Annotated in this window: 98 protein-coding genes (2 of these 98 running past the window's edge); 42 read left to right on the top strand and 56 right to left on the bottom strand. The window is 32.6% G+C overall.

What is annotated here, in order from left to right; genetic code table 11:
- From Q4Q47_RS02765 to Q4Q47_RS02740, 6 genes are all read left to right on the top strand, one after another.
- Window positions 1–857 carry the 3' portion of a glycoside hydrolase family 65 protein gene (locus tag Q4Q47_RS02765; RefSeq protein WP_303305128.1) on the top strand. It extends 1,450 nt beyond the left edge of the window, so only the last 857 of its 2,307 coding nucleotides appear in the window; its start codon lies beyond the left edge, outside the window; it ends in the stop codon at window positions 855–857.
- An 87-nt stretch (window positions 858–944) separates the two neighbouring features.
- Entirely contained in the window at window positions 945–2,891 is a 1,947-nt protein-coding gene (locus Q4Q47_RS02760; protein ID WP_303305127.1) for a glycoside hydrolase family 13 protein, read from the top strand.
- Window positions 2,892–5,282, top strand: a complete 2,391-nt coding sequence (locus Q4Q47_RS02755; RefSeq protein WP_303305126.1) for a TIM-barrel domain-containing protein — start codon at window positions 2,892–2,894, stop codon at window positions 5,280–5,282.
- A gap of 4 nt (window positions 5,283–5,286) precedes the next feature.
- Entirely contained in the window at window positions 5,287–7,167 is a 1,881-nt protein-coding gene (locus Q4Q47_RS02750; RefSeq protein ID WP_303305125.1) for an alpha-amylase family protein, read from the top strand.
- 1 nt (window position 7,168) lies between these two features.
- Complete coding sequence (locus Q4Q47_RS02745) at window positions 7,169–8,827, top strand: alpha-amylase family glycosyl hydrolase (RefSeq protein WP_303305124.1); 1,659 nt, start codon at window positions 7,169–7,171, stop codon at window positions 8,825–8,827.
- A gap of 2 nt (window positions 8,828–8,829) precedes the next feature.
- Window positions 8,830–10,947: a glycoside hydrolase family 97 protein gene (locus tag Q4Q47_RS02740; RefSeq protein WP_303305123.1), complete on the top strand. Its 2,118-nt coding sequence runs from the start codon at window positions 8,830–8,832 to the stop codon at window positions 10,945–10,947.
- Between the two features lie 265 nt (window positions 10,948–11,212).
- Here Q4Q47_RS02740 and Q4Q47_RS02735 read toward each other — a convergent pair whose 3' ends face one another.
- The 8 genes from Q4Q47_RS02735 to Q4Q47_RS02700 form a co-directional block, all read right to left on the bottom strand.
- On the bottom strand, window positions 11,213–11,941 hold the full coding sequence (locus Q4Q47_RS02735; RefSeq protein ID WP_303305122.1) for a head GIN domain-containing protein: 729 nt from the start codon (window positions 11,939–11,941) through the stop codon (window positions 11,213–11,215).
- 98 nt (window positions 11,942–12,039) lie between these two features.
- Window positions 12,040–13,866 (bottom strand): PspC domain-containing protein, encoded by a 1,827-nt coding sequence (locus Q4Q47_RS02730; RefSeq protein ID WP_303305121.1) that lies wholly within the window; start codon window positions 13,864–13,866, stop codon window positions 12,040–12,042.
- Window positions 13,863–14,204: a PadR family transcriptional regulator gene (locus tag Q4Q47_RS02725; RefSeq protein WP_135878774.1), complete on the bottom strand. Its 342-nt coding sequence runs from the start codon at window positions 14,202–14,204 to the stop codon at window positions 13,863–13,865. The genes Q4Q47_RS02730 and Q4Q47_RS02725 overlap by 4 nt, the downstream gene beginning before the upstream one ends.
- Window positions 14,205–14,321: 117 nt before the next feature.
- The gene (locus Q4Q47_RS02720; protein WP_303305120.1) at window positions 14,322–14,768 is read right to left on the bottom strand and encodes a DUF4870 domain-containing protein; all 447 of its coding nucleotides are present in this window, start codon (window positions 14,766–14,768) and stop codon (window positions 14,322–14,324) included.
- Window positions 14,769–15,164: 396 nt separating this feature from the next.
- The gene (gene argE, locus Q4Q47_RS02715; RefSeq protein ID WP_303305119.1) at window positions 15,165–16,343 is read right to left on the bottom strand and encodes an acetylornithine deacetylase; all 1,179 of its coding nucleotides are present in this window, start codon (window positions 16,341–16,343) and stop codon (window positions 15,165–15,167) included.
- A 258-nt stretch (window positions 16,344–16,601) separates the two neighbouring features.
- Entirely contained in the window at window positions 16,602–16,751 is a 150-nt protein-coding gene (locus tag Q4Q47_RS02710; protein ID WP_303305118.1) for a hypothetical protein, read from the bottom strand.
- Window positions 16,752–16,762: 11 nt separating this feature from the next.
- Window positions 16,763–16,945: a hypothetical protein gene (locus Q4Q47_RS02705; RefSeq protein WP_303305117.1), complete on the bottom strand. Its 183-nt coding sequence runs from the start codon at window positions 16,943–16,945 to the stop codon at window positions 16,763–16,765.
- Between the two features lie 814 nt (window positions 16,946–17,759).
- On the bottom strand, window positions 17,760–17,990 hold the full coding sequence (locus Q4Q47_RS02700; RefSeq protein WP_303305116.1) for a hypothetical protein: 231 nt from the start codon (window positions 17,988–17,990) through the stop codon (window positions 17,760–17,762).
- Between the two features lie 761 nt (window positions 17,991–18,751).
- On the opposite strand from Q4Q47_RS02700, the gene Q4Q47_RS02695 reads away from it, so the two are divergent.
- The 3 genes from Q4Q47_RS02695 (at window position 18,752) to Q4Q47_RS02685 (ending at window position 20,887) form a co-directional block, all read left to right on the top strand.
- The gene (locus tag Q4Q47_RS02695) at window positions 18,752–19,354 is read left to right on the top strand and encodes a hypothetical protein (protein ID WP_303305115.1); all 603 of its coding nucleotides are present in this window, start codon (window positions 18,752–18,754) and stop codon (window positions 19,352–19,354) included.
- An 8-nt stretch (window positions 19,355–19,362) separates the two neighbouring features.
- On the top strand, window positions 19,363–19,914 hold the full coding sequence (locus tag Q4Q47_RS02690; protein WP_303305114.1) for a cupin domain-containing protein: 552 nt from the start codon (window positions 19,363–19,365) through the stop codon (window positions 19,912–19,914).
- A 580-nt stretch (window positions 19,915–20,494) separates the two neighbouring features.
- Complete coding sequence (locus Q4Q47_RS02685) at window positions 20,495–20,887, top strand: lipoprotein (RefSeq protein WP_303305113.1); 393 nt, start codon at window positions 20,495–20,497, stop codon at window positions 20,885–20,887.
- A 58-nt stretch (window positions 20,888–20,945) separates the two neighbouring features.
- On the opposite strand, the gene Q4Q47_RS02680 is transcribed toward Q4Q47_RS02685, so the two are convergent.
- Window positions 20,946–21,230 (bottom strand): hypothetical protein, encoded by a 285-nt coding sequence (locus tag Q4Q47_RS02680; RefSeq protein WP_303305112.1) that lies wholly within the window; start codon window positions 21,228–21,230, stop codon window positions 20,946–20,948.
- A gap of 1,044 nt (window positions 21,231–22,274) precedes the next feature.
- Here Q4Q47_RS02680 and Q4Q47_RS02675 point away from each other — a divergent pair.
- The 3 genes from Q4Q47_RS02675 (at window position 22,275) to Q4Q47_RS02665 (ending at window position 24,004) form a co-directional block, all read left to right on the top strand.
- Window positions 22,275–22,736, top strand: a complete 462-nt coding sequence (locus Q4Q47_RS02675; protein ID WP_303305111.1) for a DUF4442 domain-containing protein — start codon at window positions 22,275–22,277, stop codon at window positions 22,734–22,736.
- 142 nt (window positions 22,737–22,878) lie between these two features.
- Entirely contained in the window at window positions 22,879–23,679 is an 801-nt protein-coding gene (locus tag Q4Q47_RS02670; protein WP_303305110.1) for a TIGR00266 family protein, read from the top strand.
- A 127-nt stretch (window positions 23,680–23,806) separates the two neighbouring features.
- Window positions 23,807–24,004 carry a hypothetical protein gene (locus tag Q4Q47_RS02665; protein WP_303305109.1) on the top strand — a complete coding sequence of 66 codons (198 nt, stop codon included), beginning with the start codon at window positions 23,807–23,809 and terminating at the stop codon, window positions 24,002–24,004.
- Between the two features lie 215 nt (window positions 24,005–24,219).
- Here Q4Q47_RS02665 and Q4Q47_RS02660 read toward each other — a convergent pair whose 3' ends face one another.
- Both Q4Q47_RS02660 and Q4Q47_RS02655 read right to left on the bottom strand, forming a co-directional pair.
- A complete protein-coding gene (locus Q4Q47_RS02660) occupies window positions 24,220–24,819 on the bottom strand; it encodes a YdeI/OmpD-associated family protein (RefSeq protein WP_303305108.1) in 600 nt (199 codons plus the stop codon).
- A 119-nt stretch (window positions 24,820–24,938) separates the two neighbouring features.
- A complete protein-coding gene (locus tag Q4Q47_RS02655) occupies window positions 24,939–25,562 on the bottom strand; it encodes a YceI family protein (RefSeq protein ID WP_303305107.1) in 624 nt (207 codons plus the stop codon).
- Window positions 25,563–25,687: 125 nt separating this feature from the next.
- On the opposite strand from Q4Q47_RS02655, the gene hemN reads away from it, so the two are divergent.
- Together hemN and Q4Q47_RS02645 are read left to right on the top strand one after the other, a co-directional pair.
- A complete protein-coding gene (gene hemN / locus Q4Q47_RS02650) occupies window positions 25,688–27,052 on the top strand; it encodes an oxygen-independent coproporphyrinogen III oxidase (RefSeq protein ID WP_303305106.1) in 1,365 nt (454 codons plus the stop codon).
- A gap of 84 nt (window positions 27,053–27,136) precedes the next feature.
- Window positions 27,137–27,967, top strand: a complete 831-nt coding sequence (locus tag Q4Q47_RS02645; protein ID WP_303305105.1) for a universal stress protein — start codon at window positions 27,137–27,139, stop codon at window positions 27,965–27,967.
- Between the two features lie 75 nt (window positions 27,968–28,042).
- Here Q4Q47_RS02645 and Q4Q47_RS02640 read toward each other — a convergent pair whose 3' ends face one another.
- The 3 genes from Q4Q47_RS02640 to Q4Q47_RS02630 all read right to left on the bottom strand — a co-directional run bounded on the left by Q4Q47_RS02640 (window position 28,043) and on the right by Q4Q47_RS02630 (window position 30,298).
- Complete coding sequence (locus Q4Q47_RS02640) at window positions 28,043–28,405, bottom strand: hypothetical protein (RefSeq protein WP_303305104.1); 363 nt, start codon at window positions 28,403–28,405, stop codon at window positions 28,043–28,045.
- 159 nt (window positions 28,406–28,564) lie between these two features.
- A complete protein-coding gene (locus tag Q4Q47_RS02635; protein ID WP_303305103.1) occupies window positions 28,565–29,290 on the bottom strand; it encodes a methyltransferase domain-containing protein in 726 nt (241 codons plus the stop codon).
- Window positions 29,291–29,458: 168 nt separating this feature from the next.
- Window positions 29,459–30,298: a cyclase family protein gene (locus Q4Q47_RS02630; RefSeq protein ID WP_303305102.1), complete on the bottom strand. Its 840-nt coding sequence runs from the start codon at window positions 30,296–30,298 to the stop codon at window positions 29,459–29,461.
- 401 nt (window positions 30,299–30,699) lie between these two features.
- Between Q4Q47_RS02630 and Q4Q47_RS02625 the strand changes: the two genes are divergently transcribed.
- Both Q4Q47_RS02625 and Q4Q47_RS02620 read left to right on the top strand, forming a co-directional pair.
- Window positions 30,700–31,449 (top strand): SDR family NAD(P)-dependent oxidoreductase, encoded by a 750-nt coding sequence (locus Q4Q47_RS02625; protein WP_303305101.1) that lies wholly within the window; start codon window positions 30,700–30,702, stop codon window positions 31,447–31,449.
- A 42-nt stretch (window positions 31,450–31,491) separates the two neighbouring features.
- A complete protein-coding gene (locus tag Q4Q47_RS02620) occupies window positions 31,492–32,376 on the top strand; it encodes an AraC family transcriptional regulator (protein ID WP_303305100.1) in 885 nt (294 codons plus the stop codon).
- Here the strand turns inward: Q4Q47_RS02620 and Q4Q47_RS02615 are convergent.
- The 8 genes from Q4Q47_RS02615 to Q4Q47_RS02580 all read right to left on the bottom strand — a co-directional run bounded on the left by Q4Q47_RS02615 (window position 32,373) and on the right by Q4Q47_RS02580 (window position 41,568).
- Window positions 32,373–33,074: a sulfite exporter TauE/SafE family protein gene (locus Q4Q47_RS02615; RefSeq protein ID WP_303305099.1), complete on the bottom strand. Its 702-nt coding sequence runs from the start codon at window positions 33,072–33,074 to the stop codon at window positions 32,373–32,375. The two genes, Q4Q47_RS02620 and Q4Q47_RS02615, sit on opposite strands and share 4 nt — an antisense overlap.
- A 271-nt stretch (window positions 33,075–33,345) precedes the next feature.
- Entirely contained in the window at window positions 33,346–33,792 is a 447-nt protein-coding gene (locus tag Q4Q47_RS02610; protein WP_303305098.1) for a FixH family protein, read from the bottom strand.
- Between the two features lie 144 nt (window positions 33,793–33,936).
- Window positions 33,937–35,361 carry a cytochrome c oxidase accessory protein CcoG gene (gene ccoG, locus Q4Q47_RS02605; RefSeq protein WP_303305097.1) on the bottom strand — a complete coding sequence of 475 codons (1,425 nt, stop codon included), beginning with the start codon at window positions 35,359–35,361 and terminating at the stop codon, window positions 33,937–33,939.
- A 100-nt stretch (window positions 35,362–35,461) separates the two neighbouring features.
- Window positions 35,462–36,361, bottom strand: coding sequence for a cbb3-type cytochrome c oxidase N-terminal domain-containing protein (locus Q4Q47_RS02600; RefSeq protein WP_303305096.1), 900 nt, complete (start codon window positions 36,359–36,361; stop codon window positions 35,462–35,464).
- Window positions 36,358–36,546 carry a CcoQ/FixQ family Cbb3-type cytochrome c oxidase assembly chaperone gene (locus Q4Q47_RS02595; protein WP_303305095.1) on the bottom strand — a complete coding sequence of 63 codons (189 nt, stop codon included), beginning with the start codon at window positions 36,544–36,546 and terminating at the stop codon, window positions 36,358–36,360. Before Q4Q47_RS02595 ends, Q4Q47_RS02600 begins: the two co-directional genes overlap by 4 nt.
- 18 nt (window positions 36,547–36,564) lie before the next feature.
- The gene (gene ccoN, locus Q4Q47_RS02590) at window positions 36,565–38,757 is read right to left on the bottom strand and encodes a cytochrome-c oxidase, cbb3-type subunit I (protein ID WP_303305094.1); all 2,193 of its coding nucleotides are present in this window, start codon (window positions 38,755–38,757) and stop codon (window positions 36,565–36,567) included.
- A gap of 100 nt (window positions 38,758–38,857) precedes the next feature.
- The gene (gene ccoS, locus Q4Q47_RS02585) at window positions 38,858–39,031 is read right to left on the bottom strand and encodes a cbb3-type cytochrome oxidase assembly protein CcoS (protein WP_303305093.1); all 174 of its coding nucleotides are present in this window, start codon (window positions 39,029–39,031) and stop codon (window positions 38,858–38,860) included.
- A gap of 158 nt (window positions 39,032–39,189) precedes the next feature.
- Window positions 39,190–41,568, bottom strand: coding sequence for a heavy metal translocating P-type ATPase (locus tag Q4Q47_RS02580; RefSeq protein WP_303305092.1), 2,379 nt, complete (start codon window positions 41,566–41,568; stop codon window positions 39,190–39,192).
- A 107-nt stretch (window positions 41,569–41,675) separates the two neighbouring features.
- On the opposite strand from Q4Q47_RS02580, the gene Q4Q47_RS02575 reads away from it, so the two are divergent.
- Complete coding sequence (locus Q4Q47_RS02575) at window positions 41,676–42,353, top strand: Crp/Fnr family transcriptional regulator (protein ID WP_303308436.1); 678 nt, start codon at window positions 41,676–41,678, stop codon at window positions 42,351–42,353.
- Between the two features lie 158 nt (window positions 42,354–42,511).
- Here Q4Q47_RS02575 and Q4Q47_RS02570 read toward each other — a convergent pair whose 3' ends face one another.
- Window positions 42,512–44,458, bottom strand: coding sequence for a S9 family peptidase (locus Q4Q47_RS02570; RefSeq protein ID WP_303305091.1), 1,947 nt, complete (start codon window positions 44,456–44,458; stop codon window positions 42,512–42,514).
- A 2-nt stretch (window positions 44,459–44,460) separates the two neighbouring features.
- Window positions 44,461–47,712: a WD40/YVTN/BNR-like repeat-containing protein gene (locus tag Q4Q47_RS02565; protein WP_303305090.1), complete on the bottom strand. Its 3,252-nt coding sequence runs from the start codon at window positions 47,710–47,712 to the stop codon at window positions 44,461–44,463.
- Between the two features lie 105 nt (window positions 47,713–47,817).
- On the opposite strand from Q4Q47_RS02565, the gene Q4Q47_RS02560 reads away from it, so the two are divergent.
- Window positions 47,818–48,945 (top strand): vWA domain-containing protein, encoded by a 1,128-nt coding sequence (locus Q4Q47_RS02560; RefSeq protein WP_303305089.1) that lies wholly within the window; start codon window positions 47,818–47,820, stop codon window positions 48,943–48,945.
- 144 nt (window positions 48,946–49,089) lie between these two features.
- Entirely contained in the window at window positions 49,090–50,547 is a 1,458-nt protein-coding gene (locus Q4Q47_RS02555; protein ID WP_303305088.1) for a MoxR family ATPase, read from the top strand.
- 1 nt (window position 50,548) lies between these two features.
- Here the strand turns inward: Q4Q47_RS02555 and Q4Q47_RS02550 are convergent, their stop codons facing one another.
- The 11 genes from Q4Q47_RS02550 to Q4Q47_RS02500 form a co-directional block, all read right to left on the bottom strand.
- Complete coding sequence (locus tag Q4Q47_RS02550) at window positions 50,549–51,121, bottom strand: YdeI/OmpD-associated family protein (protein ID WP_303305087.1); 573 nt, start codon at window positions 51,119–51,121, stop codon at window positions 50,549–50,551.
- Between the two features lie 5 nt (window positions 51,122–51,126).
- Window positions 51,127–52,773 (bottom strand): M1 family metallopeptidase, encoded by a 1,647-nt coding sequence (locus tag Q4Q47_RS02545; protein WP_303305086.1) that lies wholly within the window; start codon window positions 52,771–52,773, stop codon window positions 51,127–51,129.
- 402 nt (window positions 52,774–53,175) lie between these two features.
- Window positions 53,176–54,510 carry a M28 family peptidase gene (locus tag Q4Q47_RS02540; protein WP_303305085.1) on the bottom strand — a complete coding sequence of 445 codons (1,335 nt, stop codon included), beginning with the start codon at window positions 54,508–54,510 and terminating at the stop codon, window positions 53,176–53,178.
- 4 nt (window positions 54,511–54,514) lie between these two features.
- Window positions 54,515–55,264, bottom strand: a complete 750-nt coding sequence (locus tag Q4Q47_RS02535; RefSeq protein ID WP_303305084.1) for a nuclear transport factor 2 family protein — start codon at window positions 55,262–55,264, stop codon at window positions 54,515–54,517.
- Window positions 55,265–55,394: 130 nt separating this feature from the next.
- The gene (locus tag Q4Q47_RS02530) at window positions 55,395–55,877 is read right to left on the bottom strand and encodes a DUF6265 family protein (protein ID WP_303305083.1); all 483 of its coding nucleotides are present in this window, start codon (window positions 55,875–55,877) and stop codon (window positions 55,395–55,397) included.
- Window positions 55,878–56,071: 194 nt separating this feature from the next.
- A complete protein-coding gene (locus tag Q4Q47_RS02525; protein WP_303305082.1) occupies window positions 56,072–57,883 on the bottom strand; it encodes an acyl-CoA dehydrogenase family protein in 1,812 nt (603 codons plus the stop codon).
- 53 nt (window positions 57,884–57,936) lie between these two features.
- Window positions 57,937–58,299: a four helix bundle protein gene (locus Q4Q47_RS02520; protein WP_303305081.1), complete on the bottom strand. Its 363-nt coding sequence runs from the start codon at window positions 58,297–58,299 to the stop codon at window positions 57,937–57,939.
- A 37-nt stretch (window positions 58,300–58,336) separates the two neighbouring features.
- Window positions 58,337–59,527, bottom strand: a complete 1,191-nt coding sequence (locus Q4Q47_RS02515; protein WP_303305080.1) for an acetyl-CoA C-acyltransferase — start codon at window positions 59,525–59,527, stop codon at window positions 58,337–58,339.
- Between the two features lie 57 nt (window positions 59,528–59,584).
- Window positions 59,585–59,944: a four helix bundle protein gene (locus Q4Q47_RS02510; protein ID WP_303305079.1), complete on the bottom strand. Its 360-nt coding sequence runs from the start codon at window positions 59,942–59,944 to the stop codon at window positions 59,585–59,587.
- Between the two features lie 33 nt (window positions 59,945–59,977).
- Entirely contained in the window at window positions 59,978–62,386 is a 2,409-nt protein-coding gene (locus Q4Q47_RS02505; protein ID WP_303305078.1) for a 3-hydroxyacyl-CoA dehydrogenase/enoyl-CoA hydratase family protein, read from the bottom strand.
- Between the two features lie 9 nt (window positions 62,387–62,395).
- Window positions 62,396–62,839 carry a MarR family winged helix-turn-helix transcriptional regulator gene (locus Q4Q47_RS02500; RefSeq protein WP_303305077.1) on the bottom strand — a complete coding sequence of 148 codons (444 nt, stop codon included), beginning with the start codon at window positions 62,837–62,839 and terminating at the stop codon, window positions 62,396–62,398.
- Between the two features lie 143 nt (window positions 62,840–62,982).
- On the opposite strand from Q4Q47_RS02500, the gene Q4Q47_RS02495 reads away from it, so the two are divergent.
- Window positions 62,983–64,002: a glycosyl hydrolase family 18 protein gene (locus Q4Q47_RS02495; RefSeq protein WP_303305076.1), complete on the top strand. Its 1,020-nt coding sequence runs from the start codon at window positions 62,983–62,985 to the stop codon at window positions 64,000–64,002.
- 15 nt (window positions 64,003–64,017) lie between these two features.
- Here Q4Q47_RS02495 and Q4Q47_RS02490 read toward each other — a convergent pair whose 3' ends face one another.
- From Q4Q47_RS02490 to Q4Q47_RS02480, 3 genes are all read right to left on the bottom strand, one after another.
- Window positions 64,018–65,787, bottom strand: a complete 1,770-nt coding sequence (locus Q4Q47_RS02490; protein ID WP_303305075.1) for an AMP-dependent synthetase/ligase — start codon at window positions 65,785–65,787, stop codon at window positions 64,018–64,020.
- Window positions 65,788–65,871: 84 nt separating this feature from the next.
- A complete protein-coding gene (locus tag Q4Q47_RS02485) occupies window positions 65,872–67,437 on the bottom strand; it encodes a sulfatase family protein (RefSeq protein WP_303305074.1) in 1,566 nt (521 codons plus the stop codon).
- 3 nt (window positions 67,438–67,440) lie between these two features.
- Window positions 67,441–69,294 carry a sulfatase-like hydrolase/transferase gene (locus Q4Q47_RS02480; RefSeq protein ID WP_303305073.1) on the bottom strand — a complete coding sequence of 618 codons (1,854 nt, stop codon included), beginning with the start codon at window positions 69,292–69,294 and terminating at the stop codon, window positions 67,441–67,443.
- Between the two features lie 579 nt (window positions 69,295–69,873).
- Here Q4Q47_RS02480 and pflB point away from each other — a divergent pair.
- The 4 genes from pflB to ppdK all read left to right on the top strand — a co-directional run bounded on the left by pflB (window position 69,874) and on the right by ppdK (window position 77,221).
- Complete coding sequence (pflB, locus tag Q4Q47_RS02475; protein ID WP_303305072.1) at window positions 69,874–72,102, top strand: formate C-acetyltransferase; 2,229 nt, start codon at window positions 69,874–69,876, stop codon at window positions 72,100–72,102.
- Between the two features lie 74 nt (window positions 72,103–72,176).
- Window positions 72,177–72,926, top strand: a complete 750-nt coding sequence (gene pflA, locus Q4Q47_RS02470) for a pyruvate formate-lyase-activating protein (RefSeq protein ID WP_303308435.1) — start codon at window positions 72,177–72,179, stop codon at window positions 72,924–72,926.
- Between the two features lie 37 nt (window positions 72,927–72,963).
- Window positions 72,964–74,220 (top strand): L-lactate MFS transporter, encoded by a 1,257-nt coding sequence (locus Q4Q47_RS02465; protein ID WP_303305071.1) that lies wholly within the window; start codon window positions 72,964–72,966, stop codon window positions 74,218–74,220.
- A gap of 271 nt (window positions 74,221–74,491) precedes the next feature.
- Window positions 74,492–77,221 carry a pyruvate, phosphate dikinase gene (gene ppdK, locus Q4Q47_RS02460; protein ID WP_303305070.1) on the top strand — a complete coding sequence of 910 codons (2,730 nt, stop codon included), beginning with the start codon at window positions 74,492–74,494 and terminating at the stop codon, window positions 77,219–77,221.
- A gap of 56 nt (window positions 77,222–77,277) precedes the next feature.
- Here the strand turns inward: ppdK and purL are convergent, their stop codons facing one another.
- The 6 genes from purL to Q4Q47_RS02430 form a co-directional block, all read right to left on the bottom strand.
- Window positions 77,278–80,949, bottom strand: a complete 3,672-nt coding sequence (gene purL / locus Q4Q47_RS02455; protein WP_303305069.1) for a phosphoribosylformylglycinamidine synthase — start codon at window positions 80,947–80,949, stop codon at window positions 77,278–77,280.
- A 188-nt stretch (window positions 80,950–81,137) separates the two neighbouring features.
- Complete coding sequence (locus Q4Q47_RS02450; RefSeq protein WP_303305068.1) at window positions 81,138–81,308, bottom strand: hypothetical protein; 171 nt, start codon at window positions 81,306–81,308, stop codon at window positions 81,138–81,140.
- Between the two features lie 26 nt (window positions 81,309–81,334).
- On the bottom strand, window positions 81,335–81,877 hold the full coding sequence (locus tag Q4Q47_RS02445) for a DUF6934 family protein (protein ID WP_303305067.1): 543 nt from the start codon (window positions 81,875–81,877) through the stop codon (window positions 81,335–81,337).
- Window positions 81,878–81,997: 120 nt separating this feature from the next.
- Window positions 81,998–82,858 carry a fructosamine kinase family protein gene (locus Q4Q47_RS02440; protein ID WP_303305066.1) on the bottom strand — a complete coding sequence of 287 codons (861 nt, stop codon included), beginning with the start codon at window positions 82,856–82,858 and terminating at the stop codon, window positions 81,998–82,000.
- A gap of 54 nt (window positions 82,859–82,912) precedes the next feature.
- Window positions 82,913–83,452, bottom strand: coding sequence for a dihydrofolate reductase family protein (locus Q4Q47_RS02435; protein WP_303305065.1), 540 nt, complete (start codon window positions 83,450–83,452; stop codon window positions 82,913–82,915).
- 81 nt (window positions 83,453–83,533) lie between these two features.
- Window positions 83,534–84,748: an RsmB/NOP family class I SAM-dependent RNA methyltransferase gene (locus Q4Q47_RS02430; protein WP_303305064.1), complete on the bottom strand. Its 1,215-nt coding sequence runs from the start codon at window positions 84,746–84,748 to the stop codon at window positions 83,534–83,536.
- Between the two features lie 140 nt (window positions 84,749–84,888).
- On the opposite strand from Q4Q47_RS02430, the gene Q4Q47_RS02425 reads away from it, so the two are divergent.
- The 7 genes from Q4Q47_RS02425 (at window position 84,889) to Q4Q47_RS02395 (ending at window position 90,026) form a co-directional block, all read left to right on the top strand.
- Window positions 84,889–85,467, top strand: a complete 579-nt coding sequence (locus Q4Q47_RS02425; RefSeq protein ID WP_303305063.1) for an RNA polymerase sigma factor — start codon at window positions 84,889–84,891, stop codon at window positions 85,465–85,467.
- Window positions 85,468–85,507: 40 nt separating this feature from the next.
- Window positions 85,508–85,819, top strand: a complete 312-nt coding sequence (locus tag Q4Q47_RS02420; RefSeq protein WP_303305062.1) for a hypothetical protein — start codon at window positions 85,508–85,510, stop codon at window positions 85,817–85,819.
- Between the two features lie 10 nt (window positions 85,820–85,829).
- Window positions 85,830–86,339, top strand: coding sequence for a hypothetical protein (locus Q4Q47_RS02415; RefSeq protein ID WP_303305061.1), 510 nt, complete (start codon window positions 85,830–85,832; stop codon window positions 86,337–86,339).
- Between the two features lie 374 nt (window positions 86,340–86,713).
- Window positions 86,714–87,481, top strand: coding sequence for a YHYH protein (locus Q4Q47_RS02410; protein WP_303305060.1), 768 nt, complete (start codon window positions 86,714–86,716; stop codon window positions 87,479–87,481).
- 69 nt (window positions 87,482–87,550) lie between these two features.
- A complete protein-coding gene (locus Q4Q47_RS02405; RefSeq protein ID WP_303305059.1) occupies window positions 87,551–88,051 on the top strand; it encodes a toxin-antitoxin system YwqK family antitoxin in 501 nt (166 codons plus the stop codon).
- Complete coding sequence (locus Q4Q47_RS02400; RefSeq protein ID WP_303305058.1) at window positions 88,048–88,680, top strand: SCO family protein; 633 nt, start codon at window positions 88,048–88,050, stop codon at window positions 88,678–88,680. The genes Q4Q47_RS02405 and Q4Q47_RS02400 overlap by 4 nt, the downstream gene beginning before the upstream one ends.
- Window positions 88,681–88,955: 275 nt before the next feature.
- Entirely contained in the window at window positions 88,956–90,026 is a 1,071-nt protein-coding gene (locus Q4Q47_RS02395) for a WD40/YVTN/BNR-like repeat-containing protein (RefSeq protein ID WP_303305057.1), read from the top strand.
- A gap of 133 nt (window positions 90,027–90,159) precedes the next feature.
- Here the strand turns inward: Q4Q47_RS02395 and Q4Q47_RS02390 are convergent, their stop codons facing one another.
- The 7 genes from Q4Q47_RS02390 to Q4Q47_RS02360 form a co-directional block, all read right to left on the bottom strand.
- A complete protein-coding gene (locus Q4Q47_RS02390) occupies window positions 90,160–90,609 on the bottom strand; it encodes a sensor of ECF-type sigma factor (RefSeq protein WP_303305056.1) in 450 nt (149 codons plus the stop codon).
- Between the two features lie 11 nt (window positions 90,610–90,620).
- The gene (locus Q4Q47_RS02385) at window positions 90,621–91,118 is read right to left on the bottom strand and encodes a hypothetical protein (RefSeq protein ID WP_303305055.1); all 498 of its coding nucleotides are present in this window, start codon (window positions 91,116–91,118) and stop codon (window positions 90,621–90,623) included.
- Between the two features lie 36 nt (window positions 91,119–91,154).
- On the bottom strand, window positions 91,155–91,697 hold the full coding sequence (locus Q4Q47_RS02380; RefSeq protein ID WP_303305054.1) for an RNA polymerase sigma factor: 543 nt from the start codon (window positions 91,695–91,697) through the stop codon (window positions 91,155–91,157).
- 463 nt (window positions 91,698–92,160) lie between these two features.
- Window positions 92,161–93,993: an ABC transporter ATP-binding protein gene (locus tag Q4Q47_RS02375; RefSeq protein WP_303305053.1), complete on the bottom strand. Its 1,833-nt coding sequence runs from the start codon at window positions 93,991–93,993 to the stop codon at window positions 92,161–92,163.
- Window positions 93,993–95,723 (bottom strand): phospho-sugar mutase, encoded by a 1,731-nt coding sequence (locus tag Q4Q47_RS02370; RefSeq protein WP_303305052.1) that lies wholly within the window; start codon window positions 95,721–95,723, stop codon window positions 93,993–93,995. Before Q4Q47_RS02370 ends, Q4Q47_RS02375 begins: the two co-directional genes overlap by 1 nt.
- A 145-nt stretch (window positions 95,724–95,868) precedes the next feature.
- A complete protein-coding gene (locus tag Q4Q47_RS02365) occupies window positions 95,869–96,816 on the bottom strand; it encodes a glycosyltransferase family 2 protein (protein WP_303305051.1) in 948 nt (315 codons plus the stop codon).
- A 40-nt stretch (window positions 96,817–96,856) separates the two neighbouring features.
- A complete protein-coding gene (locus Q4Q47_RS02360) occupies window positions 96,857–97,390 on the bottom strand; it encodes a DUF4199 domain-containing protein (RefSeq protein WP_303305050.1) in 534 nt (177 codons plus the stop codon).
- 158 nt (window positions 97,391–97,548) lie between these two features.
- On the opposite strand from Q4Q47_RS02360, the gene Q4Q47_RS02355 reads away from it, so the two are divergent.
- The 4 genes from Q4Q47_RS02355 to Q4Q47_RS02340 all read left to right on the top strand — a co-directional run bounded on the left by Q4Q47_RS02355 (window position 97,549) and on the right by Q4Q47_RS02340 (window position 101,138).
- The gene (locus Q4Q47_RS02355; RefSeq protein ID WP_102757447.1) at window positions 97,549–97,800 is read left to right on the top strand and encodes a type B 50S ribosomal protein L31; all 252 of its coding nucleotides are present in this window, start codon (window positions 97,549–97,551) and stop codon (window positions 97,798–97,800) included.
- Between the two features lie 168 nt (window positions 97,801–97,968).
- Window positions 97,969–99,144: a GlmU family protein gene (locus Q4Q47_RS02350; protein ID WP_303305049.1), complete on the top strand. Its 1,176-nt coding sequence runs from the start codon at window positions 97,969–97,971 to the stop codon at window positions 99,142–99,144.
- A 263-nt stretch (window positions 99,145–99,407) separates the two neighbouring features.
- The gene (locus Q4Q47_RS02345; protein ID WP_303305048.1) at window positions 99,408–100,325 is read left to right on the top strand and encodes a TolB family protein; all 918 of its coding nucleotides are present in this window, start codon (window positions 99,408–99,410) and stop codon (window positions 100,323–100,325) included.
- Between the two features lie 111 nt (window positions 100,326–100,436).
- A complete protein-coding gene (locus Q4Q47_RS02340; RefSeq protein WP_303305047.1) occupies window positions 100,437–101,138 on the top strand; it encodes a lysoplasmalogenase family protein in 702 nt (233 codons plus the stop codon).
- Here Q4Q47_RS02340 and Q4Q47_RS02335 read toward each other — a convergent pair.
- The 3 genes from Q4Q47_RS02335 to Q4Q47_RS02325 are packed head-to-tail and all read right to left on the bottom strand — an operon-like array spanning window position 101,125 to window position 105,708.
- Window positions 101,125–102,750 (bottom strand): ABC transporter substrate-binding protein, encoded by a 1,626-nt coding sequence (locus Q4Q47_RS02335; RefSeq protein ID WP_303305046.1) that lies wholly within the window; start codon window positions 102,748–102,750, stop codon window positions 101,125–101,127. The two genes, Q4Q47_RS02340 and Q4Q47_RS02335, sit on opposite strands and share 14 nt — an antisense overlap.
- Before the next feature lie 29 nt (window positions 102,751–102,779).
- Window positions 102,780–104,540, bottom strand: coding sequence for a hypothetical protein (locus Q4Q47_RS02330; RefSeq protein WP_303305045.1), 1,761 nt, complete (start codon window positions 104,538–104,540; stop codon window positions 102,780–102,782).
- 10 nt (window positions 104,541–104,550) lie between these two features.
- Window positions 104,551–105,708, bottom strand: coding sequence for an ATP-binding cassette domain-containing protein (locus Q4Q47_RS02325; RefSeq protein WP_303305044.1), 1,158 nt, complete (start codon window positions 105,706–105,708; stop codon window positions 104,551–104,553).
- A 137-nt stretch (window positions 105,709–105,845) separates the two neighbouring features.
- Here Q4Q47_RS02325 and mtaB point away from each other — a divergent pair, with 137 nt between their 5' ends.
- Both mtaB and Q4Q47_RS02315 read left to right on the top strand, forming a co-directional pair.
- Complete coding sequence (mtaB, locus tag Q4Q47_RS02320; protein WP_303305043.1) at window positions 105,846–107,171, top strand: tRNA (N(6)-L-threonylcarbamoyladenosine(37)-C(2))-methylthiotransferase MtaB; 1,326 nt, start codon at window positions 105,846–105,848, stop codon at window positions 107,169–107,171.
- 110 nt (window positions 107,172–107,281) lie between these two features.
- Window positions 107,282–107,785 (top strand): hypothetical protein, encoded by a 504-nt coding sequence (locus tag Q4Q47_RS02315; protein WP_303305042.1) that lies wholly within the window; start codon window positions 107,282–107,284, stop codon window positions 107,783–107,785.
- Window positions 107,786–107,933: 148 nt separating this feature from the next.
- On the opposite strand, the gene Q4Q47_RS02310 is transcribed toward Q4Q47_RS02315, so the two are convergent.
- Window positions 107,934–108,230 carry an N-acetyltransferase gene (locus tag Q4Q47_RS02310; RefSeq protein WP_303305041.1) on the bottom strand — a complete coding sequence of 99 codons (297 nt, stop codon included), beginning with the start codon at window positions 108,228–108,230 and terminating at the stop codon, window positions 107,934–107,936.
- Window positions 108,231–108,422: 192 nt separating this feature from the next.
- Here Q4Q47_RS02310 and Q4Q47_RS02305 point away from each other — a divergent pair, with 192 nt between their 5' ends.
- Together Q4Q47_RS02305 and Q4Q47_RS02300 are read left to right on the top strand one after the other, a co-directional pair.
- Entirely contained in the window at window positions 108,423–109,088 is a 666-nt protein-coding gene (locus tag Q4Q47_RS02305) for an alpha/beta hydrolase (protein ID WP_303305040.1), read from the top strand.
- A 36-nt stretch (window positions 109,089–109,124) separates the two neighbouring features.
- Window positions 109,125–110,051: a lytic transglycosylase domain-containing protein gene (locus tag Q4Q47_RS02300; RefSeq protein ID WP_303305039.1), complete on the top strand. Its 927-nt coding sequence runs from the start codon at window positions 109,125–109,127 to the stop codon at window positions 110,049–110,051.
- Between the two features lie 186 nt (window positions 110,052–110,237).
- Here Q4Q47_RS02300 and Q4Q47_RS02295 read toward each other — a convergent pair whose 3' ends face one another.
- The gene (locus Q4Q47_RS02295; RefSeq protein ID WP_303305038.1) at window positions 110,238–110,813 is read right to left on the bottom strand and encodes a tetratricopeptide repeat protein; all 576 of its coding nucleotides are present in this window, start codon (window positions 110,811–110,813) and stop codon (window positions 110,238–110,240) included.
- A 298-nt stretch (window positions 110,814–111,111) separates the two neighbouring features.
- Between Q4Q47_RS02295 and rpmH the strand changes: the two genes are divergently transcribed.
- The 3 genes from rpmH to Q4Q47_RS02280 form a co-directional block, all read left to right on the top strand.
- Window positions 111,112–111,273: a 50S ribosomal protein L34 gene (gene rpmH / locus Q4Q47_RS02290; protein WP_013751688.1), complete on the top strand. Its 162-nt coding sequence runs from the start codon at window positions 111,112–111,114 to the stop codon at window positions 111,271–111,273.
- 113 nt (window positions 111,274–111,386) lie between these two features.
- Window positions 111,387–114,239, top strand: a complete 2,853-nt coding sequence (gene carB / locus Q4Q47_RS02285) for a carbamoyl-phosphate synthase large subunit (protein WP_303305037.1) — start codon at window positions 111,387–111,389, stop codon at window positions 114,237–114,239.
- A 267-nt stretch (window positions 114,240–114,506) separates the two neighbouring features.
- Window positions 114,507–115,343 carry the 5' end (the start) of a T9SS type A sorting domain-containing protein gene (locus tag Q4Q47_RS02280; protein WP_303305036.1) on the top strand. 1,368 nt of this gene lie beyond the right edge of the window, so 837 of the gene's 2,205 nt are visible here — the first part of the coding sequence; it begins with the start codon at window positions 114,507–114,509; its stop codon lies beyond the right edge, outside the window.

Raw genomic sequence — 115,343 nt, 5'->3', positions numbered from 1 at the left:
GAGTTACTGGACCAAATGAATATGAGAATAATGTTGACAATAATTGGTATACTAACTATTTAGCAAAGTGGTGTATTAATTATGCTATAGAAAATATTAATAGAATAGCAACTGAGTTTCCTTTAGATTTTAAACGAATTATGAATAAAGTTAAACTGTTTGAAGCGGAATTAAAAGAGTGGAAAGCAGTTGCAGATAATATGTATTTCCCTTATTCGGAAGGACATCAAATATACCTTCAACAAGACGGGTTTTTAAATAAAGAATTAATTACTGTTGAAGATTTAGATACATCGCAAAGACCTATTAATCAAAAGTGGTCCTGGGATAGAATCTTGCGTTCTCCTTATATAAAACAAGCAGATGTTTTACAAGGGTTCTATTTTTTCGAAGATCGATTTTCAATAGAAGATTTAGAGCGTCATTTCGATTTTTACGAACCATTTACAGTTCATGAAAGCTCACTATCTCCTTGTGTGCATAGTATTCAAGCTGCTAAATTGGATAGAATGGAACAGGCATATACTTTTTATTTACGCACCTCGCGTTTAGATTTAGACGATTACAATCACGAGGTACATGAAGGGTTGCACATTACCTCAATGGCGGGTACTTGGATGAGTATTGTTGAAGGTTTTGGAGGTATGCGCATTAAAAATAATATGCTTTCATTCATACCAAAAATACCTAAACAATGGGATGCCTATTCATTTAAGGTGAATTTTAGAAACCATATTGTAAAAGTAAATGTGTGTCAAGATAAAACCGATTTTGAACTAGAAGGGGACACTGCATTACAAATTTTAGTTAATGATGACTTGGTGACAATAGAGCCAAATAGCTTGGTGACCGTTTAATTAAAAAGAATTCTCCGAGGATTAGCCTCGGAGTTTCCGTTTGAAATTGTCATTCCCGTGAAGACGGGAATCTAAAAAGCATAAGAAATGAAAACTTCAGTTAAATTAATAATTCTAAGTCTTTTGTGTATAAGTGTTTCTTGTAAACAAAAAAACAACGAAAATGTCGAGATTAATTCTACGCATGAACCTGTTAAAGAGTTCTCTGATATAGAACGCGTTGAGCCTCCTAATTGGTGGATAGGTTTTGAAAATACTGAACTGCAGTTACTTGTTAAGCATCCAAATATCTCTGCATCAATACCAGAAATTAATTATGTTGGTGTTTCCATAAAAAAGTTGAACAAAGCAGATAGTCCGAACTATTTGTTTATTGATTTAGACATTTCCGAAACTGCAAAAGCTGGAAAATTTAATATCACTTTTAAATTTGAGAATGCTGAAGATTTAGTTCAAACGTATGAGTTAAAACCGAGAGACAAGCCAGCAGAGGATTATGCTGGGTTTGATAGTTCTGATGCTATATACTTAATTACGCCTGATCGTTTTGTTAATGGAGATTCAGAAAATGATACGGTTGAAAATTTAAATGAAAAAACGATTAATAGAGCCGATGATTATGCAAGACATGGTGGTGATATTAAAGGTATAACAGACCATTTAGATTATATTAACGACTTAGGTTTTACAGCTATTTGGCCATGCCCATTATTAACCAATGATATGCCACGTGGCTCATATCATGGTTATGCTATTACGGATTTATATGAAATAGATCCGCGTTTTGGGACACTTGATGCGTATAAAACTTTGGCGTCTAAAATGTCTGAGAAAGGTATGAAATTAATCATGGATCAAGTGGCGAATCATTGTGGTTTAGAGCATTGGTGGATGAAAGATTTGCCATTTAAAGATTGGGTAAACTATCAAAATATTTATGAAGAGAATATCAATTCTTGGACACATGAAACGACCGTAACATCCAATCACAGGCGTACTACTAATCAAGATTTATATGCGTCTAAAAAAGATAAAGAAGGTATGACAAATGGATGGTTTGTATCCGGCATGCCAGATTTAAATCAACGTAATCCATTTATGGCACAGTATATCATTCAAAATAGTATTTGGTGGATAGAAACTGCGGGCTTGGGTGGCATTCGACAAGATACTTATCCATATCCCGATAAAGATTTTATGAGTCATTGGGCAGGAGCTATTATGAACGAATATCCAAATTTTAGCATTGTTGGAGAAGAGTGGAGTTATAACCCATTACTTATTGGGTATTGGCAAGACGGTGCTAATAATAGAGATGGTTACGAGTCTAATTTAAAATCGTCAATGGATTTTGCCATGCAAAATTCCATAGTAGAAGCTTTAAATGAAACCGAATCTTGGGATAAAGGGTTGGTGAAAATATATGAAGGCTTAGCTAACGATTTTCATTATGCAACACCGAAAGATATTATGATTTTTCCAGACAATCATGATATGAGCCGTATTTTTACGCAGCTAAAAGGCGATATTATCAATACAAAAATGGCCTTAAGTTATATACTTACGTTACCTCGAACGCCACAAATATATTACGGAACAGAGATATTAATGGACGATTTTGAAAAACCTGGAGACCACGGTTTAATACGAACAGATTTTCCTGGTGGTTGGGAAGGGGATACCATTAATGCATTTACAAGTAATGGATTAACAGAAGCTCAAAAAGAGATGCAATTATATCTAAAAAAACTTTTGAATTTCAGAAAATCCAGTAGAGCAATTCATGAGGGTAAAACAATTCATTTTGCTCCAGAAAAAGGTGTTTACGTACTATTCAGAATTTTGGAAGAGGAAACAGTTGTTCATATAATCAATAAAAATGACCAACCCATTGAATTAGATCTAACTAGATTCGAGGAAGTTGGCTTAGCAGGAAAATCTATTAATAACGTCATTACAGGTGAAACAATTGTCTGGAATGATATGCTCGAACTAAAAACAAAAGGAAGTATTATTTTAACTACTAAACTATAAATGAAATATTTAAAACTCATCATACTATTTTTAGTTTTAGTTAAGACATCATTAGCGCAAAATGAAAACCGGAAGTTTGAACATATCAACCAAACAGACTATGGTTTAGAGATATTTGTGAACGATGGAAAATATGATATTCAGTTTTATACAGATCATATTGTAGAAACAACCTTCATCCCTAAAGGTGAAGAAGTGAAACGAACGTCTCATGCAGTTGTATTAAGACCTCAAAAAGTTGAGGTAATTCCTGTAGTTACTAATAATGAAAGTGTTTTTTTTACAAAAGGTATTGAAGTTAAAATACAAAAGCAACCCTTTCAAATAGCCTATTCATATAAAGGCAATCCACTCATTTCAGAAAAAGCTGGCTATATAAAAAATGATAGTTTAGAGACCATACAATTTAACCTTACAAAAGATGAGGTTTTATATGGAGGCGGGGCAAGAGCTTTAGGTATGAACCGTAGAGGTAATCGCCTGGAACTTTATAACAAAGCCCACTATGGCTATGAAACCCGAAGCGAATTGATGAACTTTACTTTGCCAATCGTATTGTCTTCAAATAAATACATGGTTCATTTTGATAATGCCCCTATTGGGTTTTTAGACTTGGATAGTAAAAAGGACAACACACTTACTTACGAAACTATTTCTGGACGTAAAACGTACCAAGTTATTGTAGGAGATGGTTGGTATGATATCATCAATAATTATACAAAACTAACAGGGAAGCAACCCATGCCGCCTCGTTGGACACTCGGTAATTTTTCCAGTAGATTTGGATACCATTCACAAGAAGAAACCGAAGCTACTATTTCGAAATTTGAAGCCTATAAAATACCTGTTGATGCTATTATATTAGATTTATACTGGTTTGGGAAAGAGGTTCAGGGTACCATGGGAAACCTTGAAGTATTTCGGGATTCATTTCCAGATTTTGAAGGCATGGTATCAAGGTTAAAAGGAAAAGGTGTTAAGACCATTACGATTACAGAACCTTTTGTTTTAACAACATCAAAACGCTGGGATGAAGCTGTTAAAAAAGATGTCTTAGCCAAAGACTCCCTAGGAAATCCGTACACATATGATTTTTATTTTGGAAATACAGGTTTAATTGATATTTACAAGCCAAAAGCAGCGCAATGGTTTTGGAATATTTATAAAGGTTTAGCAAACAAAGGAGTTGCCGGTATATGGGGCGATTTAGGAGAACCGGAAGTGCACCCTGCGGAATTAATTCATGAAACAGGAACCGCCAATGAAGTCCATAATATCTATGGTCACGATTGGGCACGATTAATTCATGAAGGCTATAAACGTGATTTTCCAAATAGGCGACCATTTGTTTTAATGCGTGCCGGTTATTCAGGTTCACAACGTTATGGACTTATTCCATGGTCGGGTGATGTTAACAGAACTTGGGGAGGTCTGCAAAGTCAGCCAGAAATAGCATTACAAATGGGAATACAAGGATTAGGTTATATGCATAGCGATTTGGGTGGTTTCGCAGGAGCAAACCTAGATGATGAATTGTATGTACGTTGGTTACAATATGGCGTATTCCAACCTATATATAGACCACACGCTCAAGAAGATGTGCCAAGTGAACCTGTTTTTAGGAGTGATAAAGCAAGAAAATTAGCAAAACAATCTATTAAATTACGTTATAAATTATTGCCCTATAATTACAATTTGGTGTATCAAAACAACCAAAAAGGAACCCCTCTAATGCGTCCTTTGTTTTTTGAAGAAAGCAATAATCAAGCACTTCAGGATTATTCTGAAACCTATCTGTGGGGGCATGATTTTTTAGTATCTCCAATACTTGAAGCCGGAAAAAAAGAACAATCGGTTTACTTTCCTAAAACGTCTAATTGGTTCAATTTTTATACAGATGAAAAAATAGAAGGTGGTCAAAGAAAAAAGATTAAAACCAAAGAAAACGCCATACCAACGTTTGTAAGGGCAGGTGCTTTTATTCCGATGGCGAAATCTATGCAAAATACAGAAGCATATGATGCGAAAGACATTGAAATTCACTATTATCATCACGCATCAGTTAAGGAAAGTAAGAGAGCATTATATAACGATGATGGAAAAACAGCGTTAGCTTTTGAAAAAGGGATGTACGAACTTATAGAGTTTGAGGCCGAAATTGAAAAACACTATTTAGAAATTGGTTTTGAAGTAGAAGTAGGCAAAAATCATCAATTTAATACAAAACACATTGGGTTGATTATTCATAACATTCAAAATAAGCCAAGATTTATTAAAGTTGATGGTAAACGAGCTCCATTTAGTTGGAATTCTAAAGAAAGTACACTAAATATTCCCGTAATTTGGACGACATCCGAAGAAAAAGAGATCAAAATAAAATTTAAAAAGTAACAATATGAACAAATTACATGCCTTATTAATTCTATTGTTTTTAGGAATGTTTGTTGGATGTAAAAAAGAAAAGAAACCGTTTCAAAAGTTAATTGTAGAAAAAGAAGCCGTTCAAAAAAAACAAGTGGTATATCAAGTATTTACACGCTTGTTTGGGAACACAAATGCAGCTAATAAGCCCTGGGGCACTATTGAAGAAAATGGCGTGGGTAAGTTTAATGATTTTACAGAAAAAGCATTAAAAGAAATTAAAGATCTGGGTGTGACCCATATTTGGTATACTGGTGTTCCACATCATGATGTTATTACGGATTACACTAAATATGGTATATCAAACGATGATCCAGATGTTGTAAAAGGACGTGCGGGTTCACCATATGCCGTTAAAGATTATTATAACGTTAATCCTGACCTGGCATTACATGTAGATAATAGATTAGAGGAATTTCAAGCACTTATAAAACGTTCTCATGAAACAGGTTTAAAAGTTATTATAGATATTGTTCCTAATCACGTGGCTCGAAACTATAAAAGCATATCAAAACCAGATGGTATTAAAGATTTTGGTGAAGAAGATGATACTTCGGTCACTTATCATGTGAATAATAATTTTTATTATAACCCAGATGAAGTGTTTGAGGTGCCAGATTGGGAAAATGGATATATGCCTTTAGGGGGTGAGAAGCATTCCCTTGCTGATGGATTATTTGTCGAAAACCCTACAAAATGGACTGGTAATGGCTCTAGAGCTTCAAAACCAAATATGGGTGATTGGTATGAAACGGTAAAAGTCAACTACGGCATTTCACCTGCTGGTAATAAAGATTTTGATGAATTGCCTGAAGGTTTCGATGATGAAAATTATGAAAAACATTTTGAATTTTGGAAAGATAAAACCGTACCTAATTCTTGGCTGAAATTCAGAAATATAGCTTTATATTGGTTAGATAAGGGAGTCGATGGATTTCGTTATGATATGGCAGAAATGGTACCTGTTGAGTTTTGGAGTTTTATGAATTCTTCCATAAAGATGAAAAATCCTGAAGCTTTTTTATTAGCTGAAGTTTATAACCCTTCACTATATAGAGATTACATTAAGAAAGGAAAAATGGATTATTTGTATGATAAAGTTCAGCTATACGATACCATAAAACATGTCATTCAAGGCCATGGTAAAACAGATAACATTCCGCCGATTTTTGAAGACCTAAAAGATATTGAGCATCATATGTTACATTTTCTAGAAAATCATGACGAACAACGGTTATCTAGTCCCGATTTTGCTGGAAATGCAAAAAAAGGTAAGCCAGCTATGGTGGTTTCGGCAACTTCTACAACGGCACCAACCATGATTTATTTTGGACAAGAAGTTGGTGAAGATGGCTCTGAAGAAACTGGTTTTGGAGATCCGACAAGAACTTCAATTTTTGATTATGTTGGTGTGCCTGCACATCAACGCTGGATGAATAATAAACAGTTTGATGGTGGGCAATTAACAAATGAGGAAAAACAACTGCGAGGTTTTTATAAAAGGCTTTTAAACTTTACAATAAATAGTAGTGCGTTAGTTGGAAAGTATGCAGACATTCATTTATATAATAGAGAAAAAACCGAAAACTACAACGATAAGCTGTTGTCTTTTGTTCGTTGGAGTAATGACGAAAAATTAATTATTATTTCAAATTTTGATGCTGAAAATGATTATGAATTTGAATTAGAAATACCTGGTCATATAATATCTGAGTGGAAATTAAATAATAGAAATGTAAATGTTTTCGATGTTTTATATAATGAATTTTCATCTCAACTAATAGTTGAAAATGGTTTGGGGAAAATAGATGTAAAGTTAAACGCTTTAGGGTCTTACATATTAAAAATTCAGTAGTATGAAAAAAATAATTATTATTATAATAGTGTCCATATTTCTTTCGAATTGTAAAGCAAAACAAGAAGAAGAGAGTCATATTAAACCTAAAACACCATTTATTTGGGAGGGTGCAAACATATATTTCTTGTTAACAGATAGATTTAACAATGGTGATATTAGTAATGACATTAATTTTAACAGAACAGCAGAAACAGGTAAGCTTAGAGGTTTTAAAGGAGGAGATATTAAAGGAGTCACTCAAAAAATTAAAGCAGGTTATTTTACTGATTTAGGGATCAATGCTATTTGGATGACACCCATTGTTGAGCAAATTCATGGTGGCACAGATGAAGGTACAGGGCTTAGCTATGGTTTTCACGGGTATTGGACTCGAGATTGGACCGCTTTAGACCCAAATTTTGGAACTAAGGAAGATTTACACGAATTAGTTGAAGCCGCACATAGAAAGGGGATTAGAATTGTATTAGATGCTGTCATAAATCATACAGGTCCTGTTACAGATAGAGATCCTGTTTGGCCTGAGAACTGGGTTAGAACAGGTCCTAAATGTGACTACCAAACATACGATTCAACCATTACTTGTACACTTGTTGATAATCTTCCGGATATAAAAACGGAAACTGACGAATCTGTTAGTTTACCAAACCAACTCATAGAGAAATGGAAAAAAGAAGGACGTTATGAACAGGAAATAGCAGAATTGAATGATTTTTTTAATCGAACGGGATATCCCAGAGCACCTAGATTCTACATTATAAAATGGTTAGCCGATTATATTACCGAATTCGGAATTGATGGTTACCGAGCAGATACGGTAAAGCACACAGAAGCCTATGTGTGGCAAGAATTTAAAACAGAATGTGATTACGCTTTTGCAGAATGGAAAAAAGGCAATCCTGATAAGGTGCTAGATAATAACAACTTTTATTTAGTAGGAGAAGTTTATAATTATGGAATTAGCACAGGACAGTACTTTGATTTTGGAGATAAAAAAGTGAATTATTTTGATAATGCATTTCAAGGTTTAATCAATTTTCAATTTAAATGGCATGCTGCTCAACAAGATTATGAAACACTATTTAAAAGTTATTCAAATTATTTAACGACCTATTTAAAAGGTTTTGGTACGCTTAACTATGTATCGTCACATGATGATGGTAAACCTTATGATGCATCACGTGAAAAGCCTTTTGATACTGCAACAAAGTTATTACTATCACCTGGAGCTTCACAAGTTTATTATGGAGATGAGTCTGCACGCTCTTTAATTATTGAAGGTACAGAAGGGGATGCTACTTTGCGTTCTTTTATGAATTGGAATGCGATAAAAAGCGATGCAAAAACTAAAAAGATATTATCGCACTGGCAAAAATTAGGACAGTTTAGAGCGAATCATCCGGCAGTAGGAGCTGGTATTCATCAAATGATTACCCATGAACCCTATTTGTTTTATAGAAGTTTTTCAAAAAACGACTATAAAGACCTTGTTGTTGTAGGCTTAGATTTGCCAATAGGAGAAAAAATACTAGATGTATCAAAATTGTTTAATAATGATGATGCCCTCCACGATGCATATTCAAATCAGAATATAGTAGTTAAAAATGGCAAAGTAATCATAGATTCAGAATTTAATATCGTTTTATTGGAAAAGAAATAATCATGAAAAAAATAGCCCTATTATTACTTTCAATTGTGTTAATGTCATGTCATGCAATTGATAAAAAAAATTTAGAAGTAAAATCACCCAATTCAAATATTCAATTACAATTTGGACTAAACACAGAAGGAAGCCCATATTACTTAGTACAGTTTAATAGCAAAACAATTATTGATACCTCTTATTTAGGGTTTCAGTTCACTAACACATCAGCTTTAAAAACTAATCTTAAAATTATAAATAGTAGAACAGATACATTCAATGAAACCTGGCAAATGCCATGGGGAGAGCAATTGGATGTTGTTAATAATTATAACGAACTAAAGGTAGAGTTGGAGGAAGTTACGGCTTCAAATAGAAAACTAAATCTTGTATTTAAATTATATGATGATGGATTAGGTTTTAGATATGAACTACCGGAACAAGAGAATTTTACAGAAGCTCTAATAGCCGAAGAACTTACTGAGTTTAATTTAACAGAGGATTATAAAACGTTTTGGATTCCCGGAGACTGGGATATTTATGAGCATTTATATAGTACCACCAAGTTTTCAGAAATTAACGCTTTAAGCAAGCGGAATCACCCTAGTTTAGGGCAAACTCATATTCCGGAAAATGCAGTCAATACACCGGTAACCATGGTAGGTAAAGATGGTATTCATCTTAGTTTTCATGAAGCATCGCTGGTCGATTATTCTGGAATGACTTTAAAAATTGATAAAGAAAATTTATCTATGATTAGTAACTTGGTAGGATCAAGAAATACTAATCACAAAGTAAAGCGAACACTTCCTTTTCATACACCCTGGCGAAGTATTCAAATTACTAATAATGCACCCGATTTAATTGAATCTAATTTAATAGTAAACCTGAATGAACCTAATAAATTAGACGATATCTCATGGTTTACGCCAATGAAATATACAGGTGTTTGGTGGGAAATGCACTTAGGAAAATCATCCTGGGATTATGGAATGACTCAAGATGAAAGCGGTACATGGGTAGATACTGGAAAAGCACATGGTAATCATGGAGCAACTACCGAAAATGTAAAGCGTTTTATAGATTTCTCTTCTAAAAATAACATAAAAGGTGTTTTGGTTGAAGGTTGGAACACAGGTTGGGAGCATTGGATTGGTTTTGAAGATAGGGAAGGGGTATTCGATTTTGTAACTCCCTATCCTGATTATGATTTAGAAGAAGTTGTTCGTTATGGAAAAGAAAAAGACGTTGATATTATTATGCACCATGAAACATCAGCGGCCACAGAAACCTATGCTAAGCAACAAGATACCGCCTTTGCTTTAATGCAGCGTTTAGGAATTCATTCTGTGAAAACGGGCTATGTGGGTAAAATTCTTCCTAAAGGAGAATATCACCACGGGCAGTATATGGTAAATCAATATAATAATACCGTTAAAAAAGCTGCTAAATATCAAGTCGCTATAAATGCCCATGAACCTATAAAAGCAACAGGGTTGCGTAGAACGTATCCAAATACAATTTCACGAGAAGGCTTACGTGGGCAAGAATTTAATGCTTGGTCGGCGGATGGAGGTAACCCTCCAGAACATTTGCCAATCGTAGCTTTTACAAGAATGTTAGCTGGTCCGATAGATTTTACACCTGGAATTTTTAATATAAAGTTCAACGAGTATAAAAAGGAAAATCAAGTTAATACAACCTTGGCACAACAGCTCGCTTTATATGTGGTTATTTACAGTCCCATACAAATGGCAGCAGATTTAGTGGAACATTATGAAGCAAACCCAGAACCGTTAAAATTTATAAAAGATGTGGGTGTCGATTGGAAACAAACCAAAGTGTTGAATGGTGAAGTAGGTGAGTATGTTACCATTGCGAGAGAAGAGCGTGATACAGGCAACTGGTTTATTGGTAGTATAACCAATGAAGAAAAGAGAGCATTGGAAATTTCCCTAGATTTTTTAAATAAAGATATAACCTATGAAGCCATTATTTATAAAGATGGGGAAGATGCACACTGGAATAAAAATCCGACCTCTTTAACTATAGATAAACTTGAAGTTACAAATACGACCATATTAAATTTAAGACTAGCTGAAGGCGGTGGTACTGCTATTAGTATTAAAAAAAAGTGACAAAGAAGATATATTAAGGTTTTTATAAAATGGTATAATACGCAATTGTCTGCAAAATTAAAAAAAGAAAAGGCTTAAAAAGTGTCATTCAGAGCATTCCGACAGTTGTCGGAGTCGAAGAATCTCATAATTTTAAGATCAAAAATCCAAACAAAAATGTGCATGTAATTATTGATAGAATAAAACTTTAGATTCTTCAGTCGTTCCTCCTTCTGAATGACACTTTTCAAATAGCCTCTTTTGGTTGGCTATAAATAAAGTTGGTTTATTGTTTTCTTACACTGCCTGAAGAGTTGTTACTTTTGTCAACTTTTTCAGGATTTCCATAATATTTTATATCACCACCACTTGTTGCTTTTGCTGTAAGTTCTTTAGATGTGTTTACAGTAATATCCGCACCGCTTGTTGCTTTTACATGGCTGGATTCTGCAATTAAATCAGCAGCTTTAATGTCGCTACCACTGGTAGCTTCTGCAATGAGTTTAACTGTTTTTCCTGATAACCTTAAATCGCTACCACTTGTAGATTTGCAATTTAACACAGATGTGTTTACTTCAAGTTTCATATCACTGCCACTGGTCGATTTAAGCTCCAAATTTTCAGTAGTTATAATATTTGTAGCGTATACATCACTTCCGCTTGTAGATACAATACTTGAAATATCTTTAAAGCTTACCTTAACTTTTTTTGATGAAGCTCTACCAATACTTTCTCTGGTATGTATTTTTAAAGTGCCATTCACTACTTCTACTATAATAATATCGTGTAGATTTTCATCAGCTTCAACAAAAATACTTTCGTTATCGCTTTGTGTTAGATATACATCTAAACCTTCAGTAGCTTTAATAGCTGAAAAAGGTTCATTAATTGTTCTTTCTTCAGTTATAACCTTTCCATTTCCACGAACTCCGGTATTGAAGTTCATATCGAAGTTGCATGAAAAAAGTGTTAAACTTAAAATGGTTGCTAAAATAAACTTTACTAGTGTTGCCATGATTGTTCGTTTTTTGATTGATGATTTTTAAAGATCTAATTAAAGATTATTGATTAGTAATTTAAATATCTGAGTTGTTTGTTTTTATTGATGAACTGTTAATTGTCCTTTGATTTTATATTAATACCGTCTGAATCTATTTTAACTTTAATAGCATCGTCTTCTCCAGAAAGACCCTTCGCATCTACTTTTATGCTGACGTCATCGTCTTTTATCTCTAAGCCAGTACTATCTAATTTAACGCTGGAATCATCATCATGAATATCAATCTTTATACTAGAAGGTTTTTCAACGGGGCAGTCCAAACATGTAATACCCCCATCTGTAATTTGTAAATAATGATTTGTATCACCTGAGGATACAATATTCCCGTTATAGGTTCTATAATTTAAAAATGATTTTGTGGTATTACCAAAATTAGCAATACTTCCTTCTGGTAAATAGAGAATAACAACAATTTCCTGATCACTAAATTTGTTTTCAGCTGGTGTAGCTAAATAAGAATCTAATAATAATTCATTTCCATTAAAGGCATAGTTGTAACTTATATTTTTGGCGCGTTCAATAGCTTTTTCATAATTACTGCCATCAGCACTTTTCTCAATACCTATTTTGGCTAAAGAATCGGTAGTAGATTTAACTATGATTCTGATATCTGACCTATAAATAGTTTTTTCTCCGTTTTCGTTATTCAGCACTTTAAACGAATTATTTCTATAATAACTGTTCATGTAAAGGTCATTTTCTGCCATTTTAATTTTTAAAGTATCGTTTGCAGTGATGTTTAATTCTTGCTTAGCAATAACACGCTCATTAAAGGCATGTTCACTCGCTTGCCTTATGCCTATAACTACCAAACCAATAGTAGATATTAACCATAGACCCAGTAAAGTGAATTTAGCGATATTACCAATCGATTTCAGATTGTTTATCAGTATTTTTAACCCTAAATAGAATAGAAAAAAGAAAGGAATTCCAACAGTGAAAAAGGTAAATAAAGATACTAACCATACAGGTGTATTTCCGGCATTAACAATATCTACAAGATCGAGACCAGGAATATGAATAACATTAACAACCCCTAAAGAAAATAGAGCAATTATTAGAGATATGATGGCTATTGCTCCTGTAAACATTAGTATAACGCCAATAAACTTAGCAAACACTTTAAAAAAGAACATAATCACTTCTCCAAGCGTATCAAAAAATGTTTTAGAACTTGATTTAATCTTGCTTCCTTGCTTTTGAAAATCTACATTTTTGGCTGCGTTTGAAACAGAATCTGAAACATTCTTAGCTGCAGCTCCAACAGAATCGGTGACATTTTTTGCAACATCTGTTACGTTTTCAAAACCGTCTTTAATTTTTTTTTCAATGTTACTAATAGTAACAGGTTCCCCCGTCATCATTATTTTCTCTGCCGTTGTTTTTGCTTCTGGTACTAAAACCCATAATAAAATATACAGAAGAATACCTGTACCAGCTCCAAAGATTAGGATAATCCAGGCTAAACGAATCCAAATAGTATCAATACCAAAGTAATGTGCTAATCCAGATGATACCCCTCCAACATAAGAGTTGTCTGTATCTCTGAATAGTTTTTTAGAAGGTGAAGTTCTACGCTTATATGACGTTTGAGGTTCATCTTCAAAAATTTCATCGTCAACCAAATAATCTTCAGGTTGTCCCATGATTGAAATAACTTCATCTACTTCCTTAATACGTATAACTTCTTTATTATTCTGTACGCGATCATTAAAAAGCTCTGCAATACGCGCTTCAATATCTGATATGATTTCAGAACGACCTTGAGAATCTGTAAATGAACGTTTTATAGCCTCAAGATAGCGTTGTAATTTTAAGTATGCATCTTCATCGATATGAAAAAATATACCAGCTAAATTTATGTTGACAGTTTTATTCATTTTTTTGTTGTTTTTTGGCTTGTTACTATGTTTACTGCGTTTTGTAATTCACTCCAGGTCGTATTTAATTCCTTAAGAAACAATTTTCCTGTTTCTGTTAATCCATAATATTTTCTTGGAGGTCCAGAGGTCGACTCTTCCCATCTGTAATTTAAAAGTCCTGCATTTTTAAGTCGGGTTAGTAAAGGATAAATAGTGCCTTCTACTACAAGCAACTTAGCGTCCTTAAGAGTGCCTAAAATTTCTGCTACATAGGCATCGTCGTCTTTTAAGACAGAAAGTATGCAAAATTCTAGCACACCTTTACGCATTTGTGCTTTTGTGTTTTCTATCTTCATATTCTAAAGCGTTTTAATATTATGAAACTGTTCATTTTTTGATTGATTATGATTGATTTTATTGATGAAAAACTGAAATTTACTTCGACTAAGCTCAGTATAGGAGTTCAGTATATATTATTTTAAAAAATTGATTGTTAATGGATAATTGTATAACTCACCATCTCTGGCTTTTAAGCTTGCATTAATAATAAAAACAAGTTCCAGTATGAAACCTATAATGGCTAAAACCCCTAAGCCACCACCAATATAGAGTAGAGGAGAAGGCTTACCAATATTGATATGAAAATCATGAAACCCATGAAAATCTATAAAGTCGATACCATTAAATATTTTAAAAATAAAAAATGGAATGGTTAAAGTTCCTAAAATAAGTGCGTATAGTAAAATACTAACTTGAAAATTGATAGCCTGTTTACCATGGTTATCTACAAATTCAGATTTATCCTTATTAGCAACCCAAAGAATAATAGGGCCAATCAAGTTTCCAAATGGAATTATAAACCTGCTGAAGGTTGATAAATGAATAAATGTTGCGATGTTTTTTTGATGATTATCTAACATGATTTTAAAACGTATAATAGTTTCTTATACAAATATATGTCTAAAAGAAGGTATTATGTTACGCATAGTACTTAAATTTAACAAAATATTAACATTTAACAATGATCTATCTATTTGATAACTTAGTAAAAAACGACCACGTGTTTCATATACACAAATGTCGTACGTAATTTGAAAATAGCCTTGAAAATAATAAAACTACTGACTTTTTATTATCAAGTTAAAGGTTAAACCCCTGCAATTTTATTACAGTTACTTTAATTTCTATAAACTTTCAAAAGAATCTTGTCATTTCGACAGAGCGAGGAACGAGTGACGAGAAATCTTAAAATAATGAGATTCCTCATGATAAAAATAGTCTGTTTCCGACTAGTCACTAAATATTCTAACTTTGACTTATGTAAAATCAGGATGTGACATTTCTATAATTAATTTAGAAATCATTTTCATTCCTTTTTTCAATTCATCTTTAGTGATAAACTCATTGGCTCTATGTGCCTGAATGATGGAGCCAGGTCCGCAGATAACACTCTGGAAGCCACCGTTTTTAAATTGACCAGCTTCAGAGGCATAGGCAACTGTATTTACTTTTGAGTGCCCTGATATTTTTTTTATTATTGACACCACATCATCAGTTTCTTTAGTGTCTAACGGTGGTACAGGCCAATGGTCTTCCACAGTTTTAATTTTAAAATCGGGATATATAGCTTTGAGTTCTTGTTCTCGTGTTCTACAATGCGCATCAAATTCTGCAATAATACTTTCGGTGTCATCCATTGGGATGGTACGCAAATCCCAAAAAAATGAAGCCTTGTCAGCAATAACATTTGGAGCAATACCACCTTTAAATTGCCCAATATGAATTGAAGTATGTGGCGGATTGAAACGATTGTCTATGCGACCAGTATCTATTAAATCGTTCATTTTATTTTCTAGCCATAGTATAAGTCTTGCAGATTCGTGAATGGCACTTACTTCTTGTTTAATTCTGCTGCTATGTCCTGCAGAACCATTAACAGCCGTTTCTAAAATATAAATGCCTTTTTGTCCAACGATAGGTTCCATAAGAGTAGGTTCGCCTATAAGTGCATACTTTGGAGTTTCAGCATAGGTTTTTTTTATATGTTCTATCAAATCTGGTGCCGCCAAACAACCAACTTCTTCATCATAAGAGAAAGCAAAATATATGGGTTTAATTAAATTGGCCTTTACTATTTCCGGCAACATGACAAGACAGGTTGCAAGAAAGCCTTTCATGTCGCAAGAACCTCTGCCGTAAAGTTTACCATCACCTTTATCAACTAATTCAAACGGATTGGTATCCCAATCTTGACCTTCAACAGGAACCACATCTGTATGACCTGAAAGTATAAGGCCTCCATCTACAGCCGGTCCGATTCTGCAATGTAAAGATGCTTTGTTCCCCGCTTCATTAGGAACCATATGAACCGTTACATTATGGGATTCAATATAATCTTGAACCCAATTGATGATGCTTAAATTACTTTCCCCTCCCAATACTGGAAATGAAATGAGTTTAGCTAAAATGTCTTCTACCGTATTAATATTGCTCATGTATTTGTACAAATGTAAGAGCCGAAGATAGTACTTTCTTTTATAAACAAATTATACCATTTCTTGTTTAGTAGTACTGGTTAGAAAAATTGAAGATTTTTGTGATATACAAAAGAGAAAATATAGAATAGCCATGTGTACATAATATTATATTAGTTACAGTTAAAGAAATGTCTTATGCATGGGAGATCTATAATAAGTATAGAGAACAAGGTTTTGAAGTTATTGATATTGCCAGAGATAATGATGCTGCTAAAACTATAGATTCAATGCTCTAGCTCTCTTTTCTAGTTTTACCAATTCTTCCTCCATTTTATTTTTTAGATCAATGGAGTAGATTCTTTCTCTTGGATATTTGTTGCTCCAGTCTATGAAATCCTTTATTAATTTTTCTGCTGTGTCTTCCATTGTTAAAGCTTTTATTTATAATCCTGTATTAATGTTTGTAAATCCTCAATAACCCTTTCCAAAGATTGTTTCTTACCTTCTAGATTAGCTATTATTATTTTATCTGACAGATAAGCAATCGCTAGTTCTATTTCTCGAATATCACTTTTGTATTGTTTGATTTTCAGATAGATTTTCTCTAATACTATTTCCATAATTAATATTTTTTGATCCTGCTAGAACAATTTATAGTTGATTCTGTTACATTGTGTAAATATGAGCACCTTTATCATCATTTACGAAAAGTAAATTTGTAGCGATGAATGAGAGGATTAAAAAACTATATGTGGCCAACAAGGACAACATGACTGTTTGCTTTGACACGAACATTAAGGATTTCCATGCAAGCTTTAAAAAGATTAGCCCCAACTACAAAAACTATCAGTGGTTTTATCATCAGTTCACCAAAAGCGATTCTTTTGATTGAGACGAATTTCATTTTCAAAAACTTGTTTGATTATAGCGGATCAAGGTAAATAATCACCAAGGCTCCAACTATGATAAAAATCAGTTATTTATTGTTTTATAATAACTCCTCGCACTTATTTAATTCAGCAAGAGCCAATCCCTTTAACCCTATCGCATTTTACTAAATCTGGATTCTCCAAAAGCGCTCAATTCTCTAAATACTAAATAGGGGATCGCTAAGTTCACGTGTTCTTGTATTTTGCTTTTTGTATCTATAGAGATGATACCTTTTCATTAAAAGGAAAGGATATTTATTTGTTTTTGTATATGAAGATAGCCTCGGGTTAGTAGCTATCGTTTGGGCATTTTTTTTATTTCATACCCTACTGTTTTTTTAGTTTTACTATATTTGGTTAGTGGCTTATTTAAAAAATATTTATACAAGAGCATTAATAAGTTTGTTACTTGGTTGGTTATTTTGGTTTTCTGCTCTTGGATGTTCTATGTTTTTTATCGTATTTACTTTAATTGTAAATAGATACAGTGATTAACTACTGTTTTTTAGCTGTCCCAATTTTCACCAATAAATACTTTGGAGCATTCAATTCCATGATATTCGCAAATGTCTTTCATCCAAATTGCAACATACCCATCCATTAAGGCACATTCAATACCACCATCATCGTAACTGCAAGGCGATAATATTTTGTTTAAACCATGTAATTCTGAATAGCCAGGAAAAATAACTATATCCTCCGACCTTTCATTATCTCTTTTATACCCATTCGACATGATTTTTATTAATGAATTTATAAAGCTCTAATTCAGTCATAATATTTCGTTTTGCTATCTTTGATTTATGTATGTAATTGTTTCAGTATTAATTCTTCTTATTACTATAATTTTCTGTTATCGAAACAGGCATCTTTTTGGTTTTGATGATGACGACACTTATGGACCTGATAGCGAATGGTAACCTACAGTTATTAATTAATTACTACCATTTATTGCTTTTGATATTGTTCTCCTTGTTATCATGACTAATTTTGAAACTGTCATTATCTGTATCTTTTAGTTTTTTGGTAGGTCTTTAAACTTTACAGGTGTCGGCTAAGATTAGATGAGACACTAAGGGGTGTCTCATCTCCTTTTTTAAACGTATTCTACAGTTATTAATTAAATATTACCACTTATTGTTTTTGAGATTGTAAGAAGGGTTTATTGCATTTATTTTATTGTAAGTTTTCCAAAGGCTTTTATTTTTGAAATAATCATTTAAATTAAAAAAATGTTCTTGTTTAGCTTTATTAATTGGAGTTCCACAAATAATGTTTCTTTATAATAATCTGTTTCTATTTTTCAGATCAATTATGATAAAATTTAGACGCATATTGTTAAATTTCCTTTTTGTGTTTGTGATTTTAAAAGGTTATGCACAAGAAAAAGAGAGACAAAAAATCGAAAAATCTTCGTATAATTCCCATCTATTTCTAAAAACAGAGTTCCCTATACAACATGCTTTCGGGTATCAATATATCCATAAAAATGGTATTATGATAAAAGCAAGTTGGGGTATATACTCAAAAGAATATCTGGCTTTGTTACTTAATTTCGCACCAAACGATAAACCAGACGAAAAAGCAAGACGTGATTTTATCAAAAAAAGACTAAATAGTGGTTCTGTGATAGAGATAGGTTTAGGTTATCAACATCTTAAAACCGATTTTTTTGGTTTAATATCTATCCAATTTCAAAGATTCAGTATTTCAGGCACAGCAAATGAGTTGATTACCAACTTAGACTTAGAAGGTCAATTTAGTGATTTGCTCTTGCTAGAAAACCTTATCAAAAATTCGATTTTATTAAGGCCTTTTTATAATGAAAAAATCCTCCACCCTATAATTGACCTTACCCAATTGCAATTTGCGTTAGGCAAAACATTTCGTTTCGAATCTTTGCCAAGAATTTCAATTAGTGCGCTTTTTTCATATAACTTTAACATTGCAAATTCCGTTAATATAGAGTCCAATTCATTTATTGGGCAAACGATTATTGATCTTTTTGTAAATCCTACATTAGAAAAAAGTTCTGACTTAAATTTTGGATCGTTGAATTACCCTAGCCTAACGTTGCAGTTGAATTATTCTTTTTGGTAACTGAACACATGGCAATCAATATTTACGAACCCTGTACCAATTCTATAACTGGAGAAACCTTCAGGACTATTTCCTTTAACAAAGAGGCACTGGTAATGCAGTGGACTGTTCAACCAAAGGGACATGTACCTCTCGAACACATACACCTAAATCAAGATGAAGTTTTTCATGTAAAACAGGGTGAGATTGAACTATTCATGGGCGGGAAAACTCGTATCGCAAAGGAAGGAGAAAGCATAACTGTTCTTGCCGGAGTAGCACACGTAGCATCAAACAATAAAGATACTGTACTCGACTGTTTGGTAGAATACAGACCTGGACTAGATCATAATGTTTTCATGCAATGTTTTATGGGATTGATGCATGATGATTTGTTAGATAAGAAAGGGATAATCAACATACCTAGGATTGGTTATTTTATGACTAGGATGAAGGCGAAATGTCTCGCTTGTCCCAACAACATCCCGCCTTTCGTTTTTACATTAGCCCTTAAAGTATTTTACTTGATTGGTGTTCTAAATGGATGGAATAAGCTTTATCACAAATACACTGGTTTGTAGATATAATCATAAAGTACGAAGGTACAACAACCTTTTAATTAGCATTAATATAAGTATAAATTTAAGAAAACTACAGTTATTGATTAATTGTTGTCACTTGTTGCTTTTAAGGTTGTACTCATTGTTAGCCTAACTAGTTTAGCGGCTTCTTCTCATACATATGTTAGATAGGTTTTGAGAGTTAGTCAGCAAAAGGTGGGCTTCGGCTCGCCTTTTTTATCACAACTATTAATTAAGTCTTACCAGTTATTATTTTTGATGTTGTATTTTCTTGTTTTATACATAATTTACTATCACTTAGTCTTTGGATTGAGTTAGTAAGCCTGTTAAAAAAGATGAACTTTGATTAGTTCGTCTTTTTTTTAGCTACAGTTATAAATTAATTGTTACCGATTGTTACTTTTATATGTTATAATATCAATGATTTAATTATTTTTATTCAAAAGGTTGTTGTTTTTGAGGCAAAAGAACATAACCATAAAATTCATAAGCAATTAAAAAGATGGACTAGTTTTTGGTTCATCTTTTTATTTCCCACTCCATTGCGCTACAGGTATTAGATTACCTCATTAAATAAAATATGAAAAAAATCATTAACCTATTTACAATTACACTACTATTAACCTCTTGTTCAAATACTGATGAAAACAATATAAACTCATCACTATTATTTGGACTTTGGGAAATAGACAAAGTAATACTAAACAATGGTACTAATTTAGCGTTGGAAGAATGTAAACTTCAAGAAACATTATATTTTACATCTGGTAGTACCGTTCAATGGCATACTCCCGAAAATGATAACATGACTAACCCTTGTTCATTTTTTGATTACAATATGATGTATATTCTATCAGGAAAAAAAATCATAGCAAAATACAAGAATACTGAAATTGAAATAAATGTATCTAAAATTGATGATAGCATAATAACTATAAAACAAATAAACTTGGTGACTACATTTAAAAAATAATATGAAAGTGAATTACTTTAAAAGGTTTTTTAACCACTTTGCTCCAAGCCATCTTTGCCTACTCTATTTTTAGATTAATTATATTTTCATATCTTACATTTCTTCCTAATAACATGATTAATAGGTTTTTAACTTTAGAATTTATTTCTATGTTGTTTACTATTATTGTCTCTATTGTGATTGCGATTATTTTAGGAGCAGGGGCACTAGGAAGTTTTCTTCCAGAAAGTAAGTGTTCTAAATCCTGTATAAATAAAGTTGGTTCTGACACGATTCTTCCAAAATGGTTTATCAAAGGTATGTGTTCTATCAAGTGTCTTTTTTGGTAATCTAATACGTCCATATTATTATGTTTTGTGTAGCTATCGAGTAACTACAGTTATTAATCTATTGCTATCACTTATTTCTTTTGATGTTGTTATTTATACATGCTTATTTATTTTAGTGCTCTCATACTTAATTGAGTAGGATAATTAATTCACTGAGGGGTCTTATTAATCTAAAAAATGAGTATTATAATAGTTTAAAGATGAGTCAGGGGGCTGGCTCATCTTTTTTTACATATATTCTACTGTTAAATTGGTTTAACTATATTTGGTTCATGGTTAAAAAAGCCTTAGGTTATTCATTGGTTGTGATTGGTTTTACTCTATTGATTTTTATCTTAATCACACTACCTAATACAATTTCAACATCAATTTCCTTATTGAAAGATGATTCAGATGTAGCCAGGAACCACTTTTACTTAGGGGTGTTTTTTTTCTTGTTATATCTATTACTGATATTTCTTTCATTACGATTTGGTTTTAAACTTTTGAAAAAACGTTAACTACATTTTTAAATGCTTAATTAAATCGTAAAAAGAGTCTAAGGTTGTATGGGATAACCAATAGCCAATCTCACCCAAATAGACTTATTAATAATAAAATATTGTTGTTTATAATGTTCATAAAACCTCTGTTTTAGTTAATAGTATTTTGAATTAGTTTTATGTATTCTGTTTATTTTTAAAGGACTTAGAAAAGTCTTTAATGTTTCTTGTTAAAAACACCTATTTATAGCACTCTTTAATTGCTCTAAAAAAGTTGCGAGCTCTCCATTACGGTTAGCTATAATTGTTCTAGCTTTACTACCGCACTGTAATTAAGAGATCTGTTTTTACTCCTGATAATTTACGGCTATTAAATAATGTTTAAATTTGTTTTAAACACTCTAAATAAAGTCGGTAAATATCGGTAAAAACCTCAATATGGGCATTTGGTAGAAATCAATAAAGAAGGCAAAAATACAATTAAACCTTATTATTGTTTAAAAAATCCGCCAAAATATAAAGCGTGTCTTTGCAGGTTTGTTGTTATTTGGGGGTAGAAAAAATAAACTTTTAAGAATGAGTATAACACCTAGAAAACTAAACACTTTCATAATTTTTAAATTACCTGCTGCATATTTATGTGGGGTTAGAACGAAATATATTGATACTAATAAGTGTATGGTAACAGTGCGATACAAATGGATAAACCAAAACCCATTTAAATCTATGTTTTGGGCTGTACAGGGGATGGCGGCAGAGCTTTCAACGGGTGCTTTAATGGTTTCAAAAATTAAAGAATCTGGAAAGCGCATTTCTATGTTAGTGACCTCAAATAAAGCAACATTTACCAAAAAAGCCATAGGGAGAATAACCTTTACTTGTCATGATGGTAAGGATATAGATGAAGCTATTAAAAAAGCCATAGAAACAAGAGAGGGGCAAACTATTAGGGTAAAATCTACTGGTGTAAACGAAGAAGGGTTAGAAGTTTCAAATTTTAATTTTGAATGGAGTATTAAGGTGAAGAGTGATCAGTAAGTAGTATTCAGTGAACAGTTCTCAGTATTTTCTCTACGAATGTCTGTGAAATAATAAATAATGCTTATTGGAATTTTGATGAATTTTGTAACAAAACCTAAAACTAATCAACATATAAACGAATCAACAAAAAACGATAAGAATGACAGCACACGAAATTGATTATAGAATATACGGAGAAGAAATGCAATATGTAGAAATTGAGCTTGACCCTGAAGAAGGCGTAGTAGCTGAAGCGGGCAGTTTTATGATGATGGACGATGGTATAAAAATGGAAACTATTTTTGGTGATGGTTCTCAAAAAGATTCTGGTTTTTTGGGTAAAATATTGGGAGCAGGAAAACGTATTCTTACTGGAGAGAGTTTATTTATGACTGCTTTTTACAATAATTTGGTTGGTAAAAGGAACGTATCCTTTGCTTCGCCATATCCTGGGAAAATTTCACCAATAGATTTAACAGAGTTTGGAGGAAAGTTTATTTGCCAAAAGGATGCATTTTTATGTGCAGCAAAGGGCGTAAGTGTAGGTATTGAGTTTTCGAAAAAATTAGGAAGAGGTTTATTTGGTGGCGAAGGTTTCATCATGCAAAAACTAGAAGGAGATGGTATGGCATTTGTTCATGCTGGTGGAACGATGGCTAAAAAAGAATTGCAAGCGGGAGAAACACTAAAAGTGGATACAGGATGCATCGTTGGTTTTACTCAAGGTGTAGACTACGATATAGAATTTGTTGGTGGTATTAAGAATACGATTTTTGGTGGAGAAGGGCTGTTTTTTGCGAAACTGCAAGGACCAGGAGTTGTTTATATTCAATCATTACCATTTAGTAGATTAGCGGGACGTGTTTTAGCATCAGCTCCACGAGGCGGAGGAAAGGACAAAGGAGAAGGTAGTATTTTAGGAGGTTTAGGAGATTTATTGGATGGGGATAATCGTTTTTAAATGTTAAATTTATTTAAAATAAAAAAACTTATGTAATTTTTCATTAATTTTAATGTTCACTAATTAAAAGACATAACCTATAAAACAAATCTACTTTTTTACAAACCTAAACCTTATAATACTAATTATGGCAAGAGCAATGCTAGAGTATACTAAAACTGTACTTAGAAAAGTCAGTTTTGATGCGACGTTGTTTTGCAAAGAAGTACAAAAGGCAGTAAATCGTTTACTACCTTATGAGATTGAAGAGCTTAAAATATTTATTCATTCTCTTGTACAGCAGAACCCTGAGTTAAATCAATGTTTAATTTATTTAAAACCATAAAAAGAAACCAAACTATATCACATTTTTAAAAATAGAATGGTTAAACAAAAAATTAACTTAAATGAGCTCGATATATTATATCGGGCTCATTTTATTTAAGATTAATTAGAAATATGTTATAAGAAACTGCGATGTTAGAAAATTATTAACAGTATCATTGGCAATTAATAAAAAAAGTCAAGAGTTTATTGATAGGTATTCTAAAATAAAACAGTTTAACAGTTTTTATATTTATCGTTTAAACCCATGTTTTGTAAAATCATGGGTGTGATTTTTTCTAAGCGAGTTTGTTTGGTCGCTTCCCGTTTTGCACTATCGACATACTCACAATATTCTCGCTGTTTGTATGGAGATAAAGATTCAAAGCTATTTTTTAAATCCTTATTTTTTATTAATAGATTATTTAATTCCTTGGGAATGACAGTCTCTTTTTTATTGCGATCAGGTTTTATTTCTTTGCCTAACTTTTGATTTTCAATAGCTTCTTTAACGTAATCTAAAATAATATCCTTATCAATATCTGAAACAGATTCAAAACGCATTTGCCTTAGCGCTTTCGTTTTATTTTCCTGAGCATTTACAAGTAAGTTGTGTTTGTCTTTTAGAAATACACCATTAAAAAACCAAATACCAAAATGATTTTTAAATGCGCCTAAACCTAAAACATTCTTATTATTTATAGTATAGACAGGCGCATTCCATTTTATGGTTTCGACAGATTCAGTCCTGTTAATAATATCTCGTAACAAAATTAGTGCCTCACTAAAATGAGCATGTTCCTCAATATATTCTTCAACAGAATAGATTTTTTTCATTTGCTATTATGAATATTGTTTAAAGGTTTATATATCAATTAATCCTTCTAAAATAACAAAACTAAATAAAAAAAGCTACTTTAATAAGTAGCTTTAATATAATAAAAAAAAGTATTTTATTAACTTTTACGAAGAAAAGTACTGACTTCTATAGCCACATCTTCCCAAGTTTTACTAACGCCATCAGGCCCTTTGTGTAAATCAAAACAGGCTTTACTAATTGACTCTAAAGCTCCTAAAGCATCCCAATTTTTAAGATCCATTGTACCGGTCATACTTACACGTCTGCCATCAGTTATACTAACCTCTAATGGTAAATCGTTAGTAACACCATTCATAGTAATTGAAGCAACGCATATATTATTAGCATACTTAATGGTACCTTTTAAAAGCTCGGTATCTAGCATAGCCCCAAAGAAAAATTCTTTTAATTTTGCATCACGAGTTTCATCTTTAGTAAATAAACTACTAACAGGAATTGAGAAGCTTAAATTGTTTAAAGCTTCTTGAGGTGAAGCCCCTTCTTTATTTTCAAAATTTAAAATAGCAAATTCACCGGCTACCCCCTTTTTCTCAGTGGTCTTATAAGCGGTCCATTTTACTGATGTTGCCTCAGGTTTAACTACAAATTTTTCTGTTGCCTCTACCTGGGTTGGTACATCCGTTTTTGTTTCTTTTTTTTCTTGTTTACATGAAGTTATTCCTATAGAAATAACAATTAATAAGGTGATTATTCTTTTCATTTTTTTTGATTTTTTTTGGCGATGTGAAATTAAGCTAATAATAATCGAATTGCAAATGTTCGTTATGACATATATCATATTTTTAAAGTGCTACATGCTATACTTTTGAAACATAAATGTTAGGTATGTTAAATTCGTTAGTAAATAAATATAATATTGCTGGGCCTCGTTATACGAGTTATCCAACTGTTCCTTATTGGAATGATGAGACATTTTCTTTAAAAAAATGGAAATCGTCTTTAATACAATCCTTTAAAGAAAGTAATTCAGAAGAAGGTATAAGCCTTTATATTCACTTGCCATATTGCGAGAGTTTGTGTACGTTTTGTGGATGTAACAAACGTATTACAAAGCAACATAGTGTTGAGTCACCCTATATAACTGCTGTTTTAAAAGAGTGGGATTTATACTTAGAATTATTTGATGTAAAACCAATTATTAAAGAATTGCATTTAGGAGGCGGTACACCTACTTTTTTTAGTCCTGAAAATTTACAGCGATTGATTAAAGGTATTTTAAAACGCTCATTACTTGCGAATGACTATGAGTTTAGTTTTGAGGGCCACCCAAATAATACGACTCGAGAACACTTACAAGCGCTTTATGATGTTGGGTTTAGAAGGGTGAGCTATGGTGTTCAGGATTATAATGAAACGGTGCAAAAAGCAATTCATAGAATTCAACCCTTTGAAAATGTAAAACGGGCAACCGATATGGCTAGAGATATTGGCTATACTTCGGTTGGTCATGATATTATTTTTGGCTTACCGTTTCAAACTTTAGAACACGTAAAGGAAACTATTTTAAAAACAAAAGCATTACTACCAGATAGATTGGCATTTTATAGTTATGCTCATGTGCCATGGATTAAGGGGAATGGACAACGAGGATTTAATGATTCCGATTTGCCATCTGCTGAATTAAAAAGACAGCAATACGAATTGGGAAAACAATTACTGTCAGAAGTTGGTTATAGAGAAATAGGGATGGATCATTTTGCTCTAACAACAGATTCATTATATGAATCTATGGTAAGCGGTAATTTGCATCGAAATTTTATGGGCTATACAGCTTCGAAAACTCAGGCTATGATTGGTTTAGGTGTATCATCTATTAGTGATAGCTGGTATGGATTTGCTCAAAACGTTAAAAGTATTGAGGCCTACTATGATTTGTTAAAAGATGATATTTTACCAGTTTATAGAGGGCATATTCTCAATGAAGAAGATTTAATTATAAGAAAGCATATTCTTAACCTAATGTGCCGTTTTAAGACAACCTGGGATCAAAACAATCTCGATTTTGATGAATTATCGGATGTTATTACCAGATTAAAAGAAATGGAAGTAGATGGATTGCTCAAGATTAGTTCAAATACCATTGAGATCACTAAAAAAGGCCAACCATTTGTTAGAAACATTTGTATGGCTTTTGATTTATTATTACAAAGAAAACAACCAAACACCCAGTTGTTTTCTATGACGGTTTAATCGAAAAGAAAGCCTTGATGCTTAGCGAAGAGGCTTCTGTTAAATTAACATTCTCATTAAAAGAGAATCTAAAACTAAAAAAGTATGAAGAAGATTATTGTACCAATAGATTTTTCTGAACATTCAGAATATGCTTTAAGTACAGCAGCAAAGCTGGCTAAAGAGCATGATGCTGAATTGTTAGCGTTGCATATGTTAGAAATGTCTGAAGTTATGCTTACTGCAGGAGGAGAACAACCTCAAAAAATAATTTATTTTTTAAAATTAGCAGAACAAAGATTTGAAGATTTTCTTAAAAAAGATTATCTAAAAGATATTAAAGTAACACCAATTATTAAGCACTTTAAGGTGTTTAGCGAGGTTAATGAAATAGCAAAAAAGTATGACGCAGACCTTATTGTAATGGGGTCCCATGGAGCCAGTGGTGTTAAGGAGTTTTTTATTGGTTCTAATACAGAACGTGTTGTGCGAAATGCAGATATTCCGGTATTGGTAGTTAAGAATAATGTGTCTCAAGTTAATTTTGAGGTGGTTGCCTATGCATGCGATTTTTCAGAAGATTCCATTGAAGCTTATTTGAATGCTGTTAAAATGTTTGATAAGATGGGGTCTAAATTGTATTTGGTTTATGTGAATTTACCAAACGATCAATTTAAAAACTCTTCAGAAATAGAAAAGCTTGCTGTTAATTTTTTTACCAAAGCAGATGGAAATTTAGACAGAATGGATGCTGTTCATTATACTTCAGATTACACGGTTGAAGATGGTATTTTAAGTTCCTCAATTAAAATAGGAGCAGATTTAATTGCTATCCCAACACATGGAAGAAAAGGACTGTCCCATTTTTTCCAAGGAAGTGTAGGTGAAGACGTTGCAAATCATTCAACATTACCGGTAATAACATTTAAAATCTAGGTTAATAGCTAGTAATTCATTATTGAGAACGGGCGATCTAGGGTATTTACTTTAGGTCGTCTTTTGTTTTATAAATTATTTTATTTTTTTAGCAATCAGATATAGGTTTTCAGATGTTGAATAAAAAAATAATGTATCATTTTTCATAGATAAAGTCCATTCGCTATCTGTCTTTTCTTCTTCTCCGTCTATAAATAATTCTTTTTCTCTAAATTGATAAGTCCATTTACCATTTTCCTTCTTTTTTAAATTCCCATCATAACTCTCGAAAGTTCCGTTGTTTTTTAAGTGTATCCAATTTTCAGTTAAATCAATGGATTTGTTATTCTCAATAACATTTAATATTTGCCATTTTCCAATAAAATATTTATTGGGCTTATTACAGGCATAGAGCCCAATAAAAATCAGTATTATGATTTTGTAAAATTTCAGTTTCATATAAGTAACGGTTATTGACATTCCCGTGAAATTGAAAGATTAGCTTCGCTGAATTTAAATTGCGGCAAGCAAATTTTTCATTTCATGAGTTCTATTATATAATAAAAAAACAATAAATAAAATAGGAATCAAAATTCTTTGTTGTTAGCTGAAGTACATTTAATTTTCAGCCACAATACGCAAACCATTTGGTAAAATTAAACGGTTGGCTATCAACCCTTTTTCTATTTCCAGAATCTTTTTGGTAACATCATATTCTGTTTCATGCTCTCCTACTAAATTACAAATGGATCGGTATAGATATGCATTTCGTTCAATCTTAATTATTTTAAAGTTTTCCTCAATGTTTTTTATCATTTTTTTTCCTGTATGCAATGGTGGTTCGTGGTAATGATCATCTTTCCATGCTTTGATGGGGTCTTTGATGTCATTTGAAAACTTGTCTTCTCGATAGATTGTAGATAAGATTGAAATAGTGTCATAGTACCATCTGGATGTCTTTAAATCCACTTCTTCAAGGTCAAAATCTTCAATAATTAATTTACCTTTCTTTTTCAGTAGTAATTTTGAATGTTCTAAAGCCTCTTTAAGATTGTGAATATGATGAAGTGAACGGGTAAATATAATGATATCAAATGGAGCATCATTAAAAGATAAAAAATCAAGATGTTTGGCCGGTACTCCCTTGTTTATGGCTGATACAACTGCGCTTTTATCAGTATCTAAAGCAGTAAGAGCTATTCCAGTTTTCATAAGCTCAACGGCAAAATCACCAGAGCCACAACCTACTTCAAGAATTCGTAAACCTTTGTTTGTTATAAATTTTTGAACAAACTTGAGGGTTTCTTTATTGAATACATCAATTTTTGATTTGCTTCTTCTCATTTAACTAGTATTTCAACTAACGGTTTGGGTACGAAACGTAGCAAGTAAAAGATACTACATTTTTGTCATTTGATTTAGTTATATATTATTAACAAGAAAGGAATAAAGAACATGTATCCTTTATTCCTTTGTATATGTTTATAAACGTAAAAGGGGATTTGTTTTAAGTTACTTTTGTTCCTCATTTACCATAGCTATTATTCTTAAAGGAGCGCCAGATCCTCCTTCAATTTTCATTGGTAAAGCAATGACTTCAAATCCATCTAATGGTAATTTACCAAGATTAGTGAGGTTTTCGAAAACAGGAATATTTTTCCCTAGAAGTATAATATGACTCTCAAAAGAGTGAGATTGACCATAATCAATACTAGGGGTGTCAATACCAATAGATTTAATATTACGATTTTCTACTAGCCATTTGGCAGCATCTGGAGAAAGTCCGGGAAAGTGCAATAACTTAACGGCATCTTCCCCACGTTTATCCGTCCCTAAATATTTAATTTTATCTGGGTAGTATTTTGAGAAGCCCGTTTGTAATAAAACAATACTTTCGTCTGGAATTTTAGTTTTCTGACTTGTTTCCCAAGCTTTAAGGTCATCTATGCTTACTGAATAGTCTGGATTGTTAATGGCTTTTGAATACACATCAATCTTGACGGCATTTCCAATTAATTTTTCAAGAGGAATTTCATCTACCGTTTGACCATTTTCAATAAAGTGAATTGGAGCATCTATATGAGTGCCTCCATGTTCTGCAGTACAAAAATTGTTAGCGGAATAATAATACCCTTTATCCGTATGTCCGTTGTAAACGGTATCCAATTTAAATTCTTGAGAGGTTACCCAATAAATAGTCTCATCAGAATAGGTATGCGATAAATCAATGATGCTTTTTTGTAAGTTTTTTTTGGGTGTCGTCGTGTTATTGGTTTTTTCTGTAGAAGAGGTTTTGCTATTACAAGCAATTAAGGTCAAAGATAATAGGAGGTAAAAAGTAAGTGTTTTCATTTTTGAATTATGTTTTTTGTGATGATGGGTAACGTTTACAATTGGTATTTTAGTTTTAAATTAGATTTTAGCGTTTAATTATAGGACTGTCATAACCTGTTTTGTATACAGCTTACTACTTTCATTTGGTAAATTACTATAAGCTGATACCTTATTTTTTACTCTAAATTGGTTTTTGACTTACCCCGTTTTCTAAATCATAGCCAACAATTATATAAAAATAATTTTATCATAATGGGCAAATACTCATCTATAAATATAAAGGTTTTTTGATTAACTTAAATTGTGTTTAAGATAAAGCAATGAGCATTTCCTAAAATTACCATTCTTTGTCCTTTTATAACAGTATGTTGATTAAGTACCTGTTTTATTTTTGCTGTATTAATTTAAGATATAAAAAAATGAATAAAAGAGCATTAATAATAGGAGGAAGTAGTGGTATAGGAAGAGCTACTGCTGAAAATTTACTAAATGAAGGTGTGGAAGTACATGTAGTTGGTACTGATAGCAATAAGTTGAAAGCTTTTAAAACTGAAGCTAATTCAAATTTGTTCACGCATAAGGTTAATATAACCAATAAGGAAGAGGTTGAGAGCTTAAAAGAAACTATCGCGTCATTTGATAATTTGGATTACCTCGTAAATGCATCTGGTATTTTTAGACCTAAAGCTTTTTTAGAGCATACAAAAGCAGATTATGATTCTTATTTAGATTTAAATCGTGGCTTCTTTTTTATTACACAATCTGTAGCTAAAAAAATGTCTGAAACGTCTGGAGGTGCCATTGTAAATGTGGGTTCTATGTGGGCAAAACAGTCGGTAAAAGCAACACCTTCTTCTGCTTATTCTATGCAAAAAGCGGGATTACATAGCTTAACACAACATTTGGCTATGGAGTTAGCAAATCATAAAATTAGAGTAAATGCGGTGTCACCTGCAGTGGTTGAAACACCTGTTTACGAAAGTGTTTTTGGAGGTAAAGAAGAAGCACATAATGCCCTTCAGAATTTTCATGGTTTTCATCCCATAGGAAGGAACGGTAAAGCACAAGATATAGCGGATACGATTTCTTTTTTATTGTCTGATAAAGCATCATGGATAACAGGGGCTATTTGGGATACAGATGGAGGCGTCATGTCTGGTAGAAATTAATATTTTCTTAACTTGAAAGCATTATGCTAAAATGAAAATACATTGAAAAAGAATGCTACAAATATTGAACAGTACCATCTTCATAAAGGATATCCTGAAAAACTTCAATTTGAAGTTTTTAATTTAAAAGATTATTTAGCGATTAATGGTGCACATGCGCAATTACCACATTCGCATAGCTTTTATCAGATTTTATGGATTTATAATGAAGGTGGTGTTCATTTTATAGATTTTGACGCGCATTTAGTAAAAGCTAATTCTATATTCTTTATTTCTAAAAATCAAATACATTTTTTTGATAAAGATGCTAATCATGAAGGAGTGCTCATTCATTTTAATGAAAGTTTTTTAATGCAATCTGATGTCGATATTTTTCTAAAATATAATGTGTTTAATAATCAAGGTAAACCTTGTTATTGCATTACAGAAGAGATTATTGATTTGGCTAATTCTTATATTCATCTTATAAAGAAAGAGAAAGCTAAAGCAAAGGGTTTTGGACACCAGCAAGTTATTAGATATTTATTAAAATCGTTGCTTATTGTTTTAGAGAGAGCACACCGTCAAAATGTAGAAGAAAATATTCGTTTAACTAGTCAATATGAATTACAATATTTACAGTTTCGAGAGTTAATAGAACAATATTATAAAAAAAATTATACGGTTAGTGACTATGCCAATTTATTGCATATTTCTACTAAAACACTTACAACGATTACAAAGACGATCACGACAAAACCTCCTTCAGTCTTAATATCAGAGCGTGTTATTTTAGAAGCAGAGCGTTTATTAGCCTTTACATCATTAAAAGTTAATGAAATTGCCTATGAATTAGGATTTGAAGATGCTTCGTATTTTGTAAAGTATTTTAAAAGATATCTTAAAAAATCGCCAACTCAGTACAGGGCATTAATTTTTAATGTTTAATGACAATCAATACTATTTGAAACCATATCGTAAACAGGAGCTGGAGAGAGGTAAGGTATTCCAAGGCCTAAACCGCGAAGAATAAAAAGACAACCAATAAAGACAACAAAAATAGGAATTGCTTTTTGTATTTTTTGTCTGGCGGTTCCTTTTAAAAAGTTGCTGAAGTAAATAGCAGCCGTCATTAACGGAATAGTCCCTAAACCAAAAACAGCCATATAGAGACTCCCTTTTAACGTGTCTCCACTAGCAATAGCCCCAAATAAAGCCATATAAACAAGTCCGCAAGGTAAAAAACCGTTTAAGAAACCTATGGTTAAAAAGGTGTCGGAAGTTTTCTTTTTTAAAGCATGACCCAAAGCAGATTTTACTTTAGAGATAAGCTTGTAAATAGGTTTTGAGAAGTTATATTTGTTAAATGTTCTTTGTGGAATTAAAACAATCAAAATCATTAAAAGTCCAGTGATAATAGAAAGTTGTTGTTGAAACCCAAAAATATACAGGCTCTTACCTATAAGCCCAAAAACTAAACCAATAATACTGTAAGCTAATAGTCTACCAAGATGGTAAATAGTGATTTGAGATACCTTCTTAAAAGCATTTGTTCGATCTAAAGGAAGCATAAAAGCAATGGGACCACACATGCCTAAACAGTGAAAACTTCCTAAAAGCCCTAATATGAATGCCGAAATTAGCATAATTAATAATTAATCAATTCTTTAAATAAGAAACTCCGTTATATTGTCCATCAATTTTAATTGAAAAGAATTCCTTGACACTCTGCCTCGAGAATAGTTCGTTTCAAAAAAATATTTATTGTTCCAACGACCATCTACCAAACGATTGTCAGGTATGAGCAAATTGTGTTTAGATAATGAAATAGTATTATCTAAATCTAAATGTTTGTTAGATGGTCTATATAGGAACATTTTTTTAGTGATTATTTTAATGTCTTCCTGTTCAGGGAATTTAATAATTAATAGATTCTTTAAATAAATAATAAATTCCATTATATTGCCAATCAATTTTAATATTCCAACGACCATCTACCAAACGATTGTCAGGTATGAGCAAATTGGGTTTAGATAATGAAATAGTAGTATCAAAATCTAAATGTTTGTTAGATGGTCTATATAGGAATATTTTTCCAGTGATTTTTTTAAAGCCTATAGCCTTAGGAAATTGAATAATTAATCCTTCGGCAGTTTTTTTATATGTAATGTTTTCGTTTAAATTTTTAGCATTTTTTAACTTATCAATATCTTTTTGATATTCTAGTTCTTCGGCATAATAATCTTCTGTCACTAAATCATGATCATAAGCATCATCTACATTCATGGTTATAATAAAATACATTATAAAGCTTATAAAACCTATAAATGCAATCACAATTCCTGTTCCCCAGTTTATTTTCATAACGATATTCTTTTATTATTCCCTCGAAGGAGGAAATCTGTTACTTATTCTTTTATTATAGCATTCCCCTTTGGGTCGGGCTTTTTTATTACAAGACTTCAATAAACATCTAAATCAATCATACATTGCCAAGCTAACTGCATACTATTTATAACTCCTAGGACCTAAAAAATTAGCCGTTGTTGTCTCAATTAATTTATCATCTGTGTATACACCTATCTTTACTTTATTTCTATCACCTGATAATGCCGAATTATTTATTTCAATAAATAAAGTGCCTTCTGCAATCCCTTGGCTTGGTACTACAAAACTATCGTGTGTAGCCACTAGTTTTAAACCTCCTTTATGCGACATCAATTTGAAACTCACATTTTCAATGTCTTTAGTAGTCTTATTCACTAATTTATAAGTAAAAACGTTACTTATTATATTATTCTCTTTATGTTCGTACAATTGGCCAGGTAACCTTAATACATTGGCTTCTACATCATTTCTTAAAAATAGCATACCAGTTAGCAAGCCAATTAGAATAGAAAGAACCACAATGTAGCCCTTTATCCTTGCTGTTAATTTAAAAGGTGTTTTCTTTTCAATATTATCTTCACTGGTATATTTAATCAAGCCTTTTGGGAGATTAATGCTTTCCATAATATGGTCACATTCATCAATACAAGCGGTACAGTTTACACATTCCAGTTGTGTGCCATTTCTAATATCAATTCCGGTAGGACATACATTGACACATTGAAAACAATCGATACAATCTCCATGACCTAAAGCCTGCCTGTCTTCATTTTTTCTAAATTTCTTTCTGCCTTTTTCAGCTTCACCACGTTTATGATCGTATGCTACAACCACAGATTTTGTGTCTAAAAGTACACCTTGCAATCTTCCATAAGGGCAAGCAATAATACACACTTGCTCTCTAAACCATGCAAAAACAAAATAAAATACTGCTGTAAAAATAGTTAATGAAATAAGAGTGCTTACATGATCAAGAGGGCCATCGGTTATATAACGAATGAGGGTATCGCTTCCAATTAAGTAGGCTAAAAATACATTGGAAATAATGAAAGAAATAATAAGAAATATAATTAGTTTTAATCCTTTTTTTCTGATTTTTTCTGCATTCCATGGTTGTTTTGATAATCTTATTTGCTTCCCTCTATCACCTTCAATCCAATATTCGATTCTACGAAAAACCATTTCCATAAAAATGGTTTGAGGGCAAATCCATCCACAGAAAATCCTACCAAACGCGACAGTGAAAAGTGTAATAAAAATGACTCCAATAATCATCGAGATTACAAACAAATGAAAGTCTTGCGGCCAGAATGGAAATCCAAAAATATTAAAACGACGTTCTAAAACATTGAACATTAAAAACTGATTCCCATTAACTTTTATGAAAGGAGACAGTAATAAAAAGGCCAGTAACCCATAACTTACCCACTTTCGGTATTTATAAAATTTCCCGCTAGGTTTTTTTGGAAATACCCAGGCACGTTTACCTTCTTCGGTAACTGTACCTATAGAATCTCTGAATGTTTCGTTTTCTGGCGTTTCCAAAATCGTTTTTATATTTTAATTTTTGTAGACCTATCAGGTTTTTAAAACCTGACAGGTCTTAATTTTATTCAATTTCAAGAACAAGGAATAAAGATTGTTTTCAATTAGATTCTAATATTTCAGCATTTTCATCTACCCATATATCACCTTCTGGTGCTTTAGGATTGGCAGGTGTTGTACCTTGAAATGTTAAAACATAGCTTGATACTTGTGCTATTTCTAATGGTTTTAGTTGCTGCTTCCAGGCAATCATACCTTTACCAGAACGCCCACCTTCAGAAACTGTTCTAAATACACTTTTTATATCGCCACCTAAGATCCAATTTTGGTCGGTTAAATTTGGGCCAATACCACCGCCTCCATCAGCCATATGACAAGCTACGCAAGTGGTTTCGAAAATAGATTTACCTGCGCTTAAGTCGGCAGCTTCGGTTAGCAATGTAACCGTATTTATATCTACTAAATCTTTAGCCGTTTTTTTATAAGCTTCAATAGCAGTTCTTGCTTCTGCTAGTTCGGTTTCTAATTCATCAATTTGAGTATCGCCATTAAAAACATGATATTTCAATAAATAGACAGCAGCAAAAACAATAGAGATGTAGAAGCCGTATAACCACCACGGTGGTAAGTTATTGTCGAGTTCTTTTATACCATCGTAATTGTGGTCTAAAATAATTTCTCCTTCTTCATCAAGAGGCTTTTGCCCAAGAAGTTTTATATATGCATTTTTTAACCACGTAAATTGATATTGCTTTTCTTTTTCTTCTAAAAATCGCGCTTTAGCTTCTTCATCTAATCTATGAAGCATCACATTTTCTAATGCACCAACAATGGCTTCAATAGCGATTAAAATAAGAAGTACTAGCAATAAGAATAATGAAACGGTAGGATATTCTATAAAAGCAGGTTTATCACCTGAGTCTATAAAGAATTCTACAGCTCCAAAAATAATAAAGAACACAATTGGAACTCGTATCCAGGATGGGATTAATTTTCTCATGATATATCGTCGTTTTGATTGTTGTCTAATGGAATATTGCTTACGGTTTTTATATAATCTTTTTTAGCAGTAATGACCCACCAAAAAAGGGCTACAAAAAATATGAAAAAGATGAGTAAAGAGATCATCGGATAAATTTCGATACCTGTAATACTCTCCATATGGTTTTTTACAAATTTTAACATGTGTTTTATTTTTGATGGTTATTGTTGTGCTGTTTCTACCTTAATATCGGTTCCTAAACGTTGTAAATAAGCTATAAGCGCTACAATTTCTCTGTTTTTCATCTCGATAAAGTCTTCACCATTTTCAGAAGCATATTTTTTATCGGCTTCATACGTATCAGCAAAATCAGGATCACTATAAAGGTTTTGTTCTATTTGTGAGCCTTGTGCTAACATGTCTTCCTGCGCATTAGCAATGTCTTCTTCAGTATAAGGAACCCCTAATGATACCATAACTTCCATTTTAGCTTCAGTCATAGATTTATCCAATTTACTACTGCTGCCTGTTATCAACCAAGGATAACGAGGCATAATGGACCCAGATGAGGTACTTTGCGGATCGTACATGTGATTAAAGTGCCAATTATCAGAATATTTACCGCCTAGTCTATGTAAATCCGGTCCGGTACGTTTACTACCCCAAAGGAATGGGTGATCGTAAACAAATTCGCCTGCTTTTGAATATTCTCCATACCGTTCTACTTCACTTCTAAAAGGGCGAATCATTTGTGAATGGCAACCTACGCAGCCTTCTCGAATATAAATATCGCGACCTTCTAATTCTAAAGGTGTATAAGGCTTTACACTAGCTATGGTCGGAATATTAGACTTTACCATAATGGTAGGTACAATTTGAATGATACCACCTATTAGAATAGCGACTGTAGCTAAGAGTGTTAACTGAACTGGTCTACGTTCTAACCAGGTATGCCATCCTTCACTAGCAGTACGTTTTTTAGTAACACGCTCTAAAACTGGTGCTTCAGCTAATTCATTTTCGACGTTGCTACCTTGCCTAATGGTTACAATAACATTGTAAACCATGATTAACATACCTGTAATGAATAGTGTTCCTCCAATGGCACGCATCCAATACATAGGAATAATTTCTGTAACAGTTTCTAAGAAGTTACCATAAACTAATGTACCGTCAGGATTGAATTGCTTCCACATACTTGCTTGTGTAAAACCAGCAACATACATTGGTAAGGCATACATAATGATACCTAGTGTGCCAATCCAGAAATGTAGATTAGCTAATCCAACAGAGAATAGTTTTGTTTTGAAAAGTCTAGGCACTAGCCAATATATCATACCAAAGGTTAGGAACCCATTCCATGCCAGGGCGCCTACGTGTACGTGAGCGATAATCCAGTCTGTAAAGTGAGCAATAGCATTAACGTTTTTAAGCGATAACATAGGACCTTCAAAGGTTGCCATACCGTAACCTGTAATGGCTACCACCATAAATTTTAAAACAGGATCTGTACGTACTTTGTCCCAAGCCCCCCTTAGAGTTAAAAGCCCGTTTATCATACCACCCCAAGATGGCATTAATAGCATGACTGAAAATGCAACACCTAAGTTTTGTGCCCATTCTGGTAATGCTGTATATAATAGGTGATGAGGTCCTGCCCAAATGTATATAAAGATTAATGACCAGAAGTGAACAATGGATAGCCTATAAGAATATACAGGTCTGTTAGCTGCTTTAGGAATGAAATAATACATGAGCCCTAAAAAAGGTGTGGTTAAAAAGAATGCTACCGCATTGTGCCCATACCACCATTGTACTAAGGCATCTTGCACGCCTGCATAAACCGAGTAACTTTTTAATGCACTTACAGGTAATTCTAAACTATTAAAAATATGAAGGACAGCAACGGTAACAAAAGTTGCTATATAAAACCAGATAGCAACATATAAATGGCGTTGTCTTCTTTTTAGAATAGTTCCAATTAAGTTCCATCCAAAAACAACCCATATAACAGCAATAGCAATATCAAATGGCCATTCTAATTCAGCATATTCTTTAGATGTTGTATAGCCTAAAGGTAATGTGATTGCTGCGCCTACTATAATAAGTTGCCAGCCCCAAAAGTTAATTTTACTTAAGGTGTCATTAAACATTCTAGCTTTTAATAGACGTTGCGTGGAGTAGTAAACTCCTGCAAAAATAGCATTACCAACAAAAGCAAAAATAACGGCATTGGTATGTAATGGTCTTAATCGACCAAAGCTTAGCCATGAAATACCGTCGGTTAGATTAGGGAATAAAAACATAAATGCCAGTAGTAAGCCTACCAACATTCCCACAACACCCCAAAGCATGGTAGCGTAAATGAAATTTTTAACGATCTTATTATCGTAATGAAATTGCTGCATTTCCATATTATAATTGATTATTTAATTTTTAAAGGCGATATGAAGTCGCCAAATTTATGATTGGTTTTTTTGATTTTTGTGATAGCGATGTTCGTAATTATAGTTATTAATCTGTTGTTTCATTGGAATTATCTTTAACGAGTTCATCTTCAAATAACATTCTTACGGAAGGGGTATAACTATCATCATACTGTCCTTTTTTTACAGCCCAAATAAAGGCTATAAAGAAACCAACAGCTACAACAATGCTTATAGCTAATAAAATATAAATAACACTCATACCTACTTGAAGTTATGGTTCAAAATTACTTTCATACTTATTGTTAAAAAATGACTTTTATCATGTTCTGTTTATTTATTTCCTTTCCCTAACCCTTTCCAAAGGAAAGGGAACTGTTATGTTTAATCGGTATCCAAGTCCTTCCCTTTGGGAAGGATTTAGGATGGGATTTTCTGTCCAACAATATTGGTCGCTATAGTTGTAAATGCGACTATACTTATAGAACTAAGTGGCATTAATATAGCAGCTATCACTGGTGCTAACTGACCAGTAACAGCAAAATAAAGCCCGATACTATTATATATAAACGAGAGTAAAAAGCTCCATTTAATAATTTTTATAGCGGATTTAGATAATTTTATATAATTAAATAATTGGTTGAATTTTGAAGCATCTAAAATAGCATCGCAGGCAGGAGAAAAGACATTTACGTTTTCCGAAATAGCAATACCAACATTGCTTTGTGCTAATGCACCGGCATCATTTAGTCCATCTCCAATCATCAATACATTGGCACCTTCGTCTTGATGGTATTTAATGTATTCTAATTTGTCTTCTGGTTTTTGATTGAAAAGTAGCTTTGTTTTTGTTGGGAGTAGTTTTGTTAAGTTATCTTTTTCACCTGCATTATCACCAGAAAGAATCACTAAGTCGTACTCCTTTTTAAGTGTATTAAATAGTTGAGAAATTCCTTTTCTGTAGGCATTATAGAATGTAAACTTGCCTTTATATTTATTATTTGTGCTCACGTGAACAGTTGTATTTAATGTTGCTGTATCACTTGTATGGCCAACAAAAGGAGCGGATCCTATTTTTATATTGTGATCTTTGTATTTTGCTTCAATACCTTTTCCTAAAAATTCTTCATAAGTATCTAAAGTAAGTATGTCATGCTTATTTAAGATATTATATAGCGATCGACTTAATGGATGATTAGACCCTCGTAATGTACTTTTTAATAATGTTTCTTCATCTAAAGAAAGTTGAGAACCTTCATAATTTATAGCCGTTTCTTTATTGGCGGTTATGGTACCTGTTTTATCAAAAATAATAGTATTTATTTTGGCTAATTGCTCAATGACACTGGCATTTTTCAAATAGAATTTTTTCTTTCCCAGAATGCGTAAAATATTCCCAAAAGTGAAAGGGGCGGATAAAGCAATGGCACATGGACACGCTATAATTAATACCGAAGTAAAAACATTTAATGCTTTACTTGGATCTGTTACTAACCAAAAAGTGGTAGCTACTAAAGCGATTAATAAAATGACAATTGTAAAGCGTTTACTAATACTATTGGTAATGTTTGTAAACGATAATTCTTTGTCTTTTTTAAATACATCGTTACTCCAAAGTTGTGTTAGATAACTTTGTTCCACTGATTTTAATACATCCACTTCAATACTACCATCTAACTGTTTACCACCTGCAAACAATTTGTCTCCCGATTGTTTTGACACTATTTTAGATTCACCAGTAACAAAACTATAGTCAATACGAGCGGTTCCTTTTATTAAAATACAATCAACAGGAATGAGTTCCTCATTTCTAATAAGTAATCGATCGCCTTTTTCAATATCATATACTTGTATGGATTCCTCTGTTCCTTCTGTTGTTATTTTTGTAACTCCAATAGGGAAGTACGATTTGTAATCACGTTCAAAAGATAAAAATGTATATGTTTTTTGTTGAAAAAACTTTCCTAGTAATAGAAAGAAGATAAGTCCTGTTAAGCTATCAAAAAAACCAGAACCTGCATCAAAGATAATTTCAGAAGAGCTTCTAACAAATAATACCAAAACACCCAAAGCAATCGGAACATCGATATTTAAAATTTTAGATCGAAGACCTTTAAATGCTGAAATGAAATAATCCTGTGCAGAATAAAAAACAACAGGAAGTGAAAAGAAAAACATCAACCATCTAAAAAGGTGTTTATATTTTTCTATCCAAAAGCCATCCACTTGAAAGTACTCTGGAAATGACAAAAACATGACATTTCCAAAAGCAAAACCTGCAATTCCCAATTTATATATTAAGGATCGGTCAATGTGCTTTTTACCAACACTATAATCGTCTAAACTTATAAAAGGTTCGTAGCCAATACTACTCAATAATGCTACGAGTTTTTTTAATGTAAGTGATTCGCTATTAAAAGTGACCCGCACATTTTTTTTACCAAAATTGACTATAGATGCACTTATGGCAGGATTTAGCTTGTTTAAGTTTTCTAAAATCCAAATACATGAACTACAATGAATGTGTGGAACATATAGCGTAACTATTTGAGTACCATCATTATTAAATTCCAGTAGCTGCTCTACAATTTTGGCATTATCTAAAAAATTGTATTTACCTTCAATATCCTTGGGGGTTGCCCCAGGTGCTTGTTGCAGATCGTAGTAACAGGTTAAATCGTTTACAGAAAAAATTTCGTAAACAGTTTTACAACCATTACAACAAAATGACTTATTATCAAATGTAATTGTAGAAGATGTAGCATCTAACCCACAATGAAAACATGTGTTGTTGCTCATTATTATTTGCTCATTTATACCTGCAACAAAAGTCATAAATGATTTCACTTTATCATATGATAATTGTCATGTTTTCTCTATTTTTACAGAACTTTCAATTATTTGTTATGGGTAAATGTGAACAATGCATTATCAAACAGTTTAACTCGCTTAAGTCGTTGACTAAAGATGAGTTAGTGCGTATTTCTAATTGTAAAACTTCTCACACTATAAAAAAAGGCACGGTCATTTTTGAAGAAGGTGATGCTGTAAATGGCGTTTATTGCGTTAAGGATGGCATTTGTAAACTTTCTAAGTTAAGTGAAAACGGTAAAGACCAAATAGTAAAAATGGTTGTTAAAGGTCAATTACTTGGTCAGCGTTCTCTGGTAAGTGATGAGAATTCTAATTTACAGGCAACCGCTTTAAATGACATGGAAGTTTGTTTTATTCCTAAAAGTGAAATAATAGCAGATCTTCAAAACAATCCGAAGTTTTCATTTGATGTATTGAAAGATATGGCACATGATTTAAGAGAAGCTGATGATATTATAGTAAACATGGCACAAAAATCTGTGAGACAACGATTAGCAGAAGCTTTAATTTACATACATAATAGTTTTGGGGTTAATCCAGATGGTACGCTTAGTGTTTTGTTATCTCGTGAAGATTTTGCTAATATAGTAGGTACTGCTACAGAGTCGGCCATAAGAGTCTTATCTCAATTTAAAAAAGAAGGACTCATTTCTACTATTGGAAAACAAATAAAAATTGAAAGATTAGAAGGTTTAAAACGAATTGAATAAAGACCGATCTATTAAAATAAAAAAGACTAAAAGTGTCATTCAGAGCGCAGCGAAGAATCTTATGTTTTTATAAATAATGCATTATATTTTAAAAAGATTCTTCGCTGCGCTCTGAATGACAAAATAGATTACTTTTTAAGTAGCGTTTTTCGCTTTATTTAGTTTACTACTTCAGCTTCTATTTCTTTTACGGGTATTTCACCATCTATAGAGGCATTTTCTTTTTTAAGATATGTATCTAAAAATTTAAGAATGCTGCTGTAAGCTTCAATTTGATTTTCTTTTTTTACAAAACCATGTCCTTCATCTTCAAATAGAACATATTCTACAGGGACGCCACTTTTACGAACACCAGCGACGATTTCATCAGATTCTACTTGCAAAACTCTAGGGTCTTTAGCACCTTGTAAAACAATTAAAGGTTTGGTTACCTTATCAGTATGAAATAAAGGAGATATTCTGTGTAGTCTTATGGAGTCCGCCGTATGAGGATTCCCTAATTCTTTATAAAGTGCATCTTTAAAAGATTCCCACCATGGTGGAATACTTTTAAGGGTACGAATCCAGTTGGTAACTCCAAATAAGTTAACACCTACAGCAAACTCTTCTGGTGTATAAGTTAATGCAGCCATCGTCATGTATCCGCCATAAGACCCTCCCATAATACCAATTTTATCGGCATCAATTTCTGGCTGTGTGGCTAACCAGTTTTTACCTTCTACACAATCTTGTAAATCTTTTTCGCCATGATTTAGATCATCCATTTGAAAAAATGTTTTACCGTAACCACTACTTCCGCGATTATTTACAGCTAGTACAGCATAGCCATGGTTAACAAGATATTGTGTTAGAGAACTAAAGTTTTGCCTGCTTTGACCTCCAGGTCCACCATGTACCAAAACAAGTGCAGGTACTTTATCTTCAGTCGATGCTTGATGTGGTAAATAATAAATAGCAGGAATTTCTACACCATCAAAAGACTTATATCTAACCACTTTAGCCGTTACTAAATGATTTATGTCTATATCTTTATTAAGTACATTAGTAAGTTGATGTTGCTCTTTAGTAGCAAAATTGTACGTGAATAAATTTGATGGACTATTTGAGCCTCCAACATACATACGCATCATCGTTTCATCTCTGGAAATACCAACACTAGTTATGCTACCGTTCTGAAAATCTGGAAGCTCTAAGTTTTTACCTGAAGACATGTCCAGTATTTCTATGGAATTTTTAGCATCTTCATTTATAAAACTTACCATGTACTTCTCATTTTGAGTAAAATAAATACCACTTACATCCCAAGGTCTTTCTAAAACCTTTTCCTTTTCACCAGTGGCGATGTTATATTTCATGAGATATGAAAACTCTGCACCATCATCTGTAGTATAATAAAGTGTTTCATTGTTTAAAGAGAAATCTTGAGCAGAATTACTGCTCTGATTTTCGTTTACTTTGGTAAGTGATTTATCCGTTCTATTATAAATAAAAATATCACTGTCATTTGTGTTTATTGTTTTACTTAAAGCGATGAGGTTTTTATTGCTAGAAATAGCATTAAGACTATAACCTTCATCGTTTTGGTAAATGAGTTCAGAAGACATATTCTCAATGGTCATTTCATAAATATCCATATAACGTTTGTCTCTTTTATTAGAGCCATAAGCAAAGCTTTTTCCATCATGAGACCAACCGTAAAAAGAAGCTCTTACCCCTTCATCTGGTGTTAATTCTGTAATGGTACCGTCTATGTCTCGTAAATATAAATGGTAAATTTCATCCCCATTACCATCAGCTCTATATAACATACGTTCATCATTTGGAAAATAAGAAATGCCGAAAATTGATGAAGAATCTGAAGCCGTTACAGGTATAAAGTCACCACCAGCAGTTGGAACAGTGTACATGTTATAAATTCCAGAACGATTACTAGAGACTAATAATTTTGACTTATCTGGGGAAAAACTTCCTCCACCTACAGCTTCATTATCCATGAACTGTTCAATTGTGTACTCTTTTAAATTAAGAGTGACTTCTTTCGTTTGTTTCTCTTTTTTACAAGAGATAAACAAAACCAGAAGTACTAAAGTTACCAGTTTATTCATATTTAATTGGTTTTAAATGATTTCACATCTTTAAATGGCAATAATTTTATGTTTTCTACCGAATTTTTGTAGGTTTTCCAGTCTTCATCAAAAAACGTATTTGTTTTATCAACTCCATTTTTTAAAGCTTCTTTTGCATGCTCTATTAGTGTGGTTTCTGTTGAGGTTAATCCATTTTGTCTGGATCTAACATAACCATTAGCTTGATTTATACGCTGGATAATAGCGACTTCTGGATTGCGGGTGATGCCTTGTCTTTTATCTTCTTTTCCTAAAAACGAATTAATAATATCATCAATCTTCTTGGTGATATCCTTTGAAGCTTTTACTTGGTCTTTGTATAATTCTTTATCCAATTTTTTTAATTCGGATTGATACTTTTTGGCAACTTGTTTACTTTCAACTAATTGTTTAACAACATCTGCCATGGTTTGTATCATGTTTTCAATATCTTTTGAAGCATTGTATACCGCATTGATGGCACCGTCCGATTTATTTAAACGTGGATCGTTCTTGATAGTAATCATCTCCTCCGAGGTTTGGTCTCCAAAATTCAATACTACTTTATAAGTCCCAGGTTTTACTCTAACGCCTCCAGGTTCATTGGTGTTTTTGCTAATCCTTCGAGATGCTCTATCAGGGCCTTTTTCATTCATATACCAGGTCCATTTATGCATACCAGTTTCTTTAGGTGCTTTTTGCTTTAATGTTCTTATTAAGCGGTCTCCATCATAAATTTTCATGGTTAACGAATCCCATTTTACCTGAACTTGATTCAGGTTCTCATCAATCGTGTTATCAGTATTATCGTCACCCTCTTTTTCGTCATCAATATCATTTTCTTTTTCTTCTTCCTCCTCCTTTTCACTAGACGTCTCTTTTTTATCAATGGTTACATAATAGGATATTTGCGCTGCTGTTTTTCTGTTTTCTCCATGATATATGGCATCACCTCCAAAGCGGGTTCCGGTTGGTTGTTGATAAGCAGCCAGATATGCCGTGGGAGGTTGAAATAATTCTAACTTTTGATTAAGGACTTGCTGATTTTTAGCGATAGCTCGTAATGGACGAATATCATCTAAAACCCATGCAGCACGCCCAAAGGTTCCAATAATTAAATCATGTTCACGCGGGTGAATAATTAAATCTTTTACAGGAACAGTAGGAAAGCCTTCTGTCCATTTAGTCCATTTACTTCCTGCATCCAATGATATATACAAGCCATCATCTGTTCCTAAAAATAACAGGTTGGGGTTTTCTATATCTTCTACTATTGACAATGTATAACTCTTTACGTCCTTAGCATCGACAATACGTTGCCATGTTTTACCATAGTTCTTAGTTCTATAAACATAAGGCGTATAGTTAAAACGTCTATAATCATTGGCGATTAAAAGGGCTTCACCTTTATTTTTATTAGATGCCTTTATTTGAGGAATCCAACTCCCTGATGGAAGGTCTTTAATGTTTTTTGTAACATCGGTGTAAGTCTGACCACCATTTTGAGTGAAATGCACACGACCGTCATCTGTGCCAATCCAAAGCATATCTTTTTCCAGAGGAGAAGGCTCAATAACTAAAATAGTACAGTGATTTTCTGCCCCTGTGGCATCCATCGTTAACCCGCCACTTTCGCTTTGTTTTTGTTTTTCAGGATCATTGGTTGTTAAGTCTTCAGAAATAACTGTCCATGTTAAGCCTTTGTCGGTAGATTTGTGAACAAATTGACTTCCGAAATAAAGGGTACTAGAATTAAAAGGATCTATATTAATAGCTGAGTTCCAATTAAACCTAAGTTTTACATCAGCATCAGGATGTGTTGGTTTTACTGTATAATTATTTCCAGTTTCAGAATCGTATCTACTTACGAAACCTTGTTGACTCATAGACCAACCAAAGCGAGAATCCTCTTTGTCCGGAACAACATCAAAACCATCGCCAAAACTTATTTCTTGCCAGTAAGAATTTCTAATACCTTGCGAGCGCCAGACATAAGCAGGTCCTTTCCAAGAGCCATTGTCTTGCATGCCTCCATAAATATTATATGGAATATCATTATCTATGTTAATATGATAAAATTGAGCTACAGGTAGGTTTCCTATAAATCGCCACGTTTTGCCGCCATCTTTAGTAATGTTTAACCCACCATCGTTACCATCTATCATAAAATCACCATTGGTAGGGTGTATCCACCAAGCATGATGGTCTGGGTGAATACCATTATTAGCACCATAAGCCGGCATAAGCTGCGAAAAGTTTTTCCCGCCATCTTGACTAACATTGACATATGTAAATACTGTGTAAATGCGATTTTCGTTTTGTGGATCTACATAGATTTCAGAATAATAAAAGGGGCGATTACCAATACCGCTTTTATCATTTATTTTTTGCCATTTAAAACCTCCGTCTTCACTTTTATAAAGTGCATTTTTTTTAGCTTCAACCAGCGCATAAATAGTATTGGGTTTGTTAGCAGCAATAGCAATACCTATACGCCCTAAATCTCCTTTTGGTAAGCCATCTTCGTCGGTTACTTTTTTCCAGGTTTCACCGCCATCATGGGTTATATGTAAACCGGAACCTTCTCCGCCTGAATTAAAAAACCAAGGGTCTCGTTTATGTTCCCACATGGCCGCAATTAATTTATTAGGATTTGTTGGATCCATAACCAAATCGGCTGCTCCGGTTTTATTATTGATAAATAATATTTTATTCCATGTTTTACCACCATCAGTCGTTTTGTAAACACCGCGTTCTGAATGTACACCCCATGGAGAACCAATAGCAGCAACATAAACGGTATTAGGATTTGTTGGGTCTATAACAACACGATGGATATGACGTGTTTTTTCTAAGCCCATTAATTTCCAATTTTTGCCACCATCTAATGATTTGTATATGCCATAACCACCATTTAAACTATTTCTTGGGTTACCTTCTCCAGTTCCAGTCCAAATCACACTTGGGTTTGATTGCTGGATGGCAACGGCTCCAATAGAAGCAGTAACTTCTTTATCAAAAATAGGTTGCCAACTAATACCTCCAGAAGTAGATTTCCATAAACCACCGGAGGCGGTACCTACATACATGATATCTGGATTAGAATGTACAACATCAATGGCTGTAACGCGACCAGACATACCACCAGGACCAACGTTCCGTGGGTGCATGTTTTTTAATAAGTCCATTGAAAATTCTTGAGATAATACAGAAATTGAAGCTAATAGCGTCAATAAAAAAAGGGTTCGTTTCATTATATATTCAGATTAATCCGAATAAAGATAAGAAAAACTAAATGCGAGATTCTTAATGAGATGTTAATATAATATTATAGAAAAATATAGTATTTTTATAGAGGTATGAGAAATGATAAAACCATAAGAAAAGGATTCGTGTTTAAAAAATATGAAACGCCTTATCAATCACCCTTCGACAAAATTTTTGAAGTTTTCAAAGAACTCATCACGCATACTTCTGGTGATTTTGATGAAGCTATTGATTGGTTGCGGGAATTAGATAAGGAATATAAACTTACTACTGATGACTATACGATTGATGATTTTATTGAAGATTTAAAGAAGAAAGGGTATATAAAAGAAGAAATAGATCCAGATGGTAACGGTGGCATGGCAATTACTGCAAAAACCGAGCGGGCCATTCGTCAGCAAGCTTTAGATCATATTTTTGGAAAGATTAAACGTAGTGGACAAGGAAATCACAAAAGTAAAGGTATAGGATTAGGTGATGAGCATACAGGTGATTATCGAAATTATCAATTTGGTGATGCTTTAGATAAAGTATCTATGACTGAAAGCTTAAAAAATGCTCAGATTAATCATGGTATTGGAGATTTTAATCTGTCGGAAGAAGATTTGGTGGTTGAAGAAACACTTCATAAATCACAAATGAGTACTGTTTTGATGATTGATATCAGCCACAGTATGATTCTTTATGGTGAAGATCGAATTACACCGGCTAAAAAAGTAGCTATGGCGTTAGCCGAATTAATTACGACGCGCTATCCAAAAGACACATTAGACATTTTAGTATTTGGAAATGATGCATGGCAGATTGAAATTAAAGACTTGCCTTATTTAAAAGTAGGGCCATATCATACCAATACGGTTGCTGGTTTACAATTAGCAATGGATTTGCTTCGAAGAAAAAGAAATACCAACAAACAAATTTTTATGATTACTGATGGAAAACCTAGCTGTTTGCGTTTACCTGATGGTCAATACTATAAAAACAGTAATGGGTTAGATAAGGATATTGTAAATAAGTGTTATGCTATGGCACAGCAAGCAAGACGTTTACATATTCCTATTACAACATTTATGATTGCTCAAGATAATTATTTGATGCAGTTTGTAAGAGAGTTTACCTATGCGAATCAGGGCAAAGCATTTTATACCGGATTGAAAGGGTTGGGAGAAATGATTTTTGAAGATTATGAAACGAATAGGAAGAAAAGGATTAGGGGGTAAGCCCCACCCAACCTCCCCGAAGGGGAGGAACAAATACTTTTATCAAGTTTTTTAAAATAAATTTTTAGTAAAAAAATAAAGTTAACTTATAATACACCCCATAACAGTTCCCTCTCTTTTGGAGAGGGTTAGGGAGAGGCAAATATGGACATTAAAACATTAGGCGAATTAAAAAAAGCAGGCTATCAATCTAAATCTATTAAAGATGAATTGAGAGCCAACCTTATTGAGAAAATAAAAAATAAAGAAACAACCTTTGAAGGGGTTCACGGTTATGAAAATACTGTGATTCCTGAGTTAGAACGCGCTATTTTATCACGCCATAATATCAATCTTTTAGGATTACGAGGACAGGCAAAAACACGTTTAGCCCGTTTAATGTTAAATTTATTAGACGAGTACATTCCTTATGTTAAGGGTTCTGAGATTAATGATGATCCGTTGCAACCTATCTCACGATTTGCAGTAGAGTTGATAAAAGAAAAAGGAGACGATACACCTATTTCCTGGTTACATAGGAGTGAACGTTTTGCAGAAAAATTAGCAACACCAGATGTAACGGTTGCTGATATTATTGGTGACGTAGATCCCATTAAAGCTGCTAATTTAAAATTAAGCTATGCAGACGATCGCGTGATTCATTATGGTATGATACCAAGAGCCAATCGTTGTATTTTTGTAATTAATGAATTGCCCGATTTACAAGCTAGAATTCAAGTGGCGTTATTTAATATTTTGCAAGAGGGCGATATTCAAATTAGAGGCTTCAAATTACGTTTGCCATTAGATATTCAATTTTTATTCACAGCAAACCCTGAAGATTATACCAATAGAGGGAGTATTGTAACCCCTTTAAAAGATAGAATTGGATCTCAAATTTTAACACATTACCCAGTAGATATTGAAACGGCTAGATTAATAACAGAACAGGAAGCCAAATTAGTTGCTGAGCAAAAACAGACTGTGTTAGTCCCGGATTTAGCTAGAGATTTATTAGAACAAATTGTATTCGAAGCTCGTGAAAATGATTTTATTGATGCTAAAAGTGGTGTGAGTGCACGATTGAGTATTACAGCATTAGAAAACTTGTTAAGTACAGCAGAACGTAGGGCTTTGATATCAGGCGATAAAATGACCATGCTCCGTCTAAGTGATTTTGTAGGCATTATTCCTTCTATTACAGGAAAAGTAGAATTGGTTTATGAAGGCGAGCAGGAGGGAGCAGCGGTTGTTGCTTATAATTTAATAGGCGAAGCTGTTAAGAGTTTGTTTGGTGAATTTTTTCCAAAGATAGAAAAGCTAAAAAAGCAAGAAGATGAAAGTCCTTATGATGCTATTATATCCTGGTTTTTTAATCAGAAAGATGGTTTTGAATTGTTGGATGATTTACGTGATAAAGAATATAAAAACTTGTTAGATGCTATTTCTCCTTTAGATGATTTGTTGAGTGAATATCAGCCAAATGTATCTAAACAGGATAGTTATTTTGTAAAAGAGTTTGTGCTTTGGGCCTTGGTCGAATTTAAGCAGTTAAGTAAACAAAGGTTTACAGAAGGTATTCAGTTTAAAGATCCCTATGGGAGTTTTATAAGTGGGATATAACTTACCAACCTCCTCGATCCTTTACATTAGCCTCACATAGTCTAATAATTTCTGCAATACGTTTTTGTCTGGTTTCTTCTCGTTTGGCTTGATTTAACCAGTATAAATAACCTTTTCTGTATGAAGGTGCAAAATTGTTATAGTTATTAAAGGCTATGGGATTTTTATCAAAAGCTAATTGCAATATTTCTGGAATAACGCCTTTTTCAACAGCATCTAAAGCCGTCCATGAGCCATTTTGCTTTCCAGTTTCAATAATTTTAAAACCACTTTCGTGCATTAAGTTGTTGGCAGTAAGTTCTTTTATGTACCTTTTGTTTAGCGCGCTCCATACACTTTTTGGATTTCTCGGAGAGAAACGTTGTCGACGTTTTCCGTTACCCAAACTTTTTACTGTGGAATCTATCCACCCATAACAAAGGGCTACTTTTACAGCTTCTTCCCATCGCATGGAAGGCTTTTTTGTTTCTACTTTATAGAGTATGAGATAAACACCATTAGAGGCATTATGGTTTTCATGCAACCAGTCGCGCCATTCAGTATCTGTCTTAAAATATAGTTCAGTAATTTCCACTATTACTAAAGTTTGTTTACTTCAATATAAAAATCTCTATCTACCTCAAAAGATAAAATTCTTAATTCTGATGACATTGTTTTCCAATCAGATTTCGGAAACAGCCATTGGTCATTTCCATTAATGTTAACCTGAATTGGCATATCAAATTTATCGACAATATTTGTCCAACGATATTTTAATACATTCTTTTCAATGGTATATTCAAGTGTTGGAATTTTTGTGGTTCTTAGATATTGATTAAAAAACTCTGTTAAATCAATTTCCGTTTTTTTACTTAAATAATCTTCAATTTGTTGCGTAGTAACCGTTTGATGAAAGAAATCTGTATTTAATCCACGTAAAATTTGTCGCCATTTTTCATCATCCTCAATAAGTTGTCTAAGCGTATGTAGCATATTAGCACCTTTATAGTACATATCTGCTGAACCTTCATTATTTACATCGTAATTTCCAATTAAAGGTCTATCGTTTTGAATGTTTCTTCTAGTACCAATGACATAATCAGCAGACGCTTTTTTTCCATAATAATAATCTAGAAATAAGTTTTCTGAGTAAGATGTAAATCCTTCATGAATCCACATATCTGCAGCATCCTTATTAGTAATGTTGTTTGCAAACCATTCATGTCCAGCTTCGTGAATAATAATGAAGTCAAATTTTAAACCCCAACCTGTGCCAGATAAATCATTACCTAAATAACCATTTTTATAACCATTTCCATAAGTCACGCAACTTTGATGTTCCATACCCAAATAAGGTACTTCAACCAGTTTAAAACTATCTGCATAAAAGGGGTACTGACCAAACCAATGCTCGAAAGCTTTCATCATTTTAGGCGCTTGCTTAAACTGTTCTTTGGCTTTTTCAAGGTTATCTTTAAGCACATAATAATTCATATCTAAATGTCCCCCTTGCCCATTATACACTTCAGAGAAATTAGCATAATCACCAATATTGATGTTAACACCGTAATTATTTATAGGACTTTTAACAAACCAGCGGTATGTTTTAGTATCTCCAAATTGTTCAACACGTCTTAATCGGCCATTAGAAATATTCATTAAATTTTTAGGAACATTTACACTAATAAGCATACTATCTACTTCATCATACATATGATCTTTACAAGGCCACCATGCACTAGCTCCTAAACCTTGGCAAGACGACGCTACAAAATGGTTTCCATTTTGGTCCCTTTTCCATGAAATACCACCATCCCAGGGCGCTCTAATGGCTTCTCTGGGCTTACCATGATAATGAACTTCGATAGAATTCACATCGCCTATTTTTTGTTTTTCTATAAGGCTTATAAAATGCGCATTACCGTCATGTTTTACTTCTAATTCTTTACCATTCTGAATGGCTTTAGTAAGATTTAAAGGCGCTTGCAAATCAATTTGCATAACAGAATGATCCTCTAAAACGGTATATTGAATGGTGTTTTTTCCTGAAATGAATTTTTTATCTGGATCTACCTTAATATCTAAGTGGTAATAATTTAAATTCCACCAGGAACGTTCCGGAGTTATAGAACCTCTTAAGGTATCTTGTCTGGTAAAATTATTTTTTTCTGAAAGCAATCCCTGAGCGTTTATGGAAACACATGAAATTACTGAGAAAAGGCATAATAAATATAAACGGTAGATCATTATTTTAACTTTTGCTCAAAATTAAATAAAAAGGTTCTTAAGGATTTGTTAATATTTAGCGTGAGTTTGATATAATGATAAATGGATTTAACAAAAAAATCAAACACTTATGTTTTTGTATCAGGTTTGGAGCTGGAGCAGTCGAAAGATTTAAAAATTCATATTTCTTTATAGATTTCGACTACGTTCCTTGACATTGCAACTGATAATTAAGACACGAATTGCACAAATTTACACGAATTGACCTTCTTATGCTTGAGGATTTTTGTGTACTACATAAACACGAATTAAACTTTCAGTCTGTCAATATATATAAGTTTAAATCTGCTGGTAAGCAGGTAAATTAGTGGAATTCGTGTCAAACTTTCAAAATCATTTGGTATTAAATCGAATACGTGAAGCTTAATCTCTAAAGATTTTATTAGGAAATACAACGACACTTTCGAAACCATTCTCACCAACTGAAGCTATTCCGAAAAAATAATTATCAATAACAATACCATCTAATGTGAATTCTGAAACATCTCCAACATATCTACTATGATCCCATGTAGGAGAGGTGGTACTTCTCCAGTAAATTTTATAACCTTTGGCACCATTAACTTTATCCCATTTAAATTTAGCAGCAGGTTCTACGATACCCCCAATACTAACATTTTTTGGTGCTGGTGGTGCCGTAGCCAAACTGGCCATATTTATAGCATTTACTGTAGTGAGTTTTTTTGCATAATCAAAATTTACATGGGCGATAACGTCACCATATTTTATGCCATTTTCTTCACGAATGTCCTGATGTTGTTGCGTGTAGTTTTCATGGGCTTCCATGATACGAATACCTGCATATCCTAAATCGTTAAAAGGACGATGGTGACCACCGCGTCCAAACCTGTCTAATCTATAAACCATCATAGGGTTCATCTCTGGCATATACATTTTTGTGGTTTTATAAACGTAACGTGCCAATTGACGTGAAATACCATCTACTTCACCACCATAAAATCGACGAAGTGTTCTTTGGCGTTCTGTCTCATTTGGGGGAACAGGTTCTGAAAAAATCCTGAAGGAGCGATTATCAATAACACCATCAACCCCTTTTATATTTCCGATCATATCATTATTGAACACCCCAATAATATCCCAGGCTTTCTCCTGAGCATATTTTGCTAGTCCGGCACCACCAAAAAGACCTTGTTCTTCACCAGATAGCCCCACATAAATAATACTGCTCTCAAATGAATATTTAGATAAAACCCTGGCAGCCTCCATAGTTCCTGCCATACCAGAAGCGTTATCATTTGCGCCAGGAGCATCCGTAGTAAAATCCATAGTGTCACTAGCACGAGAATCAATATCACCACTCATAATGATATAGCGATTTGGGTATTTTGTTCCTTTTTGAATAGCAACTACATTGACGACCCATGCGTCATGTGGTACACGATTGTTTCCTTTTTTAGTAACAAAATCTTTTTGATAAAAGACTTCCAGACAATTATTGCAATCTTTTGAAATAGCTTCAAATTCAGATTTTATCCATCGCCTAGCAGCTCCTATCCCTTTTGTGTTAGAAATAGTATCACTAAAAGTATTTCTTGTTCCAAAATCTACAAGTGTTTGAATATCTTTTTCAATGCGTTTTTCAGATATATCATCAATGATATCATATAACTGTTGATTAGTTTGAGAAATAACAATTGACGGAATTAATAGTAAAAGTAATATTGATGTATGTTTCATTTTTTTATTGAATGAATGTGACTTTTGTGATTTTTCCATTTTGAACTTCATAAATTGCAATCGCATAAAAAGTATTACCATTAAAAGTAACTTTTTCATTATCAATTACTTTATTGCCTAATACCATTCTATTTACAATTTGAGCATTCAAATCTGGTGCTTTTTTAAAAAATGACGCGTATTCTGAACGGATGGCTTCGTGGCCTTCGGAGGTTAGATTATTTGGATATCTGTATAGTTTAATATTGCTAGAATACGTTGCTACAAATGCATCTATATCACCTTTATTATAAGCTTCTAGCTGTTTATTAACAATACTCTCGGGATTTGAAGTCGTTTTAGAGTTATGTAAAAAAGTCATGGAATTGATATCTTCATGGTCTGTTTCATAAATAGTAATATGTCGATTGGTCTTATAGTTTACTGTACCCAATTCTTCATCAATCACAACATTTTTGAGTACCATTCTGTTTAATACTTTGACATTTGATTTTTTATTTTCTTTAAAAAAACGCGCATAATTTTCCTTTAGTTTGTCACGACCCAGATACATGGTATCATTTGGAAACCTGTTTACCAAAACATGGGTGTCAAAAGCATTGGCAAATTGTTCTAAATTTCTGTTGTTAAAGGGAGCTATATGTTGTTGTACAATTGCAGCTGCATGTTCTTTATTTGAGTTATCATTAGAATTTGATTGAGAAAAGAGTGATAATGATAAGCAAATACATAAAATAGAAACGATAGATTTCATAGCTAAAAAATAATGCTTTAAAGATAACGAAAATAAATCCAGAGTCATGTTAAACTATTGACTTCATGTGTTTATTGCTTTATTAAATGATTACTGTTTGTTTTGAAAATTAAATTATGAATATTATCTATTATTTGGTGTAATTAAACTTAACAGTTTCTATAGAACCATTTTTTTGATGTATATCAACATATACGTTCATTTCATGATCACTTATTTTTTCAAAAGACATACCTTCAAAAGTAACTTTGTTCGCGGTTATTTCTTTAAGAGGGAAATCTACTGTTTCATCTTTTGTTTCCCAGCCTTTTAAATCGTTGTTAAAGTGTTTTAATTGAAGAATAAGTGTATTTTCTACTTCACGAATTATTTCAATTTCGTAAAATGATACAGCATTATTATTAATTAGCTTAAAAGTTGCCATCATGGAACCACCAGAGGGTTTACTCCAATTTTCTTCTACTTGTCCACCAAAAGCTTCTCCTTTCCAATCACCAGAAATCCAAGAGATGTTTTCTAGTTTTGGTTCTAGTGTTTTTTCAACTTGTGCTTTACAAGATAAGCTAAAAAAGGAAGCAGTCATTACTAACACAATTACAATAAGTTTTTTCATAATCTTTAGTTTTAAACTAGTTTATGTTTATATTATTATGACGTTTGTGGTATTTAAAATGGGGACATACTTTCCAAGTTTAACATAAGTATTTATAAAAGAGTATTATTCAAATAGAGTAAAATAAAAAACGCCTCGAAAATAAATCCGGAGCGTTTTTAGAATTGAGTTAGTCACTAATTATTTTGTTTATACTAAAAACAGTATTTATTTTCTTTAGTTACTTTGTCCGCTATAATATTTCTTAATTCTATAATATTTGGCATATTAACATATTTAATATAGCGTTTTAATCCCATAAGCATCATACGTTGCTCATCACCTGTGGAAAATGAAATGATGGAGTGTTTACCGGCAGTTTCAATAACATCAATAGCATGGAATAAGTTCAATTTTGCCATAGCAATCTGTTCTTTAACAGGGTCTTCACCTTCTCTTTTAGCCATTTTTTCAGCACGTAGAATAGCCGATTCGGCAATGTATATTTGTATTAAAATATCTGATGCTGCTAGCATGAGTTGTTGCTGTTCCTCTATTTTTTCACCATACTTCTGTAAAGCAGCTCCAGCTACCATTAAGAAGAGTTTTTTAAGATTTTTTATGATGTTTTTTTCTTCAGAAAACAACTCAGAATAATCAGGTACGTCAAAAGATGGGATACCTACCAATTCATCTTTAACTGCCATGGCTGGTGTTAAAACATCTACATGTCCTTTCATAGCTTTTTTGATGAGCATGCCTATTGAAAGCATTCTATTTATCTCATTGGTGCCTTCATAAATTCTTGCTATACGAGCATCTCGCCATGCAGATTCTAAAGGAGTTTCTTCAGAGAAACCCATGCCTCCAAATATTTGAATGCCTTCATCAGTACACCTTTGTGTATATTCTGAAACAGCTACTTTTAAAATTGAACATTCAATAGCATATTCTTCAACACCTTTTAATTCAGCTTCTTGATGGGTATCTTTTCCGTTATTCTGACGTAAAATAATACGATCTTCTATGTTTTTTGCAGCTCTGTAACTTGCAGCTTCTCCTACCCAACAATTAGTTGCCATTTCTGCTATTTTCTGGCGAATGGCTCCAAAACTAGAAATAGGCGTTTTAAATTGAATACGTTCGTTGGCATATTTTATGGACTCCGTTATAACGCGGCGCTGTGCATCTAAACAAGCAGCTGCGAGTTTTATTCTACCAACATTTAAAGCGTTCATGGCTATTTTAAACCCATTACCTCTGGTCGATAACATATTTTCTACAGGAACAATAGTATTATTATAGAAAACTTGCCTCGTAGATGACGCACGGATGCCTAGTTTATGCTCTTCTTCACCCATAGTAATACCATTGGGGTTTTCAGGATCGTATTCTATGATAAACCCTGTGATGTTTTTATCGTCTTCAATACGTGCAAAAACAATCATTAAGCTACAAAAGCCAGCATTAGAAATCCACATTTTTTGCCCTGTAATACTGTAACTTTTTCCATCTGCAGAAAGTACTGCTTTTGTTTTACCAGAATTGGCATCACTACCAGCACTAGGTTCTGTTAAGCAATACGAGCCAAACCACTCACCAGAAGCTAATTTTGGAACATATTTTTGTTTTTGTTCTTCAGTGCCATAAAGCGTAATGGGCATCGTACCAATTCCGGTATGTGCACCAAAAGCCGTACTAAAGGATCCAGTGGCACCAGAAATATAATCACAAACAAGCATGGTATCTACAAAGCCCATACCCATACCACCATAGGCTTCAGGAACTGAAACACTTAAAAATCCAAGTTCTGCGGCTTTTCGCATACACGATTCAGTTAGCGCATAATCCTTTTTTTCAAATTGTGCCTTGTTTGCCCAAATTTCTCTGTCAACAAATTCAGTTACAGCTTCTTTCATCATCAACTGATCCTCATTGAAATCTTCAGGAGTGAATACATCTTCACAATTGGTTTCTTTTACAAGGAATTGACCTCCTCTTAATAATTCTTTTTCTGCTTCTGCCATTTTATTTGAGGTTTAAATAAGATTAAAGAAGAAAGAAAATAGAAAAAAGACTCTTAATTGAGGCTATTTTGAAATCCCATTGTCATTCTTTGGAATTCTTCTATTTTTTCTTCTAGAGTTTTTAATATTTCGTTGTTTATATATTTTCTATGATGTGCTACTAATAATTGTGTGCCTAATTCAAAAGATGAACCTAAAGAGATATCTAAAAAATGACTAAAAGATTTATCTGTTCTAGCTAAACCTTCAGCAATATTGCTTGGCATTGAAATAGAACACCTACTAATTTGTGAACTTAAATCATATCTTTCATGTTTTGGAAAGTCTAATAAAATATCAGAAATATTATTTGTAACATCTAAACCAAGTTTCCAGATTTTTAAATTTTTATAGTTATGTCTTTGTTTTGAACACATTTTAAATTCTATTTTCTATTCTCTATAGTCTTTATTATTAATTCAAAAATTCAAAAATACCACAGGCTCCTTGGCCTGTTCCTACACACATGGTAACCGCCCCATATTTTCCTTTCATATTGCGTTTACGCATTTCATCAAATAATTGTACAGACAATTTGGCTCCTGTACAACCAAGCGGATGACCTAGTGCTATAGCGCCTCCATTAACGTTTACAATATCTGGGTTTAGATTTAACTCTCTAATGACTGCTAAAGATTGTGATGCGAAGGCTTCATTTAATTCGATGAGCTCTAAATCTGCTTGTTGTAAGCCAGCTTGTTTTAATGCTTTTGGGATGGCTTTTACAGGGCCTATTCCCATGATACGCGGTTCTACACCTGCTGCTGCATAGTTTACTAAACGTGCAATAGGTTCTAGATTTAGTTCTTTTACCATAGCTTCACTCATCACCATCACAAAGGCAGCGCCATCACTCATTTGCGAAGAGTTTCCAGCAGTTACACTACCACCTTGAGCAAAAACAGGTCTTAATTTGGCAAGAGCCTCTAAACTTGTGCCCGCACGAGGGCCTTCATCTTTTGTTACCGTGTATGATTTATTGGCTTTTTTACCGTTTGAATCAATATAAGTTTGCTTCACTTCAATAGGTACGATTTGATCTTGAAAACGATTTTCAGCTTGTGCTTTTAAAGCTTTCATATGGGAATTATAAGCAAATTCATCTTGATCTTCACGAGATACTTTAAACTGGTTTGCAACAGCCTCTGCAGTATTTCCCATACCCCAATAATAATCTTCATGACCTGCTTTTACAATGTCATAATTTAATTCAGGTTTAAACCCTGTCATTGGCACTGCACTCATACTTTCCGCACCTCCCGCAATAATGCAATCGGCCATTCCAGATTGTATTTTTGCTGTAGCAATGCCTATTGTTTCGATACCCGATGAACAAAACCGATTTACAGTAACCCCAGGAATATCCACACTATTTAATCCCATTAAAGAGATGAGGCGTGCCATATTTAAACCTTGAGATCCTTCCGGCATGGCATTACCAACAATAACATCGTCAATACGAGTTTTGTCTAATTGTGGCAATTCTTTCATCATGTATTGAATGGTTTCTGCAGCCAATTCATCAGTTCTTTTAAAACGAAATACACCCTTTGGTGCTTTCCCAACTGCTGTTCTGTATGCTTTTACGATGTATGCGGTCTTCATAGTTATATTGTGTGTTTTGAAAACGAGAATTTAGAATCTAGATGTCTAGAAATTAGACTAGTCATTTAGATTATCAATAAACTTTCCTAACATTTTTTGAATTTGTAATATCTTATTTTCTAATTCTTCAAATTTACCTTTATCTACATAACCTTCGTTATAAGAAACTATTAATTGTGTTTCCCATTCAAATGCAGATCCAAGACTATTTTCTAAATATTTTTTAAAATGTTTATCAGTACTTTTACTTGATCCTTCAGCAATATTTGAAGGTATGGAAACAGCACTTCGATTCATTTGACTTATCAGATTAAATTTTTCAATATCTGGAAATGTTCTTGTTAATTTATAATTATCGCTAGCAAGGGTAATTCCATTTTCCCAAACTTTTAACTTTTTAAAATTATGTCTTCCCATAGTCTAGTTTCTAGTATCTGATAGTCCAGATTCTTAATTACGAAGTGGTTTCCCCGTCTTCAACATATGCTGAATGCGTTCTAAAGTTTTACGTTCTGTACATAAACTTAAGAAGGCTTCTCTTTCAAGGTCTAACAAGTATTGTTCGCTTACTAAAGTAGGCTCCGATAAATCACCTCCAGCCATAACATAAGCTAATTTGTTTGCTATTTTATGGTCATGCTCACTGATGTAATTTGCAGCTTCCATAGAATCGGTTCCAACTAAAAACATGCCTAAAGCTTGCTTTCCGAGTACTTTTACATCTTTACGTTTTACAGGTTGTGTATAACCAGCTTCCGCCATCAATTTTGCATGTGCTTTTGCAGTAGCTATTTGTCTGTCTTTATTAATAACGACGATATCTTTTCCTTTTTGAAGCAGACCTAGATCAAAAGCTTCGTAAGCAGACGTTGCTACTTTTGCCATACCGATAGTTAAAAAGTATTCTTGTAAAGTGTTTAATTCCACATCGCCTTTTCTGAAAGTATCTGAAGCTCTTAAAGCCATTTCTTTAGAACCAGCTCCGCCAGGAATAACGCCTACACCAAACTCAACTAAGCCAATGTAAGTTTCGGCAGCAGCAACCACTTTATCTGCGTGCATGGATAATTCGCAAGCACCTCCTAAAGACATGCCATGTGGTGCTGAAATGGTAGGGATAGAAGAATAACGCATACGCATCATCGTATCTTGAAAATACTTGATAGCCGCATTAAGCTCCTCATATTCCTGCTCAACAGCCATCATAAAGATCATACCAATATTGGCACCAACTGAGAAATTGGCGCCTTGGTTACCAACAATTAACCCCTGATATTCTTTTTCAGCTAAATCGATCGCTTTATTAAGTCCTGCTAAAACATCACCTCCAATGGTATTCATTTTAGATTGGAATTCGCAGTTTAATATCCCATCTCCTAAATCTTCAATGACAACCCCTGAGTTTTTAAATACTTCATTAGATTTTCTAATATTGTCTAAGATGATAAATGCATCTTGACCTGGTATTTTTTCTTGTACTCTCTTTGGAATATCGTAAGCATAAGTAGCCCCTTCTTTAACAGAATAAAACGATTTACTTCCTGCGGTTAACATATCGTTCACCCAGGCAGCTGGTGCTAAACCTTCAGCTTTCATTATTTCTATACCTTCTTCAACACCTATAGCATCCCAAATTTGGAAAGGACCATGTTCCCAACCAAAACCAGCTTTCATCGCGTCATCGATCTTGTATAATTCATCAGTTATTTCGGGAATACGGTTAGAAACATAGGCGAATAAAGCCGCGAAACTTTTTCTGTAAAATTCACCTGCTTTATCCTTGCCAGAGACCAGTACTTTAAATCGATCTACAACTTTATCGATAGTTTTAGTAAGTTCCAGAGTCGCGAATTTAGCCTTTTTTGAAGAACGATATTCTAAAGTATTTAAATCTAATGATAGGATTTCTTTTTTACCTTCAGCAGAAATAGTTTTCTTATAAAACCCTTGTTTAGTTTTACTTCCTAACCATTTATTTTCCATCATAGTACTGATGAAATCCGGTAATTTAAAAAGCTCTAAGCGTTCGTCTTCTTTGCAGTTTTCTGCAATACCGTTTGCTACATGAACTAAAGTGTCTAAACCAACAACATCAACAGTTCTAAATGTTGCAGATTTTGGTCTGCCAATAACTGGACCAGATAATTTATCAATGTCTTCAATAGTTAATCCCATGTCTTTAACGGCATGGAATAAACTCATGATACTAAAGATACCAATACGGTTTCCAATAAAAGCAGGCGTATCTTTAGCGACTACCGATGTTTTTCCCAGAAATTGCTCGCCATAACTATTAAGGAATTCTAAAACCGAAGGATCTGTTTTTGGACCAGGAATGATTTCGAATAATTTTAAGTAGCGCGCAGGATTAAAAAAGTGCGTTCCACAGAAATGTTTCTGAAAGTCTTCACTACGGCCTTCACTCATAAACTTAATAGGAATACCAGACGTATTACTTGTAATTAAAGTTCCTGAAGTTCTGTGCTTTTCGAGTGATTCAAAAACCTGTTGTTTTATATCTAATCGTTCAACGACTACTTCCATGATCCAATCTACATCAGCTACTTTTGCAATATCGTCTTCCAGATTACCTGTTGTAATTCGGTTTGCAAATTTAGGATGATAAATTGGTGAAGGTTTTGATTTTAATGATGTAGCGAGTGCATCGTTAACCAACCTGTTTCGTACTACTTTATCTTCAAGTGTTAAACCTTTAGATTTTTCTTTATCATTGAGTTCTCTTGGAACGATGTCAAGTAATAAAACATCTACGCCAATATTAGCAAAATGGCACGCAATACCACTTCCCATAATACCAGAACCTATAATGGCCACTTTTTTTATTCTACGTTTACTCATTTTATACTACTAACCATTTTGATTATATATTTTTTTATTTGTTACCATATCATTAATAACTTCTGCTACTTCGTAAAAACTGTTCAGTTTTTCTTCTGATATATTATTTCTTATAGATTCGTTAAATGTTAAAACCTTATCTCTTGAATAGTCCCTTTTTTCAAGGCCAAATTCGGTGAGAGAAATAATCACACCACGACCATCTTCCGGATTGGGTTTACGTTCAATGAGCCCTTTAGATTCCATAGTTTTTAATATTCTAGATAAACTGGTGGCTTCCATTCCCATTTTTGGTCCTAAAGCAGTTGAAGGTGTCCCTTTTTCAGGATCAATACTTAATAAAGTAAAGCCTGTTGCCATAGTACTTTCAAATTTTGCAGCTTCTTCATTATACATTTTTTGTACTGTAAGCCATGTCGTTCTTAGTATATAGTCAATAGTTTTGTCTTTCATGATATTTAGTTGGTGATTCCAAATATAATAAAATTTATTATGCATGCATAATAAAAATAGTAAATTAATTTTTTTATATTTTTGAGTGTGTTAGTATAGCCAGAAAAAAGAATACTTTTAATATTTTAAGTAAGCTTTATAAAATGAATTACAAGATATTATATTATTCGATTCTATTTTTATTGATATTATCGTGTAATAAAGAAAAGACAGAGGTTGAACCTCAAGTTGAAGAGACTAATATGGAAAAAGCTAGAGTAGTAGGGTATTTGCCTATACACAGATTTTCATTAAGTAACAAAATAGAATATTGTAAGCTTACGCATTTAAACCTAGCCTTTGCAAATCCCGATAGTAATGGAAATATTATAATGCCAAGTATTAGTTCTATAATATCTGATGCAAAGTCAGCAAATGCTAATATTGTTATTTGTATTTCTTTAGCTGGGGCAGGTTTAACAAATGAACAAACAATGAATTGGTCTAATTTGATAGATATACCAGATAATAGACCAGCATTTATTGCTAAAATTGTAGATTATGTACTTTCAAATAATTTAGATGGTGTAGATGTAGATTTAGAATGGGAACATGTTACGTCAGGGTATAGTGGTTTTGTAATAGAGCTAGATAAAGCCCTAAATGCCCATAATAAATTACTTACTGTAGCTTTTCCCCAAACCAGATATAGTAATGTTTCAGATGCTGCTCTTAGTGTTTTTGATTTTATAAATATTATGTCTTATGATGCTACAGGTCCTTGGGCACCTTCAAATTCAGGTCAGCATAGTTCATTACAGTTTTCTAAAGAAGGTATAGCATTATGGAATAACACTATAGGAATTTCTAGTAATAAATTAAATTTAGGAGTCCCTTTTTACGGATATAATTTTGTGAACTCAACAACAGTTAATACGTTTACATATAATGAAATCATTAGAGAAAATATAAACAATATTAATATAGATAATGTAGGGACATCATATTATAATGGCATGTCAACAATTAAATATAAAGTTAATCTAGCTAATGATAAATCAATTGGAGGCATTATGATTTGGGAATTGGGACAAGACTCATTTGATGAATACTCTCTTTTAAATGCTATTCATGATGAATATACTTCTATAGGTATTAAAACAACAGGCATGTGCGGTAATTAATAGTGTTTTTTGAAATTATGACCTGTAGATTTTTTCTATTAAATCTGCATATTTTGCTTTAATCACTTTTCTTCTCATTTTCATTGTAGGTGTTAAATGACCAGAATCAATAGACCAGATATCTTGGGTGATTTCGAATTTTTTAATTTGTTCCCATTTACCAAAGTTTTTATTAGCATCGTCAATTTCTTCTTGAATACGCTCTAATAATTGAGGATTAGTGATGATGTCGTTGTTAGATTGAAATGTGATATCATGTCGCCTTGCCCATTCTTCAACAAATTCAAAATTAAGTTGAATTAATGCAGCTGGCATTTTCTCGCCTTCTCCAATAATCATTATTTGTTCAATAAACCTTGATTGTTTAAATTGATTTTCTAATAATGAGGGTGCCACATATTTTCCACCAGATGTTTTGAACATTTCTTTTTTACGGTCGGTAATTTTTAAGAAATTGTCGTTGTCAACTTCCCCGATATCACCTGTATGAAAATAGTCTCCAGTCATGACTTCCTTAGTTTTTTCAGAATCTTTAAAATAGCCCAGCATGACATTAGGACCTTTTACTAGAATTTCTCCATCATTTGCTATTTTTACTTCAACGTTGTCTATAATTCGTCCAACAGTTCCAATTTTAATGCCTGCATTATGCGGACAATTCACAGATATTACAGGAGATGTTTCTGTTAATCCATACCCTTCGAGTATTTCCATTTTCGCAGCAGAAAACACTCTAATTAATCGCTGTTGTAGGGCAGCACTTCCAGATACTAAAGTGTTAATATTTCCTCCTAAGGCATCTCGCCATTTATTAAAAATAAGCTTGTTTGCTATTTTTAATTGAAATTCATACCACCAGCCATTTTTACCATAAGGCTCATATTTTAAACCTAAGTTTACGGCCCAGAAAAACAATACCTTTTTTATACCTTTTAATTCGGTTCCCTTGGCGATTATTTTATCATACATTTTTTCATAAAGCCTAGGTACAGCTGTCATGATATTTGGTTTAACATCTTTTAAGTTATCACTTATAGTTTCGATACTTTCAGCAAAGTATATTTCTATACCACAATATTGATATAGGTATAATATCATTCTTTCAAAAACATGGCATACGGGTAAGAAACTTAACGCTTTAGATTTACCTATATCTAAAGGAACTCGAGATAAGCTATCTAACACGTTAGATACCAGATTGTTATGAGACAGCATCACACCTTTTGGTTTGCCAGTAGTACCAGAAGTATAAATTAAAGTGGCTAAGTCATGAGGTTTAACAACTTCTTTTCTGGCATCAACTTCGTTTTGATTACTTGGGTCTTCACCTAATTTTAAAACGTCTTTCCAACTGTTTTCACCTTTAATATCATTAAAAGTATAGATGCCCTTAAGTTTTGTATTGCCTTTAATAGTATTTAATTTATCCAAAACTTCAGCATCAGAAACAAAGCAGTAAATAGCTTCAGAATGATTTAAAATATATTCGTAATCTTCTGCAGCAATCGTTGGATATATAGGCACATTTTGCGCACCGGTTTGAAGGACTCCTATGTCTAAAACATTCCATTCAGTTCTATTTGTTGAAGAAATAACAGCTATTTTATCATTTGGCTGAACACCTAAACGTAACAAGCCTCTGCTAATAGCATTCGCTTGATTAATGTATTCTTGAGTTGAAATAGAATGCCATTCACCATTATATTTAGAGGTGAGTGCTTTATCTAAATTATAAGTTTCTAACTGATAATAAGGAAAATCAAAAATTCTTGTAACGTCTGCCATTTGCTATTTGAAAAGTTTCTTTGCAAAGTATGAAATTAAAAGGGATTTTCAAATTGATTAAAATAGTAGAAGTTTAATTTTTTGTTAATTCCAATACTTATCAAAAATATCTTGAAGAACAGTATATTTTTCATCTGTGTCTTCATATTCTTCACGAAGCTTTATTAACTCAAGTTTCATGTCTTTTATAATATCAGAATAAGATTCATCATGGTATGCATTATAATTTTCATGTGAGTCTTTTTCTAAATCATAAAATTCCCAGGCAGGAGCTGTAGATTCTTTTGATGAGCCTGTCATATCTAGGGATTGTCCATAAAAGAGCGCTAATTTGTACCTTTTGTTTCGTATCCCAAAATGACCTGGCCTAACAGGATGATTTGTCCAATATCTGTAATAGACTGATGTTCTCCAATGTTCAGGAGTTTCACCTTTAAGGTTGTTACGAAAACTTTCACCTTGCATCGATTCTGGAATCTTTACTCCTGCATAGTCTGCAAATAGTGCAGGAAAATCTATATTTAAAATAATATCATCTAAACGCTTACCAGCAGGAACTTCTTTAGGATATCTTATTACAAAAGGCATGCGTAGCGATTCATCATATATTAAACGTTTATCAAAAAAACCATGCTCTCCTAAAAAATAACCTTGATCCGCGGTGTAGATAACTATTGTGTTTTGAGCTAAACCAGAGGTTTCTAAATAATCTAGAATTTTACCAATATTATCATCAATAGCTGCGCCAGATCGTAAAAAGTCTTTAACAAATTTTTGATAGGTAGCTTTACGAGCCGTAATACTATCCATATTTTTAGTATAAAACGGAAGTCCGGGATATTTACACCACCATTTTTCAGGATCGTTTGATGCTTGTTCGTAACGCCAACTCAAATTTTCTAATTGCTGACCAGGAAAACTACGCCCTGTGGTTTCCGGAGAAAAGTCAAATAAGGATACCGGTTCTGGTATCTCAATATCTTTATATAAATCATCAAAGCGTTTAGGATAATCGAAAGGTTCATGTGTTGCTTTAAAGTGTGTCATTAACATAAATGGTTTTTCTTTATCTCTTTGACTTAGCCAATTTAGAGATAGTTGGGTAATAACATCTGTTGAAAATCCTTTGTGCACATCCCATGCTTCTGGAGGTTTATGGAAGTTTTTTTTGGTTCTTAGAATAGGATCCCAATAACGTCCTTGATCATGTAAAATATTATAATGGTCGAAACCAGAAGGTTCTTTTTTTAAATGCCATTTTCCGATAAGAGCCGTTTGATAACCATTTTCACTTAACACTTTTGCTATATTTAAGCTATCTGGTTGTAAGGCATCACTAAGTGTATATACACCATTTTTATTACTGTATTGTCCCGTAAGAATACTGGCTCTACTAGGTACGCAAATAGAGTTGGTGCAGAAGGCATTATTTAGTATGATACCTTCATCAGCTAATCGACTAATACTTTTATTTTTAACATAATCTTTTAAAATACCCCCGTAAATTCCCCAAGCTTGTGAGGTATGATCATCAGACATTATAAAGAGGATATTTGGTTTCTTTACATCCTGCTCTTTTTCAGATTTACAGCTAAGTACTGTTAATAATATTAAGATGGTGGCTGTTAGTATATGTAAATGCTTTTTCATTAATTAGTTTATTATTATTTCATCAATAAATACCCAACCTTGGCTACCAGCACCTTCATTGTTTTCAGGGATTTTGGTAATGCCTTTTATATTTATTTTTATATATCTTGCTTGTTGTTTTGTTTTAATAGACAGTTTATCAATGAAGTTATTTTTATTATGTATTCGGGAAGGTGTATTTGATTTTATGGTATTATTATAGGTCTTACCATCATTCGAGAAACTAGCTTCAAATGTGTTAGGAGCATAAATCCAGTTAGATGGATTGTGTAAATACCCAAGGTTTATATTTGAAATTGATTGAGAAGTGTTTAGGTCTATCACAAATTCTAAATCTTTTCCTTCTTGTCCAATCCATTGTCCAGAACTAAAATCATTATAACCACGTTTACCATCAAGTAATACTTCAATATTTTTATATTTATTATGAAGCTTTTTAATGTCTTTAATTTTTTTACTTTTTCCTAAATGATTTATAACCACAGATTTTTTAGGTATGTCTGATGCCTGTCCATGTTCCCAAGACATGTATTCGGTTTTCAATGCTTCTACAACTTCAGGGTATTTATTTGCTAAATTTTCCATTTCAGAAACATCTTCATCTAGATTTGATAGGAATAAGGCGTCATGCTCTAAATCTAGCTCTCCTTTATGCGATGTGTCTTTTGGATAACCTATAAGTTTCCAATTTTCTTTTCTAACTGCCCATTGGTTACCATATTTCCAAAAGGCATTGGTTCTTGGTGATACCGTATTAGGCTTTTTAATCATTTTAGATAAGTCTTTCCCGTCAATGTTTTTTGGCAAATTATTAAAGTCACATAAATTTGCTAGAGTTGGCAACCAGTCTATGTTTACTAAAAACTCATCATTTACAATATTTTGAGGTAAATTATTTTTCCAGCTAATAATAGCAGGAAGTCTTATACCACCTTCAAACAGACTACTTTTAGCACCTCTATAGGGACCAGAGCTACCACCTCCATTAAAAGCACGCATTTCTGTAGAATAACCATTATCAGACTGGTATACTATAATTGTATTATCTCTTATACCTAAAGTTTCTAATTTATTAATTAAAAAACCAATGCGTTCATCAATAGTTGAAATAAAAGCAGCATAATCGCCTCTTGGCTTTTCAACTTCTTTGTAATAGTCTCTCCATTTTTGTGTTGGCTGATAGGGATAATGCGGCATATTTATAGCGTAGAACATAAAAAAAGGATCGCTTTTATGGTCTTCAACATATTGCAAAGCTCGATCGGAAGCTAAATCAGGAAAATATTGACCGTCGTAAAATACTTCTTTTCCATTTTCATAGAGATCATGAATATTTGGTCCAGCCCAAAAGAAATAATGTGAGTAATTGTCAATGCAGCCTCTTAAATGTCCAAAGGAATAATCAAAGCCCTGAGCATTAGGAGACGTTTCTGCACTCATACCTAAATGCCATTTACCAATATGACCTGTTTTATAGCCTTGGTCTTTAAATAGTTCAGCTAGTGTATATTGGTTGTTAGGCATCCCATGAGACCCCGGGACGTGAGAAGTATTACTATTAACTCCTGCATTTTGTGGATACTTTCCTGTGAGTAAAGCAGCTCTTGATGGGGCACAAACTGGAGCTGCGACATAAGCTTGGGTAAAACGTGTCCCTTCTTTAGCTAATTTATCAATATTTGGACTGTAAATATCTGTGGCTCCATAACTTCCTAAATCAACAGCTCCTTGATCATCGGTATAGATGATAATAACATTGGGTTTTGATTTGGTTTGTGCAAAACATGGCATACAAATTAATATGAGAAGTATATTAATCCATTTTTTTGTCAAAGGAGGCCTTAAATTGTATTTCATTTACTTTTTAATGTTTACTAAATATAAATGAAATAATAAACTAACCTTATGTTTTTTAGACTAATAACATTGTATACACTATAAATAGTATTAAAATTTTTAATTGGCAGATTTTGGTGAGACCTTTTCTAGATTGTAGTACTATAATAAAATAGATTGTCTTAACGAAGCATATGTAATTTTATCAGATACCAATTGAGTGCATAAAATGAGAGTATGACACCATAATCCTTAGATGTTTTAGAAGATGTATTTCTAAACTTCATTTACCATATGTCGTTTATTGTTGTGAAATAAGCACAATTATTTTTAATTATTATGAAAACTGCATCTAAATGCAATCAAGAGTAGTAGAATTACATGAAATATATATTTTCTTTTAACTTTTTATAAATACAAAAGTTAAAAGTGTAAATATTTTATTTTTAAAGCCTAACAACTCAAACGTTTTCGTGAAAAACCCTGTAATAGGTTTGAGTGTTTACTGATAATTGTCAGTTTTATAATTAGTCGCAGTATTTACTTTTGAAAGTATAAAACAAACATGATTTTTTTTCAAAATATTAATAAAATAAAACAATGGAAGTAAAACAATTTAAATACGGAATTTGGACTGAGAAAGTCGATATAAGAGATTTTGTTATTAATAATATTACTCCTTATCACGGAACGGCAGGTTTTTTGGTTGGTCCAAGTACAAGAACTCAGAAATTATGGGAAATTTGTAAAGAAGCTACTAAAGAAGAGCGACGAAGTAATGGAGTACGCTCAATCGATACTGAAACAGTTTCGACTGTTAGTGCCTTTAATGCTGGATATATTGACAGAGAAAATGAAGTGATTGTAGGGTTGCAAACGGATGAGTTGTTAAAACGAACTATGAAACCTTTTGGAGGTTTTAAAGTGGTTCAAAAAGCATTATCAGAACATGGGGTAAAACCTAATGATGCATTAACAGAGTTATTTTCTAAATATGTTAAAACACATAATGATGGTGTTTTTGATGCCTATACAAAGGAAATTAAGAAATACCGTTCATTGGGTTTTTTAACAGGATTGCCAGATAATTATGCCAGAGGTAGAATTATTGGTGATTATCGTCGTGTAGCCTTATATGGAGTTGACTTCTTAATTAAATCTAAACAGGTAGATTTAGATAAGATTGAAGGTCCTATGAGTGATGCTGTTATTCGTTTACGTGAAGAAGTTTCTGAGCAAATAAGAGCATTGAAAGAAATGATTGTATTAGGTGCTAAATATGATTTAGACTTAAGTCGTCCTGCTGAAAATGCAAGAGAAGCAGTACAATGGACGTACATGGCTTACTTAGCTGCCGTAAAGGAACAAGATGGCGCAGCCATGTCTTTGGGTAATGTGTCTACATTTTTAGATGTTTTTATTGAAAATGATTTACAAGAAGGTCTTATTACTGAGGAAGAAGCTCAGGAATATATAGATCAGTTTGTTATGAAACTTCGTATGGTGCGCCATTTAAGAATGAGTGCTTATGATGAAATATTCGCAGGAGACCCAACTTGGGTAACAGAAGCTATTGGAGGTATGTTTGATGATGGAAGAACTAAGGTAACTAAAACCTCTTTCCGTTTCTTGAATACCTTATATAACTTAGGACCTTCGCCAGAACCTAATATGACCATCCTTTGGTCTGAAGACCTGCCACAAAACTTCAAAGATTACTGTGCTAAAGTATCAATAGACACATCATCAATTCAATTTGAAAATGATGCTCTAATGAGAAAAAGCAGAGGTTCTGATGATTACGGAATTGCTTGTTGTGTTTCTCATCAGTCATTAGGAAAATCAATCCAATTCTTTGGTGCACGTACCAACCTAGCTAAAACATTATTATTAGCTATTAATGGTGGGCGTTGTGAAATAACAGGAACTCAAATGGTTGATGGTATTGAAGCTTGCGACTGTGGTGAATATTTAGATTTTGATAATGTCATGGCTAACTTTAAAATAGCTATGAAAGATGTCGCGCGTGTTTATAATGACTCTATGAACATTATTCACTACATGCATGACAAATACTATTACGAAAAAGCTCAAATGGCATTAATCGATACGAATCCAAGTATTAATATTGCTTACGGTATAGCAGGTTTATCAATTGTAGCAGACTCACTTTCGGCAATTAAATACGCTAAAGTAAAACCAATAAGAAATGAAGAAGGTTTAACGGTAGATTTTAAAATTGAAGGTGACTTCCCATGCTATGGTAATGATGATGATAGAGTGGATGTTTTAGCCGCAAATGCTGTTGCCAATTTTAATGATGAATTGAAGCAATTAGCGGTTTATAAAAATGCGGAACCCACAATGTCTGTATTAACAATCACATCGAATGTAGCCTATGGAAAGAAAACTGGAGCGACGCCAGATGGTAGAGCAAAAGGGATTCCATTTGCACCAGGGGCTAATCCAATGCACGGTCGTGATTCTCAAGGAGCCATTGCATCATTAAACTCAGTTGCTAAAATTGATTATAAAGATTCTCAAGATGGTATTTCAAATACCTTCTCAATAGTACCTAAATCTTTAGGAGCAAATGATGAAGACAGAATAGAAAATTTAGCAACCATTTTAGACGGTTATTTCTCTAGAAACGCACAACATATTAATGTCAATGTATTAAACAAGGAAACATTGATTGATGCTATGGAGCACCCAGAGGAATACCCACAATTAACAATTCGTGTTTCTGGTTACGCTGTTAATTTTGTAAGATTAACAAAAGAGCAGCAATTAGAAGTGATCACACGTTCTTTCCACGAATCCATGTAGTTTTATTAATACTTTGAGTATCTGCAAAAGAAGTATCATGCTTCTTTTGTGGATACTAATTTAAAAAACACCTTATCAAAACAGAAGAAAACATATTAAGAGTACACTCTATTGAGTCCTTTGGAACACACGACGGTCCAGGAGTTCGTTTGGTTATATTCTTACAGGGATGTAAATTGAAATGTCTGTATTGCCATAATCCAGATACTATTAAAACTTCTGGAGGCACCTTGTATCATATTGAAGAGTTAGTAGATATCTCCCTGAAAATGAAGCCATATTTTGGTAAAAAAGGTGGGGTAACAGTATCGGGAGGAGAACCTTTATTACAGTCTAAAGAATTAATTCCTTTTTTTAAAAGACTCAAAGAGGAAGGTATTCATACCAATATTGATACTAATGGTAGAATATTAAATCATTTCACGAAAAAATTGTTGGACGATTATGCAGATTTAGTCATGTTAGATATAAAGCACATGACTGAAGAAGGCTATGAAGCTTTAACGGGGATGCGTAATAATGAAACTGCTTTTACTTTTGCTAAACATAGAGAAGCATCAGGAAAAAAAATGTGGTTGAGGTATGTGTTAATACCAGAGATTACGAATAGGCCTGAACTTTTACACCAAATGGGCGCATATTTTAAAGATTACAAAACTATTGAAAAAATTGAGCTTCAGCCATATCATAAGCTAGGTATCCATAAATGGGAAGCTTTAGGTTGGGATTATCAGTTAAAACATGCACGTGAAAATACAGAGGAAGAAATAGAGACAGCGGTTGGGATTTTAAAGAACTATTTTAAAGAAGTTAAAATAAATTAAAAAGTGTCGTATAGTCAACGCTTAAATTATAAATATTATGCAAACACAAAAACTTAAAAACCGTTGGTTAATAGCTGCTTCAGCCGTTGGAATACACATTTCAATAGGATCTGTATATGCATATTCGGTAATGACCAATCCAGTTAAAGATATTTTTGATGTTGATGGAAGTGTTATAAAATGGGCATTTAAAATTGCTATTTTGTTATTGGGGCTATCGGCAGCATTTTTAGGTAGATGGGTAGAAAAAGTAGGGCCAAAGATAAGCGGCACAACAGCTGGATTATTTTATGGTATTGGTATTTTAGGTTCAGGGTTAGCTGTACAGTTAGAATCTTTAACGCTGTTTTATTTATGTTACGGTGTTATTGGGGGTATTGGGTTAGGATTAGGTTATATTACACCAGTGAGTACATTAGTTAAGTGGTTTCCAGACAGACGTGGCTTAGCAACAGGAATGGCTATTATGGGATTTGGTTTTGCTGCTTTAATTTTCGGACCAGTCATGCAATCGCTTTTTGATGCCGTCGGTGTGTCAAATGCCTTTTACATTTTAGGATCTATATACATGCTATTGATATTGTCTTCTGCAAGATACATTGAAAAACCACCAGAAGGTTATATGCCAGATGGCTTTAAACTGGGAGAAGGTAAAAAGATAAAAGCAGATATTTCTAATATTGATGCGAATGCTTCGCTAAAGACTTCACGTTTTTATTACATCTGGATTATGATGTTTATTAATATAGCTTGTGGTATTGCCATTATATCTGCAGCGAGCCCAATGATGCAGGAAAAGCTAAATTATACGCCTATGGAGGCTGCGGCAATAGTTGGCTTAATTGGTGTGTTTAATGGCTTAGGTAGAATCATGTGGTCTAGCCTTTCAGATTATTTAGGAAGAGCAAATACGTATATTATATTCTTTGCTTTTCAAATTTTGGCCTTCTTTTTCTTGCCAAAAATTTCAATGGAACTAACTTTTCTAGTGGTTCTATTTACAGTGATCACTATGTATGGAGGTGGCTTTGCAACCTTACCTGCATTCTTAGGCGATTTGTTTGGAACCAAGCAATTAGGAGCTATACATGGTATGGTGTTGGCAGCTTGGGGATTAGCAGGTGTTGTAGGCCCTACAATTTACGATGTAGTTAAAAATGCCACAGGATCGTTAGATACTACTTTGGAAGTTTTTGCTGGCTTATTCGTTATCGCATTAATTGTGTCTTTATTAATGAAGCGAACAGTAAATCAAGCTTATAAAAAAATAGATAAAAAGTTAAATTTTGTTTAATATTTAATTATTTTATGTCTTAGTCAGGAAAGCTCTTTCAATGTATTTGAAAGGGCTTTTTTATTTTACATTAGATCTTCAAATTTTCAAGTTGAAAAGGTAAACCCTGTATTTTTGAAATTCATTTTGATAAAAAGGATTTTATAAGTAGAATATTTACCTCTTTTTGAGCGTAAGATGCTTATAATATGATTTTTATCATGATATTTTTTTCTTTAAATAGTTACTTTTAGTAGACTTTTTTATAACGAGAAATTAAACAATTATTATTATGGAAATACTTGAAAGTGTAAAGACTCGGGTTTTCAAATTTGGAAACAAAACCGCCGATGGAAATAGTAAAATGAAAAACCTCTTGGGAGGTAAAGGAGCAAATTTAGCAGAAATGAGCTCGATAGGAATACCAGTTCCGCCGGGGTTTACTATTACTACAGAAGTTTGTACAGAGTATAATTTATTAGGGCAAGAAGCCGTTGTGGAATTAATTAAGGATGAAGTAGAAGCTTCTATAGCTAATATTGAAACTCAAATGGGAACCGTTTTTGGAGATAAAGATAACCCTCTGTTAGTATCTGTACGCTCTGGAGCTCGAGTATCTATGCCAGGGATGATGGATACTGTTCTTAATTTAGGTATGAACGATGAGGTTGTACTTGGGTTAGCAAAAAAAACAAATAATGAGCAATTTGCCTGGGATTCTTACCGTCGTTTTATTCAAATGTATGGAGGTGTTGTTTTAGGCATGAAATCAGCTTCAAAAGAAGATATAGATCCTTTTGAAGAGATTATGGAACATCTTAAAGAAAAAAGAGGCATTCAATTAGATACTGAATTTACGATTCAAGATTTACAAGATCTTGTTTACGACTTTAAAGATGCGGTTAAAAAGAGAACTGGTCATGATTTCCCTACTGATCCATGGGATCAACTTTGGGGAGCAATAATAGCTGTATTTAATAGCTGGAATGGTGATAGAGCCGTTTATTACAGAAATATGAACGGTTATCCTGCAGATTGGGGAACAGCTGTAAACGTACAAGCCATGGTTTATGGAAATATGGGAGATAATTCTGGAACAGGTGTCTGTTTTACACGTGATGCAGGAACAGGAGAAAATGTGTTTAATGGTGAATATTTAATTAATGCGCAAGGGGAAGATGTCGTTGCTGGTGTTAGAACACCACTGCAGATCACAAAACTTGGATCACAACGTTGGGCAGAATTAGCTAAAATTGAAGAAACAGATAGAGAAGAAAATTATCCTTCATTGGAAGAATTAATGCCGTCTATTTTTAATGAGTTAAATACCTATCAGGATATTCTGGAAATGCATTATCGCGATATGCAAGATATGGAGTTTACCATTCAAGATGGAAAGCTCTGGATTCTTCAAACAAGAAATGGAAAACGTACTGGTGCAGCTATGGTAAAAATAGCTATGGATTTATTAAAAGAAGGCATGATTAATGAAAAAGAAGCCTTGCTGTTAATAGAACCAAATAAGCTGGATGAATTATTACATCCAATTTTCGATCCAAATGCACTTAAAAGAGCTCATGTGATTGCTCAAGGACTCCCAGCATCTCCCGGAGCAGCTACTGGTAAAATTGTCTTTTTTGCAGATGAAGCAAAGAAATATAAAAGCAGTATTTTGGTGCGAATAGAAACGTCTCCTGAAGATTTAGAAGGTATGAATATTGCTAAAGGTATTTTAACAGCCCGAGGTGGTATGACCTCTCATGCAGCGGTAGTTGCCAGAGGTATGGGTAAATGTTGTATTTCTGGAGCGGGCGCCTTAAAAATTAACTATAAAAAGAGAACACTTACTATTGGAGACCATGAGTATCATGAGGGCGATTGGATTTCACTAAACGGTTCTACAGGTAATATTATTGAAGGAAAAGTAGCAACTATGGAACCTGAATTGAGTGGTGAGTTTGCTGAAGTTATGAAACTAGCCGATAAATATGGAGTCATTAAAGTTAGAACAAATGCTGATAGTCCAAAAGATGCTAAAGTAGCTCGTAGTTTTGGAGCTCAAGGTATTGGTTTAACAAGAACTGAACATATGTTCTTCGAGCTTGACAGAATTAAAGTCATGCGAGAAATGATTCTAGCTGATACTGTAAAAGGTAGAAAACAAGCTTTAGAAGAGCTGTTGCCAATGCAGCGTGCTGATTTTGAAGGTATATTTGAAGCTATGGAAGGACTTTCGGTAACTATTAGATTATTAGATCCACCATTGCATGAATTCGTACCACATCAATTGGCAACCCAAAAAGAACTTGCAGAAGACATGCATATTTCTTTAATGGCTGTTAAAAATAAGGTAGCGGAATTAGAAGAATTTAATCCTATGTTAGGACATAGAGGATGTCGATTGGGTAATACATATCCGGAAATTACTGAAATGCAAACACGAGCAATTATTGAAGCGGCACTTAATCTAAAAGAGCGCGGTATTATTTGCAAGCCTGAAATCATGATTCCATTAGTAGGAACGGTTAAAGAGTTTGAAGTTCAGGAGCATATTATTAGATCTACAGCGAATGCTATTTTTGAAGAACGGAAGAATACGGTTGAGTATTTAGTAGGTACGATGATTGAAGTCCCTAGAGCAGCATTAATGGCAGATTTGATTGCAGAAAAGGCTGATTTCTTCTCCTTTGGAACGAATGATTTAACGCAAATGGCCTTTGGATATTCTCGTGATGATGCTGGTAAATTTTTACCAATTTATATTGAAAAAGGTATCTTAAAAGTAGATCCTTTTGAAGTTTTAGATCAAGAGGGCGTTGGACAGCTAGTCAAGACAGGAACAGAGAGAGGACGTGCTACTAAACCCAACTTAAAAGTTGGTATTTGTGGTGAACATGGAGGCGATCCAAGCTCCATTGAGTTTTTCTATAAAACAGGTATGGACTATGTGAGTTGTTCACCATATAGAGTACCGATTGCGAGATTAGTTTCAGCACAGGCTGCTATTAAGGCAACCCTATAATATTTTTAAAATTACAAAGAGGTCTATAAAATTGTAGACCTCTTTGTTTTTTAGTTTTATTGATTATTTTCAATCCACTTTCTGGCATTAACGAAAGCCTCTAACCAAGGAGATACTTCATCTTGTCTTCCATCAGGATAGTTAGCCCAATTCCATTGGAATGTAGAACGCTCTATATGTGGCATCGTTACTAAATGTCTTCCCGTTTTGTCAGACATCATAGCCGTGTTAAAATCAGATCCATTTGGATTATGCGGATACCCTTCATAGCCATATTTAGCAACAATATGATATTGGTCTTCAGTATATGGTAAATTGAACTTTCCTTCACCATGAGAAATCCAAACGCCTAAAGTACTCCCTGCTAATGTTGAAAGCATCACTGAGTTGTTTTCTTGAATTTTTACAGAAGTAAAAGAACTCTCATGTTTGTGAGAATCATTATGGTGCATCTTTCCATGGATGTCATGTTCTGGGTTTATCTCTTCAAGCTCCATAAACAATTGACACCCATTGCAAATACCAACTGATAATGTATCTTCTCTATCAAAGAAATTTTTAATGGCTTTATTTGCCTTTTCATTATATTTAATAGCACCAGCCCAGCCTTTTGCAGATCCTAATACATCAGAGTTACTAAAACCGCCAACAGCCCCTAAAAACTGAATGTCTTCTAAAGTTTCTCGACCAGAAATTAAATCGGTCATGTGTACATCTTTTACATCAAAACCAGCTAAATACATAGCATTTGCCATTTCACGTTCAGAATTACTGCCTTTTTCACGAAGGATAGCCGCTTTTGGAGCCCCATCCCGACCTTCCCCAAAGGGGAAGGGGAGCTTCCCTGTAAAATGTTTAGGAAATGTATATTGTAAAGGCTGGTTTTTATAATTATTAAACCGGTCTTCTGCTAAGTTGTTTGCCGTTTGTTTTTGATCTAGTAAGAAAGATGTTTTATACCAAACATCTCGTAATCTTGAAACAGTCATGGTAAATACTTCCGTATTATTAATAACACTCAAAGTATCACTCTCCGTAACTTTTCCTATGTTATGAAATTCAATATTGGCATCGTTTAAAATAGATTCAATTGAATGGTCTTTCGCCTGAATAACAATGCCTGAGTTTTCAGAAAACAATAATTTGAACGCATCTTTTTCGTTTAAACTAGATAGATCTAATTCGGCTCCAAGATTTACATCGGCAAAACACAATTCTAAAAGCGTCGTAATTAAACCACCAGAAGCCACATCATGCCCAGCTACAATTTTTTTATCTCTTATTAAATTCTGAATGGTATTGAATACATTTTTAACATATCCAGCATCTTTTACATTAGGGGTTTCATTACCTATTTTATTGACTATTTGCGCAAATGAACTACCTCCCAATTTAAAATTGTCTTGGGATATATTGATATAATATATGTCTCCACTATTCTTGTTGAAAACGGGTTCTACTACTTTGGAAATATCGTTGCAATTTGCCCCTGCAGAAATAATAACAGTCCCTGGAGAAATCACTTCTTCATTTGGATATTTTTGTTTCATCGATAAAGAATCTTTTCCTGTTGGGACATTGATTCCTAAATCGATAGCAAACTCTGAAACAGCTTTTACCGCTTCATACAAACGAGCATCTTCGCCTTCATTTTTACACGGCCACATCCAGTTTGCAGATAATGAAACTGATTGTAATCCATCTTTTAGAGGTGCCCAAATAATATTGGTTAAAGCTTCGGTAATAGAATTTCTACTTCCTGCAACTGGATTGATCAACCCAGAAATAGGGGAGTGACCAATAGAGGTTGCAATACCTTCTTTCCCTTTATAATCCAAAGCCATGACCCCAACATTATTTAAAGGCAATTGTAATGGACCAGCACATTGTTGTTTTGCAACTTTTCCGCCAACACATCTATCTACTTTATTTGTTAACCAGTCTTTACAGGCAACAGCTTCTAGTTGTAAAACCTGGTCTAGGTAATCGTAAAAATTATCAGAACTATAATTGACATCACTATATTTCCTGTCTATAGTTTTATCGATCATTATTGTTTTCGGAGAACTGCCAAACATGTCTTCCATGGCTAAATCCATAGGTTTGTTACCTTTGGTTTTAGATTGAAATGTAAATCTATCATCGCCAGTTACATCCCCAACAGTGTACATTGGTGAGCGCTCTCGGTCTGCAATTTTATGAAGCGTTTCCAAATGTTGTTCTCCAATAACCAATCCCATACGTTCTTGAGATTCGTTACCAATAATTTCTTTATCGGAAAGTGTTGGATCACCAACAGGTAAAGCGTCTAAATCTATTTTTCCACCTGTATCTTCAACGAGTTCAGATAAGCAGTTTAAATGCCCTCCAGCACCATGATCGTGAATAGAAACAATAAAGTTTTCTTCGCTTTCTACCATACCTCGAACGGCATTTGCAGCTCGTTTCTGCATTTCTGGATTAGAACGCTGTACAGCATTTAATTCGATACCAGAAGCAAATTCTCCAGTATCGGCACTAGATACAGCAGCTCCCCCCATACCTATGCGATAATTTTCACCACCAAGAATAACTATTTTATCACCAGTTTGCGGTGTATCTTTTAATGCTTGTTCGTTTTTGCCATAACCAATACCACCGGCTTGCATGATTACTTTGTCAAAACCTATTTTTCTGGCTTCTTCTTCATGCTCAAAAGTTAAAACAGAGCCACAAATAAGTGGTTGCCCAAACTTGTTTCCAAAGTCTGAAGCACCATTGGAGGCTTTTATTAAAATATCCATGGGTGTTTGATATAACCAATCGCGTTCTTCAACACCTTTTTCCCAAGGTCTGTTTTTTTCTAATCGCGAATATGAGGTCATATAAACCGCAGTTCCCGCCAAAGGAATAGAGCCTTTTCCACCTGCTAATCTATCGCGTATCTCACCACCAGAACCAGTAGCAGCTCCGTTAAAAGGTTCTACAGTTGTTGGAAAATTATGAGTTTCCGCTTTAAGTGAAATCACAGAATTGAAATCTTCTGTGGTATAATAATCGGGAATATCAGCACGTTTAGGTGCAAACTGTTCCACTTTTGGGCCTTTTATAAAAGCCACGTTATCTTTATAAGCAGAAACAATATCGTTAGGGTGTTGTTTGGATGTTTCTTTAATTAATTTGAAAAGTGATGTTGGTTTTTCTTCACCATCAATAACAAATGTTCCATTAAAGATTTTATGGCGGCAGTGCTCAGAATTCACTTGAGAAAAACCAAAAACTTCAGAGTCGGTTAATGGTCTCCCTATTTTTTTAGAAACACCTTCAAGATAAATGACTTCTTCATCACTTAGCGATAAACCTTCTTGTTTGTTATACGCAGCAATATTTTCAATATCAAGAATAGGTTCTGGTTGAATATCTATAGTAAAAGAATTTTGATTTAATCCATTGAATTTCTCCGAAATCATAGGATCGAATGCTTTGAAATCTTTAGAAACAGCTTCAAATTCTTCAATTCTAATAATATCAGAAACACCCATATTTTGAGTGATTTCTACAGCATTTGTACTCCAGGGAGTAATCATGGCTGCACGTGGACCAACAAAAAAAGCATCGAGAGATGCTTGTTCTATTTTTGGTTGGTTGCCAAATAACCACACTAATTTTGAAGTGGTTTCAGTTGATAATTCTTTTGTTGTTTGAACAGCAAATACTTTGCTGGTTACGTTTCCAAAGAAATGAATCATTATGTCTTGATTTGTGTGTGTTTAAAGAAAGTGCAAATTTACTTCTTTTTAATCGAATTTCTTGTAAAAATGTAACGAGGAAAATTGAGAGTTATTCACGAGGTTTTAAACATAAGAAATCGCATGGTTTCATAAAAAAAGCAAACCATTTGGTTTGCGTATCTCTCTATATGTTGTAAGCAACTATTTTAAATTGGTAGTGATTTAATCTTGCTTAATGTTTTTTTTGCTAATTCTATTTTTTCAGGGAACAGTTCTTTACCTTTAATATCTTTGGCAATACTAGATATCCTCTCTTTTGTCGCTTTTGACATTGAAAGTACTTTTGTTGCTTTTAATATTTGCTTTTTTCGTTTCATAAATTTATTTACTATACAAATTTAGATCAATTTTTCTTAAAAACCAAAAGTCCAATATATTCATTTTCAGGTGTATACTGTGTTATAGTGGCTTTTTTTTCATTTGTTAACCCAAAAAATAGATACTCTTTACTTAATTCAGTGAAATTTCTATTTATATAGTATCTGTACGTTTTAATCCTTCTGTTAAAATTTTTACAAAGATCTTCACAGTTCTTTTTACAAGCAACTTCACAAAGTTGCTTAAAATCATCTGCACTATCACTACCTTGAACCCAAATAGCTGCATTTTCATTTTCATTAAAGAACTTAGGAATTGTATTTAGAACGGTACTGAATACTTTTCTCATATCTCCATTATTACTATTTGAATTATCGAAAATGTTGCCATTTTCTTCATTATAGTCCCCAAATCCTAAATTATAGACTACTTTTCCATCTCTTTTGGCAACTGGAGTGTATTCAATGGCTTTAATTATTGATTTGTACCCCTTACTTTCAAATAAATATTGAATTTTTCGTGTTTTAGATTTGAGTAATTCGGTTTTATAAGCAGGTATGTTGTTCAATATTTGGGACTTTTATACTCAAAGGTAATACTTTTTGTACGTTTTTTCATTCCTGCGCAGGCAGGAATCTTATAAATTGAAACTGAAAACACAAAAATAGATTCCTGCCTGCGCAGGAATTCAAAAATACTTTTTCAAGATAGTAGACACAGAACCATAATAAGACCTACCAAATAAATTTAAATGAACTAAAAGGTAATACAATTGATAGATTTCTATTCTATTAGAAGTATTCTTGTCTCTTGTAAAATTGGAGTCATATGCATCATAAAAGAATTCATTAAAACCACCAAACAATTTAGTCATGGCAATATCAACTTCATGATGCCCGTAATGAGCAGCAGGATCTATGAGATATGGCACGTCATTTTTAGAAATGATATAATTACCACTCCATAAATCACCATGTAATAAAGCTGGTTTTATGTCTTTAAATAAAGATTTTAGGACATCTTTGATTTTTTGTACAGATGGACACTCCATTTTAGAAAGCAAGTGTTTTTGTTTGGCTAATTCCAGTTGCGGTAATAAGCGTTCAGTCGTATAAAAATCTATCCAAGTTTTATTTGGTTTATTACTTTGGGGTAAACTACCAATAAAATTATCTTGATCTAAACCAAATTTTTCAGATGTGTATTTATGTAGTTGAGCTAGTTGATGCCCTAAGTTTTTAAAATCATTAGACGAAGGCGATTTATTTTCAATAAACTCCATTAAGAGAAAAGCACTATTTTGAAAGGTGTCAGAAGCTAGAACTCTAGGTGTTTTTATGGTATTTGTTTCTCCAATCAATTGAAGTCCGTATACTTCAGCTTGAAATATCTTTGCGGCATTTATAGCCTCATTTAATTTTAAAAAATAAGAATTATTTGAAGTTTCAATTCGATAAGCATTTGAAATATCACCACCATGAAGAGGGGAGACTCTAGTAATAGATTCTTTAAGAATGCTTGAAAGATGTATTTTTAAATCATTGTTCATTATAAAAAGTTTAAACTACTTCTATTTAAAAATAGTAAAGACTTATGGAAAACTTTATTTTTTTCGTTGATAATGACTTTGAACAATCTGATCTAAAAACACTTCTGTTTTAACATGATCAAACACTAGTGATTTTGGGAGTATATCAAATAATGGAATACCATCTCCCAATACAATTGGAATGGTTGAAATTCTAAGTTCATCAATTAAATCGGCTTTAAGAAAATTTTGAACTGTTTTTCCTCCATCAATATATAAATTGTTAAACCCTTTGTTGTGAATGAGGTTTAAAATATTTTTTTCATTGCCTTTTAGTAAGGTTACTTTTTCTTTAAGTGTTTCAGGGATTTTGCTCAAAGAATAACTTAAGACAAATACATGTTTTTTATAGGGCCAATCAATATCAAAACTAAGAACTGATTCGAATGTTGTTTTCCCCATTACAATCGCATCTATTTCTTCCATTAAGTCATAATAGCCCATACCATTTTGTTCTGGGTTTGGAATCATATCTAGCCAATCCAATTCGCCATTTTTTCCAGCAATAAAACCGTCTAAGCTTTTGCCAATAAACACGATGTTCTTATATGTCATTTTGATGTTGGGTTTTTTCAGTATAAGACCATAAAAATAGAAGATTCTGAAAATAGATTCAGAATTATAAACGAAAAGTTATTAACCCTTCCTCTCCAAAAGCGCCATGTAAAATCCATCAAACCCAGATTTATGGGCCAATACTTTATTATCTTTAATAAGTGTGAAATTAGCACCAGCTTCAGATTTTAAGAAGGTTTTTACTTGTTCTTGATTTTCAGATGGTAATACAGAACACGTAGCATATACTAATTGACCACCAGCTTTTACCATTCTGGAATATTGCTGTAAAATGTCTTGTTGTGTTTTCTTTATTTTTTTAATGAAATCTGGTTGTAATTTCCATTTAGCATCCGGATTGCGACGTAATACCCCAAGCCCAGAGCAGGGAGCATCAATTAATACACGATCAGCTTTATCATAAAGTTTTTTAATCACTTTAGTAGATTCAATAACACGATTTTCAATATTATGAGCTCCATTTCGTTTTGCACGACGCTTTAATTCGTTTAATTTATTACCATAAATGTCCATAGCAATAACCTGACCTTTGTTTTCCATCAAAGAAGCCATGTGAAGTGTTTTTCCACCTGCACCGGCACAAGTATCAACGACACGCATTCCAGGTTTTACATTTAAAAACTCCGCCACTAATTGCGATGAAGCATCTTGAACTTCAAAAAATCCTTTTTTAAAAGCGTCGGTGCTAAATACGTTGGTACGTTCTTTAAGTTTTAAAGCACTGGGATAATTTGGAATGAATTCTGTTTCTATGTTTAAATCAAATAACTCAGCTTGTAATTTCTCTTTGGTAGTTTTAAGCGTATTTACCCTTAGTATAACATCGGCTTGTTGGTTTAAAGCTTCAATTTCTTTGGTCCAAACCGTATTTCCTAACTCCTTTTCACCAATAGCATCCATCCAATCAGGGATAGACTCTTTAAATTTTCTAATTTTAGAAAGCTCATCAAAACGCCCTTTTATTTTACGGGATGGAGTCCCTTCAAAATACTTCCAATCGGGTAATTTTATACCTTTTAATGTTGCCCAAACAGCAAACATCCGCCATAAGTTATCTCTGTCAAAAGGTTCTTTTACTTCAGCAATTTCGGCATACAAGCGTTTCCAACGTACTATGTCGTAAGTGGTTTCAGCAACAAAGGCTCTATCTCTAGCCCCCCAACGTTTATCTCGTTTTAATAGTTGTTGAATGACTTTATCGGCATATTTGCCTTCATTAAAAATTAGGGTCAGTCCGTCTATAACAGAAAAGCAAAGGTTTCTATGTAATCGCATTTTTCAGTTCTCAGTGTTCAGTATTCAGTAAGCAGTTATGAAGGCTAAACTAAAATAGAACAATTTTAAATTATTAAGGCTGCAAAGTTACGTTTAATTCAGCAATTAATTTCCTAATTTGCACGTATTAAAAGACACACTTGACAGAGCAAAATTTTATTAATGATCTAAATGCTGGAAAACAATATGCTTACAGTAAGCTAATTGATGATTTTCAGGATAAAGTATTTGCTACCTGTATATCATTTGTGCCCAATAAAGAAGATGCCGAAGATATTGCTCAGGATGTTTTTGTTGAGGTTTTTAATTCGATTGGTAAATTTAAAGGCTATTCTAAACTATCAACTTGGATCTATCGTATTGCAACCAATAAATGTTTAGAGTTTATAAGAAAAAAGAATACTAAAAAACGCTTTGCCTTTTTGCAGTCTATAATGGGTAACGATATGCCTATGGATAAAAGCAAATACTTTACTGAGATGAACCATCCAGGGATTATTTTAGAAAATAAGGAAAAAAGTGAAACATTGTTTCTTGCCATAAATCAATTGTCGGAGGTGCAAAGAACCGTATTTACACTTAGTAAGATAGATGGGATGAGTAACAAAGAAATAGGAGAAATTATTAATAAAAGTGTGTCTTCGGTAGAATCTTTAATGTTTAGAGCGAAGAAAAATTTACAAGGATTATTAGAGCGTTTTTATAAAAATCAAAACTAACGCAAGCTTTTATAAATTATTGCATCTAACAATATATAACATGGAAATAAATAAAAACATAAAGAATAAGGTTGACGATACTTTAAATGCTATGGATGGTACCGAAGCCGTAAAAATATCTCCTTTTTTTAAGGATAGAACCATGCAGAAGTTGTTTGTTGAAAAAGGAGAAGAGCCATTAATCTGGTCTTGGTTTTCTCCTAGGTTACAATTGGCAGCTTTAGTCTGTGTTATTGTTTTGAATGTGTTAGCGTTTGTGCAGCTAAATTCTAACGAATATGATAATAATATTAATGAGTTTACAGAAACATATGGACTGTCTTCGGGTTTGGATACATCATTGTTTAATTAAATAAAGCATTATGAAAAAAAACTTACTCTTATACATATTGTTAGTATTTTTAATAGTAGTTAATGGTTTTTTTCTATTTAATTATTTAGGGAGTTCTGATAAAATAGAAAACAGAAATAGGTCTAATGGTCCTGCTGATTTTATTGTTAAAGAATTAAACTTTGATGGAGATCAAATGTTGGAATTTGAAAGGGTTAACAGAGAGCATCATCATAAAATGAGGCGTATTAGTAGAAATATTAAACAATTAAAAGATGCTTTGTTTAATAGGATATCTGATGTTTCATTAAATGAGAACTCCATAGATTCTATAACGACTTTAATTGGCGAAAAAGAAAAAGAAAAGGATATGGAAGTTTTTTATCATTTTAAAGATATTCAAGAATTGTGTAATGATAAACAAAAAGAAAAGTTAAAAAAAATCATTAATGACGCACTTCATAAGAGAGGTAAAAAAGAACAAAGACCTCCTTTAAGAAATGGTAATGGCGAACATAGACCACCGCCACCGAAACATTAATGATGTATGAACTTATAAGACTCTCAGGCAATGAGAGTCTTTTTTTTGAAAAAAAATAAAATATTACGCAAGGTTTTAAAAAGAAACGCATCTAAAAAGGTAAATCTCAAAATAAATCAATGAAAATTAAAAGAAGGGCCTTAATCATTAGTATTTCATTTTTTACAATAGTGTTGCTTATCATGAATATTATAATTATTTATTCGTCGTATAAAGAACATAATGGAGAGAGTATATTAGATAAAGGTCGTCTTTATAGATTGCCTAACTAAAGATTAAGAGTAAAATTAAGCATATACCTTAACGCGGTATTATTTGAGCTGATTAATTAAACCTTATATTATTAATACGAGTCTAAAATAAAATTGAAACTTATGAAAAATTTAAAAAGCCTATTAATTCTACCTTTATTAGTTACTATTATTTTTATAGCATGTTCCAATGGAGATGATTCGACTATCATGGCAGAAGAAGAACCAGCCGATACAGATTATGATATAAGTGCTATTCTTTCAAAATTTGAAGGTACTGGGTTGTCTTATGCTGTAAATGGAAACTCTGTGACATTTACAACACAAGATTTGCCCAATCACACAAGTCCATATTGGCCAACAAATAACCCATTATATGAAGCTTATAATGGTACAAATTCAAGTTGGAATCAAAACCCAAATGAAATTAGCGAGCAAAATATAGTCTTTACAATGTCGCTAAATCCAGCGGAGGCTTCAAATAAGCAAGCAACAGGTTTAGGCCCCATAGGTATTTCAAGAAATGGTGTGGTATTTTTTAATCAGTACGCCGGACCAGATCAGCCATTAACAAATGAGATTGATTCATTTGACCAATGGTTGGGACACCCGCAACGTACAGGACAATATCATTATCATATTGAACCTACCTATTTGACACAGCAGTTTGGAGAAGATGCCTTTTTAGGGCTTTTAGCTGATGGATTTCCTGTCTATGGCCCCCTTGAAGATGGGGAAACGATTACTAATGATGATTTAGATATCTATCATGGGCATACATCAGCTACTGCAGATTTCCCTGATGGTATCTATCATTACCACGTTACAAGTCAAGACCCATATATTAACGGGAATGGTTATTTTGGAACCCCAGGAAATATTTCAAATTAGGTGTTAAGTAAATTAGGGTGTATAATTTTTTTGGTTGGAGCTTTGTATGCCTGCGATACCATAAACTCAATGGGGATTATTGAAGCATCAGACTCTAATTTAAAGCTTGATAATGGTGTTTTATTATATAAAAAAGCACCATTTACTGGGAATTTGCAAACGTATTATATTGACAAAAATTTAAAATCTGATATTGAATATGTGGACGGTAGAAAAGAAGGTTACGAAAAACATTGGTTTAAAAATGGCTCAAATTCAATAGAACGTTATTATACAAAGGGATATAAATCTGGAATTCATAAAGCTTGGTGGAATGATACCATTCTTAAGTTTGAATATCATTTTAATGAAAAGGGCCAATATCATGGTATTGTTAAAGAATGGTATAAAACCAAGCAATTGTATAAAGATTTTAACTATTTAAATGGAAAAGAAGTTGGTCGTCAACGCCTTTGGAAATCTGACGGTACTATGAAAGCAAATTACGAAGTAGTTAATGGGGATAGATTTGGATTAATAGGTTTGAAAAAATGTTATACAGTGACAACAAATAGCGACGAAGTTAAATGAGGTATTCTATTTTAGTAGTATTAGCTTTTATTATGATATCCTGTAAAGATAAACATGCGGATAGTAATGAGGTAGTACGATTACCCTATTTTAACAGTGCAGACTTTACTCCCGAATGGGGTAAAGCAACGCATAAAATTCCAGCGTTTTCTTTTACAAATCAAAATGGAGAGACTGTTACTAATAAAACTTATAGGAACAAGATTTATATAGCCGATTTCTTTTTTACTAGCTGTCCTGGCATTTGTCCAAAACTTACCAAAAATATGGGTAATCTTCAGGAGGCGTACAAAAATGATAAGGATATTATGTTACTCTCACATACGGTCATGCCTTGGAAAGATTCGATTCCGGTTTTAAAAGACTATGCTACAAAGAATCATATAAATGTTGTAAAGTGGCATTTAGTAACGGGCGATAAAGATGCACTTTATAATATTGCAAGAACGGGTTATTTTGCTGATGAAGATTTTATAAAAACACAAGATGAAAGTGATTTTATACACACCGAAAATTTTATTTTAATAGATAAACAAGGGGCTATACGAGGTGTCTATAATGGCACTTTAGAAATTGATGTAGATCGTTTAAAACGGCATATAGAGATTTTGAAGAAAGAAACTTATTAAAAAACTCTTATCGCGATGACTTCAAGAAATATTCCATAAGGCTTTACGGGTTTATGCCGTTTCTTATCTCGATATGTGTTGTACATAAAGAACTGGTATTAAATACAAATATTTGATTGATAATTATTTTATTGTAAAGTTTCGTGATTCTTCATGAAGCTTTTTTATTTTTATAGAAATTTAAATTTTATGAAACATGCATAGCTAAAAGTTCGATACCCAAGAACTATGATTATTATGTTACGTGACAAATAAAAAACAATAGATATAAACACATGAAAAAAGTATCTGTATTATTAATAGCAATGATTGTCTTTTTAGGGTTTAAAAAGAGTCATTTATTTGAGTCTCGAAAAATTAATAGTGTTGAAATAAAAACGATTATAAAAGACTCGCTATTAAATGTAAGAGCTTTAGAAATAATTGAAAACACAAACTTTTTTGCTTTTTTAGATTCTAATGGAAACATGGGAGCTGTATCAATGGACGAAAGTGAAAACGCTGAAAGAAGTGTAACGTATCCTGTTAAGGTTAAGAGTGATTCGGTTACGCCTAATTTTAGGGCTTTAGCTGGAAACAGTAAGCATGGATATGGCTTAAGTATAGGTTCTCCTGCTTTATTGTTTAAACTAGATATGGGAAAAGATACCATTGTATATCGAGAAGATCATCCTAAAGCTTTTTACGATTCTATAGATTTTTGGAATGCCAAAGAAGGCATTGCCATTGGAGATCCTACTGATAATTGTATGAGTATCATCATTACACGGGACGGCGGACAAACATGGAACAAATTATCATGTGATTCTTTACCAAAAGCAAAAGAAGGGGAAGCCGCTTTTGCTGCCAGTGATACTAATATTGCTATCGTTGGGGATAATACTTGGGTTGCTACAGGAGGAAAATCAAGTAGGATTTTATATTCACCCGATAAAGGAAAAACTTGGGAGGTTTATAATACCCCCATAGTTCAAGGTTTAGAAACAACAGGCATGTATTCTGTTGATTTTTATGATGCCCTTAACGGTTTTGCTATTGGTGGCGATTATACAAAACCAAATGATAATTCGGCCAATAAAATAAAAACAGTTGATGGCGGTAAAACTTGGGAGTTGGTTGCTCAAAATGAAAACCCAGGCTATAGAAGTTGTGTACAATATATCCCAAATAGAGCAGGGAAGGAGCTAGTTGCTATTGGGTTTAAAGGGATTGATTATAGTAACGATTCTGGGAATTCGTGGAAACATTTAAGTGATGAAGGGTTCTATACTATTCGATTTTTAAATGACTCGATTGCTTATGCAGCAGGCGCAGGAAGAATATCTAAATTAACTTTTAGAGAATAGAAGAGATTCTCTAAAAAGTCTAAATTCAGTGTCATTGCGAGGCATGAAGCAATCTGTAAAACACTGAAAACCGGCAAAAAATTGCCTCACTTTATTCGCAATGACGGCAACTTTAATTTTTTAGATAGCTTTTTTATTTTCCACCTCTTTTTTGATACCCTTTGTTTTTAAAACGTTCTAACATTTTTCTTTTAAAATCATCTTCTGCCATTTTTAATAAAATTACTTTTTTCGGAGGTATGATTTTTAACAATTTAGTAGACAACTCCATACGCTGTTCATGGAGTGTACTTTCAGCTTTATTTAATTTAGTAATTAAATCTTTGGCTCTTTTATCTGTTAATGTATTAATATTTCTTCTAATTTCATGGCGGATACTTCTAATATCTTCATGCCTTATTTTAGAAGTGACATTATAGTAGTTGTTATAAATTGGCCAGAATTTCTGAGCTTCTTGCTCAGTTAAATCTAATTTTTCTGTAATAAATGAGATTTTAAGCGTTTTTATTTTCTCTCTATTTTGCTGAGCTAAAATATTTAGCGAAAAGAAAAATAGTAATATGGGGAATATGATTTTTTTCATGTGTCTATGCTTTATTCAATAATGATATCTTCTACATCAATATTATCTAATATATAGATTTCTACGGTTTCTTCTTCTACTTGATAATCTATAAAGTTTTCTTCTAACAAGTCTTCTTCAGATAGGAGTGCTGCAATTTCATAGGAACCAATATTTTCATTCATAATATAGTTTTCAACTGTTTCAAAATCTAAAGAGTTAAAAGTTGGTTTATTCTCAAAAATTGAAAGATTGAATAAAAGTAATACAGTTGCAGCAATACCAGATATATAAATTAGCGTTCTTTTTCTAAATAAAGGGATGACTTTTGTAGATGTCTTTGTTGAAACTTTGTCTATAATGGCATTTTCCAAAGTGTTAAAATAGTCTTCAGGCAATTTAAAACCAGAGTTGCTTGACATTTTTTTAAGTTTTATATCACTTAAAATAACATCTTCTAAGGCGTTAAAATAATCATCTGGAACTTTAAATCCAGTTTCTTCAATGTTATGTAGTTTATTATGTTTCATTATCTTATTAATAAGACTTGTGATTTTAATAAAGGTTTAATCTTTAGTTAAATACGCTTCAATTTTCTTAACAGCGATATGGTAGGATGCTTTTAACGCACCTTCACTAGTTTCTAGAATATCAGACATATCTTTATACTTTATGTCTTCAAAATATTTCATATTAAACACTAACTGTTGTTTTTCCGGTAATGTAGCAATAGCTTTTTGTAATTTTAGTTGAATAGTGTCACCTTCAAAATAGACATCTGATGTTAAATTGTTTATTGCTAATTGTTGCATTTCTTCATTTGTAACTTGTAATCGCTTAGCATTTTTATTGATAAATGTGATTGATTCATTAGTGGCAATCCGGTATAACCACGAAAACAATTTACTATCCCCTTTAAAGTTATGAATGTTTTTATAAACTTTGATAAAAGTATTTTGGAGTACATCATCGGTATCATCATGCGACTTTACGATATTACGAATGTGCCAATACAAACGTTCTTTGTAAAGCGTAATGAGTGCTCTAAAAGCTTTGTCCTTTTGATTTTCTGACTTTAATTGTTCTAATAGTTGTGTTTCGTCGATCACAAAAACTGTTTAGTCTTTAGACTAATAAATATACAGAAAGTTTAAACTTTATTTTTTGATTTTATTACAAAATTGTAATATTTTGATAATCAATATATTGTATTAAAAAACATCGATTAAATGTATAAAAACAACGATTAAATACATTTTCTCTTGGTTTAACCCGTTTTTTGTTTTATGTTTGTATCAGAAACCTACTTATGTTGTTAGTCGTCCCCAAGTCTACCAACGAACAAAAAAAGGATAGAAACCCAAATCTCTATCCTTTTTTTATTAGTGAAACTCAATTTTGAAAAGCTGCGAAGCAATATATTCAAAATTGTAAGTTGAACTAATTCCGCTTTTTGAGCGGAATCTTGCGTTTAAGTCCCTCTAATACTTAAGAATTTTTAAAACCATTTTTTATATAATGTCTTGTGAGTTTGCTCCAAGGTAGTTTAGTTTCTTTTTAGTAGTTATTATATTATCCAAAACTTTGCATCTCTACTAGTTTGTAGTAAACGCCTTTTTTACTAATAAGATCTTGGTGCTTGCCTTGTTCTACAATCTCCCCTTTCTTAAGAACTATTATTTCATCTGCATTTTGAATAGTAGATAATCTATGAGCAATAACAATAGAAGTTCTGTTTTTCATCATGTTTTCTAAAGCCACTTGTACAAGTCGCTCGCTTTCAGTATCAAGAGCCGAGGTTGCTTCGTCTAAAACCATAACAGGAGGACTTTTAAGAACTGCCCGAGCAATACTTAACCGTTGTTTTTGACCGCCAGAAAGCTTATTCCCGGCATCTCCAATATTCGTGTTAATGTGTTCTGGTAAATCTTGAACAAATTCCCAGGCATTGGCTATTTTTAAAGCTTCAATTATTTGTTCATCCGTAGCTTCGTCATTACCCAATTTCATATTGTTTTTAATACTATCATTAAAAAGAATGGCGTCCTGAGTTACAATACCTAATTGAGCACGTAAAGAGCTTATCGTTAAATCACGAATATCTAAACCATCAATTAAGATTTGACCTTTATTTACATCATAAAAACGTGTAATTAAATTAGCGATAGTTGATTTTCCACTACCCGATTGTCCAACTAGTGCTACTGTTTTACCTTTGGGAATGGCTAGCGAAAAGTTTTTTAATACATATTCGTTTTCATATTTAAATGAAATATTATCAAATACAATATTGGTATCAAATCCTTTTTTATCAATGGCACCTTCTTTGTCTTTTAAAGGATTTTCAGTATCAATAATTTCCTGTATCCTTTCTGCTGCTGCACCACCTTTTTTTATGTTATACAAACCTCTTGAAATGGCTTTTGCAGGCGTTAGTACATTATAAGATAATCCCATATATACAATAAACATACTGTCATCTAGATTCGTAGAAGTGCCGCTTAATACAAGGTTTCCTCCATACCATAAAATAACTGCTATGATACAAATACCTAGAAACTCACTAGTTGGAGATGCCAGGTTTTGACGATTGAGTAATTTATTCGAAAAGTGATAAAAACGTGAGGTAGATTCTTGAAACCTGTCGTTGAATTTTTCTTCTGCGTTAAATCCTTTTATAATGCGTAACCCCGTTAAGGTTTCTTCTAATGTGGAAAGAAAAGTACCTTGTTCTTTTTGTACACGGTCTGATTTTCTTTTTAAACTTTTACCAATTTTGGAAATAACAAATCCCATTACTGGAATAAAAATAAACACAAATAGAGTAAGTTGAGGACTTATATAGAGCATAACAGCTATAGTAAAAATAATTGTAAGAGGTTCTCTAACAATAAGCTCTAAAACAGATAAAAAAGAATATTGTAAATCTAAAACATCGGCGGTAACTCTAGCCAGTATATCACCTTTTCTTTTTTCCGAAAAAAAAGAAAGTGGTAACTCTACCGTTTTTCTATAAACTTTATTCCTAAGATCCCTTATAACCCCATTACGTAAGAATACCAGAAAATAGTTTGCGAAATAACCCGAAATATTCTTCAATAAGAATACTGTTAAGATTAAACAAACGACAAAAACCAGTGCTTTTGAACTATCGCCACCTGTAAAATAATCCATTTGAAACGCCAGATATTTTTTAACAAAATCTCCTATTTCCAATAATCCTGACCATTCTGGTTTTACCGTTGGTACATTTTGATTTTTACTAAAAATAACATCCAACATGGGTTTTAAAGCCACAAACGATAATGTACCAAATAGCGCAAAAAAAATGTTACAGATTATATGCCCAATAGCAAAGGATTTATACGGCTTTGCATACCGTAATATATTTAAAAAATGATTCATTAATTAAGTTTCATGTCTTTTAAAATGGCGTCTATTTTTGATTCTAGTTTCGCTTCTGTATCATTAAAAGCATCCACAGATTCTAAATGATCATTTACACTAATGTAGAATTTTATTTTAGGCTCTGTTCCACTTGGTCTCAGCGCTATTTGGCTACCATCTTCTGTATAATAAATTAATACATTCGATTTTGGAATGTCAATAGTGTTTTCTTCACCAGAAATCATGTTTTTGGTAATAGATAATTGATAATCTTCAACTTTTACTACTTTCGATCCATTGACTACGGTTAATGGGTTTTCGCGAGCATCAATCATCATTTGTTTAATTTCTTCAGCACCTTCAATACCTTTTTTAGTTAGAGAAACTAAACGCTCTTTATAGAGCCCATGTTCAACATATAGTTTAATAAGTTCACTATAAAAAGAACTTCCAATAGCTTTAGATTGAGCAGCTATTTCACAAGCTAAAAGTGTTGCCGTTACGGCGTCTTTGTCTCGAACAAAATCACCGACCATAAAACCAAAACTTTCTTCTCCACCACCAATAAAATCGAGTTCGGGAAAATCCTTTATTAATTTAGCAATCCATTTAAAACCTGTTAAAACAATTTTGCTATCTACTTTATAAGCTTCAGCAAGTTTATTCAACATAGGTGTAGATACTATGGTGGAGGCAATAAATTCTTTTCCTTTAATTTTCCCTTCAGATTTCCATTGTTTTAGCAGGAAATCAGTCATCATCAACATGGTTTGGTTTCCGTTAAGTAGCTGTAATTTATTTTCAGAATTGCGAACTGCAACACCCAATCTATCACAATCGGGATCTGTTCCTATAACAATATCACCATTTACTTTGTCAGCAAGTTCTAATGCCATTTTTAATGCTGCGGGTTCTTCCGGGTTTGGTGATGCTACCGTTGGGAAATCACCATCAGGAGCTTCTTGTTCCTTTACGATATGAACATTTTTGTACCCAGCTCGTTTTAAAGTTTCAGGAACTGCTGTAATCGAAGTACCATGAAGTGATGTAAAAACAATATTTAAATTGTTTTTGGCTTCTTGCGAAACACCACAATTTCCATTTTCTACTGAAGCATTAATAAATACATCATCAACATCTTTTCCTATATAATGAATAAGATCGTTATTAGCTTCAAATTTTATATCGGCATAATCAAGATCATTTATAATTTGTATTACAGCATCATCATGAGGAGGTACTAATTGCCCTCCATCTTGCCAGTACACTTTATATCCATTGTATTCCGGCGGATTATGTGAAGCGGTTAAAACAATACCGCAATGACAGTTTAAATGCTTAACAGCAAAGGACAATTCTGGTGTGGCACGTAAATCTTCAAATAAATAAACTTCAATATTATTGGCCGAAAAGACATCGGCAACAACTTTTGCCAGTGTCTTACTGTTGTGTCTACAATCGTAAGCAATAACGGCTTTTAGGCTCTCATTTGGAAATGACTTACGTAAATAATTGCTCAATCCCTGAGTGCTCTTTCCAAGGGTATATTTGTTTATACGATTGGTTCCAATACCCATGACACCACGCATACCACCGGTTCCGAATTCTAAGTCTTTATAAAAACTTTCTTGAATATCCTTTGGGGTATTTGCAATGCTATCTTTAATGAAAGTTTGTGTCTCATCATCAAAAGTTGGTGTTAACCACGCATTTATTCTATCTAAAATCTTGGGTTCTATATAAATCATATGTCAATTAAATAAGTGCAAAAATAATCAATTAGTCAGATAATATCTTCGTTTTTTCTACCGAACTAAAATTTAACAACGCAAACGTTTTAGTATTTTATAAGGCTTTAGAAGATTGCATTTTAGGGAAAAACAATAATTCTAATTAAAAGTTTAGCTCATTTTTAATAGAATAACGTTTTTTACCTTGTTTGGTACGCAAAATAATTTCACCTAAAAAACCAGCAACAAAAAATTGTGTACCAATGATCATGGTCGAAAGTGCAATATAGAATTGAGGTCGTTGCGTGATAAGCCTGCCTGTTGGATTTAAAAATAATTTATCTATACCCAGATAGAACGAAAACCCAAGGCCTATAGTAAACATAATAAATCCTAAAGCACCGAATAAGTGCATAGGGCGTTTGCCAAAGCGAGATAAGAACCAAATGGTAATTAAATCTAAAAAACCATGAATAAAACGATTCATTCCAAATTTTGTTTCACCATATTTTCTAGCTTGGTGCTGTACTACTTTTTCACCGATTTTTGTAAACCCGGCATTTTTAGATAGTACAGGAATGTAACGATGCATTTCACCGTTGACATCAATATTTTTAACAACGTTTATGCGGTATGCTTTAAGACCGCAATTAAAATCGTTTAATTTTACACCGGAGGTTCTTCTAGCGGCCCAATTAAATAATTTTGATGGTAAATTTTTGGCAATAACAGAATCGTAACGTTTCTTTTTCCATCCGGAAACTAAATCGAAACCATCATTTATAACCATGTTGTAGAGCTCTGGGATTTCATCAGGGTTATCTTGTAAATCCGCATCCATAGTGATTATAACATCTCCTTTTGCTTTTTCAAAACCAGCGTGAAACGCTTGTGATTTTCCGAAGTTTTTAAAAAAACGAATCCCTTTTACATGCTTGTTTTGTGATGCTAATTGAGAAATAATTTGCCAAGAGTTATCTGTACTGCCATCATCAATAAAAATAATTTCATATGAAAAATGATTGGATTGCATAACTTTTGTAATCCAATCATGTAATTCAGTTAAAGATTCTTGTTCGTTTAGTAGTGGTATAACTACAGATATATTCATTTAAATATTTTCTAAATTCAATAATCCAAAAATACTGAATTTATTCTGTGTCTGGATTATTTTTTTTCATTACTGCAGCAACTATTAATCCGATTATGGCAAAGAATACTAAGCTTTGGGCTAGTGATTTAAATTGAGCTCCTAAAGAGAAAGTATCTTGATTCTCGATTTGTTCAACGCTTTCCGCTATCGCTTCAAGGGGAGCATTCATTCCTCGCATAAAATTTTCGGTATTAGTTATTAGGATTTCCTTTGTTTCTATTGCAGCATCAGGATCAATAAAATTAAAAATAATAATTGAGACCAATGTACTAACAATTACTCCAATAGCTACGGTTATAAAGAACGAAGAAAAAGCTTCCTTAAAAGAAAGAAACCCATCGAATTTTCCTTTGATTTTTGAAGTTGAAATAATTCCGAAAATTATGATTGATAAGGGTAAAATTAAAAGCATAACCCAATAATTCACTAATAAGCCTAGGTTAATAGCATAGCCTATGAGTGTAAATAAAGATAAAGCTATACCTAAATATAAGCCATGATTTATGGCAATTGACTTTAAAGATTTTTCCATAATATTTTATTTAAAATGTTAGTTGACTTGTTAGTACTCAAATATAATAAAACGTTACACAAGAGGTTGAAATAAAAAACAATAAAAAATATTGTCCATTTATAAAAAATACTTAAATTTGCAGCTCCAAAATTGTAAAGAATAAAAAGCACTTAGCGATGAGAAAAGGTATACATCCAGAAAATTATAGATTAGTAGCATTTAAAGATATGTCTAATGATGATGTGTTTTTAACGAAATCTACAGCAGATACTAATGAAACAATAGAGGTTGATGGTGTTGAGTATCCACTTGTTAAAATGGAGATATCAAGAACATCACACCCATATTACACTGGTAAATCTAAACTAGTAGATACTGCTGGTCGTATTGATAAATTCAAAACTAAATACGCTAAATTTAAGAAATAAGATTAGCTTAAATATAATTTAAAGCCTTTCAGAATCCTGAAAGGCTTTTTTTTATGTCTTTATTTTAGTGTTCTCGAACACAACGACGACCTGCCATTTTAATTGGTAAAATGCGCTATAAATGCAGGTTCTATTGTCTATATTTGGCGCTTAGAAATTAAATAAAAAATGAATTACATTCTTTTTGATGGACCGTCTCGTAACAATTTGTTACCATTTACATTCACCAGACCTGTAGCAGATATTAGAGTTGGAATTTTAACCATTCGTGAAAAGTGGGAAACTTTTTTAAAGACAACAACTACTACGATTACAGAAGACTACTTGTCTGATAAATATCCAATGATAGAAATGGAAGAAAATGTGATGATTAATGCCTCTTGCCTTCCAAACTTAGAATTGGTTGAAATGATAAAGGGTTTAAAAGAAAATCAAGCCATTTTTAAGGACGAAGCTATTATTGCCTTTTTTGCTAAAGAAGCACAGGACGATATTGACTTTGACCGTTTTGAAACATTTGAGTTTAGAGAAAGTATTATAAAAATTGAAAATACTTGGGATATATTTTCTAAAAATGGTGAAGCTATTCAGGAAGATTTTAACTTAATTACAAAAGATAGAATATCGCAACCCATACCATCGAGTAATAATATTATAGCTCCAGAAAATATTTTTATAGAGGAAGGAGCTACATTGGAGTTCGTGACGCTTAACGCCAGTACAGGTCCTATTTATATTGGAGAAAATACTGAAATAATGGAAGGAACCACCATACGAGGTTCTTTTGCTTTGTGTGAGCATGCTGTAGTAAAAATGGCTGCAAAAATTTATGGACCAACAACAGTTGGACCTTATAGTAAAGTTGGTGGAGAGATTAAGAACTCTGTTTTGTTTGCTAACTCAAATAAAGGTCATGAAGGCTATTTAGGAAATTCTGTTTTGGGAGAATGGTGTAACATGGGGGCAGACACGAATACTTCTAATTTAAAAAATAACTACGCAGAAGTACGTTTATGGAACTATGAAACTGAAGGCTTTGCTAAAATAGGGTCACAATTTTGTGGGCTAATGATGGGCGACCACAGTAAATGTGGTATCAATACAATGTTTAATACAGGAACAGTTGTAGGGGTAAGTGCCAATATTTTTGGTAGTGGATTTCCAAGAAATTTTGTGCCAAGTTTTAGCTGGGGTGGTAATAGCGGCTTTACAACCTATTTAACTAAGAAAGCATTTGAAGTAGCAGATGTTGTTATGTCTAGGCGCAAAGAGGAATTCACTAAACAGGATCGAGCTATTTTGGAATATGTATTTGAAGAAACTAAGAGATACAGAAGGGAATAATACCTAGCAAATTTTAAAATAACATTAATAAATTCATTTATATCGCGCATATATATCATAATAAACATGTACTCGGCTTGACTGGGTATAGAACAGTAGCCTTATGCTATGCTTAGATTTTATTATTCATCTGTGAACGCTATATTCTAAAATATTTTAACATGATTTTAAAACCCATTTGATATCATTTAGTAGTACCGCAATAAGCAATTGTAATAGATTTGAATTCAAATGGTTATATTTGTTTATAGCACACTGCTTTTATGCTAAAGTTATTTTATTATATAATCTTTTTAATTGGACTGATAAGTTTTTCTCAAACTAAAGACTACAGTGTTACAAACGTAGAAATTAATACAGAATACCCGCATTTTGGTTTGATGCAGATTAGTGATTCAAGAATTATTTTTACTTCATATTTATTAGATAAAAAAGGGAGGTTAAAGCGATTTGAAGGTAATCCTATACTGACCATTTATGAGGGCGATTTTTCAGAAGGAGGCCATATAGTTAATGTGAACCCCGTACAAATAGATCCAAAACAAAATATATCCCATATTACAAGTGCCACTATATCTCCAGATGGAAAGCACATTTATTTAACTACCAATTATACTAGAAAAAATATGCCGAAAGGTAATTTTAACGAAGCTAATTTTCATATTACTGTAGGCGAATATAAAACAGGTTTAGGCTGGACTAACTTTAAAGTATTGCCATTCTGTAAACTTAAATATTCTTATGCGCATCCTGCTTTAAGTAAAGATGGAAAAACTTTATATTTTACAGCTAACATTAGAGGAGGTAAAGAGACTACAAGAGGTGGTTCTGATATTTTTAAGGTAGATATTCTAGATGACAATACTTATAGCGAACCAAAAAATTTAGGAAGTAAAGTCAATTCTTATAGTCGAGATATGTTTCCTTTTATAAGTGCTGATAACACATTGTATTTTGCGTCAAATAGACCCAATGGTTTTGGTGGATTCGATATTTATAAAAGTACCATGAATGCTGACGGTACTTTTGAAAAAGCTGAAAAATTACCACAGCCAATGAATAGCAAACAAGACGATTTTTGTTTGATTATTGATGCCGAAAATAAAACAGGCTATTTTTCCTCGAAACGTCCAGAGGGTAAAGGCGATGATGATATTTATTATTTTATACAAACTAATTGAATTTCGTTCTATTTGAAGGGAATTGGCAATGTGATCCTATTTTTCTATATTAGCTAAGGTTTACAGCTTTTAAAGTATGTAAATTTTTATCATAGCCCTAAAAGATAAACAGTGTTACATATTTTAAAAAACGAAAAAAGAACCAGTATAATTTTCTTTGTTATATTGACTATAGATATTTTAGTTAAACTAAATCTTAGTTCTTTTCCATATCGATATGTCTCCAAACCACCTTTAATACTACTTTTGTTTTTTTATTACTATTTTAATACTACTGAGAAGAGAAAGAAAAAAAAGCTATGGGTAATTTTGGCATTGTTTTGCTTTCTAATAGGAGATGTCCTTGTTATCGAACATACTAATATTATTTTTTTAAGTGCCAGTTTACTTTTTTTCGCTTTAGCAAAAGTCTTTTTAAGTTTACGGCTTTCTCATAGATCAGATTTTAATATTATAAGACTGATTCCCTTTTCTGTAGTGATATTTTCTTACACAGTTTTTATAGTGAGTTTTCTTTACACTAGCTTAAAGAGTTTTTTTGTACCGGCATTACTTAGCTTTTTTATATCACTATTACTTATTCAATTTGGTTATATAAGAAAAGATGTTGTTGATAGAGTTAGCTATTTATATGTGTTTTTTGGGATTATTTTTTATATGCTTTGTGAGAGTATGATGGCTATAAAAACGTTTAAAATGGACTTACCAATGCAAGATATTTTAATTATGTTGTTTTATGGTATTGCTGTATATCTCATTATTTTTGGAATTGTAAAAGAGCGTAAAAAAGAGGATGATGTCAGTTCTTTTTAACCCGTCTTAAGTCTAGTAAATTAATAGGGTTAATACCAAGTCCAGAAACATTTTTTCTTGTAAAACGAACGACTTCATCATAGAATAAAGGTACCATAATGGCGTTTTGCATAGCTAGAGAATCCATAGTTGTATATAAATGTTTTCTTTCTTCAATGTCTGTAATAGTAAAGGCTTTATTGTATAAACTATCTAATAATGTGTTTTTAAAATGAAAATAGTTTGAACCGTTAGGCGCAAAGTTTTTACTATAGAATATCGATAAATAGTTTTCGGCGTCCAGATAATCTGCAATCCAAGAGCTTCTAAACATATCAACCTTCCCATTTGATCTGGCTGATCTTAAAGTTGCTTCTGGCATAACATCAACATGAATCACTAACCCTGTTTTCTGAAGTTCTCGTTGTATAAATTCACAAAAACTGAGATAATTGCTTGTTGTAACTAACGTGATTTCCGGATTTGCAATACCGCTTTCTTCTTTAAACTGCTTTACCAATTGTTTTGCTTTTTCTGGTTGATAAGAAAAACCAATGGATTTATTGTAACCAGCCAAGCCCATGGGAATAAAACCGCCATTGGCAGGATTGCCAATACCATTACGTAAATAGATCATCATTTTTTTTCGATCAAACCCATAATTAATTGCTTTCCTTATTAATTCAGATTGTATTTCAGGAGTTTTAGAATCTAAATAGAACCCCAAATATTCTGTATTTAAATAGGGACCACGAATCATATTAACAGTCTCAGCATAGGAATCACGTAAGCGTCCATCTGCGGTTAACAGCTCATCTTTATATGATGCGTCTAAGCCAGATACAAAATCTATATTGCCTTGTGCAAATTGTAAAAACTCACTTTGCTTATCAGGTAAGAAAGTAAGTGCTACAGCCTCCAAATATGGTAATGATTTGCCAGTTTCGTCTTTTTCAAAATAATATTGATTTTTTCTAAATACAAGTTTGATGTTTTCTTCCCAACGCTTAAATTTAAAAGGCCCTGTACCAATAGGGTGGGACCTGAATTCAATGCCATAATGTTCAACAACTTCTTTTGGGACAACCGAACAATATTTCATGGTTAATAAGCCTATAAAGGCAGGGAATGGTTGCTTTAGGGTAATCTGAAAAATGGTATCATTAATAGCTTCAAAACCATCTACCTTATTTAAAACCCAGCTTCCAGGAGCTGCAATTTTTTCATCTTTTAAACGATGGAGGCTATATTCAAAATCCTCGGCAATAACTATTCTGGTAGAATCCTTTCCAAATAATTCATGCTTGTGGAAATAGACGTCATTCCGTAATGTAAACTTGTATGTTAATCCATCGTCCGATGTATCCCAGCTTTTTGCTATACATGGAAGAATATTCAAATCACTATCTAATTGTACTAAACCATTGAATAATTGATTGCAAACCGAATTATCCTGTAAAGTTCTAGAAAAAGCAGGGTCTAAGGTATTTATGTTTGCATATTCATTATATCTAAAAACTAAATGATCTTTATTTGTCTGTGCTTTATCTGAACATGAATTTAATAACAAAGTAACGTATGTTATAAATGAGTAAGATACTAAGTATTTGATATTAGTTTTTACTAGTTTCATTTAAAAGTAAATAGTTTAATATTAGTAATTTATCCTTCGGGTAAAGCTTTCCATTTTTTAATCACACCAGAATAAATATAAATAAATAGTAAATTTATTATGAATAGAATATAACTCCAATATATACCTATACTTTTCAATAAATTAAAACAGTCTTTGTTATGAGTATAGAAGGAATAATTTCTAATACATGCATCAGATTGATGTAAAGATATTATTGTAATTATTAAAAAAACATAAAGTACAAACCCAATAATAGAGATGTTTAAACAAATAGCTACAATGAGTTTTTTTATTCTTTTTGCATAGAATATAGGAATAGATAAAATGATAGTGCTCAATATAAATGTTAAGTACGATGCAAAATACTGGGTGTTTTCTTGATTGTATTTGTTTACATATGTATAAAAAACGGTTAGTAACGTTACAAATACGACTAATATACCAATACTTATAATTGTAAAGAGCAACGGTTTTAATCCAGTGCTTCTAAACATAAATACTAAAGCAGAAAAAAAGAAAGCAAACCATATAAAAAAATGTATACTTTCTGAAAAGGGATTACTTTCTTTTATATCTTCAATATTATCAAAGACTTTGTATAGGGAATCAGTGTCTAAATAATAATCTGTAATATGCTTTTTATAAAAATCAGCCATTGCAGTTTTAGGCTCAACAGCTTCAAATTGTATTTCTCCTTTAGGTTTATCCCTAATTAGTTTTTTCAATTCGAAGTTGTCATTTGGATGATAAACCATGTTAAACCAGTCACCCGTGGTTAGGTTATGTTCAATTTCATATGCATCACTAATCATTAAAAAATCAGCCAGTATTTGTTTAATTTCATCAGAGTTATTTCGATTCAAGAGGTCGTAACCCGCCTTATTCCAAAGGGCATTGTTTTTAGTAAAATCCTGCTGATAATTATAGTATTCATATTCATTATATTCGTTGTGACCATATTGGATATTATCATATTTCAACCTCTCCTTTTTTGATAGATAGAATATTTTTGAATAATTGAAATAGTTGGGATTGGTAGTTTGTACAAAACTTGAAGCATCAAAAATAGAATCTTTATAAAAGTAAGTCCTAATCGTATCTTTTGTTTTGTAAAATACAAACCCTCTATAGGTTGAATCTGATAATTCTTGATATAATGCTCCTTCCTTTTTGTAGAGTGTGTAAAATCTATATTTATAATCTAAGAAACTTAAGTATAAACGATCGTTGTCCCTATCTGATCCTTCATAAGTTTCACAATACAATGTGTTGAATGGATGTGGGTATCTCCGCTGATTAATTGTATAATCCTCAATGCTTTTTGAAAAAAATAATGCAGCAGCATTGGATACTGCAATTTCTTTTTCTATGCTCTTATCATCATATTTGAATGAGATATAAGACTTAACCCCAAAGTTATATGAAATATAAAATGTTGTAGATAAGAAAGTTATTATTAAATAAATTAAAAATTGTTTAAATAATTTTAGTTTTGATGTTGGATAAAAGTTTTTAAAAGCATTATTCTTAAATAGAAAAATAAGCCAGATAACAAGTATTAAGATCGATAAAATAATACTTATAAAGATGGTGCCATTCTCAAAGAAAATAGATTTAGCTCCATATTCATGTAAGATTTCAGGATTAGTGATGGCTAAGAGCCCAAAAATAAAGAATAAAATATGTAAAATTAGTGAGGCTGATGCGACCCAAAATAATTTTGTATTCCAAATTATTGGGTGATTTTCTAGTAAATATTGATTGGTTTTATATATGAATTTTTTCATTGATTTGGCTTTAAGAAACAAAGAAACGTCTTGTGGATTTTGTTATGTTACGCGTATATATAACATCTATTTTGTGCTTTCCTAAAGTTTCAAGAACTAATGGGAAAGCTATCTCATTAGGGAAATAAGCAACAAAGACACCTCCATTATAGATTAACTTTTCAAGGCTTAAATCAGCAAAAATTTGTTTGAGTTTATCTCTTTCACAATGACAATCAATTTCTACTATTAAATGACTTTTAGTATTTGTAATGGCTTCTTTATCTTCATGCTCTTTATGTCTGCCGTTTTTAAGATATATGACCTTATCAGATACTTTTTCTACTTCATACAATTGCTGGGAACTCAATATTAATGCGATAGGGTTATTTATAGAATTACAAATAGATTTTAAATCTTCTAAAATAACCTGCTGGGCTAGTACATCCAGATTAGCTAGTGGTTCATCTAAAAGTAATAATTCAGGTTGTCTTAATAACGTTCTAGCTAATTCAAAACGCATTTTATATCCGGAAGATAATTCGTTCCATTTTAAATGTTTATAATTCCATAAGCCAAAACGAGCAATCATCATTAAAACTCTCGTTTCATTTTCCTTGGGACTCATACCATAATTTGATAAAACGAATTTTAAATTATCTTTAAGACTACCGTACCATTTTTGAGTTCGTTGTGGAATATATACCAAATTCGAACGTAAATCATAGTCATTATTAAATCCCTTATCAAAATTAAATTCTAAACTCCCTTCGTTGTGTTTCAGTTCTTTAGCTAGAATTCTTAATAATGTTGTTTTGCCATTTCCATTTTCTCCAACTAATCCATAAACATCACCTTTATGAATATTAATAGAAACAGGGCCCAATGTAAAGCGATTATTGCCATAACTTTTAATAATATTTGAACCAGTTACAACGGTTTTTTTAGTGTTATAATCTTCAATGGAGATTTTAGCAATTTTATTTAGAGTCTGAAGACTTCTTTTTATGAGTTCATCTTCTTCATCCGGGAATTTTTCTTTCCAATCGGTGAGTTCTATAACCTCATTGTAAATATCTAAGTTTTGAGTATCTATAGCACAGTCCATAAGTTTTCGATACCCTAAAAAAGTGTCTTTGTTTTCAAAAAAAGTAACCACTTCTTTAATTCTCGCTTCTGCTCTTGTCATTTGTTATTGTAGATTAGTTCAAGTCTTCGCACTTAGATTGTATTACTTGTAGCAATTATGTAAATTTGCAGGCTTTTAAGTTAGAAAACAAGTAAATATAAATACATTTCCATCGTAAAGGAAATGAAAAAGAATAAATGAATAAAAAAGTCGCATTTTATACTTTAGGTTGTAAACTGAACTTTTCAGAGACATCAACTATTGCCAGAAATTTTACAGATGAAGGTTTTGACCGTGTGGATTTTTCTGAAAAAGCGGATATTTATGTGATTAATACCTGTTCGGTTACCGAGAATGCAGACAAACGTTTTAAAACGATTGTGAAACAAGCTCAGAAGTCAAATTCAGATGCTTTTGTTGCAGCAGTAGGATGTTATGCACAATTAAAACCTCAAGAATTGGCCGATATAGATGGTGTTGATTTGGTTTTAGGAGCTACTGAAAAATTCAAAATAACAGACTATCTGAATGATCTTTCTAAAAATGATTTTGGAGAAGTACATTCTTGTGAGATAGAAGAAGCCGATTTTTATGTAGGGAGTTATTCTATTGGAGATAGAACGCGCGCTTTTTTAAAAGTTCAAGATGGATGTGACTATAAATGTACCTATTGTACTATACCGTTAGCTCGTGGTATTTCACGAAGTGATACGATGGGAAATGTCTTAAAAAATGCTCAAGAAATTTCTAAGCAAAATATAAAGGAAATTGTGCTCACTGGTGTTAATATTGGCGATTATGGTAAAGGGGAGTTTGGTAACAAAAAGCACGAACATACTTTTTTGGATTTAGTTACCAAATTAGATCATGTTGAAGGTATTGAACGATTAAGAATTTCGTCTATCGAACCTAACCTTTTAAAAAATGAAACGATTGATTTAGTATCTAAGTCAAGAGCTTTCGTACCTCATTTTCATATCCCATTACAATCTGGTAATAACGAGATACTTAAAAAAATGAAACGTCGCTATATGCGCGAACTGTATGTAGATCGCGTTTCTAAAATAAAAGAAGTAATGCCTCATGCTTGCATAGGTGTAGATGTTATTGTAGGTTTTCCTGGAGAAACAGATGAACACTTTTTGGAGACTTATAATTTTTTGAATGCATTAGATATTTCATATTTACATGTATTTACATACTCTGAGCGTGATAATACAGAAGCTGTAGAAATGAATGGGGTAGTGCCTAACAATGTAAGAGGTAAGCGAAGTAAAATGCTGCGAGGTTTATCGGTTAAAAAACGTCGAGCTTTTTATGAAAGTCAAATAGGTACTACTAGAACGGTATTATTTGAAAGTGAAAATAAAGAAGGGTACATTCATGGGTTTACCGAAAACTACGTAAAAGTAAAAACACCTTGGAATCCTGAATTAATTAATACATTACACCAGGTGGGTCTTACCAAAATTGATACAGATGGTTTAGTAAGGTTTGAATTTGTAAAAGTGTTTTCAAGTTAGAAAACCATAATTGTCTTACATATTAGCCAGAGTTTTACTCACTTTAACTTATTTATTGTGCAAATAAAACTGCACACTATACATTTACAGGGATTAATCATGCCCCAAATATGAGTAAATTACTTTTTATTTTATGTTTTGTATCATTATTGCTTACAAGTTGTTCCAGTGAGGATAATGATGATCTGTCAATTGTAGGCACATGGAAGCTCACAGCTTGGGATGTAGCAGGCGGATTTGATATCAATAAGGATGGCACGGTTAGCACTAACATTTTAGATGAAATTGAATGTGCTAATAATGAAACTTTAATTTTCGAACCTAATGGTGTTGTGTCTTTAAATAAAACCTTTAATCCAGATATTGATATTGCTTTATTGGAGGGAACTACAGATGAATATGCGTTTAGCGTAACATGCGATCAGCAAGGTATTATTGGTTTTGCAACAACATATTCTCAAAATATTGATACAGTTATATTTAATGATAGAGAGTCTATTATAATAGGAAATCAATTATTTAGAGTGGTTAAAGAGTCGATAACTGTACATAACGAAGATTTTACGGAAGTATTGACTACTAAAGATTTAACATTAGTTTATACCAAGCAATAAGTAATTAATCATACAGCGATCGTATAAATAAATATGCGATTTAATACAAAAGGTATCCATTATCCCTTAAAAGATAAATTCAGAAAATAAAAAATCCGCAGCCATTAGCTTCGGATTTTTTATTATTTGTTTTTTTGTGTTTCAAAAATTAAATTCTTACTCCAACAGGAAGCATACGTTTGTATTTTCTATTGCTTCTTACAAACTTAGCTATTTCAGGGCTTGTAGGTACTACACTTAAATTGCGTTCTTCAATTTGTTCGAAAACAGCTACTAGGAATTCTTTGCTAAATTCCTGATCTTTAATGCCTTCAGGTATAATTAGCTTTGTTAGAAAAATCTTTCTTTCTTGTAAAGAGTATTCAATTTTAGCTAAATGGTCATCAATTTTTATTTCAAACTGACGTAAAAAATCGTTATCAATTAGTTCTGCAGCTTCAACCATAGTAGTTTTTGTTTTATTTCTTAGGAATCTTAAATAGTTGAGTACTATTTATTATAACTTTGTTTTGCAAAAGTACAAAAAATATTTATCAATCTAAAGATAAAACAAGGTTAATGCCTTATAAAATAAACCGTTAGAATAAGTTTTATTTAAATTTAGAGAACAATTTTATTAAATTCTATTATAATAGAAATGGATGAAGAAATAATACATGTTTATTTAATGCCAGGAATGGCAGCGAGTCCCATAATTTTTGAGTATATAAAATTACCAGAAAATCAATTTAAGATTCATTGGCTTGAGTGGGTGTTACCAATTAATGATGAGTCTATTAGTGATTATGCATTACGAATGATCAATAATATAAAGCATGAAAATATTGTGCTGCTTGGTGTGTCATTTGGAGGTGTTTTGGTTCAGGAAATAAGTAAACATATACACGTTAGAAAACTCATTATAGTATCTAGTGTTAAATCAAAGCACGAATTACCTAAGCATATGGCGCTAGCCAAAAAAACTAAGGCCTATACCTTAGTGCCAACACAATTGGCTAGTAATATTGATTTACTTGCAAAGTATGTTTTTGGTAGCAGTATAAAAAAACGTATAGATTTATATAAAAGATATTTATCTGTTAATGATAGTAAATATTTAAGTTGGGCTATTAAACAAATGGTTTGTTGGAATCAAAACGAAAATCTATCAAATATTGTACATATTCACGGAGATAAGGACGCCGTGTTTCCTATTAAGAATATAACAAATTGTATCACCATAAAAAATGGGACACATATTATGATTATAAATAAATATAAATGGTTTAATGAGAATTTACCACATATAATTTTAGAAAACTAAATAAAAAATTTTACCTTTAAGCAAAACTTATTAAAAATGAAGATAGCACAGAAACTATTAGCGTTTGTGGGATTATTAAGTTTGTCAGCCCTATTTATTTATGCCTTACAAGACGCTCCAACGGATGAAAATTTTGAAAAAAAATTAATTAATGATTATAACGTTTATGCATTACAAGTCCCAGATGATTTAAATTTTGCTGGTGAACCAGTGCCGCTTAAAAATCCTGATATTTTAGAGCGAATGGATAGAGAATTATTAGTTAATACGTATTGGCAATCTAACGGATTGTTGATGTTTAAACGTGCCAAAAAGTATTTCCCAATTATAGAACCTATTTTAAAAAAACACGGTATTCCTGACGATTTTAAATATTTAGCAGTTATAGAAAGTGGTTTAACAAATGCAGTGTCTCCGGCCGGAGCTAGAGGTGTTTGGCAAATTATGAAAGTTACAGGTAAAGAAAATGGTTTAGAAGTTAATGCAAATGTTGACGAACGCTATCATTTAGAAAAAGCGACCGAGGTCGCATGCAAATATTTATTAAAATCTAAAAAGAGATTAGGTTCATGGACATTAGCAGCAGCAGCATATAATGCTGGTAATGCAGGTGTTTCTAGAAAATTAAAAGAGCAAAATGTTTCTAGTTACTATGATTTACTACTTATTGAGGAAACGGGGCGTTATATATTTAGAATAGTGGCATTAAAAGAAATTTTATCAAACCCTGCTAAATATGGTTTTAATTTTAGAGAAAAGGATTTATATAATAATGTTCCTACGTATAAAGTTACGGTAGATACAGCGGTAACCGATTTTTCTAAATTTGCAGAAGGATTTGATATTAATTACAAAATATTAAAACTTCATAACCCTTGGTTACGAGAATCACATTTAAATAATAAAACAAAAAAGTTATATACAATTGATATACCTAAAAAGGGGTATTATGATGTACAATAACTACTAAGCCATGGACTGTTCATAGGTTTGTTTGGCAGACAGACTGAAAGTCTGCTTCGTGAAATGAGGAATATCATTTGAGAATTCACTATAATGAATTTGTAATTAGTGGCAGAAAATTTTTTAGAAACTGAAAGCGAAATAGACTAAAGTACACAGTTTTAACTAAATTTGAAACCAATAATATTACCCTCTTCTTTTCTGTGATCTTAAAGAACCACCACTACCATAATGTTGATTAGGCATTTGTGAACGTTTCATATTTTGTTTCATCATTTTTATCTGATCAGTCAGCATACCCTGTTTATCTAGTTTTTGAGCTTCAGATAGTAGTTTTTGAGCTTCCTGCTTTCTACGTTTAGAAAAGGCAATACCAGATAAATTTAATTTTGCCATGGCCAAATCATGATCCATAGATAATCCTAAAGAAATAGCCTTTTTAAAATATTTTTCGGCGTCATTCATATTACTTTGGGATACCATAATACCATGCAAATAATTATAATACCCTTGCTGTTTTTTTACAAGAGCAGATTCAGGATTTTTAATTTTGTTAAGCCATTTTTTTGCGCCGTCAAAATCTTGTTTACGTAATCTTAAAAAAGCTAATAAAATAAACTCATTTTTAAAATAAAGGAATACAAAAATTAAAGAGAGGAGTATAAGCATTATACCATTGCCTATGTAACCTTCAGTAAATTGATATACAGCATAAGCAATGATGCCAGCTGCTATAATTAGTTTTATAATTTTATTGTACATTTTAATAAGTTTACAATGTGAATAGACGCTATTTTTATATGTAAATAAGGTCTTTTATGTTTTAGATTGCAAAGAAACTAAATTTTTATTAAAAGTAACTCATAGATATTTAACAAAAAGGGAGTGATTAGCCCAAAGAAACAAAGGTGTGGCCGGAATATTTTAATCAAAAAAATAATTAAAAAATATTTTTTTAAAAATGGTTTGCAAAGTAATAAAGGCTTTGTATATTTGCCCTCGGTTTTGGAGGATGCCCAAACTATAGAAAAATACAATTCAGATTTAAAGATACAAGATAATGAGTAAAAGAACATTTCAGCCTTCTAAAAGAAAGAGAAGAAACAAACACGGTTTCAGAGAAAGAATGGCTTCTGTCAATGGTAGAAAGGTATTAGCTCGTAGAAGAGCTAAAGGAAGAAAAAAAATATCTGTGTCATCTGAAACAAGACATAAAAAATAATGATTAACAATTGTTGATAATTTAAAGGTGTTACTTAAGTGTAACGCCTTTTTTTATATCTAATGAATATTATTTTTGTAACAAATTATATTACACGACATAACTAGTAAAAAATGCCAAAAAATTCAAATCTAAAATCGATACTAATTATTGGATCAGGTCCTATCGTTATTGGACAAGCATGTGAATTTGATTATTCGGGAACACAAGCTTTAAGATCACTTAGAGAAGATGGAATTGAAACCATTCTTATCAATTCTAATCCAGCAACAATTATGACTGACCCTTCTATGGCAGATCATGTTTATTTGCTTCCACTTAATACAAAATCGATTATTAAAATTTTAAAAGATCATCCACAAATTGATGCCGTTTTACCAACAATGGGAGGTCAAACAGCTTTAAATTTATGTATAGAAGCTGACGAAAAGGGTATTTGGAAAGATTTTGATGTTGAAATTATAGGAGTTGATATTGATGCTATAAATATTACGGAAGATAGGGAGCAATTTAGAGAATTGATGCTTAAAATAGGTATTCCGATGGCACCCCAAGCAACCGCGACATCTTATTTAAAAGGAAAAGAAATTGCTCAGGAATTTGGTTTTCCTTTAGTTATTAGAGCATCATATACCTTAGGAGGTGCAGGCGCATCTTTTGTACATAAACAAGAAGATTTTGATGAGTTGTTAACCCGTGGTTTGGAAATTTCTCCAATTCATGAGGTTATGATAGATAAGGCATTGATTGGCTGGAAAGAGTATGAATTAGAGTTACTTAGGGATGCTAATGATAATGTAGTCATTATATGTTCTATCGAGAACATGGATCCTATGGGGATTCATACAGGAGATTCTATTACAGTAGCTCCAGCTATGACATTAAGTGATAGAACCTACCAGAGAATGCGTGATATGGCCATCCATATGATGCGTAGTATTGGAGATTTTGCAGGTGGTTGTAATGTACAATTTGCCGTAAGTCCGGACGAAAAAGAGGATATTATTGCTATTGAAATTAATCCTCGTGTGTCACGTTCTTCAGCATTGGCAAGTAAAGCTACGGGATATCCAATTGCCAAGGTTGCTGCTAAACTAGCTATTGGTTATCATTTAGATGAATTAGAAAATCAAATTACAAAATCTACATCGGCTTTATTTGAACCTACTTTAGATTATGTGATTGTAAAAATACCACGTTGGAATTTTGATAAATTTGAAGGATCGGATAGAACTTTAGGTCTTCAAATGAAATCTGTAGGAGAAGTCATGGGAATCGGTCGGTCGTTCCAGGAAGCACTTCATAAAGCAACTCAGTCATTAGAAATTAAACGTAATGGACTTGGTGCCGACGGAAAAGAAAATAAGAATTACGACCAAATTATAGAGAAGCTTACTTATGCGTCTTGGGATCGTGTTTTTATTATTTATGATGCTATTAGAATGGGTATTCCATTAAGTCGAATTCATGAAATCACAAAAATTGATATGTGGTTCTTGAAGCAATACGAAGAATTACATTTCCTTAATAATGAAATTTCTACCTTCAATATTGATACTATAGAGAAAGATTTATTATTAGAAGCAAAACAAAAAGGCTATGGTGACAGACAAATAGCTCACATGTTGGGTTGTTTAGAAAGTCAGGTCTATAATAAGCGTGAAGCATTAGGTATTAATCGTGTTTACAAATTAGTTGATACTTGTGCTGCTGAGTTTAAAGCTAAAACACCATATTACTATTCAACGTTTGAAAGCGATATGGAAACAGCAGACGGTAAACGATATGCTGATAATGAAAGTATCGTTTCTGATAAAAAGAAAATTATTGTTTTAGGGTCTGGCCCAAATAGAATAGGACAGGGTATTGAGTTTGATTATTGTTGTGTACATGGTGTTTTGGCAGCTGCAGAATGTGGATACGAAACAATCATGATTAACTGCAACCCTGAAACCGTTTCAACAGATTTTGATACCGCCGATAAATTATATTTTGAACCTGTTTTTTGGGAACATATTTACGATATCATCAAGCATGAGAAACCAGAAGGGGTTATTGTGCAATTAGGAGGGCAAACTGCTCTAAAACTTGCAGAAAAACTATCGAGATATGGTGTTAAGATATTAGGAACTAGTTTTGAATCTCTTGATTTAGCAGAAGATAGAGGGTTGTTCTCTAATCTATTAAAAGAGAATAATATTCCTTATCCACAGTTTGATATTGCTACGACAGCAGACGAAGCGTCGGCTATTGCAGATGTATTAGACTTTCCAATTTTAGTACGTCCTTCATACGTACTTGGAGGCCAAGGTATGAAGATTGTTATCAACAAAGAAGAATTAGAAAAACATGTGGTTGACCTGTTAAGTAGAATGCCTGGGAATCAGTTACTGCTAGATCATTATTTAGATGGTGCTATTGAAGCTGAAGCCGATGCGATTTGTGATGGAGAAAATGTTTATATTATTGGTATCATGGAACATATTGAACCATGTGGAATTCATTCTGGAGATAGTAATTCATTATTACCACCTTTTAACTTAGGGGATTTGGTAATGCAACAAATAATAGATCATACTAAAAAAATTGCTTTAGCATTAAACACTGTAGGACTCATAAATATCCAATTTGCAATTAAAGATGATACGGTTTACATCATTGAAGCCAACCCTAGAGCTTCTAGAACAGTTCCTTTTATAGCAAAAGCATACGGTGAACCCTATGTGAATTATGCAACTAAAGTGATGTTAGGTGAAAAGAAAATCAAAGATTTTGATTTTAAACCTGAATTAGATGGTTATGCTATTAAGCAACCCGTGTTCTCATTTAATAAATTTCCTAATGTTAATAAGAAATTAGGACCGGAAATGAAAAGCACCGGAGAAAGCATCTTGTTCATTGACAGTTTAAAGGATGATGAATTCTACGATTTGTATTCCAGACGGAAAATGTATTTAAGTAAATAATAAAAAAATGCCGCTTTAAGCGGCATTTTTTTATTTAGGAATGGTCTCATTTACGAAAGTTCTATAATGATATTTCATTGTAATTAAAGCGAACTTTGGTTTTATCAAATTTTTAATGTAAAGAATCTGAGATTTGATGAATATGCCTGTTAACTCTATAAATTGAAATATAAAAATGTATTTCATCGATTTTACAGTTATTTCATATATTTTAAATGTAATAATCTAATATATTCGTTAAGCCTAATTCAATAAAACCCAAATCGTATGAGAACAAACTATTGCTTTTTGTTAATAGTTTTCACTATTCTTTTTTTTAGTTTCAGCGTTAGTGGACAAACACTTAAACCTTTAAGCTCGTCTAATAATTCAGAAAAAGAAATTCCTGAAGTTAAAGACAATGCAATTAATCCTGATTTTTGTGGAACGGATTTCTTTCATAATAAAAAAATGAAAAATGATGCGCAATATAAAGCGCGTCATAAACAAACCATTCAATCTATACAAAGGGTTGGTAATCAACAGAAAAGATCAGTTAATGGTATTATGCAAGTACCGGTAGTTGTCCATGTTATGCATAAAGGAGAAGCAGTAGGGACGGGTACTAATATTTCTGATGAAGATGTAAGAAGAGGTATTAAATATTTAAATAATTATTGGAGAAAAATAGCAGATTCGAAAGGCAATGGAGACGGTGTGGATATGAAAATTGAATTTGCTTTAGCTATACAGGATGAAAGTGGAAACTGTACAAATGGGATAGACCGTGTAGATATGAGCGGCGTTCCTGCTTATGTTAGTGATGGTGTTAACAGTGAAGAATCTGGAGGTATAGACGATTATTCATCTGGAGGAGGCGTAAATTCCCTTAAAGAATATAGTATCTGGAACCCTACAAAATACTATAATGTTTGGATAGTTGATGAAATCGATAATAATAATTGTTATAGCGGAGGTTCATATACTGGTGGCTATGCTTATTTTGCGTCTGCTCATGGAAGACCTTATGACGGTTCGGTTGTTTTAATTTGTTCTTATTTAAATGAATCTTCTTCTACATGGGCACATGAAATGGGGCATGCGTTTAATTTACCGCATACTTTT

Source organism: Flavivirga spongiicola, assembly GCF_030540825.1.
GTDB classification, from domain to species: Bacteria; Bacteroidota; Bacteroidia; order Flavobacteriales; family Flavobacteriaceae; genus Flavivirga; species Flavivirga spongiicola.
The sequence above is the reverse complement of the archived record's forward strand: the minus strand, read 5'-3'. Positions and strand labels throughout refer to the sequence as shown.

Excerpts from the sequence above, each read along its gene's own strand:
- Q4Q47_RS02335 (WP_303305046.1), bottom strand. The coding sequence starts at position 102,750 with ATGAAACTAGTAAAAACTAATATCAAATACTTAGTATCTTACTCATTT.
- Q4Q47_RS02735 (WP_303305122.1), bottom strand. The coding sequence starts at position 11,941 with ATGGCAACACTAGTAAAGTTTATTTTAGCAACCATTTTAAGTTTAACA.
- Q4Q47_RS02420 (WP_303305062.1), top strand. The coding sequence starts at position 85,508 with ATGGAAATAAATAAAAACATAAAGAATAAGGTTGACGATACTTTAAAT.
- Q4Q47_RS02570 (WP_303305091.1), bottom strand. The coding sequence starts at position 44,458 with ATGAATAAACTGGTAACTTTAGTACTTCTGGTTTTGTTTATCTCTTGT.
- Q4Q47_RS02310 (WP_303305041.1), bottom strand. The coding sequence starts at position 108,230 with ATGGTTGAAGCTGCAGAACTAATTGATAACGATTTTTTACGTCAGTTT.
- Q4Q47_RS02760 (WP_303305127.1), top strand. The coding sequence starts at position 945 with ATGAAAACTTCAGTTAAATTAATAATTCTAAGTCTTTTGTGTATAAGT.
- Q4Q47_RS02370 (WP_303305052.1), bottom strand. The coding sequence starts at position 95,723 with ATGATTTATATAGAACCCAAGATTTTAGATAGAATAAATGCGTGGTTA.
- Q4Q47_RS02705 (WP_303305117.1), bottom strand. The coding sequence starts at position 16,945 with ATGGAAATAGTATTAGAGAAAATCTATCTGAAAATCAAACAATACAAA.
- Q4Q47_RS02660 (WP_303305108.1), bottom strand. The coding sequence starts at position 24,819 with ATGAAAAAAATCTATTCTGTTGAAGAATATATTGAGGAACATGCTCAT.
- Q4Q47_RS02695 (WP_303305115.1), top strand. The coding sequence starts at position 18,752 with ATGATAAAAGCAAGTTGGGGTATATACTCAAAAGAATATCTGGCTTTG.
- pflB (WP_303305072.1), top strand. The coding sequence starts at position 69,874 with ATGGAAGTAAAACAATTTAAATACGGAATTTGGACTGAGAAAGTCGAT.
- Q4Q47_RS02490 (WP_303305075.1), bottom strand. The coding sequence starts at position 65,787 with ATGGCAGACGTTACAAGAATTTTTGATTTTCCTTATTATCAGTTAGAA.
- Q4Q47_RS02755 (WP_303305126.1), top strand. The coding sequence starts at position 2,892 with ATGAAATATTTAAAACTCATCATACTATTTTTAGTTTTAGTTAAGACA.
- Q4Q47_RS02540 (WP_303305085.1), bottom strand. The coding sequence starts at position 54,510 with ATGAAACATACATCAATATTACTTTTACTATTAATTCCGTCAATTGTT.
- Q4Q47_RS02465 (WP_303305071.1), top strand. The coding sequence starts at position 72,964 with ATGCAAACACAAAAACTTAAAAACCGTTGGTTAATAGCTGCTTCAGCC.
- Q4Q47_RS02500 (WP_303305077.1), bottom strand. The coding sequence starts at position 62,839 with ATGAAAGACAAAACTATTGACTATATACTAAGAACGACATGGCTTACA.
- Q4Q47_RS02635 (WP_303305103.1), bottom strand. The coding sequence starts at position 29,290 with ATGAGAAGAAGCAAATCAAAAATTGATGTATTCAATAAAGAAACCCTC.
- purL (WP_303305069.1), bottom strand. The coding sequence starts at position 80,949 with ATGATTCATTTCTTTGGAAACGTAACCAGCAAAGTATTTGCTGTTCAA.
- Q4Q47_RS02555 (WP_303305088.1), top strand. The coding sequence starts at position 49,090 with ATGGACATTAAAACATTAGGCGAATTAAAAAAAGCAGGCTATCAATCT.
- Q4Q47_RS02595 (WP_303305095.1), bottom strand. The coding sequence starts at position 36,546 with ATGTTAAAATTTGTAAAAAACCATATGGAGAGTATTACAGGTATCGAA.
- Q4Q47_RS02435 (WP_303305065.1), bottom strand. The coding sequence starts at position 83,452 with ATGACATATAAGAACATCGTGTTTATTGGCAAAAGCTTAGACGGTTTT.
- Q4Q47_RS02750 (WP_303305125.1), top strand. The coding sequence starts at position 5,287 with ATGAACAAATTACATGCCTTATTAATTCTATTGTTTTTAGGAATGTTT.
- Q4Q47_RS02535 (WP_303305084.1), bottom strand. The coding sequence starts at position 55,264 with ATGAAATCTATCGTTTCTATTTTATGTATTTGCTTATCATTATCACTC.
- Q4Q47_RS02440 (WP_303305066.1), bottom strand. The coding sequence starts at position 82,858 with ATGAACAATGATTTAAAAATACATCTTTCAAGCATTCTTAAAGAATCT.
- ccoN (WP_303305094.1), bottom strand. The coding sequence starts at position 38,757 with ATGGAAATGCAGCAATTTCATTACGATAATAAGATCGTTAAAAATTTC.
- Q4Q47_RS02505 (WP_303305078.1), bottom strand. The coding sequence starts at position 62,386 with ATGAGTAAACGTAGAATAAAAAAAGTGGCCATTATAGGTTCTGGTATT.
- Q4Q47_RS02630 (WP_303305102.1), bottom strand. The coding sequence starts at position 30,298 with ATGAAAACACTTACTTTTTACCTCCTATTATCTTTGACCTTAATTGCT.
- Q4Q47_RS02625 (WP_303305101.1), top strand. The coding sequence starts at position 30,700 with ATGAATAAAAGAGCATTAATAATAGGAGGAAGTAGTGGTATAGGAAGA.
- Q4Q47_RS02360 (WP_303305050.1), bottom strand. The coding sequence starts at position 97,390 with ATGGAAAAATCTTTAAAGTCAATTGCCATAAATCATGGCTTATATTTA.
- Q4Q47_RS02730 (WP_303305121.1), bottom strand. The coding sequence starts at position 13,866 with ATGAATAAAACTGTCAACATAAATTTAGCTGGTATATTTTTTCATATC.
- ppdK (WP_303305070.1), top strand. The coding sequence starts at position 74,492 with ATGGAAATACTTGAAAGTGTAAAGACTCGGGTTTTCAAATTTGGAAAC.
- Q4Q47_RS02665 (WP_303305109.1), top strand. The coding sequence starts at position 23,807 with ATGGCAAGAGCAATGCTAGAGTATACTAAAACTGTACTTAGAAAAGTC.
- Q4Q47_RS02560 (WP_303305089.1), top strand. The coding sequence starts at position 47,818 with ATGAGAAATGATAAAACCATAAGAAAAGGATTCGTGTTTAAAAAATAT.
- Q4Q47_RS02485 (WP_303305074.1), bottom strand. The coding sequence starts at position 67,437 with ATGAAAAAGCATTTACATATACTAACAGCCACCATCTTAATATTATTA.
- Q4Q47_RS02610 (WP_303305098.1), bottom strand. The coding sequence starts at position 33,792 with ATGAAAATAAACTGGGGAACAGGAATTGTGATTGCATTTATAGGTTTT.
- Q4Q47_RS02655 (WP_303305107.1), bottom strand. The coding sequence starts at position 25,562 with ATGAAAAGAATAATCACCTTATTAATTGTTATTTCTATAGGAATAACT.
- Q4Q47_RS02685 (WP_303305113.1), top strand. The coding sequence starts at position 20,495 with ATGAAAAAAATCATTAACCTATTTACAATTACACTACTATTAACCTCT.
- Q4Q47_RS02415 (WP_303305061.1), top strand. The coding sequence starts at position 85,830 with ATGAAAAAAAACTTACTCTTATACATATTGTTAGTATTTTTAATAGTA.
- Q4Q47_RS02575 (WP_303308436.1), top strand. The coding sequence starts at position 41,676 with ATGGGTAAATGTGAACAATGCATTATCAAACAGTTTAACTCGCTTAAG.
- Q4Q47_RS02305 (WP_303305040.1), top strand. The coding sequence starts at position 108,423 with ATGGATGAAGAAATAATACATGTTTATTTAATGCCAGGAATGGCAGCG.
- Q4Q47_RS02395 (WP_303305057.1), top strand. The coding sequence starts at position 88,956 with ATGAAAAAAGTATCTGTATTATTAATAGCAATGATTGTCTTTTTAGGG.
- Q4Q47_RS02675 (WP_303305111.1), top strand. The coding sequence starts at position 22,275 with ATGAGTATAACACCTAGAAAACTAAACACTTTCATAATTTTTAAATTA.
- argE (WP_303305119.1), bottom strand. The coding sequence starts at position 16,343 with ATGAGCAATATTAATACGGTAGAAGACATTTTAGCTAAACTCATTTCA.
- Q4Q47_RS02495 (WP_303305076.1), top strand. The coding sequence starts at position 62,983 with ATGAATTACAAGATATTATATTATTCGATTCTATTTTTATTGATATTA.
- Q4Q47_RS02410 (WP_303305060.1), top strand. The coding sequence starts at position 86,714 with ATGAAAAATTTAAAAAGCCTATTAATTCTACCTTTATTAGTTACTATT.
- Q4Q47_RS02350 (WP_303305049.1), top strand. The coding sequence starts at position 97,969 with ATGAATTACATTCTTTTTGATGGACCGTCTCGTAACAATTTGTTACCA.
- Q4Q47_RS02405 (WP_303305059.1), top strand. The coding sequence starts at position 87,551 with ATGGGGATTATTGAAGCATCAGACTCTAATTTAAAGCTTGATAATGGT.
- Q4Q47_RS02525 (WP_303305082.1), bottom strand. The coding sequence starts at position 57,883 with ATGGCAGAAGCAGAAAAAGAATTATTAAGAGGAGGTCAATTCCTTGTA.
- Q4Q47_RS02545 (WP_303305086.1), bottom strand. The coding sequence starts at position 52,773 with ATGATCTACCGTTTATATTTATTATGCCTTTTCTCAGTAATTTCATGT.
- Q4Q47_RS02365 (WP_303305051.1), bottom strand. The coding sequence starts at position 96,816 with ATGAATATATCTGTAGTTATACCACTACTAAACGAACAAGAATCTTTA.
- Q4Q47_RS02400 (WP_303305058.1), top strand. The coding sequence starts at position 88,048 with ATGAGGTATTCTATTTTAGTAGTATTAGCTTTTATTATGATATCCTGT.
- Q4Q47_RS02720 (WP_303305120.1), bottom strand. The coding sequence starts at position 14,768 with ATGTTAGATAATCATCAAAAAAACATCGCAACATTTATTCATTTATCA.
- Q4Q47_RS02450 (WP_303305068.1), bottom strand. The coding sequence starts at position 81,308 with ATGAAACGAAAAAAGCAAATATTAAAAGCAACAAAAGTACTTTCAATG.
- ccoS (WP_303305093.1), bottom strand. The coding sequence starts at position 39,031 with ATGAGTGTTATTTATATTTTATTAGCTATAAGCATTGTTGTAGCTGTT.
- Q4Q47_RS02710 (WP_303305118.1), bottom strand. The coding sequence starts at position 16,751 with ATGGAAGACACAGCAGAAAAATTAATAAAGGATTTCATAGACTGGAGC.
- Q4Q47_RS02645 (WP_303305105.1), top strand. The coding sequence starts at position 27,137 with ATGAAGAAGATTATTGTACCAATAGATTTTTCTGAACATTCAGAATAT.
- Q4Q47_RS02740 (WP_303305123.1), top strand. The coding sequence starts at position 8,830 with ATGAAAAAAATAGCCCTATTATTACTTTCAATTGTGTTAATGTCATGT.
- Q4Q47_RS02430 (WP_303305064.1), bottom strand. The coding sequence starts at position 84,748 with ATGCGATTACATAGAAACCTTTGCTTTTCTGTTATAGACGGACTGACC.
- Q4Q47_RS02530 (WP_303305083.1), bottom strand. The coding sequence starts at position 55,877 with ATGAAAAAACTTATTGTAATTGTGTTAGTAATGACTGCTTCCTTTTTT.
- Q4Q47_RS02640 (WP_303305104.1), bottom strand. The coding sequence starts at position 28,405 with ATGAAACTGAAATTTTACAAAATCATAATACTGATTTTTATTGGGCTC.
- Q4Q47_RS02680 (WP_303305112.1), bottom strand. The coding sequence starts at position 21,230 with ATGGACGTATTAGATTACCAAAAAAGACACTTGATAGAACACATACCT.
- Q4Q47_RS02565 (WP_303305090.1), bottom strand. The coding sequence starts at position 47,712 with ATGAAACGAACCCTTTTTTTATTGACGCTATTAGCTTCAATTTCTGTA.
- Q4Q47_RS02670 (WP_303305110.1), top strand. The coding sequence starts at position 22,879 with ATGACAGCACACGAAATTGATTATAGAATATACGGAGAAGAAATGCAA.
- Q4Q47_RS02325 (WP_303305044.1), bottom strand. The coding sequence starts at position 105,708 with ATGACAAGAGCAGAAGCGAGAATTAAAGAAGTGGTTACTTTTTTTGAA.
- Q4Q47_RS02700 (WP_303305116.1), bottom strand. The coding sequence starts at position 17,990 with ATGTCGAATGGGTATAAAAGAGATAATGAAAGGTCGGAGGATATAGTT.
- Q4Q47_RS02520 (WP_303305081.1), bottom strand. The coding sequence starts at position 58,299 with ATGTGTTCAAAACAAAGACATAACTATAAAAATTTAAAAATCTGGAAA.
- Q4Q47_RS02600 (WP_303305096.1), bottom strand. The coding sequence starts at position 36,361 with ATGAGAAAATTAATCCCATCCTGGATACGAGTTCCAATTGTGTTCTTT.
- Q4Q47_RS02580 (WP_303305092.1), bottom strand. The coding sequence starts at position 41,568 with ATGAGCAACAACACATGTTTTCATTGTGGGTTAGATGCTACATCTTCT.
- Q4Q47_RS02355 (WP_102757447.1), top strand. The coding sequence starts at position 97,549 with ATGAGAAAAGGTATACATCCAGAAAATTATAGATTAGTAGCATTTAAA.
- rpmH (WP_013751688.1), top strand. The coding sequence starts at position 111,112 with ATGAGTAAAAGAACATTTCAGCCTTCTAAAAGAAAGAGAAGAAACAAA.
- Q4Q47_RS02690 (WP_303305114.1), top strand. The coding sequence starts at position 19,363 with ATGGCAATCAATATTTACGAACCCTGTACCAATTCTATAACTGGAGAA.
- Q4Q47_RS02510 (WP_303305079.1), bottom strand. The coding sequence starts at position 59,944 with ATGGGAAGACATAATTTTAAAAAGTTAAAAGTTTGGGAAAATGGAATT.
- Q4Q47_RS02725 (WP_135878774.1), bottom strand. The coding sequence starts at position 14,204 with ATGAAGATAGAAAACACAAAAGCACAAATGCGTAAAGGTGTGCTAGAA.
- Q4Q47_RS02615 (WP_303305099.1), bottom strand. The coding sequence starts at position 33,074 with ATGCTAATTTCGGCATTCATATTAGGGCTTTTAGGAAGTTTTCACTGT.
- Q4Q47_RS02300 (WP_303305039.1), top strand. The coding sequence starts at position 109,125 with ATGAAGATAGCACAGAAACTATTAGCGTTTGTGGGATTATTAAGTTTG.
- Q4Q47_RS02330 (WP_303305045.1), bottom strand. The coding sequence starts at position 104,540 with ATGAAAAAATTCATATATAAAACCAATCAATATTTACTAGAAAATCAC.
- carB (WP_303305037.1), top strand. The coding sequence starts at position 111,387 with ATGCCAAAAAATTCAAATCTAAAATCGATACTAATTATTGGATCAGGT.
- Q4Q47_RS02295 (WP_303305038.1), bottom strand. The coding sequence starts at position 110,813 with ATGTACAATAAAATTATAAAACTAATTATAGCAGCTGGCATCATTGCT.
- Q4Q47_RS02315 (WP_303305042.1), top strand. The coding sequence starts at position 107,282 with ATGAGTAAATTACTTTTTATTTTATGTTTTGTATCATTATTGCTTACA.
- Q4Q47_RS02385 (WP_303305055.1), bottom strand. The coding sequence starts at position 91,118 with ATGAAACATAATAAACTACATAACATTGAAGAAACTGGATTTAAAGTT.
- Q4Q47_RS02480 (WP_303305073.1), bottom strand. The coding sequence starts at position 69,294 with ATGAAATACAATTTAAGGCCTCCTTTGACAAAAAAATGGATTAATATA.
- Q4Q47_RS02345 (WP_303305048.1), top strand. The coding sequence starts at position 99,408 with ATGCTAAAGTTATTTTATTATATAATCTTTTTAATTGGACTGATAAGT.
- mtaB (WP_303305043.1), top strand. The coding sequence starts at position 105,846 with ATGAATAAAAAAGTCGCATTTTATACTTTAGGTTGTAAACTGAACTTT.
- Q4Q47_RS02745 (WP_303305124.1), top strand. The coding sequence starts at position 7,169 with ATGAAAAAAATAATTATTATTATAATAGTGTCCATATTTCTTTCGAAT.
- Q4Q47_RS02390 (WP_303305056.1), bottom strand. The coding sequence starts at position 90,609 with ATGAAAAAAATCATATTCCCCATATTACTATTTTTCTTTTCGCTAAAT.
- hemN (WP_303305106.1), top strand. The coding sequence starts at position 25,688 with ATGTTAAATTCGTTAGTAAATAAATATAATATTGCTGGGCCTCGTTAT.
- Q4Q47_RS02375 (WP_303305053.1), bottom strand. The coding sequence starts at position 93,993 with ATGAATCATTTTTTAAATATATTACGGTATGCAAAGCCGTATAAATCC.
- Q4Q47_RS02515 (WP_303305080.1), bottom strand. The coding sequence starts at position 59,527 with ATGAAGACCGCATACATCGTAAAAGCATACAGAACAGCAGTTGGGAAA.